103 protein-coding genes and 1 pseudogene (1 of these 104 running past the window's edge) are annotated in these 115,343 nt (G+C 70.0%); 58 read left to right on the forward strand and 46 right to left on the reverse strand.

Going from position 1 to position 115,343, the window contains the following annotated elements:
* Positions 1–166 precede the first annotated feature (166 nt).
* Both ACZ6DL_RS14900 and ACZ6DL_RS14905 read right to left on the reverse strand, forming a co-directional pair.
* Positions 167–2,464 (reverse strand): FdhF/YdeP family oxidoreductase, encoded by a 2,298-nt coding sequence (locus tag ACZ6DL_RS14900; RefSeq protein WP_466051407.1) that lies wholly within the window; start codon positions 2,462–2,464, stop codon positions 167–169.
* A gap of 365 nt (positions 2,465–2,829) precedes the next feature.
* The gene (locus ACZ6DL_RS14905) at positions 2,830–4,020 is read right to left on the reverse strand and encodes an FHA domain-containing protein (protein ID WP_466051409.1); all 1,191 of its coding nucleotides are present in this window, start codon (positions 4,018–4,020) and stop codon (positions 2,830–2,832) included.
* Between the two features lie 650 nt (positions 4,021–4,670).
* On the opposite strand from ACZ6DL_RS14905, the gene ACZ6DL_RS14910 reads away from it, so the two are divergent.
* Positions 4,671–5,342: a TetR/AcrR family transcriptional regulator gene (locus ACZ6DL_RS14910; RefSeq protein ID WP_466051410.1), complete on the forward strand. Its 672-nt coding sequence runs from the start codon at positions 4,671–4,673 to the stop codon at positions 5,340–5,342.
* Positions 5,343–5,397: 55 nt separating this feature from the next.
* A complete protein-coding gene (locus tag ACZ6DL_RS14915; RefSeq protein WP_466051412.1) occupies positions 5,398–5,904 on the forward strand; it encodes a GNAT family N-acetyltransferase in 507 nt (168 codons plus the stop codon).
* Between the two features lie 13 nt (positions 5,905–5,917).
* Here ACZ6DL_RS14915 and ACZ6DL_RS14920 read toward each other — a convergent pair whose 3' ends face one another.
* Complete coding sequence (locus tag ACZ6DL_RS14920) at positions 5,918–7,459, reverse strand: glycerol-3-phosphate dehydrogenase/oxidase (protein WP_466051414.1); 1,542 nt, start codon at positions 7,457–7,459, stop codon at positions 5,918–5,920.
* A gap of 45 nt (positions 7,460–7,504) precedes the next feature.
* On the reverse strand, positions 7,505–8,131 hold the full coding sequence (locus ACZ6DL_RS14925) for a TetR/AcrR family transcriptional regulator (protein WP_466051416.1): 627 nt from the start codon (positions 8,129–8,131) through the stop codon (positions 7,505–7,507).
* Between the two features lie 171 nt (positions 8,132–8,302).
* On the opposite strand from ACZ6DL_RS14925, the gene ACZ6DL_RS14930 reads away from it, so the two are divergent.
* Entirely contained in the window at positions 8,303–9,880 is a 1,578-nt protein-coding gene (locus ACZ6DL_RS14930; protein ID WP_466051983.1) for an FAD-binding oxidoreductase, read from the forward strand.
* A complete protein-coding gene (locus ACZ6DL_RS14935) occupies positions 9,877–10,818 on the forward strand; it encodes a YegS/Rv2252/BmrU family lipid kinase (protein ID WP_466051417.1) in 942 nt (313 codons plus the stop codon). Before ACZ6DL_RS14930 ends, ACZ6DL_RS14935 begins: the two co-directional genes overlap by 4 nt.
* 10 nt (positions 10,819–10,828) lie before the next feature.
* On the opposite strand, the gene ACZ6DL_RS14940 is transcribed toward ACZ6DL_RS14935, so the two are convergent.
* Positions 10,829–11,497 carry an AAA family ATPase gene (locus tag ACZ6DL_RS14940; protein WP_466051419.1) on the reverse strand — a complete coding sequence of 223 codons (669 nt, stop codon included), beginning with the start codon at positions 11,495–11,497 and terminating at the stop codon, positions 10,829–10,831.
* Positions 11,498–11,653: 156 nt separating this feature from the next.
* The gene (locus ACZ6DL_RS14945) at positions 11,654–12,247 is read right to left on the reverse strand and encodes a helix-turn-helix domain-containing protein (protein WP_466051421.1); all 594 of its coding nucleotides are present in this window, start codon (positions 12,245–12,247) and stop codon (positions 11,654–11,656) included.
* Positions 12,248–12,337: 90 nt separating this feature from the next.
* On the opposite strand from ACZ6DL_RS14945, the gene ACZ6DL_RS14950 reads away from it, so the two are divergent.
* The 11 genes from ACZ6DL_RS14950 (at position 12,338) to proB (ending at position 26,208) form a co-directional block, all read left to right on the forward strand.
* A complete protein-coding gene (locus tag ACZ6DL_RS14950) occupies positions 12,338–13,264 on the forward strand; it encodes an NAD(P)/FAD-dependent oxidoreductase (protein ID WP_466051423.1) in 927 nt (308 codons plus the stop codon).
* A gap of 300 nt (positions 13,265–13,564) precedes the next feature.
* The gene (locus ACZ6DL_RS14955) at positions 13,565–16,243 is read left to right on the forward strand and encodes a valine--tRNA ligase (RefSeq protein ID WP_466051425.1); all 2,679 of its coding nucleotides are present in this window, start codon (positions 13,565–13,567) and stop codon (positions 16,241–16,243) included.
* A gap of 77 nt (positions 16,244–16,320) precedes the next feature.
* Complete coding sequence (gene folC / locus ACZ6DL_RS14960) at positions 16,321–17,706, forward strand: bifunctional tetrahydrofolate synthase/dihydrofolate synthase (RefSeq protein WP_466051985.1); 1,386 nt, start codon at positions 16,321–16,323, stop codon at positions 17,704–17,706.
* Positions 17,703–17,825 carry a hypothetical protein gene (locus ACZ6DL_RS14965; protein ID WP_466051427.1) on the forward strand — a complete coding sequence of 41 codons (123 nt, stop codon included), beginning with the start codon at positions 17,703–17,705 and terminating at the stop codon, positions 17,823–17,825. The genes folC and ACZ6DL_RS14965 overlap by 4 nt, the downstream gene beginning before the upstream one ends.
* Positions 17,822–18,238, forward strand: coding sequence for a DUF4233 domain-containing protein (locus ACZ6DL_RS14970; RefSeq protein ID WP_466051429.1), 417 nt, complete (start codon positions 17,822–17,824; stop codon positions 18,236–18,238). The genes ACZ6DL_RS14965 and ACZ6DL_RS14970 overlap by 4 nt, the downstream gene beginning before the upstream one ends.
* A gap of 97 nt (positions 18,239–18,335) precedes the next feature.
* Positions 18,336–18,752, forward strand: coding sequence for a nucleoside-diphosphate kinase (ndk, locus tag ACZ6DL_RS14975; RefSeq protein WP_063053963.1), 417 nt, complete (start codon positions 18,336–18,338; stop codon positions 18,750–18,752).
* A 469-nt stretch (positions 18,753–19,221) separates the two neighbouring features.
* On the forward strand, positions 19,222–22,422 hold the full coding sequence (locus ACZ6DL_RS14980) for a translation initiation factor IF-2 N-terminal domain-containing protein (protein ID WP_466051432.1): 3,201 nt from the start codon (positions 19,222–19,224) through the stop codon (positions 22,420–22,422).
* A gap of 330 nt (positions 22,423–22,752) precedes the next feature.
* Positions 22,753–23,064 carry a 50S ribosomal protein L21 gene (gene rplU / locus ACZ6DL_RS14985; protein WP_062977502.1) on the forward strand — a complete coding sequence of 104 codons (312 nt, stop codon included), beginning with the start codon at positions 22,753–22,755 and terminating at the stop codon, positions 23,062–23,064.
* A gap of 22 nt (positions 23,065–23,086) precedes the next feature.
* Complete coding sequence (gene rpmA, locus ACZ6DL_RS14990) at positions 23,087–23,353, forward strand: 50S ribosomal protein L27 (protein ID WP_043688634.1); 267 nt, start codon at positions 23,087–23,089, stop codon at positions 23,351–23,353.
* A gap of 121 nt (positions 23,354–23,474) precedes the next feature.
* Entirely contained in the window at positions 23,475–24,929 is a 1,455-nt protein-coding gene (gene obgE / locus ACZ6DL_RS14995) for a GTPase ObgE (RefSeq protein ID WP_040865499.1), read from the forward strand.
* A gap of 178 nt (positions 24,930–25,107) precedes the next feature.
* Complete coding sequence (gene proB, locus ACZ6DL_RS15000; RefSeq protein WP_357045326.1) at positions 25,108–26,208, forward strand: glutamate 5-kinase; 1,101 nt, start codon at positions 25,108–25,110, stop codon at positions 26,206–26,208.
* Between the two features lie 353 nt (positions 26,209–26,561).
* Here proB and ACZ6DL_RS15005 read toward each other — a convergent pair whose 3' ends face one another.
* The 3 genes from ACZ6DL_RS15005 to ACZ6DL_RS15015 form a co-directional block, all read right to left on the reverse strand.
* Positions 26,562–27,950 (reverse strand): hypothetical protein, encoded by a 1,389-nt coding sequence (locus ACZ6DL_RS15005; RefSeq protein WP_466051435.1) that lies wholly within the window; start codon positions 27,948–27,950, stop codon positions 26,562–26,564.
* The gene (locus ACZ6DL_RS15010; RefSeq protein WP_040865501.1) at positions 27,947–28,321 is read right to left on the reverse strand and encodes a hypothetical protein; all 375 of its coding nucleotides are present in this window, start codon (positions 28,319–28,321) and stop codon (positions 27,947–27,949) included. Before ACZ6DL_RS15010 ends, ACZ6DL_RS15005 begins: the two co-directional genes overlap by 4 nt.
* A gap of 93 nt (positions 28,322–28,414) precedes the next feature.
* Positions 28,415–29,119, reverse strand: a complete 705-nt coding sequence (locus tag ACZ6DL_RS15015) for an ESX secretion-associated protein EspG (protein WP_466051437.1) — start codon at positions 29,117–29,119, stop codon at positions 28,415–28,417.
* A 263-nt stretch (positions 29,120–29,382) separates the two neighbouring features.
* On the opposite strand from ACZ6DL_RS15015, the gene ACZ6DL_RS15020 reads away from it, so the two are divergent.
* Positions 29,383–29,736, forward strand: a complete 354-nt coding sequence (locus ACZ6DL_RS15020; RefSeq protein ID WP_466051439.1) for a hypothetical protein — start codon at positions 29,383–29,385, stop codon at positions 29,734–29,736.
* A 52-nt stretch (positions 29,737–29,788) separates the two neighbouring features.
* Here the strand turns inward: ACZ6DL_RS15020 and ACZ6DL_RS15025 are convergent, their stop codons facing one another.
* The 6 genes from ACZ6DL_RS15025 to ACZ6DL_RS15050 form a co-directional block, all read right to left on the reverse strand.
* Positions 29,789–30,883 carry a methyltransferase gene (locus ACZ6DL_RS15025; RefSeq protein ID WP_466051440.1) on the reverse strand — a complete coding sequence of 365 codons (1,095 nt, stop codon included), beginning with the start codon at positions 30,881–30,883 and terminating at the stop codon, positions 29,789–29,791.
* Positions 30,884–30,922: 39 nt separating this feature from the next.
* Positions 30,923–31,705, reverse strand: a complete 783-nt coding sequence (locus ACZ6DL_RS15030; RefSeq protein WP_062977487.1) for a MerR family transcriptional regulator — start codon at positions 31,703–31,705, stop codon at positions 30,923–30,925.
* Between the two features lie 93 nt (positions 31,706–31,798).
* A complete protein-coding gene (locus tag ACZ6DL_RS15035) occupies positions 31,799–33,304 on the reverse strand; it encodes a flavin-containing monooxygenase (RefSeq protein WP_466051442.1) in 1,506 nt (501 codons plus the stop codon).
* Positions 33,305–33,315: 11 nt separating this feature from the next.
* Positions 33,316–34,236, reverse strand: a complete 921-nt coding sequence (locus ACZ6DL_RS15040) for a hypothetical protein (protein ID WP_062977520.1) — start codon at positions 34,234–34,236, stop codon at positions 33,316–33,318.
* 10 nt (positions 34,237–34,246) lie between these two features.
* Positions 34,247–35,149: an SDR family NAD(P)-dependent oxidoreductase gene (locus tag ACZ6DL_RS15045; protein WP_466051444.1), complete on the reverse strand. Its 903-nt coding sequence runs from the start codon at positions 35,147–35,149 to the stop codon at positions 34,247–34,249.
* A gap of 1 nt (position 35,150) precedes the next feature.
* A complete protein-coding gene (locus ACZ6DL_RS15050; RefSeq protein ID WP_466051446.1) occupies positions 35,151–36,137 on the reverse strand; it encodes an alpha/beta hydrolase in 987 nt (328 codons plus the stop codon).
* Positions 36,138–36,216: 79 nt separating this feature from the next.
* On the opposite strand from ACZ6DL_RS15050, the gene ACZ6DL_RS15055 reads away from it, so the two are divergent.
* On the forward strand, positions 36,217–36,798 hold the full coding sequence (locus tag ACZ6DL_RS15055) for a GrpB family protein (protein ID WP_466051448.1): 582 nt from the start codon (positions 36,217–36,219) through the stop codon (positions 36,796–36,798).
* A 189-nt stretch (positions 36,799–36,987) separates the two neighbouring features.
* On the opposite strand, the gene ACZ6DL_RS15060 is transcribed toward ACZ6DL_RS15055, so the two are convergent.
* On the reverse strand, positions 36,988–37,938 hold the full coding sequence (locus tag ACZ6DL_RS15060; RefSeq protein ID WP_466051450.1) for a D-isomer specific 2-hydroxyacid dehydrogenase family protein: 951 nt from the start codon (positions 37,936–37,938) through the stop codon (positions 36,988–36,990).
* A gap of 109 nt (positions 37,939–38,047) precedes the next feature.
* Positions 38,048–39,016, reverse strand: coding sequence for a non-homologous end-joining DNA ligase (ligD, locus tag ACZ6DL_RS15065; protein WP_062977476.1), 969 nt, complete (start codon positions 39,014–39,016; stop codon positions 38,048–38,050).
* A 12-nt stretch (positions 39,017–39,028) separates the two neighbouring features.
* Between ligD and ACZ6DL_RS15070 the strand changes: the two genes are divergently transcribed.
* Both ACZ6DL_RS15070 and ACZ6DL_RS15075 read left to right on the forward strand, forming a co-directional pair.
* Positions 39,029–39,367 (forward strand): hypothetical protein, encoded by a 339-nt coding sequence (locus ACZ6DL_RS15070; protein ID WP_466051452.1) that lies wholly within the window; start codon positions 39,029–39,031, stop codon positions 39,365–39,367.
* Complete coding sequence (locus tag ACZ6DL_RS15075; protein WP_466051454.1) at positions 39,364–39,672, forward strand: hypothetical protein; 309 nt, start codon at positions 39,364–39,366, stop codon at positions 39,670–39,672. The genes ACZ6DL_RS15070 and ACZ6DL_RS15075 overlap by 4 nt, the downstream gene beginning before the upstream one ends.
* A gap of 297 nt (positions 39,673–39,969) precedes the next feature.
* Here the strand turns inward: ACZ6DL_RS15075 and ACZ6DL_RS15080 are convergent, their stop codons facing one another.
* From ACZ6DL_RS15080 to ACZ6DL_RS15110, 7 genes and pseudogenes are all read right to left on the reverse strand, one after another.
* Positions 39,970–42,102, reverse strand: a complete 2,133-nt coding sequence (locus ACZ6DL_RS15080; RefSeq protein WP_466051456.1) for a RecQ family ATP-dependent DNA helicase — start codon at positions 42,100–42,102, stop codon at positions 39,970–39,972.
* A 61-nt stretch (positions 42,103–42,163) separates the two neighbouring features.
* Positions 42,164–42,649, reverse strand: coding sequence for a hypothetical protein (locus ACZ6DL_RS15085; RefSeq protein WP_466051458.1), 486 nt, complete (start codon positions 42,647–42,649; stop codon positions 42,164–42,166).
* Between the two features lie 116 nt (positions 42,650–42,765).
* Entirely contained in the window at positions 42,766–43,698 is a 933-nt protein-coding gene (locus tag ACZ6DL_RS15090) for an alpha/beta fold hydrolase (protein WP_466051460.1), read from the reverse strand.
* Between the two features lie 46 nt (positions 43,699–43,744).
* Entirely contained in the window at positions 43,745–44,968 is a 1,224-nt protein-coding gene (locus tag ACZ6DL_RS15095) for an RtcB family protein (RefSeq protein WP_466051461.1), read from the reverse strand.
* A gap of 93 nt (positions 44,969–45,061) precedes the next feature.
* On the reverse strand, positions 45,062–46,141 hold the full coding sequence (locus ACZ6DL_RS15100; RefSeq protein WP_466051463.1) for an amidohydrolase family protein: 1,080 nt from the start codon (positions 46,139–46,141) through the stop codon (positions 45,062–45,064).
* Between the two features lies 1 nt (position 46,142).
* Positions 46,143–47,513 carry a type I glutamate--ammonia ligase gene (locus ACZ6DL_RS15105; protein WP_466051464.1) on the reverse strand — a complete coding sequence of 457 codons (1,371 nt, stop codon included), beginning with the start codon at positions 47,511–47,513 and terminating at the stop codon, positions 46,143–46,145.
* A gap of 51 nt (positions 47,514–47,564) precedes the next feature.
* A pseudogene (locus ACZ6DL_RS15110) lies at positions 47,565–48,336 on the reverse strand (PfkB family carbohydrate kinase).
* Between the two features lie 160 nt (positions 48,337–48,496).
* Between ACZ6DL_RS15110 and ACZ6DL_RS15115 the strand changes: the two are divergent.
* The 15 genes from ACZ6DL_RS15115 to holA all read left to right on the forward strand — a co-directional run bounded on the left by ACZ6DL_RS15115 (position 48,497) and on the right by holA (position 66,585).
* Positions 48,497–49,762: a glutamate-5-semialdehyde dehydrogenase gene (locus tag ACZ6DL_RS15115; RefSeq protein ID WP_466051466.1), complete on the forward strand. Its 1,266-nt coding sequence runs from the start codon at positions 48,497–48,499 to the stop codon at positions 49,760–49,762.
* Positions 49,763–49,852: 90 nt separating this feature from the next.
* Complete coding sequence (locus tag ACZ6DL_RS15120; protein WP_040865516.1) at positions 49,853–50,734, forward strand: AAA family ATPase; 882 nt, start codon at positions 49,853–49,855, stop codon at positions 50,732–50,734.
* A 3-nt stretch (positions 50,735–50,737) separates the two neighbouring features.
* Entirely contained in the window at positions 50,738–52,165 is a 1,428-nt protein-coding gene (locus ACZ6DL_RS15125; protein WP_357037230.1) for a vWA domain-containing protein, read from the forward strand.
* A gap of 9 nt (positions 52,166–52,174) precedes the next feature.
* Complete coding sequence (locus ACZ6DL_RS15130) at positions 52,175–52,516, forward strand: MmcQ/YjbR family DNA-binding protein (protein WP_466051468.1); 342 nt, start codon at positions 52,175–52,177, stop codon at positions 52,514–52,516.
* Positions 52,517–52,569: 53 nt separating this feature from the next.
* A complete protein-coding gene (locus ACZ6DL_RS15135; protein WP_466051470.1) occupies positions 52,570–54,420 on the forward strand; it encodes an HSP90 family protein in 1,851 nt (616 codons plus the stop codon).
* A 2-nt stretch (positions 54,421–54,422) separates the two neighbouring features.
* Entirely contained in the window at positions 54,423–56,384 is a 1,962-nt protein-coding gene (locus tag ACZ6DL_RS15140) for a hypothetical protein (protein ID WP_466051472.1), read from the forward strand.
* A gap of 103 nt (positions 56,385–56,487) precedes the next feature.
* Complete coding sequence (gene nadD, locus ACZ6DL_RS15145) at positions 56,488–57,129, forward strand: nicotinate-nucleotide adenylyltransferase (protein ID WP_084499312.1); 642 nt, start codon at positions 56,488–56,490, stop codon at positions 57,127–57,129.
* A 28-nt stretch (positions 57,130–57,157) separates the two neighbouring features.
* A complete protein-coding gene (gene rsfS, locus ACZ6DL_RS15150; RefSeq protein WP_393235573.1) occupies positions 57,158–57,568 on the forward strand; it encodes a ribosome silencing factor in 411 nt (136 codons plus the stop codon).
* Entirely contained in the window at positions 57,565–58,224 is a 660-nt protein-coding gene (locus tag ACZ6DL_RS15155; RefSeq protein ID WP_373283853.1) for a histidine phosphatase family protein, read from the forward strand. The genes rsfS and ACZ6DL_RS15155 overlap by 4 nt, the downstream gene beginning before the upstream one ends.
* Positions 58,225–58,969: 745 nt before the next feature.
* Entirely contained in the window at positions 58,970–59,665 is a 696-nt protein-coding gene (gene octT / locus ACZ6DL_RS15160; protein WP_062976586.1) for a diglucosylglycerate octanoyltransferase, read from the forward strand.
* A gap of 3 nt (positions 59,666–59,668) precedes the next feature.
* Positions 59,669–60,511: a DegV family protein gene (locus ACZ6DL_RS15165; RefSeq protein WP_466051475.1), complete on the forward strand. Its 843-nt coding sequence runs from the start codon at positions 59,669–59,671 to the stop codon at positions 60,509–60,511.
* Between the two features lie 72 nt (positions 60,512–60,583).
* Complete coding sequence (locus tag ACZ6DL_RS15170; RefSeq protein WP_466051477.1) at positions 60,584–61,069, forward strand: GNAT family N-acetyltransferase; 486 nt, start codon at positions 60,584–60,586, stop codon at positions 61,067–61,069.
* A 722-nt stretch (positions 61,070–61,791) separates the two neighbouring features.
* On the forward strand, positions 61,792–62,631 hold the full coding sequence (locus tag ACZ6DL_RS15175) for a ComEA family DNA-binding protein (protein ID WP_466051479.1): 840 nt from the start codon (positions 61,792–61,794) through the stop codon (positions 62,629–62,631).
* Positions 62,632–62,690: 59 nt separating this feature from the next.
* Complete coding sequence (locus tag ACZ6DL_RS15180; protein ID WP_466051481.1) at positions 62,691–65,396, forward strand: ComEC/Rec2 family competence protein; 2,706 nt, start codon at positions 62,691–62,693, stop codon at positions 65,394–65,396.
* A 217-nt stretch (positions 65,397–65,613) separates the two neighbouring features.
* Positions 65,614–66,585, forward strand: coding sequence for a DNA polymerase III subunit delta (gene holA, locus ACZ6DL_RS15185; RefSeq protein WP_466051483.1), 972 nt, complete (start codon positions 65,614–65,616; stop codon positions 66,583–66,585).
* 380 nt (positions 66,586–66,965) lie between these two features.
* Here the strand turns inward: holA and ACZ6DL_RS15190 are convergent, their stop codons facing one another.
* Positions 66,966–67,598, reverse strand: coding sequence for a maleylpyruvate isomerase family mycothiol-dependent enzyme (locus ACZ6DL_RS15190; protein ID WP_466051485.1), 633 nt, complete (start codon positions 67,596–67,598; stop codon positions 66,966–66,968).
* 576 nt (positions 67,599–68,174) lie between these two features.
* A complete protein-coding gene (locus ACZ6DL_RS15195; protein WP_357117171.1) occupies positions 68,175–69,245 on the reverse strand; it encodes an aldo/keto reductase in 1,071 nt (356 codons plus the stop codon).
* A gap of 124 nt (positions 69,246–69,369) precedes the next feature.
* On the opposite strand from ACZ6DL_RS15195, the gene ACZ6DL_RS15200 reads away from it, so the two are divergent.
* Positions 69,370–70,425: a helix-turn-helix domain-containing protein gene (locus ACZ6DL_RS15200; protein WP_466051487.1), complete on the forward strand. Its 1,056-nt coding sequence runs from the start codon at positions 69,370–69,372 to the stop codon at positions 70,423–70,425.
* Positions 70,426–70,432: 7 nt separating this feature from the next.
* On the opposite strand, the gene ACZ6DL_RS15205 is transcribed toward ACZ6DL_RS15200, so the two are convergent.
* Together ACZ6DL_RS15205 and rpsT are read right to left on the reverse strand one after the other, a co-directional pair.
* Entirely contained in the window at positions 70,433–70,678 is a 246-nt protein-coding gene (locus tag ACZ6DL_RS15205) for a hypothetical protein (protein WP_040865529.1), read from the reverse strand.
* 175 nt (positions 70,679–70,853) lie between these two features.
* Entirely contained in the window at positions 70,854–71,114 is a 261-nt protein-coding gene (gene rpsT, locus ACZ6DL_RS15210) for a 30S ribosomal protein S20 (RefSeq protein WP_040865530.1), read from the reverse strand.
* A gap of 603 nt (positions 71,115–71,717) precedes the next feature.
* On the opposite strand from rpsT, the gene ACZ6DL_RS15215 reads away from it, so the two are divergent.
* Positions 71,718–72,506 carry an aquaporin gene (locus ACZ6DL_RS15215; RefSeq protein WP_040865531.1) on the forward strand — a complete coding sequence of 263 codons (789 nt, stop codon included), beginning with the start codon at positions 71,718–71,720 and terminating at the stop codon, positions 72,504–72,506.
* 48 nt (positions 72,507–72,554) lie between these two features.
* Here the strand turns inward: ACZ6DL_RS15215 and ACZ6DL_RS15220 are convergent, their stop codons facing one another.
* Both ACZ6DL_RS15220 and ACZ6DL_RS15225 read right to left on the reverse strand, forming a co-directional pair.
* Positions 72,555–72,950: a DUF5360 family protein gene (locus ACZ6DL_RS15220; RefSeq protein ID WP_466051490.1), complete on the reverse strand. Its 396-nt coding sequence runs from the start codon at positions 72,948–72,950 to the stop codon at positions 72,555–72,557.
* 17 nt (positions 72,951–72,967) lie between these two features.
* Positions 72,968–73,519, reverse strand: a complete 552-nt coding sequence (locus ACZ6DL_RS15225) for a type II toxin-antitoxin system PemK/MazF family toxin (RefSeq protein ID WP_393235538.1) — start codon at positions 73,517–73,519, stop codon at positions 72,968–72,970.
* A gap of 408 nt (positions 73,520–73,927) precedes the next feature.
* On the opposite strand from ACZ6DL_RS15225, the gene lepA reads away from it, so the two are divergent.
* Entirely contained in the window at positions 73,928–75,829 is a 1,902-nt protein-coding gene (lepA, locus tag ACZ6DL_RS15230; RefSeq protein ID WP_391467412.1) for a translation elongation factor 4, read from the forward strand.
* A 4-nt stretch (positions 75,830–75,833) separates the two neighbouring features.
* On the opposite strand, the gene ACZ6DL_RS15235 is transcribed toward lepA, so the two are convergent.
* Together ACZ6DL_RS15235 and ACZ6DL_RS15240 are read right to left on the reverse strand one after the other, a co-directional pair.
* Complete coding sequence (locus ACZ6DL_RS15235; RefSeq protein WP_466051493.1) at positions 75,834–77,081, reverse strand: HAMP domain-containing sensor histidine kinase; 1,248 nt, start codon at positions 77,079–77,081, stop codon at positions 75,834–75,836.
* The gene (locus ACZ6DL_RS15240; RefSeq protein ID WP_466051495.1) at positions 77,078–77,770 is read right to left on the reverse strand and encodes a response regulator transcription factor; all 693 of its coding nucleotides are present in this window, start codon (positions 77,768–77,770) and stop codon (positions 77,078–77,080) included. Before ACZ6DL_RS15240 ends, ACZ6DL_RS15235 begins: the two co-directional genes overlap by 4 nt.
* Positions 77,771–78,202: 432 nt before the next feature.
* Between ACZ6DL_RS15240 and ACZ6DL_RS15245 the strand changes: the two genes are divergently transcribed.
* The gene (locus ACZ6DL_RS15245) at positions 78,203–80,401 is read left to right on the forward strand and encodes a hypothetical protein (RefSeq protein WP_466051496.1); all 2,199 of its coding nucleotides are present in this window, start codon (positions 78,203–78,205) and stop codon (positions 80,399–80,401) included.
* A gap of 114 nt (positions 80,402–80,515) precedes the next feature.
* Positions 80,516–82,288 carry a dynamin family protein gene (locus ACZ6DL_RS15250; RefSeq protein ID WP_466051498.1) on the forward strand — a complete coding sequence of 591 codons (1,773 nt, stop codon included), beginning with the start codon at positions 80,516–80,518 and terminating at the stop codon, positions 82,286–82,288.
* Between the two features lie 148 nt (positions 82,289–82,436).
* Here the strand turns inward: ACZ6DL_RS15250 and ACZ6DL_RS15255 are convergent, their stop codons facing one another.
* Entirely contained in the window at positions 82,437–84,437 is a 2,001-nt protein-coding gene (locus ACZ6DL_RS15255) for a glycoside hydrolase family 15 protein (RefSeq protein ID WP_466051500.1), read from the reverse strand.
* 112 nt (positions 84,438–84,549) lie between these two features.
* Here ACZ6DL_RS15255 and ACZ6DL_RS15260 point away from each other — a divergent pair, with 112 nt between their 5' ends.
* Positions 84,550–84,816, forward strand: a complete 267-nt coding sequence (locus ACZ6DL_RS15260; RefSeq protein ID WP_466051502.1) for a hypothetical protein — start codon at positions 84,550–84,552, stop codon at positions 84,814–84,816.
* A gap of 16 nt (positions 84,817–84,832) precedes the next feature.
* Here the strand turns inward: ACZ6DL_RS15260 and ACZ6DL_RS15265 are convergent, their stop codons facing one another.
* Complete coding sequence (locus tag ACZ6DL_RS15265; RefSeq protein ID WP_466051504.1) at positions 84,833–84,982, reverse strand: hypothetical protein; 150 nt, start codon at positions 84,980–84,982, stop codon at positions 84,833–84,835.
* Positions 84,983–85,118: 136 nt separating this feature from the next.
* Here ACZ6DL_RS15265 and ACZ6DL_RS15270 point away from each other — a divergent pair, with 136 nt between their 5' ends.
* The 8 genes from ACZ6DL_RS15270 to ACZ6DL_RS15305 all read left to right on the forward strand — a co-directional run bounded on the left by ACZ6DL_RS15270 (position 85,119) and on the right by ACZ6DL_RS15305 (position 93,615).
* The gene (locus ACZ6DL_RS15270; RefSeq protein ID WP_312038717.1) at positions 85,119–85,208 is read left to right on the forward strand and encodes an Ms4533A family Cys-rich leader peptide; all 90 of its coding nucleotides are present in this window, start codon (positions 85,119–85,121) and stop codon (positions 85,206–85,208) included.
* Between the two features lie 207 nt (positions 85,209–85,415).
* Positions 85,416–86,462 carry a sulfate ABC transporter substrate-binding protein gene (locus ACZ6DL_RS15275; protein ID WP_466051507.1) on the forward strand — a complete coding sequence of 349 codons (1,047 nt, stop codon included), beginning with the start codon at positions 85,416–85,418 and terminating at the stop codon, positions 86,460–86,462.
* Positions 86,463–86,588: 126 nt separating this feature from the next.
* Positions 86,589–87,389 carry a sulfate ABC transporter permease subunit CysT gene (cysT, locus tag ACZ6DL_RS15280; RefSeq protein ID WP_174315480.1) on the forward strand — a complete coding sequence of 267 codons (801 nt, stop codon included), beginning with the start codon at positions 86,589–86,591 and terminating at the stop codon, positions 87,387–87,389.
* Positions 87,386–88,192 (forward strand): sulfate ABC transporter permease subunit CysW, encoded by an 807-nt coding sequence (cysW, locus tag ACZ6DL_RS15285; RefSeq protein WP_466051509.1) that lies wholly within the window; start codon positions 87,386–87,388, stop codon positions 88,190–88,192. Before cysT ends, cysW begins: the two co-directional genes overlap by 4 nt.
* The gene (locus tag ACZ6DL_RS15290) at positions 88,189–89,184 is read left to right on the forward strand and encodes a sulfate/molybdate ABC transporter ATP-binding protein (protein ID WP_040865543.1); all 996 of its coding nucleotides are present in this window, start codon (positions 88,189–88,191) and stop codon (positions 89,182–89,184) included. Before cysW ends, ACZ6DL_RS15290 begins: the two co-directional genes overlap by 4 nt.
* A 559-nt stretch (positions 89,185–89,743) precedes the next feature.
* Positions 89,744–90,850: an Hsp70 family protein gene (locus ACZ6DL_RS15295; protein ID WP_466051511.1), complete on the forward strand. Its 1,107-nt coding sequence runs from the start codon at positions 89,744–89,746 to the stop codon at positions 90,848–90,850.
* Between the two features lie 155 nt (positions 90,851–91,005).
* Positions 91,006–92,022 carry an AurF N-oxygenase family protein gene (locus ACZ6DL_RS15300; RefSeq protein ID WP_466051513.1) on the forward strand — a complete coding sequence of 339 codons (1,017 nt, stop codon included), beginning with the start codon at positions 91,006–91,008 and terminating at the stop codon, positions 92,020–92,022.
* Positions 92,023–92,028: 6 nt separating this feature from the next.
* A complete protein-coding gene (locus ACZ6DL_RS15305; protein WP_466051515.1) occupies positions 92,029–93,615 on the forward strand; it encodes an FAD-dependent oxidoreductase in 1,587 nt (528 codons plus the stop codon).
* Positions 93,616–93,681: 66 nt separating this feature from the next.
* Here the strand turns inward: ACZ6DL_RS15305 and ACZ6DL_RS15310 are convergent, their stop codons facing one another.
* Entirely contained in the window at positions 93,682–94,443 is a 762-nt protein-coding gene (locus ACZ6DL_RS15310) for an SDR family NAD(P)-dependent oxidoreductase (protein WP_357955886.1), read from the reverse strand.
* Positions 94,444–94,979: 536 nt separating this feature from the next.
* On the opposite strand from ACZ6DL_RS15310, the gene ACZ6DL_RS15315 reads away from it, so the two are divergent.
* Both ACZ6DL_RS15315 and ACZ6DL_RS15320 read left to right on the forward strand, forming a co-directional pair.
* A complete protein-coding gene (locus tag ACZ6DL_RS15315; RefSeq protein WP_466051517.1) occupies positions 94,980–97,205 on the forward strand; it encodes an Hsp70 family protein in 2,226 nt (741 codons plus the stop codon).
* 97 nt (positions 97,206–97,302) lie between these two features.
* Positions 97,303–98,097 (forward strand): HAD hydrolase family protein, encoded by a 795-nt coding sequence (locus ACZ6DL_RS15320; protein ID WP_393235492.1) that lies wholly within the window; start codon positions 97,303–97,305, stop codon positions 98,095–98,097.
* Between the two features lie 30 nt (positions 98,098–98,127).
* Here ACZ6DL_RS15320 and ACZ6DL_RS15325 read toward each other — a convergent pair whose 3' ends face one another.
* On the reverse strand, positions 98,128–98,538 hold the full coding sequence (locus ACZ6DL_RS15325; protein WP_466051519.1) for a VOC family protein: 411 nt from the start codon (positions 98,536–98,538) through the stop codon (positions 98,128–98,130).
* 99 nt (positions 98,539–98,637) lie between these two features.
* Here ACZ6DL_RS15325 and ACZ6DL_RS15330 point away from each other — a divergent pair, with 99 nt between their 5' ends.
* Entirely contained in the window at positions 98,638–99,597 is a 960-nt protein-coding gene (locus ACZ6DL_RS15330; RefSeq protein WP_466051521.1) for a helix-turn-helix transcriptional regulator, read from the forward strand.
* 5 nt (positions 99,598–99,602) lie between these two features.
* On the opposite strand, the gene ACZ6DL_RS15335 is transcribed toward ACZ6DL_RS15330, so the two are convergent.
* Together ACZ6DL_RS15335 and ACZ6DL_RS15340 are read right to left on the reverse strand one after the other, a co-directional pair.
* Positions 99,603–100,286, reverse strand: coding sequence for an SGNH/GDSL hydrolase family protein (locus ACZ6DL_RS15335; protein WP_466051523.1), 684 nt, complete (start codon positions 100,284–100,286; stop codon positions 99,603–99,605).
* An 8-nt stretch (positions 100,287–100,294) separates the two neighbouring features.
* Entirely contained in the window at positions 100,295–101,707 is a 1,413-nt protein-coding gene (locus tag ACZ6DL_RS15340; protein WP_466051525.1) for an MFS transporter, read from the reverse strand.
* A 102-nt stretch (positions 101,708–101,809) separates the two neighbouring features.
* On the opposite strand from ACZ6DL_RS15340, the gene ACZ6DL_RS15345 reads away from it, so the two are divergent.
* Entirely contained in the window at positions 101,810–102,442 is a 633-nt protein-coding gene (locus ACZ6DL_RS15345) for a TetR/AcrR family transcriptional regulator (protein ID WP_466051527.1), read from the forward strand.
* Here ACZ6DL_RS15345 and ACZ6DL_RS15350 read toward each other — a convergent pair.
* From ACZ6DL_RS15350 to ACZ6DL_RS15380, 7 genes are all read right to left on the reverse strand, one after another.
* On the reverse strand, positions 102,439–103,125 hold the full coding sequence (locus ACZ6DL_RS15350; protein WP_466051529.1) for a hypothetical protein: 687 nt from the start codon (positions 103,123–103,125) through the stop codon (positions 102,439–102,441). The genes ACZ6DL_RS15345 and ACZ6DL_RS15350 overlap by 4 nt on opposite strands.
* A gap of 98 nt (positions 103,126–103,223) precedes the next feature.
* Positions 103,224–104,054 carry a sirohydrochlorin chelatase gene (locus ACZ6DL_RS15355; RefSeq protein WP_466051530.1) on the reverse strand — a complete coding sequence of 277 codons (831 nt, stop codon included), beginning with the start codon at positions 104,052–104,054 and terminating at the stop codon, positions 103,224–103,226.
* Position 104,055: 1 nt separating this feature from the next.
* Entirely contained in the window at positions 104,056–105,351 is a 1,296-nt protein-coding gene (locus tag ACZ6DL_RS15360; RefSeq protein ID WP_393235470.1) for a sulfate adenylyltransferase subunit 1, read from the reverse strand.
* Position 105,352: 1 nt separating this feature from the next.
* Entirely contained in the window at positions 105,353–106,279 is a 927-nt protein-coding gene (cysD, locus tag ACZ6DL_RS15365; RefSeq protein ID WP_466051533.1) for a sulfate adenylyltransferase subunit CysD, read from the reverse strand.
* Positions 106,280–106,431: 152 nt separating this feature from the next.
* Positions 106,432–107,148: a phosphoadenylyl-sulfate reductase gene (locus ACZ6DL_RS15370; protein ID WP_466051534.1), complete on the reverse strand. Its 717-nt coding sequence runs from the start codon at positions 107,146–107,148 to the stop codon at positions 106,432–106,434.
* A 20-nt stretch (positions 107,149–107,168) separates the two neighbouring features.
* Positions 107,169–108,983 carry a nitrite/sulfite reductase gene (locus tag ACZ6DL_RS15375; RefSeq protein WP_466051536.1) on the reverse strand — a complete coding sequence of 605 codons (1,815 nt, stop codon included), beginning with the start codon at positions 108,981–108,983 and terminating at the stop codon, positions 107,169–107,171.
* Between the two features lie 126 nt (positions 108,984–109,109).
* Positions 109,110–109,202 carry an Ms4527A family Cys-rich leader peptide gene (locus tag ACZ6DL_RS15380; protein ID WP_357037344.1) on the reverse strand — a complete coding sequence of 31 codons (93 nt, stop codon included), beginning with the start codon at positions 109,200–109,202 and terminating at the stop codon, positions 109,110–109,112.
* 213 nt (positions 109,203–109,415) lie between these two features.
* Between ACZ6DL_RS15380 and ACZ6DL_RS15385 the strand changes: the two genes are divergently transcribed.
* The 3 genes from ACZ6DL_RS15385 to ACZ6DL_RS15395 all read left to right on the forward strand — a co-directional run bounded on the left by ACZ6DL_RS15385 (position 109,416) and on the right by ACZ6DL_RS15395 (position 111,549).
* Positions 109,416–109,823: an SgcJ/EcaC family oxidoreductase gene (locus ACZ6DL_RS15385; protein ID WP_466051538.1), complete on the forward strand. Its 408-nt coding sequence runs from the start codon at positions 109,416–109,418 to the stop codon at positions 109,821–109,823.
* Between the two features lie 195 nt (positions 109,824–110,018).
* A complete protein-coding gene (hemW, locus tag ACZ6DL_RS15390; RefSeq protein ID WP_466051540.1) occupies positions 110,019–111,227 on the forward strand; it encodes a radical SAM family heme chaperone HemW in 1,209 nt (402 codons plus the stop codon).
* A 106-nt stretch (positions 111,228–111,333) separates the two neighbouring features.
* Positions 111,334–111,549 carry a hypothetical protein gene (locus tag ACZ6DL_RS15395; RefSeq protein WP_357117230.1) on the forward strand — a complete coding sequence of 72 codons (216 nt, stop codon included), beginning with the start codon at positions 111,334–111,336 and terminating at the stop codon, positions 111,547–111,549.
* Positions 111,550–111,552: 3 nt separating this feature from the next.
* On the opposite strand, the gene ACZ6DL_RS15400 is transcribed toward ACZ6DL_RS15395, so the two are convergent.
* Positions 111,553–112,518, reverse strand: a complete 966-nt coding sequence (locus tag ACZ6DL_RS15400; RefSeq protein ID WP_466051542.1) for an AraC-like ligand-binding domain-containing protein — start codon at positions 112,516–112,518, stop codon at positions 111,553–111,555.
* Between the two features lie 241 nt (positions 112,519–112,759).
* Here ACZ6DL_RS15400 and ACZ6DL_RS15405 point away from each other — a divergent pair, with 241 nt between their 5' ends.
* The 3 genes from ACZ6DL_RS15405 to hrcA all read left to right on the forward strand — a co-directional run.
* Positions 112,760–113,581: an alpha/beta fold hydrolase gene (locus ACZ6DL_RS15405; protein WP_466051544.1), complete on the forward strand. Its 822-nt coding sequence runs from the start codon at positions 112,760–112,762 to the stop codon at positions 113,579–113,581.
* A gap of 14 nt (positions 113,582–113,595) precedes the next feature.
* Positions 113,596–114,399, forward strand: a complete 804-nt coding sequence (locus ACZ6DL_RS15410) for an alpha/beta fold hydrolase (RefSeq protein WP_466051545.1) — start codon at positions 113,596–113,598, stop codon at positions 114,397–114,399.
* A 150-nt stretch (positions 114,400–114,549) separates the two neighbouring features.
* Positions 114,550–115,343 carry the 5' portion of a heat-inducible transcriptional repressor HrcA gene (gene hrcA / locus ACZ6DL_RS15415; RefSeq protein ID WP_062969765.1) on the forward strand. The gene runs 238 nt beyond the window's last position, so the window shows 794 of its 1,032 coding nt (coding positions 1–794); its start codon is at positions 114,550–114,552; its stop codon lies beyond the right edge, outside the window.

Here is a 115,343-nt window from a genome sequence, read left to right on the forward strand (position 1 = left end):
CTCCGGGCCTGACCGCTCATGCTGTGTTCGTTGTCGGCATGGGCGGGGCCCTGCGTGGTTACGCTGCGCTGCCGCCTCCGGGCCTGACCGCTCATGCTGTGTTCGTTGTCGGCATGGGCGGGGCCCTGCGTGGTTACGCTGCGCTGCCGCCTCCGGGCCTGACCGCTCATGCCGGGCGGGCTTCGAGCCGGATGGTGACCGCTTTGGAGACGGGGGTGTTCGACCGTTTCGCGACGTGGTCGAGCGGCACCAGCGGGTTGGTTTCGGGATAGTAGGCGGCGGCGTTGCCGCGCGGGGTCGGGTAGGAGACGAGGCGGAAGTTCTCGACGCGGCGTTCGGTGCCGTCGGTCCATTCGGAGACGATGTCGACCGGATCGCCGTCGCGGAAGCCGAACGCGGCGATGTCGTCGGGGTGGACGAGCACCACCTTGCGGCCGTGGTGGATGCCGCGGTATCGGTCGTCGAGGCCGTAGATGGTGGTGTTGTACTGGTCATGGCTGCGCAGGGTTTGCAGGATCAGCCTGCCCGCCGGGACCGGCAGCCAGGTCAGTTCGTTGACGGCGAAGTTCGCCTTACCGGTGGCGGTGCGGAATTCGCGGGCATCGCGCGGCGGATGGGGGAGCTGGAATCCGTTGCGCTCGCGGACTTTCGAGTTGTAGTCGGAGCAGCCGGGCACGACACGGGCGATGGCGTCGCGGACGCTGTCGTAGTCGCGGGCGAAGCGCGCCCACGGCACCGTGTGATCGACGCCGAAAAGCGCTTGGGCGAGTTCGCAGACGATGGCGACTTCGCTGCGCAGCTGCTCGCCGACCGGCTTCAGCCGTCCGGTGGACAGGTGCACCATCGACATCGAATCCTCCACCGAGACCTGCCGTTTGGTGCCGTCCGGGGCGAGGTCGAGATCGGTGCGGCCGAGGGTGGGCAGGATGAGGGCGGTGCGGCCGTGCACGATATGGCTGCGGTTGAGTTTGGTGGACACCTGCACGGTGAGCGCGCAGCCGCGCAGCGCGGCCTCGGTCACGGCGGTGTCGGGGGTGGCGGAGACGAAGTTGCCGCCCATGCCGAAGAAGACCTTTGCGCGTCCGTCGCGCATGGCGCGGATGGCCGCGACGGTGTCGAGGCCGTGCTCGCGCGGGCTGGTGATGCCGAACTCGCGATCGAGGGCGTCGAGGAAGGCCTCGGGCATCTTCTCCCAGATGCCCATGGTGCGGTCGCCTTGCACGTTGGAGTGGCCGCGCACCGGGCACACGCCCGCACCCGGCTTGCCGATCATGCCGCGCAGCAGTAGCAGGTTGATGGCCTCCTCGATGGTGGCCACGGCGTGGGTCTGCTGGGTCAGGCCCATCGCCCAGCACAGGATGATGTTGCGGGAGCGAGCGAACGCCTCGGCGGTGCGCTCGAGTTCGGCCCGGCTCAGGCCGGTGGCCTCCAGCACGGTGGCCAGATCGACCGCGCGCACGTGCTTTTCGTACTCGGCGTAGCCCGCGCAGTGGGCATCGACGAACTCGCGGTCGACGACCGTGCCCGGCGCGCGATCCTCGGCTTCCAGCAGTAGTCGGCCGAGCGCCTGGAACAGGGCCATATCGCCGCCGAGGCGGATCTGCAGGAAGTCGTCGGCGATCGGCACGCCGGTGGTGACGCCCTTGACCGTCTGCGGGTCCCGGAACCCGAGCAGCCCGGTCTCCGGCAGCGGATTCACCGCGATGATCCGAGCGCCCTCGGCCTTGGCGGCGGCGAGCGCGCTGAGCATGCGCGGATGGTTGGTGCCCGGATTCTGTCCCGCGACGACGATCAGATCGGCCTTGGCGAAATCGTCGATGGAGACCGAGCCCTTCCCGATCCCGATCGAGCCGGTCAGCGCGGCGCCGGAGGACTCGTGGCACATGTTGGAGCAGTCCGGCAGGTTGTTGGTGCCGTAGCTGCGCACCAGCAGCTGGTAGAGGAACGCGGTCTCGTTGCTGGTGCGGCCGGAGGTGTAGAACACCGCCTCGTCGGGCGAGTCGAGGCCGCGCAGGGTGTCCGCGATCAACCGGTAGGCCTCGTCCCACGCGATGGGGGAGTAGTGGGTGTCGCCGGGCCGCAGCACCATCGGGTGGGTCAGCCTGCCCTGCTGCCCGAGCCAGTACCCGGACTTCTCGCTCAGTTCAGCGAGGGAGTGGGTCGCGAAGAACTCCGGAGTCACCGTGCGCAGCGTGGCTTCCTCGGCGACTGCCTTCGCGCCGTTCTCGCAGAACTCGGCGGGCCTGCGGTGACCGGTCGGCTCCGGCCACGCGCAGCCGGGGCAGTCGAAGCCGTGTACCTGATTGACCCGCGCCAGGGTGCGGGCGGTCCGGATGACACCCATCTCCTCGACCGAGCGCTTCAGCGCCACCGTCACGGCGGTGACACCCGCGGCCTGCTCTTCGGGCGGTGTCACCGTCAGCTCGGACTCATCGATGTCCCGCTTCGGTCCGTTTCGGTGCATGACGCCATTCTCCTCTCCGCGCGGCCCGAACCGGGCGGGGGCCGTCTGACCGGCCTGCGCCACACCCGAGCCGTGGCATACCGTGACGCCGCCCGCCGCGCCGGAGCGGCGAGATGGGGGTGGTGCCGTTGCCGCCCTGACACTTGTCGACCTTGGTGATCGCCGGGCCCGATGGGGTCGGTCGTGCCGGGGCCGTTGTCGGCGCACGTCGGGCCGGGCTGTGCCAGCGTTATCCCTCGCGCCTGTGCGCTGCTCGTCGCCGGGGTGGGTGAGAACTCGTTCGCTGATGCGAACGCGCGGGCCCGGCGGGAGTTCGGTCGTGGCGGTGCGGATCGGGGTCTGCCTGCCGGTGCCGGATTCGGCGGTCAGGAGCGGCGGCGCGCTCCGGCGATATCCGTCGCGCCCGTGCGCTGCTCGTCGCCGCGGTAGGTGAGGACTCGTTCGCTGATGCGGACGCGCCAGCCCGGCGGGAGTTCGGTCGGGGCGGTGCTGATCCGGGTCCACTGGTCGGTGCCGGGCCCGGCGATGAAGGTGCCGGAGGTCGCGGCGGCGTCCCGGACGTACACCTTGCCGCCGTCGACCGATACATAGGCGTGCACGCGCGAGACGTGGCGGTCGCGCTGGATGACGATCGGGGTGGCGGTGGCGGCGCGGACCGATTCGTCCACCTGCGGTCCGCGCCCGATCACGTAGGCGCGGTTCAGCGGGTAGGCCGCGCCCTCCTCGGTGACCAGCGCGCCGACGGCGGCCTCGCCGGACGACGCGGCGGGGTGCGGAGTTCGCGTTCCGCTGTACTCGAGCGGATTGCGCAAGGCGACCGATTCGTGCGCGGGCTGCACCTGGGACCACGCGAACGGTCGATCCGTGGCGGGCCGGGGCGGTCGTGGCTTGGCGAGGGGCCTGGCCGACTCGGCCGGACGGACGGTCGGCGCCGCGTCCATGCCGGTCGGCGCCGCCTGCGCGACGGCGTCGGCGGCACCCGTGGGTTCGGGTGTCGCCGCGAAACCGGCCGCCGCCGTCGGCTCGGGCTCGGCCTGCGCTGAGGGCGCGGACGTGCGCGGCTCGTCGGCCTTCCCGGCGCGTCGCACCGCGGCCTGTAAGACGAAGCCGCCGCCGGGAACCACGCCGGCGCGCAAGTCCGTGCGCGGCAGCGCGGTCGGCGGCGTGCCGGTGTCCGCGCCGATCGTGATGCGGCGCACCGGTTCGCGCACGATCTCGTCCACCCAGGTGAACGCACGGCCGCCGTGGAGCAGGCGGGTGCCCTCGGCGCCTTGGATTTCCGCGGTCACCGATCCGCGCAACAGGATGAGCATGCCGTCGCCGGTCGGCGCGACCACCCCGAACGGCGGCGGCCGCACCGTGCTGCCGAAGATCACCGCGGCCAAGCGTTGCGCCAGTGCGGCGCCGGGATGCTCCCCTTCGGCCACGGCTTCGATGGTGCCGAGTATTCGGTCCGTGGAGGTCGTTTCGGGCCCGAGGTAGGCGACGACCGCGCCGAAGCGGGCGACGAGCCCGTCGCCCGGTGCGACTCCCACGGTGGACGGTTTACTGCGCACCCGCGCCCTCCTTCCCGGCGCACTACCGGCATACCGAAGCCAGCATAGAGCGTCGGCGACGGCCGACCGGGGTCTGCGAGCATCGCGAAGCGGAAGGCGGATATGGTCCGCCGCGCCGCCCGGCGGCCGAATCGCATTCTGTCGCGTGCGTTCTCGCGCGCGGTCCCTGCCGCCGTCGCCGGGGGGCTGTGAGCTGCGCGTTGTGGTCTTTTCCGCAGTCGGCGGCGGTTCATACCCAGAGAATCATGACTATGTCGTGAGTCATAACGCGAAGATGCTCGAAACGCCCAAGGGTTCGCCGCGCGTCCGCGGTTCGAGTCGTCGGCGAACTTGTTGTGGGCGTCGTCGCGCCGAGAAGCTGCGTCCATGGGAAACCGGGCTGCTCACCGGTGGGCGCTTGCGCCGTCACGTCGGATGGCCGTCACGATAACGACGATGCCGTGGCGGCTCCGGTTCGCCGAGGAGTCGGAGTCGGGATTACGGCTGGGCCGCTTGTGGCACCCCGGGCAGAGGCCGCGCACGATCACGGCCATCAGGGTCGTGGCGGTTGCGGAGAAGCCGGCCCGTGGTGAACCGGGCCCGACATGGTTTGCCGTGGCGGACCTGCGCCGGTCACCCGAACGGCGTTCGTCCCTGGTTATGCTCGGCTGATGAGCGCAGCAGCCGTCAGCCGCCGGGCCCGCCCGGCCAAAGCTCCGCTGAGTCGCGAGGTGATCGTCGAGACCGGCCTGCGTGTCCTGGACCGGTATGGGGCGGCGGCGCTCACCATGCGCCGGGTGGCGCAGGACCTGGATACCGGCGCCGCCTCGCTGTACGTGTACGTCGCCAACCGCGACGATCTGATGGCCGCCATGCTCGACCACGTCCTCGGTTCCGTGCCGGAACCCGCCGGGGCAGGCTGGCGGGAACGGCTCACCGCGCTGGCCGACGCCATGGTGGCGGCGATGAGCAGGCACGAAGGGCTGGCGCTGGTCGCGCTCGGGGTGATTCCGAGCAGTCCGAACGCGTTACGGCTGATGGAACTGATGCTCGGCTCGCTCATCGAGGCGGGACTGGACGATCGGACCGCGTCATGGGCGGTGGACCTGCTCTTTCTGCACATCACCGCGTCGGCGGCCGAACAGAGCGCGCACAATACCGGCGGCGGCACCGAGCAGGAGTACCTCGCGGCGATCGAGCGGCGCTTCGCCGAGTTGCCCGCCGACCGTTATCCGACCGTCGTGGCCATGCGGGAGGCCTTGTTGTCGGGCGAGGGGGACGCGCGTGCGGCCTGGGCCGTGCAAGTGCTGCTCAACGGCATCCTCGCCACGCGGGCGGAGTGAAATTCGCTGGTCCGCGCCGCGGTTGCCGGGTCACAATGGGCCGATGATCCGGGCCGTGACAACCGAAGACCTCATCGTGCTGCAAGAGATCGAGCGCGCGGCGGGCGCACCGTTCGCGGAGATCGGGATGACGGCCGTGGCCGACGACGAACCTCCTTCGATGGCCGCGTTGCGCGAGTTTCAGCGAGCCGGACGGGCCTGGGTCTGGACCGAGGACGACCTGCCGATCGGCTACCTGGTCGCGGGCGTGATCGATGGAAACGCGCATATCGAGCAGGTCTCGGTGCACCCGGACCACGCGGGACGCCGGATCGGCAAGCGGTTGATCGACCGGGCAGCCCGATGGGCCGCCGCCGCGGCGCTGCCCGCGATGACGTTGACCACGTTCACCGAGGTGCCGTGGAACGGCCCGTACTACCGGCGGCTCGGCTTCCGGTATCTGTCGGCGGACGAGGAGACCCCGGGGTTGGTAGCCGTGCGTGCCGCCGAACAGGCACACGGCCTCGACCGCTGGCCGCGCGCGTGCATGCGCGCGGAGCTGTCCGACTGGTCGATGGACTGAGCCCGCTGGGCCGTCAGGCGACAGCGCGCGCGGCCGCGGCCGACGCGGCGGCCCTGTCCTCGTCGATCAGGCCGACGCGCGTGCGCCGATCCAGCAGATCGCCGGCCTCGAGCGCCCCCTCGTGGGAGACCGCGAACGCGAATTCGGCGCCGAGCACGTCGATGCCGGGCGCCACCGGCTCGGCGAGCGACGGATCGCGGCGCGTCGCGGCCAGCACGGTGGCCGCCTCACTGCCGTAGCGCTCGATCAGCACCGGCGGGGCGTCGATGCGGTCGCGCGCCGCGCCGGAGACCGCACCCACCAGCGGCAGCCGCCGGGTGCGGCACGGTCCCGCGGCGAGGTCGCCGTGCGCGACCGCCGCGTCGATCACGTCCTCGGCCATCTTCCGGTAGGTGGTGAGCTTGCCCCCGACGATGGTGATGATCCCGGTCGGGGAACGCAGCACGGCGTGCTTGCGGGAGATGTCGGCCGTGCTGTCGTCGGCGGTCTGCAACAGGGGACGCAATCCGGCATACGAGCCGCGAATATCGTCGCGGGACAACGGCTCACGCAGGGCGGGATTGATGGTGTCGAGCAGGAAACCGATCTCGTCGTCGGTGGGCTTCGGCTCGTCGGGTACCGGGCCCGGCGCGTCCTCGTCGGTCAAGCCCAGATACACCCGGCCGTGCGCGGCGGGAAAGGCGAAGACGAAGCGGCCGACGCTGCCGGGCACCGGGACGGTCAGCGCCGCGGTGAGGCCGCCGAAGGACGCGGCGGAGAACACCAGATGGGTGCCGCGGCTCGGGCGCAACCGGATGCTCGGATCCACCTGGTCCGCCCAGACGCCGGTGGCGTTCACCACGGTGCGCGGCCGCACCGTGAGGGTCTCGCCGGTGCGGGTGTCGCGTAGGGTCGCCGAATTCCCGGTCACCTCGCTCGCTTCGACGCGGGTCAGGATCCGCGCGCCGTGGGCCGCCGCGGTGCGGGCCAGCGCGACGACCAGGCGCGCGTCGTCGACCAGCTGCCCGTCCCATGCCTGGAGGCCGCCGCGCAGGTCCGCACGGCGTACGGTGGGCGCCAGCCGCACGGCCTCCGCCGCGGCGACGCGCCGGGAACGGGGCAGGATCGCCGCGGGGGTGCCCGCGCCCCGCCGCAGCAGATCACCGGCCAGGAAACCGGCGCGCACCAGCGCCGCTTGCGCCGCACCGACATTCGGCAGCAGCGGCACCAGTTGGGGCAGCGGGCGCACCAGATGCGGCGCCGTGGTGCGCATGAGGATGCCGCGTTCCACCGCGCTCTCGTGGGCGATGCCGACCCGGCCGCTCGCCAGATAGCGCAGGCCGCCGTGCACCAGCTTGGAACTCCAGCGGCTGGTGCCGAAGGCCAGGTCGTGGCGCTCGACCAGCACGGTGCGCAGTCCGCGGGCGGCGGCGTCCAAGGCGGCGCCCGCGCCGGTGACGCCTCCGCCGATCACCAGGACGTCGATCTCGGCGCCGTCGCCGAGCCGGGACAGATCCGCGGCGCGGCGCGCGGCGTTCAACGCGGAATCTCCGGTTTGCCCCGAATCAATAGTCATCACAATGCCTTTCGGATGCGTCGGAACCGGGCTGACGCGTACTCATCACGGTCGCTTTCGGGTGGAGTCTTCGACCGCCTCGCGGGCGTGGTCGTCGAGATACCCGTCGATGGCGCGACGGAGTTCGGTGTCGAGGTGCTCACCCGCCAGCAGCGGCGCGACGGTGCCCGCGGACTGCACCGCGGACTGGGCGATCAGCAGCAGCATCGTGGCCATCCGCTCCGGATCGCCCGCGCGGATGGAACCGTCCCGCTGCCCGTCGCGGATGCCCGCGGCGAACAGCTCGATCAGCGCGCGCTGGTTGCGCCCCAGCCTGCCGAAGACGTAGGTGAGCATGAGATCGGTGTCGGTGCGGAAGATCTTGCCGAACAACGGATTCGACCGGATCATCGCCGCTCCGGCGACCACGCCCTCGACCAGCCTGACGCGTGCGCTGCCCGCGGACGGCATGGTGGCCGCCACGATGCCGCGCAGTTCGCGGACCAGCAGTTCGGCCACCAGCGCACCGGTATCCGGCCAGCGGCGGTAGACGGTCGGCCTGCTGACGCCCGCCCGGCGCGCCACCTCGGTGAGCGTGGTGCGACGCACGCCGAACTCCTCCACGCAGGCGCGGGCGGCGTCGAGAATCGCCAGGTCGGTCGCCGAGAGGGCGGTCTCGTCGGGAGCGGTCAAAAATCACCACCGGGGGTAGGTCGGCCGACGGCGAATCGTCGGCGAGGTCCGAGCGTGCGTTACTGCTTGACAGTCTATGTCAAACTGTAACGCATGGTGGACACGCAGCAGCAGACCGACGGCGATCCGGCTCCGTCGGCGAAGACCGGCCCGGCCGGGCCGGCCGCGAGTATGGTCTGGGATGCCTGGGGTATCCCGGCTGGGCACCAGCCACTTTCGGAGCGGATCCGTGGTCTGCTGACGCAGGTGTTCGGAGTGTCCGGCAATCCGGTGGCGCGCCGCGATGAGGGCGACGTGCCACTGCGCGAATCGGCGTTGACGCCCGCGCGGCGAGCCGGGTTGGTCGAGGTGGTCGGTGCGGAGAACGTGTCGGCCGACCACCGCGATCGGCTGTGGCACGCCGGGGGCAAGAGCACACCCGATCTGCTGCGCCGCCGGGCCGAGGGGCCGCAGGACGCGCCGGACGCCGTCGTCTTCCCCGCCGACCACGACGAGGTTCTCGCCGTGCTCGCCTACTGCGCGCGGCACGCCGTCGCGGTGGTTCCGTTCGGCGGCGGCACCAGCGTCGTCGGCGGCGTCGATCCCGTGCGCGGTCGATTCGACACCGTGATCGCCCTGGATCTGCGCAGGCTCGACCGGGTCACCGAGATCGACCCGATCAGCGGCACCGCCACGCTCGGCGCCGGTCTCACCGGTCCGCGCGCGGAGGAACTGCTCGGCGCGCACGGACTGTCCCTCGGCCACTTCCCGCAGAGTTTCGAGTTCGCCACCATCGGCGGCTTCGCGGCGACGCGATCGTCCGGCCAGGCCTCGGCGGGCTACGGCCGCTTCGACGACATGGTGCAGCGGCTGAGGATCGCCACGCCAGGTGGCACGCTCGAACTCGGGCGCGCCCCCGCTTCGGCCGCAGGGCCGGACCTGCGCGAGCTGTTCGTCGGATCGGAGGGAACGCTCGGTGTGATCACCGAGGTCACCCTGCGGGTGCACCCGGTGCCGGAAACCGTTGCCTACCAGGCATGGTCGTTCCCGGATTTCGCCACCGGCGCCGCCGCGTTGCGTGCGGTGGTGCAGGCGGGCGCGGCGCCGACGGTGCTCCGGCTCTCCGACGAGGCGGAGACCGGAATCAATCTCGCCCGCTCCGGCGATATCGGCGGCAACCCGGTGGCAGGGTGCCTGGCCGTCACCACCTATGAGGGCAGCGCGGCGCATGTCACCGCGCGCAGCGCCGAAGCGGGTGCCGTGCTGGCCGCGGCGGGCGGCTCGGCCCTGGGGGAGACGCCGGCCCGGGAGTGGGAGCACGGTCGTTTCGCCGCGCCGTACCTGCGCGACGCGCTCTTGGACGTCGGTGTGCTCTGTGAAACGCTGGAGACCGCCACCACCTGGTCGAATCTGAGCGCGCTGAAGGCGAAGGTGACCGCGGCGCTGACCGAATCGCTGGCGGCGCAGGGGACGCCGCCCCTGATCATGTGTCACATCTCGCACACCTATCCGACCGGCGCGTCGCTGTACTTCACGGTGGTGGCCAAACAGTTGGACGACCCGCTGGCCCAGTGGCAGGCCGCCAAGCGCGCCGCGGGTGACGCCATCGTCGCGGCGGGCGGCACCATCACCCACCACCACGCGGTGGGCACCGATCACCGTCCCTGGGTCCCGGACGAAGTGGGTGACCTCGGCGTGCGTGTCCTGCGGGCGGTGAAGGCCGAACTCGACCCGGCCGGCATCCTGAATCCCGGAAAGCTGGTGCCGTGAAAGACTATTCACCGGTGCGCAAAGTCACGGTGGTGACCAATCCGCGGTCCCGGCACGGCAAGGGAAGCGATGCGGCGACCGCCGCCATCGCCCGCCTGCGCGCGGGCGGCGCCGAGGTCACCGAGGTGTGCGCTCCCTCGGCCGCCGAAACGGTTCGCCAGGTGCGGGATTCGGTCGCGGGCGCGGCACCCGACGCCGTGGTCTGCATCGGCGGCGACGGGCTGGTCAACGTGACCCTTCCGGCCGTCGCGGAGACCGGGGTTCCGCTCGGCATGATCCCCGCGGGCACCGGCAACGATCTGGCCAGGGAACTCGGGGTGCCGACCGACGATCCGGTCGCCGCCGCCGCGCTGGTGTTGCGCGGGCGGACCAGGACGATCGATCTCGGCCGGATCGAGTCGTCCGTGCCGCCGATGTGGTTCGCCACGGTGGCCGGTACCGGATTCGACGCGCGGGTCACTCTGCGCGCCAACGAGATGCGCTGGCCGAGAGGCAGACTGCGCTACACCGCCGCCGCACTGGCCGAGATCTCCGGGCGCTTCACGGTGCCCTACCGGGTCGAACTGGTGGACGCGGTGACCGACGGGCTGACCAACCCCGGCGCGGGCTCCGTGCTGGAGACCGAGGCGGTCATGGTCGCGGTCGGCAACACGCGCACCTACGGCGGGGGCATGCTGATCTGCCCGGACGCGCTCATGGACGATGGCCTACTGGATCTGACCGTGGTCGGCGCGTTGTCGCGCGGGGAGATGCTGCGCCTGCTGCCGGCGTTGTCCGCGGGCAAACGCCAGGATCATCCGGAGGTCAAGCAGTTCCGCGCCGCCGCGGTCACGCTCACCGCGGCCGGCGCGCCCGCCACCGCCGACGGCGAACCTGCGGGCATCCTGCCGATCACCGTCCGGGCGGTCCCCGCGGCGCTGACCGTTCTGGTGCCCTGATCGGCGCAGGTCAGGCGAAAGTCACGCAGCGCAGGTGGTTCACGGTCGCGCGGTCGACGATGACCACCGACCGTGACGCGCGGGCGGCCGAGCGATGCTCCGTCGACACCGCGCGCATCAGCCGCCGCCAGCGCCGCACGTGCAGCCGGAACGCCACATGGTTGATCCGCCTGCCACGGCTGTGCTGGCCTGCGCGCGCCACCGCCGCGGGCACGTCGACCATGAGCAGGTGCAGTTCGCGATCCGCGGCCCAGTGCTCGATCAGGGTGCGCGCCCAGCGGAACGTGGCGCAGTCGTGAATGACGACCGGGCCGGTGACCTCGCGCAGCGCGGTACGAATGGCCAGGAAGTGCGCGGCATGCACCAGCGGGCGCCACAACAGGTAGGGCAGCCACCACAGCTTGGGCCGCCAGCGATTGCGTGCCTGCATCGAGTCGAGCACCAGTACCCCGGCGGCGCTGCGCGACGGCGCGGTGGCCGCGGCATCGGCGCCGAAGAACTTGCGCAGCGCGGTGCTCTTGCCCGCGCCGGGAACGCCCGCGACGATCAGCGCCGCCGCGGCGGGGTACCGGATCTCCGCGATCGCGCGACCGCGCAGATCGTGCAGCGCGTCCGGGACCAGGATCGGCAGCCGAGGTTCGGGAGCGTACGCGGGCACGGATTCCAGCGGGGGGTTCACCTCTCCCAGCGTCCGCAGCCGACACGTGTTCGGCAACCGGGAAAACCCTGGTTTTTCTTGGGGATTCACCGGAGGTGGGACGCCTGGGGTATTCACCCTCTCCAGGGTCCTTCGTTTTCACTGTTTCGGCAATATCGGACATTTCAGACAGTGTGATCACCCCGGTTTGCGACCCGCCGACCGTGCGCGCAGATGCATTCGTTCACCCTGCGACCCGAAAAGGCTCAGGATTTCCACCGGGCCCCGGCCCGCGCTGCCGAACCAATGCGGTTGGCGCGTGTCGAATTCCGCGGCCTCGCCGGGGCCGAGCACCAGATCGTGCTCGCCGAGTATCAGCCGCAGTCGTCCGGAAAGCACGTAGAGCCACTCGAAACCCTCGTGCACCTTCGGGTCGGGGTCGCAGCGCTCGGGCGGAATGACGATCTTGAACGCCTGTAGCGGTCCCGGCTGCCGGGTGAGCGGAAGGATGGTGATTCCGTTCAGCTTTCGTGCCGTGGAGTGGACCCGGGGATCGGCGATCTTGGGCGCGGCCACCAGTTCGTCCAGCGGAACCTGGTGGGCCATCGCGATCGGCAGCAGCAGTTCCAGACTGGCTTTTCGCTGGCCGGACTCCAGCCGCGAGAGCGTGCTCTTGGAGATTCCGGTGCTCTCCGCCAGCGCGGTGAGCGTGACGTTGCGGCGGGTGCGCAGCGCTTTCAGCCGTGGGCCAATGTCGGCGAGGGCCTGGGTGACGGCCGGTGGTGTGGACATGTCCCCAGTGCACTCCGATTTCCCTGATTTGGCAATTTTAGTTGCTGAATCGGGACGGGGACGGCACGGTGTCCGTGGAGGTGATCGCGAATGAGCGAGACATACGACGTAGTGATCGTGGGTGGCGGTGCGGCGGGGCTGTCCGGGGCGCTGGTCCTGGCCCGCGCGCGGCGGCGAGTCGCGGTGGTCAGCGGCGGTGCGCCGCGCAACGCCCCGGCCGAGCACATGCACGGGTTCCTGTCCCGGGACGGGATGCCGCCGGCCGAGCTGCTGGCGACCGGGGCCGCCGAGGTCACGAGCTACGGCGCGGAACTGATCGATGACGTCGTCGTCGGCGCGGAACGGACGGCGGAGTCGGACTACACGCTGCGGCTGCGCGGCGGCGGGGCGTTGCGGACTCGCCGCGTGCTCGTGGCCACCGGACTGCGCGACGAACTCCCGGAGTTGCCCGGAGTGCGGGAGCGCTGGGGCCGTGACGTGCTGCACTGCCCCTACTGCCACGGTTACGAGGTCCGGGACCAGCCGATCGGGGTGCTGGGCGGTGCGGAATCCGGCGCCCTGGCCCGCGCGGTGCATCTGGCGCTGCTGCTGCCGCAGTGGTCGGACGACGTCGTCTTCTTCCCGAACGCGATGCCCCTGTCCGAGAGTGATCGCGCTCGCCTGGAGGCGCGCGGGGTCCGGCTGATCGAGGGCGAGGTGGCCCGGTTCGCGGTGGACGACCGGCTGCGCGGTGTGGAACTGGCCGACGGGCGAGCGGTGCCGAGGACGGCGATGTTCGTCACGCCGACCTTCCGTGCCAACGACGACGTGCTGGTCGGGCTCGGCTGCGTGTTCGACGCCGACGGCTGGGTGGTGACCGACGCGACGGGGCGCACCAGCGTGCCGGGTGTCTGGGCCGCGGGCAACGTCGCTAATCCGGCAGCGCAGGTGATCTCCGCCGCCGGGGCGGGCTCCACCGCGGCGATCGCGATCAACGGCGACTTGGTGTCGGCCGACGTCGCCGTGCTCGCCCGTTGAGGGGGAATATCGAGGTACGAAACGCGGAAGCTGAGAATTACTTATGGATTCCAGGCCCGGCCTCGGATCGCCGGTAAGCTACTGACATAGGCGGAGTGTTCGGTGTCCCTCATCCACCGAAGACTCCGCCTTCCCTTGTCTCCGTCACGTAATGCGGCTCCGTACGGTTCGTATCGAGCGCCACTCGCCAGGCGGATATGCCTCCGATTTCCGGCGTGGCGCCGACCGGCGGATCCGCGGGAGCGGTGACCGGGCCGACCGACCCGAAGTCGGCGGATCGAAGCGCTCTAGAATCGCGGGGTGACCAGCGCAGCCCCTGACAACACGCGTAATCGTGCCGATGCCCTCCCCAAGAGCTGGACTCCCAGCGAGGTGGAGGCCGAGATGTACGAGCGCTGGGTAGCCGCGGGCTATTTCACCGCCGACCCGGGCAGCGGCAAGCCGGCCTACTCGATCGTGCTGCCGCCGCCGAACGTCACCGGCACCCTGCATATGGGCCACGCGCTCGACCACACCCTGATGGACACGCTGTCGCGCCGCAAGCGCATGCAGGGCTACGAGGTGCTGTGGCTGCCCGGGATGGACCACGCGGGCATCGCCACCCAGACCGTGGTGGAGAAGCAGCTCGCGGTGGACGGCAAGACCAAGGAAGACTTCGGCCGCGAACTGTTCGTGCAGAAGGTCTGGGACTGGAAGCGGGAGTCCGGCGGCGCCATCCAGTGGCAGATGCGCGCGCTCGGCGACGGCGTGGACTGGAGCCGGGACCGCTTCACCATGGACGAGGGCCTCTCGCGCGCCGTGCAGACCATGTTCAAGCGGCTCTACGACGCGGGCCTGATCTACCGCGCGGAGCGGCTGGTGAACTGGTCGCCGGAGCTGCGCACCGCCATCTCCGACATCGAGGTCAAGTACGAGGACGTGGAAGGCGAGCTGGTCTCGCTGCGCTACGGGTCGCTGGACGACGACCGGCCGCACGTCGTCGTGGCCACCACCCGGGTGGAGACCATGCTCGGCGACACGGCGGTGGCCGTGCATCCGGAGGACCCGCGGTACCGGGCCCTGATCGGCACCACCCTGGAACATCCGATCACCGGGCGGCAGATCCCGATCATCGCCGACGACTACGTCGATCCCGAATTCGGCTCGGGCGCGGTGAAGATCACACCGGCGCACGACCCCAACGACTTCGAGATGGGTCTGCGGCACGGCCTGCCGATGCCGACGATCATGGACGAGCGCGGCCGGATCACCGGCACCGGAACCGAATTCGACGGCATGGACCGGTTCGAGGCGCGCGTCAAGGTGCGTGAGCGGCTCGCGCGGGAGGGCCGGGTGGTCGCCGAGAAGCGGCCGTACCTGCACAGTGTCGGGCACTCCGAGCGCACCGGCGAGCCGATCGAGCCGCGCCTGTCCATGCAGTGGTGGGTGAAGGTCGAGTCGCTGGCCAAGGCGGCCGGTGACGCCGTGCGCAGCGGCGACACCGTGATCCACCCCAAGAGCCAGGAGCCGCGCTGGTTCGGCTGGGTCGACGACATGCACGACTGGTGCATCTCGCGTCAGCTGTGGTGGGGCCACCGCATCCCGATCTGGTACGGACCCGAGGGCGAAGTGGTCTGCGTCGGGCCGGACGAGCAGGCGCCCGAGGGCTGGGTGCAGGACCCGGACGTGCTCGACACCTGGTTCTCCTCCGGCCTGTGGCCGTTCTCCACGATGGGCTGGCCGCACGCCACCGCCGAACTGGAGAAGTTCTATCCCACCAGCGTGCTCGTCACCGGCTACGACATCCTGTTCTTCTGGGTGGCGCGGATGATGATGTTCGGCACCTACGTCGCCGAGGACGCCGCGCTGACCGCGGGCAAGAGCGGCGAGCGGCAGGTGCCGTTCAAGGACGTGTTCCTGCACGGCCTGATCCGCGACCAGTTCGGCAAGAAGATGTCCAAATCGCGCGGCAACGGCATCGACCCGCTGGACTGGATCAACACCTTCGGCGCCGACGCCACCCGGTTCACCCTCGCGCGCGGCGCGCAGCCCGGCGGTGACCTGTCGGTCGGCGAGCCGCACGTGCTCGCCTCGCGTAGCTTCGTGACGAAGCTGTTCAACGCGACCAAGTTCGCGCTGATGAACGGCGCGCGGGTGGGCGATCTGCCCGATCGGGCGCAGCTCACCGACGCCGACCGCTGGATCCTGGACCGGCTGGACGCGGTGCGCGCCGAAGCGGACGCCGCGTTCGACGCCTACGAGTTCGGCAAGGCGTGCGAGGCGCTCTACCACTTCGCCTGGGACGAGCTGTGCGATTGGTACCTGGAGCTGGCCAAGGTGCAGTTCGCCGCCGACGGCGCCCGCGCCGAGGCCACCCAGCTGGTGCTCGGGTCGGTGCTCGACGCCGTGCTGCGCCTGCTGCACCCGGTCATCCCGTTCGTCACCGAATCGTTGTGGCAGGCGCTGACCGGCGGTGCTTCGGTGGTGATCGCGCCGTGGCCGCAGGCCTCCGGGGTGCCGGCGGATCAGGAAGCGGCGCAACGCGTCTCGGACACCCAGCGGTTGATCACGGAGATCCGGCGGTTCCGCAGCGACCAGGGCCTGGCCGACAAGCAGAAGGTCGCGGCCCAGCTGATCGGCGTGGACGAGGCGGGGCTCGGCGAGCAGGCGGCGTCGGTGGCGAACCTGGCGCGGCTGACCGAGCCCGGCGCCGACTTCGCCGCGACCGCGTCGGTGGAGGTCCGCCTGAGCGCGGGGACGGTCACCGTGGAGCTGGACACCTCGGGCGCGGTCGACCTGGACGCCGAACGCCGCAGGCTCGAGAAGGATCTGGCCGCCGCGCAGAAGGAATTGCAGAGCACCGCGGCCAAGCTCGGCAACGAGGCGTTCCTGGCGAAGGCGCCCGAGCACGTGGTCGACAAGATCCGCGGCAGGCAGCAGGTCGCCTCCGACGAGGTGGCACGCATCGGGGCGCGACTGGCGGAGTTGAGCGGCAAGTGAACCACGAGCCGGAACCGCAATACGGCGACGACGAGCGCCGTGGCGGCGGAGCGCGACTCGGCTCCGGCCCGTCGCCGGTGGAACTGGCCGAGATGGCGCTGGTCGAGGCCGAACTCGACCGGCGCTGGCCGGAGACCAAGATCGAGCCGTCGCTCACCAGGATCGCCACGCTGATGGACCTGCTCGGTTCGCCGCAGCAGAACTACCCGGCGATCCACATCGCGGGCACCAATGGCAAGACCTCGGTGACCAGGATGATCGACGCGCTGCTCACCGCGCTGCATCGGCGCACCGGCCGGATCACCAGCCCCCATCTGCAACTGGCCACCGAGCGCATCAGCATCGACAACGCGCCGATCACCCCGGCCCGGTACGTGGAGCTCTACCGCGAACTGCTGCCTTTCGTCGAGATGATCGACAAGCAGTCGGCGGCCGCGGGGGGGCCTGCGATGAGCAAGTTCGAGGTGCTCACCGGCATGGCCTTCGCGGCCTTCGCCGAGGCGCCGGTCGACGTCGCGGTCGTCGAGACGGGGATGGGCGGCACCTGGGACGCCACGAACGTCGTCGACGGGCAGGTCGCGGTGATCACACCGATCGGCTTGGATCACACCGACTACCTCGGCCCGGATCTGACCTCGATCGCGGGGGAGAAGGCCGGGATCATCAAGCGGGCACCCGAGAGCCTGGTACCGCACGACAACGTCGCGGTGATCGCGGAGCAGGACCCCGAGGCGATGGAGGTGCTGCTGCGCCGTGCCGTGGCGGTGGACGCCGCGGTCGCGCGTGAGGGCGCCGAGTTCCGCGTGCTCGCCCGGCAGATCGCGGTGGGCGGGCAGCAACTCGAATTGCAGGGCCTGGGCGGGGTGTACGACGAGATCTTCCTGCCGCTGCACGGCGAGCACCAAGCGCGCAACGCGGTGCTCGCGCTCGCGGCGGTGGAGGCGTTCTTCGGCGCGGGCGCGCAGCGCAAACTGGACATCGACGCCGTGCGCGCCGGTTTCGCGAGCGTCACCAGCCCCGGGCGGCTGGAGCGTATGCGCAGCGCGCCGACCATCTTCATCGACGCCGCGCACAATCCGGCGGGCGCGCGAGCGCTGGCCGCGACGCTGACCGAGGAGTTCGACTTCCGCAAGCTGGTCGGCGTGGTCGCGGTGCTCGGTGACAAGGACGCCGAGGGCATCCTCGCCGCCCTGGAGCCGGTGTTCGACGAGATCGTCGTCACCAGCAACGGTTCGCCTCGCGCGCTGGACGTGGAGACCCTCGCCGACCTCGCGGTGCAGCGGTTCGGCGACGAGCGCGTGGTCTCCGCCGCCACCCTGCCCGACGCGCTGGAGACCGCCATCGCGATCGCCGAAGAGGTGGGCGAGGCGGGCGAGATGGTCTCCGGCGCGGGAGTGGTGGTGACGGGGTCGGTGGTCACGGCCGGGGCGGCCCGCGCGCTGTTCGGGAAGGACCCGGCGTGAGTGCCGGGCTCACCGACGGCGGCACAGGTGACCACGGCGGGTCCGCGCTCGTCGAGAACCGCCGCACGAACGCCGGACACCCCGAGAGCCCGGCGGATGCCGAGGAGGGCACAGCATGAGCGAACCGGCCGACCGAGGCGAGCAATCGGTACCCGCGCCCGCGACCGACCCGTGGAAGGGTTTCCGCGGGGTGATGGCGGGAACGTTGGTGCTCGAGGCGATCGTGGTGCTGCTGGCGCTGCCGGTGGTCGCCGACGTCGGCGGCGGGGTGACCTGGCTGTCCGGCACCTACCTCGTGGTTCTCGCGGTGGTGATGTTCCTCGGGGCGGGGGTGCAGCGGCGGTCCTGGGCGCTGCCGTTCAACCTCGGGCTCCAGGTGCTCGTCCTGCTCGGCGCGTTCATCCACGTGTCCATCGGCGTCATAGGCGTGGTGTTCGGCGTGGTCTGGGGCTTCCTGCTGGTGCTGCGCGCCGACGTACGCGGCCGGATGGAGAAGGGCCTGCTGCCCAGTCAGCGCATCCAGCGGTCGTAGTCGCAGGGCACGCGGGCGCGGCTGCCGCGCCACTGGGACGCCGGTCGGTCCGACCGCTGGTGCGGTGCCCCGAAGTGTGCCGGATAGGCTGTGCGCCGTGACTGAACAGACGTTGGTACTCATCAAGCCGGACGGTGTGGCCCGTGGCCTTGTCGGCGAGGTGCTGGCACGTATCGAGCGCAAGGGCCTGAAGATCGCCGCCCTCGAACTGAAGCACGTATCCGAGGAACTGGCCGAGGGCCACTATGCCGAGCACGCCGAGAAGCCGTTCTTCGGGTCCCTGATCGAGTTCATCACCTCGGGCCCGGTCGTCGCGGCCATCTTGGAAGGCCCCCGCGCCATCGCCGCCTTCCGCCAGATCGCGGGCGGCACCGACCCGGTGGAGAAGGCCGTGCCCGGCAGCATTCGCGGAGACTTCGCTCTGGAGACCCAGGAGAACCTGGTCCACGGCTCGGATTCACCCGAATCGGCCAAGCGCGAGATCGCGCTCTGGTTCCCCGATCGGCCCGCCTGACCGAGTCTCGAGCGCCGTGCCCGCGCCGCCGCGACCGGCGTGTTCGCGCCGCGGGCCCGACCGGTTCGAGCGCCGATGGCGAACGCCCGGCGCGCGGTGTGGGATACTGGCATCGGCTGCTTTCGATGCCGACTGTTCGTGCAGGTGCGCGAACGAGACGTGACGAGCGCAGCCGGATGACACCACGGTTCGATGCCGATCATCGCTGCCATGGACAAACGGCCTGGTTACAGGGTCGGCTGTCCGCGCAGGCACGCTGGATGAGCGCTCGTACCGCGGAGTTCAGCCATACAGCCAGGCGCCGCGTGACCAGTTAGCCCGAACGACGAAAAACCGAGAGATAACCGGGCACGCGGGGCGAGACCACTTGAACTCGCGCCCACCGGGTGCGGGTCGAACGGACAGCGCCCCCGCGTCGGCCGCGTCACTCCCGCCGGGAGGGACGCGCCCGGGGGCCCGAGGAGACTTCGTGGCCGATCAAGAGCCGCTGGAAACAACATCACAGGATGCCGAACAATTGCCGGAGCGAATCCGAGTTCATGCACTCGCCAAGCTGCTGGGGGTAACGAGCAAGCGCATCCTGGCCAAGCTGACCGAGATGGGGGCGGACGCGCGCAGCGCCCAGTCGAACGTCGACCGGGCCGTCGCGGAGTCGGTGCGCGACGCCTTGGTGACGGTCGAGGCGGACGTCGCGGCCGCGCAGCCCGCAGCGGGCCAGGTAGACGCCTCTGCGCCGGCGCAGACCGCCGAGCCTCCCGAAGGCGCCACAGCGGATGCGGCGAACGCCCCGGTCGCGGGCGGACAACCGGCTGGATCCGGGCGGGAAGCGCCCGCCGAGACGCCCTTCACCGGTGCCGGGGTCCTCTTCTCCGCGCCGGAGGTGCCGGGCGCAACGCCCGTGCCGACCGGCACTTCGGCTACCCAGCACACGCAACTGTTCACGCACTCGGAGCGACCGGAGCCCGAGCCGGTGGCCCCGGCGGTGTTCGAGGCCGCCGCCGCAGTGCAGGCGCCGCTGTTCCTGTCGCCGGACGCCGCGGCGGCCGAGCAGGCGCGTAAGCAGCGTCGCGCCGAGCGCGACACTCGGCGTACCGAGGAGCGGGCGCCCGAGCCCGCCGAGGACGAGACCGAGCCGGCCGAGGACGAGCGCGAGTCGGCCGACCAGCAGGACGACGAAGGACAGCCCCGCCGCAGGCGCCGTGGTCGCCGCGGACGCGGCCGCGGCCGTGGTGAGCAGCAGTCCGACGGCGATGGCGATGGCGACGAGAACGAGTCGGATAACGAGGACGAATCGGCTCCCGAGGCCGCCGAGGCGGCGGAGTCCGCGGAGTCCGCGGAGACCGCCGAGGGCGAGGGGGACGACGAGGACGGTGCGCCGGAAGGCTCCACCCGTCGTCGCCGTCGCCGCCGTCGCCGCAAGGTGGCCGGCGAGTCGGGCGATAGCGAATCGGCCGACGACGATCCGCCGAACACGGTCGTGCACGAGCGCGAGCCGCGCAACAAGACCCGCAGCCGCGCCGCCGCGGCCGACGAGGTCCAGGGCATCACCGGCTCCACCCGGTTGGAAGCCAAGCGGCAGCGCCGTCGCGACGGACGCGAGGCGGGCCGCCGCCGTCCGCCGATCCTGACCGAGTCGGAGTTCCTTGCCCGGCGCGAAGCCGTCGATCGCGTGATGGTCGTGCGCGAGAAGTCCTTCCCCGACCACCCCACCGCGACGCAGGTGGCCGTGCTCGAGGACAACGTCCTGGTCGAGCACTTCGTGACGAGCACCGGTTCGGCGTCCATGGTCGGCAACGTCTACCTCGGCAGGGTGCAGAACGTCCTGCCCAGCATGGAGGCCGCGTTCGTCGACATCGGCCGCGGCCGCAACGGCGTGCTCTACGCCGGTGAGGTCAACTGGGAGGCCGCCGGGCTCGGCGGCAAGGAGCGCAAGATCGAGCAGGCGCTCAAGCCGGGCGACCAGGTGCTGGTCCAGGTGAGCAAGGACCCGGTCGGCCACAAGGGCGCCCGTCTGACCACGCAGATCAGCCTGGCCGGGCGTTTCCTGGTGTACGTGCCCGGCGGCACCTCCACCGGGATCAGCCGCAAGCTGCCCGACACCGAGCGCAAGCGTCTGAAGGAGATCCTGCGCGACATCGTGCCCTCCGACGCCGGTGTGATCATCCGCACCGCCTCCGAAGGCGTCAGCGAGACCGAGCTGGCCCGCGACGTGGAGCGGCTGCAGGCCACCTGGCGCACGATCCAGCAGCAGACCGGCAAGGACAACAACGCGCCCAAGACGCTCTACGAAGAGCCGGACCTGCTGGTCAAGGTCATCCGCGACCTGTTCAACGAGGATTTCTCCAAGCTGGTCATCGAGGGTGACCGGGCCTGGAGCACGGTGGAGAAGTACATCGGCACCGTCGCGCCCGACCTGCTCGCCCGGGTCAACCGGCACGAGAACAACGGCGTCGACGTGTTCGAGACCTATCGGATCGACGAACAGCTGGCCAAGGCGCTGGATCGCAAGGTGTGGCTGCCCTCGGGTGGCACCCTGGTGATCGACCGCACCGAGGCCATGACGGTGATCGACGTGAACACCGGCAAGTTCACCGGTTCCGGCGGCAGCAACCTGGAGGAGACCGTCACCAGGAACAACCTGGAGGCGGCCGAGGAGATCGTGCGCCAGATGCGGCTGCGCGACATCGGCGGCATGATCGTCGTCGACTTCATCGACATGGTGCTCGAGTCCAACCGCGACCTGGTGCTGCGCCGCCTCACCGAGGCGCTGGGCCGGGACCGGACCCGCCACCAGGTCTCCGAGGTCACCTCGCTCGGCCTGGTGCAGATGACCCGCAAGAAGCTGGGCACCGGCCTGGTCGAGGCGTTCTCCACCACCTGCGAGCACTGCCACGGACGCGGCATCCTCGTGCACGCCTATCCGGTGGAGCCCGGTTCCGGCGAAGAGGCCGCTGGGCGCACCAAGGAGAGCGGTTCGCGCAGGCGTCGTGGCCGGGACAAGAGCGCGCAGGCACCGGCACAGCCCGCCAACGGGTCCGGACCCGCGGGCGAGCCCGAGGAAGATGCGGCCGTCAAACGGGCGCATCCGGTCGCGCTCGCGATGGCCGCGCACCACTCGGAGGAGACCGACGAGGAGCCGGAACCGGCCGAGGAGACCGCCGCCGAGCCGCGGGCCGCGAGCGCCGAGCAGCCCGCCGACGAGCGAGTGGTCTCCGAGACCGTCGAGGCCGCCGTGGCGGTTCCCGCCGAGGAGCCGGAGACCGAGCCCGCCGAAGTGGTCGAGGTCATCGAGGAAGTCGAGCGGGTCGAGCCGGTACCGGCGCAGGAGCCCGCCGCCGTCGAGAAGTCGGTTCCGGCTCCCGAGGCCGAGCCCGTCGCCGAGCCGGTCCCGGCTGCCGAGTCCGTCCCGGCATCGGAGAACGGCGCCGCCGCCAACGGTGTCGCCGAACCGGGAGCGGGCCGTCCATCTCGTCGCCGGAGGGTTGCCCGTTCGGCCGCGGCGCCCGCCGCGGACAGTTCGGGAGCGGTGTTCGTACTGCCCACCGGGGAGCAGGCGCCCGCGCCCGCGATCGACTACTCCCAGCCGGAACCGGTCGAATTGCCGCAGCGCGGTCGGCCGCGCAGGCGGGCGGTCGGCCGCCCGGCAGGCGCGCCGGACGCGTCGCACTGAGTCGTCGCGCACGTTCCGTGGCCCCCGCCGGCATCTCCGGCGGGGGCCACGTGCGTCTCGGCAGCGAACCGGTGGCATCGCCCGGCAGCGGGGGTGGGCGCCGGTTTGGTCGTGGCGGTGGCCGTCCTGTAATCTTGGACAGTCGCTGCCCGGTGACAACATGTTTTGTCTCCGTGGCCCGGTTCTCGACAGTTCAGTACCGAGAGCCACCAGATGCCGAGGCGGTGGCGATTACCAGACCAGTCGTGTGGCGGTTTCCGGTGGCATCAAACCGGAGGTGTCGCCGCGTGAACGAGTGCCGAGCACTACAGGAAGAAGGGCAGCCGACCGATGGCAACGTACGCGATCGTCAAGACCGGCGGAAAGCAGTACAAGGTCGCGGTCGGTGACCTGGTGAAGGTCGAGAAGATCGAGGGCGCGCCGGGCACCGCCGTGGCGCTGAATCCGGTCCTCGTCGTCGACGGCGCCGAGCTGACCACCGACGCCGCGAAGCTGGCCGACATCTCCGTGGCCGCCGAGGTGGTCGAGCAGACCAAGGGCCCGAAGATCCGCATCCACAAGTTCAAGAACAAGACCGGCTACCACAAGCGCCAGGGTCACCGTCAGCCGCTGACGGTCCTCAAGGTCACCGGCATCAAGTAAGACATCCCGAGGAGAACCAGCTATGGCACACAAGAAGGGTGCGTCCAGCTCCCGCAACGGGCGTGATTCCAACGCCCAGCGACTCGGCGTCAAGCGCTTCGGCGGCCAGACCGTCAAGGCGGGCGAGATCCTCGTGCGTCAGCGCGGCACCCACTTCCACCCCGGCGTGAACGTCGGCCGTGGCGGTGACGACACCCTGTTCGCCCTGTCGGCGGGCGCGGTCGAGTTCGGCACCAAGCGTGGACGCAAGACCGTCAACATCGTGGCCCCGGAGCCGGTTCAGGCCTGACCGCCGAACCACTTCCGGATACACAGCGAGCGGGTCAGGGTCTCGAAACCCTGGCCCGTTTTTCGTGTTCTCGAACTACCAGTCCCAGTACGACCAGTCCCGAAGGAGGATGATTCGGCGTATGTCCAAGTTCATCGACCGTGTCGTACTGCATGTGCGTGCGGGTAAAGGCGGCCACGGTTGCGCCTCGGTGCACCGTGAGAAGTTCAAGCCGCTCGGCGGGCCGGACGGCGGCAACGGCGGCAACGGCGGCGACGTCATCCTCGAGGTCGACGCCAACGTGCACACCCTGTTGGACTTCCACTTCCACCCGCACGCGAAGGCGGGCAACGGCAAGCCGGGTGAGGGCGGCAACCGGGACGGCAAGCAGGGCGCCGATCTGGTGCTCAAGGTGCCCGACGGCACCGTCGTACTCGACGACGACGGCAAGGTGCTCGTCGACCTGGTCGGTTCGGGCAACCGCTTCATCGTCGCGCGCGGCGGTCGCGGCGGGCTCGGCAATGCCGCGCTGGCTTCGAAGGCCCGCAAGGCGCCGGGTTTCGCGCTGCTCGGCGAGGACGGCGAAGAACTCGACCTGGTTCTGGAGCTGAAGTCGGTCGCCGACGTCGGGCTGGTGGGGTTCCCTTCGGCAGGCAAGTCCTCGCTGGTCTCGGTGCTGTCGGCGGCCAAGCCGAAGATCGCCGACTACCCCTTCACCACACTGGTGCCCAATCTCGGCGTCGTCGCCAGCGGTGACACCACCTTCACCGTCGCCGATGTGCCCGGATTGATCCCTGGGGCCAGCGAAGGGCGCGGTCTGGGCCTGGACTTCCTGCGGCACCTCGAGCGCTGTGCGGTGCTCGCCCACGTGGTGGACTGCGCGACGCTGGAGCCGGGCCGCGACCCGGTGTCCGACGTCGACGCGCTCGAGGCCGAACTCGCCGCTTACAAGCCAGCGCTGAGCGCGGACGCCGAACTCGGCGACCTGGCGGGCCGGCCACGTGTGGTGATCTTGAACAAGATCGATGTGCCCGACGCGGCCGAACTGGCCGAGATGGTGACCGCGGAGTTCACCGAGCGCGGCTGGCCGGTGTTCGAGATCTCCGCGGTGAGCCGGGCGGGCCTGCGCCCCCTGACCTTCGCCCTCGCCGACCTGGTGCGCCGGTACCGCGAGGAGCATCCGCAGGCTGCGCCCAAGCGGCCGGTCATCCGCCCGATCGCGGTGGACGACACGGGGTTCAGCGTGCTCGCCGACCCGGAGGAGCCCGGTGGCTTCATCGTGCGCGGCACCCGGCCGGAGCGCTGGGTGCGGCAGACCCAGTTCGACAACGACGAGGCCGTCGGCTACCTGGCCGACCGTTTGGCCCGCCTGGGCGTGGAAGACGAACTGGTGCGGCTGGGCGCGGAACCGGGAGCGCCGGTGACCATCGGCGACGTGACATTCGAATGGGAACCCCAGATCTCGGCGGGTATCGACATGGTGCCCACCGGGCGCGGCACCGACATCCGGCTGGAGCAGACCGACCGGGTCAGTGCGGCCGAGCGCAAGCACGCGTCCCGGGTGCGCCGCGGTCTGGTGCGGGAAGACGAGGAGTAGACGTGGACGACGGTCGAGTCGTGCGCTCGCGGCGGGTGCCGCGTTCGGCGGGCTCGATCGCGGGCGGTCCGGGTATGGTCGGGACAACGGTCCCGGCTAACGTGGATTCGATTGTGGCGCAGGGAGTTCGGTGGCGATGCAGATGAAATCCATGACTGCCGAGGCGGATTCGTCGGGCCTGAGCGAGGCGCGGCGGGCGATCGCGGCGGCGCGCCGGGTCGTGGTCAAGATCGGTTCATCGGCGCTGACCAGTCTGAAAGGCGGCTTGGACACCGCGCGGCTGGATCTGCTCGCCGACGCGGTGGAGGCGCGGATGCGCGCCGGATCCGATGTGGTGGTGGTGTCCTCGGGTGCGATCGGCGCGGGCATCGCGCCACTCGGCTTGACCAGCCGTCCGCGTGATCTGGCGACCAAGCAGGCCGCGGCGAGCGTCGGGCAGCTGGCCCTCGCGCACGCCTGGGGCACCTCGTTCGCCCGATACCACCGCACGGTCGGGCAGGTGCTCCTGAGCGCCGACGACTTCGCCCGCCGCGAGCATCACCGCAACGCCCAGCGCACCCTCGACCGCCTGCGCTCGCTCGGCGCGGTGGCCGTGGTGAACGAGAACGACACCGTGGCAACGGAAGAGATCCGCTTCGGCGACAACGACCGGCTCGCCGCGCTGGTCGCCCACCTGGTCGGCGCCGACGCGCTGGTACTGCTGTCGGACGTGGCGGGCCTCTACGACGGCGACCCGCGCAAGGGCGCGGCAACGCTGATTCCCGAGGTGCGCAGCAGTGCCGACCTGGACGGCGTCATCGCGGGCAGCGGCGGCGCGCTCGGCACCGGCGGCATGGCGTCGAAGTTGTCGGCGGCGCGCCTGGCCGCGGACGCGGGCGTGCCGGTGCTGCTGGCCGCCGCCTCGTCGGCCGCCACCGCCCTGACCACCGGCACCGTCGGCACCGCGTTCGCCGCCCGCCCGGTGCGCCTGTCCGCCCGCAAGTTCTGGGTCCGGCACGCCGCCGACAGCCGCGGCGCCCTGCTCATCGACGACGGTGCCGTCCAAGCGGTGGCGCACCGGCGCCGCTCGCTGCTCGCGGCCGGAATCGTGGGCGTGCGGGGCCGCTTCTACGGCGGTGACGTGGTGGATCTGGTCGCCCCCGACAGCCGCGTCGTCGCCCGTGGCGTCGTCGAATACGACAGCACCGAACTGGCGGGCATGCTCGGCCGCTCCACCGCCGAACTTCCCGACACGATGCAACGCCCCGTGATCCATGCCGACGACTTGGTGAAGGTCTGATTTCGCACTGGCTGCGGGCGTTTCGGGCACAGTCATGCGCTCTTTCGTCCCGACCCGACGCCCCCGGGGCTCGACCTGAGAAACTCATCTGCTCGTGCACCCCAGGTGAGTAGTTCGCGAGCACGGGCGGGTCGATCGCGGCTCGGCCGAACTCTGTCCGCCGGTGGCCGTCGCGGCGACACGGAGCGGTTCTGGGCTCGCAACCGGACGACATCAGGGTGTGCGGTGACGGCCGGGAGCTGTACAGACGGCGTGGTGGCACCATCCGCATCCGAGATGCGCTGAGCGCCCGGCGCGATGCCGCCGGGAACTCCCCGCCGCCCCGGCGTGGTGACCGAGGCGGCGGACCGGCCTCAGGACGGGACGACGCCCGGTTGGTTGGTCGTCGGTATCTGCTGCTGGTTGCCTTCCACCGGGCCGGTGACGCCGGGTTGGCCACCCGGATCGGGCAGTGGAACCCCGGGGCCCGGAGCCGGGGATTGCGGGGGCGGTGGTGGGCTCGGTGCGGGCGGTGGCGGTGGGGGAGCCGATGAGCTCGGTGGTTGCACGGGTTCCGGGGTTTGCGGTGCGGGCGGTGGTGGTGCCGATGAGCTCGGTGGTTGCGCCGGTTCCGGGGTTTGCGGTGCGGGCGGAGGCGGCGGAGGTGCTGACGAACTCGGCGGTTGCGCCGGTTCGGGAACCTGTGCGGGTGGTTCGGTAGGCGGTGGCGGCGCCGACGAACTCGGCGGTTGCACGGGCTCCGGCGTTTGCGGTGCGGGTGCCGACGAATTGGGCGGTTGCACGGGCTCCGGAATGTCCGGTGCGGGAGTAGGACTCGGCGGCGGAGGTGTGGTCGAGGGCGCCTGCTGTGTCTGCGGTGCAGGCTCGGGCGACGGCGACGGCGACGGCGTGGGCTGTGGCGTCGGTGTCTGGGTGGACGGGGCTTGCTGCGGCGCCGGGGTCTCGGTGGAGGGGGACTGCTGCGGTGGTGGAGTCTGCTGGGTGGGTGGCGCCGAGGGAGTCTGCTGTGCGTCCGGCGCCGGTTGTGTCGGCGATGACGGCGGGTGGGACGGCGCGGACGATTCCGGAGCGTCGGGTGTGGGTTGCCTGCTGTCAGGTGCGGGTCGCGTTGTGTCCGGCGATGATTCGTCGTCCGGCAGCACCGGCTCGGGTGTCGAGTACCTCGGCGTGCCGGGGGAGAGCGCCTGTGGTGCGGCCGGCGCCGTGACAGCGGGTGGTTCGGGCAGCGCGGGCACGGCGGTTCCCGCGGCGGAGTATGCGGGCTTATAGACCATGTTCATCGCGAGCACGGCTTCCTGGCGCAGCGCCTCCTGCGCCATCTGCGCGTTGATGACGTGCGCCGCTTCCAGCAGTCGCGCGATCGCGCCGACCGGCCCGGAAGCGCCCGGCGGCACCACCGCGAGTTTCACCGCCTCGGCGGCCGCTGCGACCCCGCCGAGCCGGGCGCCCACTTGACCGAGCACCGCGGCCAGCTCGTCGGCCGAGGCCGCGAAACTGCGCGCGCATGCCTGCGCGGCGTCGGCGGCGGCGCCTTTCCATCCGGCCGTGTCCATCACGCGGTCCACACCGCCGCGAGTCAGTGGGAACGACGTGGTGAGCGCCCCTGCCGCCTCGACCCAGATCGTCGAGGCGCGCAGTACCTGCGCGGCGTCGATCTGCTGCGCCTTCGCGTAGATCTCCTCGTGCCGCAGGGACTCGAAATGCTCCATCGAGCTGATGTAGGTGGGATCGGAGCCGCTCATCGGGGCAACCTCGTCTGGACCGCGCGCAGGGCGGCGGCGCTCGCGGCGTCGGCCTCTTCGAACAGTCCTCCGCTGATCAAGAACGCTTCCTTCATGCGGTAGGCCGCTTCGATGTAGTGGTCGAGCAGTGCCGCCGCGTCCCGCGCCTTGTGGCTGAAACCGGCCTGCAATTGCTGCGCGGAGACGAATCCACCGAAACCGCCGAGGTCCGCTGCGGATTGGAGGCGCTGCTGTAGGTGAAGCAGCCGATCGGCCTGCCGCTCATACATTTCAGCGCACTGCCGAGCCGCCGCCGGATCGAACTGGACGGTCCCGCTCTGCGCGGCCTCCTTGAATCGGGCGATATCGGCTCGGCTGGTCTCGATCGTCATCGCTCACCCCTGAGATCGGTCGGTCCGCCTCAGACTAACCGGAAGCTCGGTGCCTGGTCAGCATTAGTCGGCGGCCATGGCCGCGAAAACGAGTTATATCGGTATGCGCTTTTGCAATTGGAGGGCGATCTGCTCGGCGGAAGCGGGGGCGATCCGCACTTCGTCGCCCGCTTTGATCAGGTATCTTCCGTCGTCGCGTACATCGATCCAGGTGTAGTGGATCGGTGGGGGCGGGGTGGGACGATCCAATCGCGGTTCGATTCTGATGTGGCCCTCGGCGGTATGCGGTTCGAGCAGCAGCTTGCGGATTCGGGGCGCCGCCTGTTGCCGCGCGCGCACGGTCTCCTGGTCGCGTACCGCGTCACCGGACGCGACCCGAGCGGGTTCGCGGCCAGCGGGCGTCCTCGGCAGCAGCGCCGCGATCCGCCGGCCCAGTTTTGTGCTGTGGCCGATCGAAATGCGCACGCGGCCACCGAAATCCGGTCCCGCGCCGGGTTCCTGCACCGCGAGCACGGCGCGATCGTAGATGGCGGCGGCGAGCAACCGTAGCTCACTGCCCGGTTGATGGGCGCCGCCGATCGCCACGATCCTGGTGTGCGGTTCGGCCAGAATGCGCAGGCAGGCCGATAGGTCGGGGTCGGAGCGCAGCGGCAGCCGCTCGGCGAGGGCGATGCGCAACTTCTCGGCCTCGTCCTCGGTGCGGGGCGTCTCCAGGATGCGCAGCGGGTAGGGGTGGCGGTCCAGGTCGGTCTCGCGCCAGATATAGGCGAACTCGTCCGGAGTGAAGGTCCATTCCACGGCCGAATCACATCCTCACCGAACCCGCCAATGCTGCTCGTAGCCTAGCGGTCCCGACGCCGGGACAAGAGATGTACCGCGCGGGGACGCCACCGCCTTCCGGCATCCGTCCTGAAAAATCGCGATTTCGAGGCGGTGTCGTGCTCGACCGTCCGCTCCGGTTCTGCTGGAATATCAGAAAGGGGTTCGCGACGCGTGGGCGAAGCGATTACCCCGCACGGCATCAACCGGGTATGGCTGAGATCTGCCGAGGAGGGATTGCGGTGCACACCACGATACGGCGAGTGGGCGCGGGAACCGTTCTGCTGTTCCTCGCGGGCGGCCTCGTCTGGGCCGGAGCCGGGCCCGCGGGAGCGGAGCCGGCCGGTTGCTATGTCGACCGAGGCGTCACCGACGCGGCCGCGCTGTGCCACAGTGGCGAGGGAGCCTCGGTGCTGGAGGCCGAATGTCTCGGCTTCTTCCAGCCGTCGGGGCGGTCCGGGCCGGTGTTCGGCTACTACAGCGGCTTCGAATCGCAACAGACGCCGGTCGGCAAGCCGATGCGCGTCACCTGTGTGGCCGACGGCGCCGTGGGGATCGCCACCCTCGCGTTCCTGGTCCCCGCCGCGACGCCGTAACCGACGATCAGCGAACACGTTTCGGCTGTCGGCGTTTCCGGGATCGCGGCGGTCAGCTCGGCCGCGCCTCCAGCACGTTGTCCGGTGAGGCCGTCGGCACGCGCCTGGTCAGCGTGAATCCGTGCCGGGCGAGGAACTCGCGGTACTCGGCCTCGGTGCGTTCCCGGCCGCCCGCGTTGACCAGCATCTCCAGGTCGATGTACTTGCTCGGATGCGGGGCGGTGTGTTCGGGGACGACCAGTTCGACGATCAGCAACCGGGCGTCGGGGCCCATGGCCGCACGCAGCGTGCGCAGAATGCGCCCGGCGTCCGCGTCGGCCCAGTCGTGCAGAATGTGCTTGAGGAGGTAGGCATCGCCCCCCTCGGGGACGCTGTCGAAGAACGATCCGCTGTGCACCGCGCAGCGATCGGCGAGACCGAGCTCGGCGAGCCGAGCGGGCGCGTCGGCCACCACCTCCGGCAGGTCGAACAGGATGCCGCGCGATCGGGGTGCGCGGCGCAGGATTTCGGTGAGCAGCGTCCCTTCGCCCCCGCCTACGTCGACCAGGGTCTCGAAGCGGCCGAAATCGTAGGCCGCGAACAGCGGTTCCATCGCCAAGGTGCCGATGCTGGTCATCGCGCGGTCGAACAATTCGCCGAGTTCGCGATCGTGCTGGACGTAGTCGAAGAACGACATCCCGTCGAGTTTCTCGCCGACCGGCTCCCCGGTGCGCACCGCGTCGACCAGATGCGACCAGTGATTGCGGTGCGCGGTCGAACCGAAGAACAGCACCGCGTCGCGCAACGACACGTCGGCATCGCGGCGCAGGGCTCGTGCCATCGGCGTCAGCGCGTAGCGCCCGTCGCGCCGCTGGGTGAAGATGCCGTGACTGATCAGCAGTCGCAGCAATCGACGCAGGGCGCCCTCGTCGGCGCCGACCGCCGCCGCGAGCTCCGCACCCGAGCGCGGTCCCGCCGCGAGTTCGTCGGCCACGCCGAGCACCGCGGCGGCGTGAATGGCCTGCGTGATCCACCCGGCGGCGATCAGTTCCATCAGTGCGACGTGTCCGGGCACCAGCTTGCGAAACGCCAGAGCCAAGGCGCCGCGCACCGACTCGACGGCCCGTACCAGCGGAAGCGGAGGGATTCTCGGTCGGTCGGACGCCACTGCGACTCCATCCGTCGAAGGTCGGCACTCTGCGCTTGTCTAGGAGGGTACGTCGCGGCCGGATTCGCTGCGCTGTTTCTCTCGCTCGGCCGCCGTGGCGAGATAATCGCCCAGTTCGCGGCGCAGTGTGACGTCCAGTGAGCGGGCGAGCGTGGCGTGCACCGAGGCCACCGCCAGTTCGCGCATCTTGTTGAGCATCGTTGTGGTCTCGGCGATTTCGCCGCTGGTGTCGGGCATCCAGCCGGGCCCGTGCTCATCGATGATGTGCTGCTTGGCCGCGGTGATCATGATGTGCGTGATGTCATCGATGCGGTCGGCCACCTTCGCGTAGATCTCGATGAGCGTGCGCAGTTCCAGGCCGTACTCGTGCAACTCGGCGAACGAGGTGAGCAGCTGGGTCTCGGTGAAGACCACCGTGTCGCCCTCCAGCCGGACCAGCTTCATCTCGCGCAGCCGGTCGACCAGTTCGTCGGCATCGGCGCCGAGGATGGTGCCGATCAGCTCGCGGGGCACCTCGAAGGTCTCGTCCTTGGCCCAGGACGCCGTCACTGCGTGCTGCAGGCCGAGCACTTCGGTGAGGTCCTTGCCGGTCTCCCAGCTGGTGATGAAGTCGGCGATGTGCGCGGTGGTGAAGCCGCGCTGCAGCAGCGCGTCGATCAGGCGCAGCCGCTCCAGGTGCGCGTCGTCGTAGATGCTGGCCCTGCCGTCCTTGCCGACCGGCGGCGGCAGCAGTCCGCGTTCCTGGTAAGCGCGCACGTTGCGGGTGGTGGTGCCCGCGGCGCGCGCGAGGTCATCGATCCGGTATTCCGGCGTCGACCTCACCTCCCTCGCTGACCAGGCGCCGATGGACCGGCGGCGCGCCGCTGAACTCCCTGCGGACCGAGTCTATCGTCCGCGCCGCCGGTCTCCCGGCACCTACGAAACCGGTGCCACTCGTTGTCGCCGCTGGTCGGCGGTCTGCTCGACCACGAGGTAGTCGTCGAGATCGACCGCGCGCAGCTGATGGACGTACTGCGTGGCGAAGCCCGGATACATCGTCGCGTTGAAGCCGTCCTCGGTCAGATACCAGCTGCGGCATCCCGAGTTCCAGGTGGTGGCGGAGAGCTTGCGCTGGATGGCGGCGTTGTAGCGGTCCTGCCGATCCTGCCGCACGTCGAGCATGCGCAGGTCCCGGTCCAGGATGACGCCGATCGCGCCGACGAGGTAGTCGATCTGGGCTTCCATGTACACCAACGCCGAGTTGTGCCCCGGCCCGGAATTGGGTCCGAAGGTGAAATACAGATTGGGATACCCGGAGACGGCGACGCTCTTGAAGGCGTAGGCGCCACGCGCCCATTCGTCCGCGAGGATCCGGCCGTCGCGCCCGGTCACCGGAATGGGGGTCCCGGTCTTGGAGACGTCGAACCCCGTCGCGAAGACGATGCAATCCGCCTGGTGCTCGATGCCTTCGGCGGTGCGGATGCCGTGCTCGGAGATCCGGGCGATCGGCCAGGTGATCAGCTTGCAGTTGTCCCGCTGGAGGGCGGGGTAGTAGTCGTCGGTCATCAGCAGGCGTTTGCAACCGGCCCGGAAGTCCGGGGTGAGCTGACGGCGCAGCCAGGGGTCTTTGACCTGCCTGCGCAGCTGTGCCTTGCCGACCAGCTCGACCACCCTGGTCAGCGGCGTATTCCACACCACGCCCAGCGCCACCGACTCGTGGCCGTAGAACCAGGCGCGCCGGGCCAGCTGTTCGGCGGCGGGCACGCGGCGGTAGAGCTCCTTGGTCAGGCCGTTGGTCTGCCGGTTGACCCGCGGCAGCACCCAGCCGGGCGTGCGCTGGAACACCTTCACCGAGGCGGCCTTGTCGACCAGCTCCGGGATGATCTGGACCGCGCTGGCCCCGGTGCCGACGACCGCGACTCGCTTGCCGGTGAAGTCGTAGTCGTGATCCCAGCGGGCGCTGTGGATCTTGTGACCCTGATACGTCTCGATGCCGCGGATATCCGGGAGACTCGCGTTGGCCAGCGGCCCGGACGCCAGCACCACGGCGCGGGCGAGGATCGGCTCGGCGTGGCCCTCGATCGTGATGTGCCAGACTCCGGCCTGCTCGTCGAACACGATGCCGGTGACGTTGTGCCCGAAGCGCAGGTGTGGACCGAGCCGGAATTCCGTGGCCATCGCCTCGATGTAGCCGAGGATCTCGTTGCTGCCGGAGTAGGTGCGCGACCAATCCGGGTTCGGCGCGAAACTGTAGGAGTACAACCGCGACGGAATGTCGCACGCCGCACCGGGATAGGTGTTGTCGCGCCACGTGCCGCCGATCGCGGCGCCGCGCTCGAAGATCGCGAAATCATGGATGCCGCGCTGCTTCAGCCGGATGGCCGTGCCGATTCCGGCGAACCCGCCGCCGATCACGGCGACGTCGAGGGTGTGGGTGCTCATCGGGTTCCCTGTCATGCCGCGGGCTCGTAGGTCAGTTCCTTCGACCAGGTCGGGTTGTTGCGCAGCAGTGCCCTCGGCAGCAACCCGGTGATCTTCACCAGCGCGTCGGCCACCAAGTGGTAGGGGTGACCGCGGTCGATCACCCAGCCGCCGTGCGTCTTCACGATCTGGTACATCGGCAGCCTGCGCGCGAATTCGCTGCGCTCGCCGACGTTCGCGTACCGCTTGAGCGCGCCGTAGAGCTTCTCCTCGTCGACGCCCATCGCGACGATGTTGTCGCGCATCTTGTTCAGCAACGGCACATAGCTCAGCACGCCGATGATCAGCGAGGGCTTGGCCCAGCCGCCGACCAGGTCGATGAACAGCTTGCGCATCTCCGCGTGCCCGAGCAGATCCATCACGGCGAAATCGACGGCCAGGTGCCGGGATTCGTCGGAGTTGATCTTCTTGAACGCCTCCTGGCAGACCGGGTCCTCGATCTCGTCCATGATGAACTTGATCAGCGCGCCGTCCAGCGCGACCTCCAGCATCGGGATCACGGTGCCGAGGAACGACAGCGACATGTCGTCGGAGTACTTGTCCAGGAAGTCGATCACCAGCTTGACGTTCACGTTCGGCTGCGGGATCTCGTCGCCGTCGAGCATGCCCCACCGGCGCATCAGCGCGAGTTCGGCGTTGGCGTGCTTCTGCTCCTCGGCGTGGAAGTAGCGGTAGATCTCGCGCAACGTCTCGGTGGGCGCCTTCTTGGCCATCGCCGCGAAGCCGCGCGCGCCGACGTTCTCGATCCACATCAGATCGGCCATGAACGGCTTGAGCTTGGCGTGCAGTTCGGGCGTGATGGTCTCGCGGCCCGGCGCGTCCCAATCGATGTCGGCCAGCGCCCACTGGCGGTCCTTGATCTTGCGGAGCATGTCGTCGAAGTCCATCGCGATGGCAGCCATGTCAGACTCCTGTCTTGTCGGTGACCGGAGTGCGGTCGGTGGTGGTCGAGTGGTCCTGGGGCAGCAGCCGCTCCAGGAGCCCGAGGACGTAGGTGTACTGCGCGGGGAAGCACCGCTTGAGCAGCCATACGGCGTGCGCGTCCAGTTGGGGAAGCACATAGAGCTGACCGCGGTCGTGCGCGTCGAGGGCGGTGCGCGCGACGCGCTCGGGGGAGAAGCCGGTCCAGCGCATGAGGAAGTCGGCCAGTTGCGCCGATTCCTTGGTGATCCGGCCGTCACGCGCGACGTTCGTGCGGACGAACGTCGGGCACAACACCGTCACCGCGACACCGGTGCCGCTCAATTCGGCGGCCATGGTCTCCGACAGCGACAGCACACCGGCCTTGGACACGTTGTAGGCGGCCATGGAGGGCGCGGCGGCGAATCCGGCGGCCGAGGCGACGTTGATGATGCCGCCGCGTCCGGCCGCCCGCAGGCGCGGGGCGAAGACCTCGCAGCCGTGCACGACTCCCCACAGGTTGATGCCCAGTGCCCACTGCCAGTCGTCGAAGCCGATGTGCCCCACGGGTTTGCCGCCGATCCCGACGCCCGCGTTGTTGATCACCAGGTCGACCGGGCGCTCGAACAGCGTTTCGGCGAAGCGGGCGAGCAACTCCACGTCCTCGCGTTGCGCCACGTCGCAGCGGAAGGCGTGCGCGGCGCCCGGGTGGGCGCGTTCGATCAGGGCGACCGTTTCGTCGGCGCGCACCTCATCGATGTCGGCGCAGATCACCCGGCCGCCGCGGGCGGCGATCTCCAGCGCGAACGCGCGGCCGATGCCGCTGCCCGCGCCGGTGACCACGGCTCGCGCACCGTGCGTGCGCCGGGGCCTGCCCAGGGCCACCAGCTTGTCCAATCCGAACATCTCAGCTCACCTTTTCCGTACCGGAGGTAGCGACCAGCGCCGCGCGCAGGAAGTCGGCGGCGCGTGCGAGGGCTTGGTCGGCCTCGGGCACCACCAGGGGAAGGGCCTGGAAGACGTGTAGTTGCCCAGGCCAGATCTCGAGTTCGCAGCTGCCGCCCGCGCGCCGGACCATCTCGCACAGCGCCCGTGCGTCGGCGGCGAGCATCTCGGTGCCGCCGACCTGCACCAGGATCGGCGGCAGCGCGAGACCCTGCGGGATGGTCAGCCGCAGGCGCGCGGCGTCGGCCGGGTGACCGTTGGTGTAGGCCGCGGGCAGCCTGCTCGCGGCGGCGGCCGAGATCAGCGGATCGGTCCGGACGCGTTCCCGCTCGGCCGCCAAGCCGAGGGTCAGATCCAGCAGCGGGGAGAACATCGCGACGGCCGCGGGCTGCGGGCGGCGGTGTCGTCCGTTCTCGACGAGCAGGTCCAATGCGAGATGCCCGCCCGCGGAGTCGCAGGCGATCACCAGGTCTTCCGCGGCGATGCCCCGGCCGAGCAGCCAGCGGTAACCCGCCTCGACGTCGTCGGCGGCGGCGGGGAACCGGTGTTCGGGCGCGAGGCGATAGTCGGTGAGGAAGACCGGAAGCCCGGTCTTCGCCGACAGCCGAGCCGCGAGAGCGCGATGCGTGCGCGCCGAGCAGATCACATACCCGCTGCCGTGGATGTAGTAGACGGCTCGCGTCCCGAACGGCACGCCCGCCGCCCGCACCCATTCGCCGCGCACCGCGCCCGACCGGACCTGGGTGACGGACGTACCGGGCGGCACGGGACCGCCGACGGCCATCAGCGTGGCGATGAGCTTGCGTGCGAACCAGACGCCCGGCGCGTTCATCGGCACCGCGCAGTTCACCGGCCGAAGCGTGAGCCTGGTGGCCGCCGCGGCCACGGTGGCGCGGGTCGAGGGCGCGGTGGGAACGCCGGGGACCGAGGTCCTCGTTGACCTTGTCATGCGCTAAGAATCAGGCATCAATGTGCCAGTTGTCAATGGCACATTTGTGGAAGGTAATCCGGACCGGCTACCGTGACGTGTGGCTACCTTGGACGACGACGAGATCGCGGCGGCGACGGTCGGCGAGGTGGAGCCTTATGCGGTCAAGGTGGTTCTGGAGAACTACGACCCCGCGTGGCCGGACTGGTATGCCGAGGAAGAAGCCGTGATACGCGCGGCACTCGGTGATGTGGCGCTGCGGATCGAGCACACGGGTTCCACGTCGGTTCCCGGTCTCGCGGCCAAGCCGCTGATCGACATCCTGCTGCTGGTTCCCGACGCCGACGACGAAGCCGCTTATCTACCGGCTCTCGAAGCTGCCGGGTACGCGCTGCGCGTCCGGCAACCGGACTGGTATCAGCATCGCTGTCTTGTCCGCCGGGTGGACAGTGGTGCGCGCCGAAACGTGAATCTGCATGTGTTCGCGCCGGAGTCGGGCGCGCCGGAGATCGAGCGGATCCTCGCCTTCCGCGACTGGTTGCGCACGCACCACGGAGACCGGGAGTACTACGAGCGTACGAAAAGAGCTCTCGCGCGGCGGGACTGGAAGTTCGTGCAGCACTACGCGAACGCCAAGAGCGAGGTCATCGAGGAGATCCTCGGCCGAGCGCTGTCCGGCTGATGCCGATCGGGCGAGCCACCCGACTCGTCACCGGACAACGACCGCCCGACCGGTACCGCCGAGCGCTTTCCGCAGTGGCGGGCCGCTGCGCCTCGCAGCGGACGGGGTCGCGCGGATCATGCCCGGCGCGTCCACCGCCGCCGAATGCCGAGGCCCACTCTGCTCGAATTCTGTTGTGCGCGAACGCTCTCAGTACCCGCGCGCGGGGTCGATCGGCGCCAGCAGCGGACGTCCTTCGAGGAACCGCGAGACGTTTGCTTCGACATGGTCGGCGAAGGCCGCCAACCGCAGCTGCGGCGGGTTCGAATCATGGGGAGTGACAATGGCATTCGGCAGCGACCAGAGGGGATGACCGGCCGGGAGCGGCTCCGGGTCGGTGACGTCGAGGCCGGCGCCGCCGATCGCGCCGGAGGCCAGCGCGGCCACCAGCGCGTCGGTGTCGACGAGGCTGCCGCGCGCGACGTTGATGATCCACGAGGACGGCTTGAGCCGCGCCAGTTCGTCCGCGCCGACGAGATGCCTGGTGGCGGGCGTGGCGGGCGCGGCGATCACCACGTGATCGGTATGCGGCCAGACCCGGCCCAGATGATCGGCGGAAATCGTCTCGACCGAAGAGGGAATGCCGGGGCCGGTGACCGGACGCCCGCTGCGGTTCACCGCGATGATGTGCGCGCCGAGCGGAACCAGCATCGGGATCAGCGCGCGGCCGATGCCGCCCGCGCCCACGATCGTCACCGTCTTGCCGCGCAGCGTGCCGACGTGCGGAAAGAAGTCCTGTTGCCGCCAGTCCGACGCGCGCAGATGCTCGGGCAGGTAGCGGACACCAGCGAGCAGCAGCATGAGCGCGTGCTCGGCCACGCTCGCCGCGAAAGCGCCTGCGGCGGAGGTGAATCGCACAGCGGGATGCCTGGCGATGACGCCCGCGGCGAACCAGTCCTCGACGCCTGCGGCCGGAAGCTGCACCCACTCCACACCGGCGGGCAATTCGTCCGGGAACTCGCTTGCGTCGCCGGCCCAGATCAGCCCGCGCGCCTCGCCGAGATCGGAGAGGGTGGCGCCCGCCCCCACGACGGCCTTCTCCAGCAGCGTGGGAGGTGGGTCGGCGGGGCCGATCGCGATCGTCACTGCCGGTCGGTTCATGGACGGACCTCCTTCGGAGCAGTAGGAACGTGGTCGCGAGCGAGACGTTGCGACCGTAACACCGCCCGGCGTGCGCCGACCGGTCACAGGGTGTGCGTTCGGCGCGGCGCTAGGCCTCGCTCTGCTCCTCGTCGAGCTCCACGTCCACCTTGTCCCGCTCGGCCCACTCCAGGAGAGGATCCAGGTGGAACACCGCGTCATCCATGCCCGCGTGCAGATCGCCGAGTTCGGCGAAGCGAGCGGGAACGGAGGCCATGGTGAAGTCGCGCGGATCGATGTCGGGAATTTCGTCCCAGCGTACCGGTGTGGAGACCGTGGCGGCGGGGACGCCGCGCACCGAGTAGGCGGCGGCGATGGTGTGATCGCGGGCGTTCTGGTTGTAGTCGACGAACAGCATCTTCGGATCGCGGTCGCGCCGCCACCAGGTGGTGGTCACGTCGTCGGGCGCCCGCCGCTCGACTTCCCGGGCGAACGCGAGCGCTGCGCGGCGCACGTCCTGGAATCCCTGATCCGGCGCGATCCGCACGTACACATGCATGCCCTTGCCGCCAGAGGTCTTCGGCCACCCGACGGCGCCGATCTCGTCGAGCACCTCGTGCACCACCCCGGCGACCCGTTGCACTCGCGACCACGGGCAATCCGGCATCGGGTCGAGGTCGATGCGCCACTCGTCCGGACGCTCGGTATCGGCGGCGCGTGAATTCCACGGATGGAACTCGACCGTGGACATCTGCACCGCCCACAGGACGTCGGCGAGCTTCTCGACGCACAGCTCGTCGGCATGCCTCCCATAGCGCGGGAAGTACACCCGCACAGTCGGAATCCAGTCCGGCGCGCCGGCGGGAAGCCGCTTCTGATGCACCTTGTCGCCCGCGAGTCCTTTGGGAAACCGGTGCAGCATGCAGGGCCGGTCGCGCAGCGCGTTGACGATGCCGTCCCCGACGCTCAGGTAGTACTGCACCAGATCCAGCTTGGTGGCGCCGCTCTCCGGAAAGTAGACGCGGTCGGGGTTGGAGACGCGGATCGTATGGTCGCCGACCTCGAGCTCGATCGCCGACCCGGTGGATTTGCTGGCCACGGATCGACTGTAGTGGGCGAAGCGGAGGAAAGCCCCGCGCGACTTCGAACCGGCGCGAGCTTTGCCGCGGCCGGGTTCCCGGCGTCGCACCGCTCTGGTATGCATACCGGTATGAGCAAGGCGACGCGCGTGACCGTCACGCTGGATCCGCAGGTGGCCGAGTGGGCCAGGGAGGTCGCCGATCGCCAGAACCGCAGCCTGTCGGCGGTGATCAACGCCGCGCTCCGCTCCACGCTCGTGCACGACAGCCTGACCGCACTGGCCATCGACGATGAGGCCGAGCTGGCCGCGGCCTACGACGACATGACGCTCACCCAGGCCGCCGAAGACGATGCCGCCGGCGCCGCATGAAACGCGGCGAGATCTGGCGCTACGCCCCGACGCTCAGTGACGGCACCCCTTTCCCGCGGCGCATGACGGTCGTGCTGATCTCCGACTCGGCGGTGATCACCTCGCGCTATCGCTGGCTGCAAGTCGTCCCGTTGCGCGACGCCGACCCCGGGCATGTGCTGGCCACTCTCACCGAACACGGCTGGGCCGACACCCTGAAACTGCACCGCGCCTATCGCCCCTGGCTCACCGAACATCTCGGCATGCTCTCCCCGGAGGAGACGGAATCCCTCGACGCCCGCCTGCGGGCGACGCTCAGTCTTTGATTGCAGCGCCTGCGGCGCTGCGTGTTCGCGGCCCCTTTGTGGCTCGCGTTTGCGCGACCCGGGCCGCGAACGGAACATGCTCGTTCTCGCTTCGCTCGAAACCGGGAGTCGGGGTCAGCGGGGGGCGTAGGACGGTAGCCGTGCCACCTCGATGTGCTGCCGTTACGTCGGTGGGATTGCCGCTGGGCTTCGTAGCGTATATGTGGCGAACGATTCGACGGACGCCGGTAGACGTGTTCGACGGCGCCGGGCGACCCTCTCTGTGGGGGAGGTAGGAGACCGGCCTGAGTCCGCAGACTATGTCGGCGTGGCCAGGGCGAACGGGAGGATGGCGTCGGCGCCGGCCGCTCGGAGTGCGTAGGCGGCGACGGTGAAGGTCCAGCCGGTGTCGGTGATGGTGTCGACCAGCAGGATCGGGCCCGGCACGTCGGTGAGGTCGGGGATCTCCCAGGAGTCGAACAGTCCGGCTACGCGGTGTGCTGAGTTGGCCGCCGAGACGGCTGGGCGGTCGGGGCGGGTGCGCAGGGTGCCGAGGTCCCGCAGGCGGCCGACCTCGGCCAGCCGGGCGGCGAGGGTGGCGGTGAGCACAGGATAGCGCGGGGATTCCAGGGCGAGTACCGACCTCGGGCGGGTGGCCCAATTCCATTCGCGCAGCACGGCGACGCAGGCGTCGAAGACCGCGTCGGGGACCGGATCGTCCGGGCCGTCGAGCAGCGCGCGCAGTCGCTGCCCCCAGCCCAGGTCGGTCAGCCTGCCGAGGACGCGGCCGGTCTCGGCGCCGCCGGTGATCTTGCCGGACAACGGGATTCCCAGCTTGGCCATGCCGGTGGGCCACTGTTTGCGGGGCGCGAGATCGATGCCGGGGCGGTCGAGCCGGGCCTTGGTGGCGGCCACCGCGTCGGCGGCGACGGTGCGGTCGGGGCGGCTGCCGGTGCAGTTGTCGCAGCGGCCGCAGCCGGGCGAATCCGCCGCGTCGGCGGACAGTCCCGGGTCGTCGAGCTGGCGGCGCAGGAATTCCATCCGGCAATCGGTGGTGGATTGGTAGTCGATCATGGCCTGCTGTTCGGCCTCGCGGGCGATGGACAGGCGCTCGTAGCGCTCGGTGTCGTAGGTCCACGGACGGCCGGTGGCGATCCAGCCGCCGCGCACGCGGCGCACCGCACCGTCCACGTCGAGCACCTTCAGCACCATCTCCAGCCGGGAGCGATTCAGCTCCACCAGCGGCTCCAATGCCGCGGTGGACAACGCGCGGTTGGAGTCCAGCGCGTCGAGCACGGCGCGCACGATGTGCTCACGGGGGAACGCGACGGAGGCGAAGTAACTCCAGATGCGCGCGTCCTCGGGGCCGGGGAGCAGGATCACCTCGGCCCGGTCGGTGCCGCGCCCGGCGCGTCCCACCTGCTGGTAGTAGGCGATGGGGGAGGACGGCGCGCCGACGTGCACCACGAACCCGAGGTCGGGTTTGTCGAAGCCCATGCCCAGCGCGGAGGTGGCGATGAGCGCCTTCACCTCGTTGTTCAGCAGCGCCGCCTCCAGAGCCTCGCGTTCTGCGGGGTCGGTCTGCCCGGTGTAGGCGGCGACGGTGTGGCCGTGCGAGTTCAGTACGTCGGCGAGATCGTGCGCGGCGGCGACGGTGAGCGTGTAGACGATGCCGGAGCCGGGCAGCCGGTGCAGATGGCCGCTGAGCCAGGCGGTGCGTTCCACGGCGTCGTCGAAGCGGACCACCGACAGGTGCAGCGATTGGCGATCCAGCGTGCCGCGCAGCACCAGCGTGTCGGTGCCGATCTGGGTGGCGACGTCGGTGACCACCCGGTCGTTGGCGGTCGCGGTGGTCGCGAGTACCGGGACGTCGGAGCCGAGGTCGGCGATCAGCGTCCGGATGCGCCGGTAGTCCGGCCGGAAGTCGTGGCCCCAGTCCGAGACGCAGTGCGCTTCGTCGATCACCACCAGCCCGGCGTCGGCGGCGAGCCGGGGCAGGACCTGATCGCGGAAGTCCGGGTTGTTCAACCGCTCCGGGCTGACCAGCAGCACGTCGACCGCGCCCGCGGCGACGTCGGCGTGGATCTCGTCCCACTCGGTGACATTGCCGGAGTTGATGGTCGCCGCGACCACCCCCGCGCGCTGCGCCGCCGACACCTGGTTGCGCATCAGCGCGAGCAGTGGCGACACGATCACCGTCGGCCCGCGCCCCGCCCTGCGCAGCAGCTTCGCGGCGATGAAGTACACCGCCGACTTTCCCCAGCCGGTGCGTTGCACGACCAGCGCCCTGCGCCGCCGAACGACGAGCGCCTCGATCGCGGTCCACTGGTCCTCCCGCAGCCGAGCGCCCGCCCCGGCGAGCTCACGCAGCAGCTGTTCGGCGTGCTCGCGCAGGTCGGGGGCAGTGAGGTCGATCGAAGACGCGCCGGTGGCCGTGGTCATGCGCTCCATCGTGCCCGACGACTCCGACAGGTGGCCGCGCGCCCGACCGCCGCCACACCGGGCTCGCCGACTACCGGGTCAGCCGGGCGGCGCCTTCCGGCCACACGATCTCGACCGGCACGTCACGCCGGCGAGCGAGCGCGACCACGGATCCGGTGCCGCCGCGCTGCCCGGCCGCGCCGTCCCATACCGCGATCAGCCGATCACACGACGCCAGCATCGTCTCGTTCGCCGCTTCGTAGGCCTCGAGCCCCGCGTCGTCGAAGTCCATCACTCGTACCGCCGCCGCGCGATCGACCAGTTCGTCGAAAAGGTCGGCCTGGTCGGGCCGCACCTGCGCTTCCCGGTAGTTCCGCGACGGCAAGATCACTTCGAGCCGCCCACCGGCATCCAGTACAGCCTTGGCGAACATCGAGTCGGCGCCGCGGGCGAGGCAGCTCACGCCGACCAGGTCCGCGGCGGCGTACGCGGCGAGACGTTCACCGATCACGGCGCACACCAGCGGCTCGGTGGCAGGTGTGAAGTTCGTGTGCCCGGTGACCCCGATGCGCACCATGCAGGCTTCTCCTATGCCGTCTTCACCTGCGGTCTCGCAGCTCAGCCCCGAGTTTCACATACTCGCCGGCACGCCGGGTGCGCATCCTTCCCACGCGCTGGCGCCGCCGGTCGGACTCAAGCGGGGTGCGCGGTCGCCGCCGCCAGCTCGGCCAGCCGGGCACGGACCAGGTCCGGGCGTTCCTCGATGATGAAGTGGCCGCAGTCGCGGACCAGTTCGAGCCGGTAGTCGTCGGCGCGGGCGGTTTCGGCGGAGGCGAGCGACGGATGGATCGCCGCGTCCTCGACGCCGAACAGGGCCAGGATCGGCACCCGGGCTCGCCGTTGTTCGCCGTGCCCGGCCGATCGGGGCACTTCGCGCAGCAGGAATGTGCGGTAGGTGTCGGTCGCCGTGCGGGCGCAGACGGGGTCGCGGAAGCGGTCCGCGTATGCCCGGATCACCTCGGGTCCGAACGCCTCGCGATGGCGTACCGCACCGGCGAAGACGAACTGCTCCAAGAAGCGGGTACGCCGGTGCAGGTAGGTGCCGAACGCCGCGACGGCGGGCTGGTAGAGCAGGAACCGCCACGCATGCGGGAGAAACGCGCGCGGCGTCTGCCACGGGTGAGCGATGTTCAGCGCCAGCAGCGCGTCGAAGCGCTCCGGCTCGCGCAGCACGAGCAGGTGGGCGATGTAGCCGCCCCAGTCGTGGCCGACCAGCAGGACGCGGTCCAGGCCGAGCGCGTCCAGCAACGCGAGCAGGTCGGAGGCGACGTCGTCCTTGGCCCACCGGTGCGGGGCGGGGCCCGACCAGCCGTACCCGGGCAGATCGGGCGCGATGATCCGCAACCCGTCCGGTGGATCGGCGAGCAGGTGACGGTAGGCGTAATGATGCTCGGGCCAGCCGTGCAGCGCGAGCACCGGGCGTCCGTCCGCCGGACCCGCCTCGGTGACGTGAAAACGCACCCCGCGGGCGGTCACCTCCGACCGGCGCACGCCGGGAATCTCCGGCGGCCCCGCCGCCGGGTCGGAACCCGGAGCGGGGGCGAAGAAGGACGGCCGCCAAGGCATACCCGATGGTATCCAGGAAGCGGCCGGCGGATCCAGACCGCGACGGTCAGCCCTTCACGCAGAGCACCTGACGCAGCGTCGCGACCACGTCGACCAGGTCGCGCTGTGCCTCGATGACCTCGTCGATGTCCTTGTACGCGGCCGGGATCTCGTCCACCACGCCCGCGTCCTTGCGCGACTCGACGCCCTCGGTCTGGGCGATGAGATCGGCCACGGTGAACTGCTTCTTGGCCGCGTTGCGGCTCATCCGCCGTCCCGCGCCGTGCGAAGCCGACTGGAACGAGGCCGGATTCCCCTTGCCGCGCACCACGTACGAGCGAGTACCCATCGAGCCGGGGATCAGCGCGAGATCACCCGCGCCCGCGCGCACGGCGCCCTTGCGGGTGACCAGCATCGGCACGCCGTCGATCAGCTCCTCCGCCACATAATTGTGGTGGCAGCTGATGGGCTGCTCGAAACGCACTCCACGCTGGGCGAATTCGGCGGCGACCGCACGGCAGACCAGGGCGAGCATCACCGCGCGGTTGCGCGCCGCGTACTCCTGCGCCCAGGTGAGGTCGCGGCGGTAGGCCTCCATCTCCGGCGTGCCGGAGACGAAGACCGCCAGGTCGCGGTCGGGCAGATCGATGTTGTGCGGCAGCGTGCGCGCGATCGCCATGTGCCGCTCGGCGAGTTCCTTGCCGATGTTGCGGCTGCCGGAGTGCAGCAGGATCCACACCCGCTGCTCCTGATCCAGGCAGACCTCGATGAAGTGGTTGCCGCCGCCGAGCGTGCCCATCTGCTTGTGCGCCTTGGACTCGCGCGGCTGTACCCGGGCGTCCAGCGCGCCGAACGAACCCCAGAAACGCTCCCAGCCCGCCCGCAGCGTCGTAGTGCTCGCGCCGAGCCCGGCGACCTGGGAGCCGAGCCGGGTGACGTCCACGGCGTCGTGATGGGCCTGGAAGCCGACCGGCACCGCCGCCTCGATCCGCGACCGCAGCGACCGCAGGTTGTCGGGCAGATCCGCGGCGGTGAGGTCGGTGCGCACGCTCTCCATGCCGCAGCCGATGTCCACGCCGACCGCGGCGGGCGACACCGCGTCCTTCATCGCGATCACCGATCCGACCGTGGCCCCCTTGCCGAGGTGCACGTCGGGCATCACGCGGACGCCGTGGACCCATTTCAGCGCGGCGATGTTGCGCAGTTGCCGCAGCGCGGACTGCTCGACCTCGTGCTCGTGGGCCCACATGAGCGTCTGCGCCTTGGTGCCGCGCAGCTCGACGGGAAACATGGTCTCGGTCCTTCCGTTGGTCTTCACTGTCAACGGTAGGGACCGGCGGCGCCCGGCGCACCCGAATATCCGACCGACCGGGACGGTGGAGGGTCAGCCCACGGGGTGTGCGAATCGTGCCCGGTAGACGCGCCCGGCATTCCCGTGGGCAATGGCGTTGACCAGCACTTCGGCGTCGGCGGTGGTGATCGCGTCGTCGGCGATCCACTCGTCGATGAGCTTGCCCAGCCCGCGCCGCCAGAGCAGGGCGCCGAGGTAGTGCAACTCCGGGAGCCCGTAGCCGTCCGAGGAGTAGCACAGTGCCCGGAACGGGGCGAGTTCCAGCGTCTCGGCGAGCACGGCTCCGGCCCGCTGCCCCACATAGGGAATGGTCAGGCCGAGATCCAGGTGGACGTGATCGAAGACGTGCGCGAGGTAGGCGGCATGGCGATGGAAGGGCCAGCAGTGCAGCAGCATCACCGACAGCCCGGTGCCCGCGGTCCGGCGCAGGAAATCGGTGAGCAGCAGCGGGTCACTGTGCCGGAGGCGCAGATCGGGGTCGCCGAACCCGGTGTGGAATTGCAGAGGCAGACCGAACTCGGCGCCGATCCGCGCCCCGAGACCGACCAGCCAGCCGAGCACGTGCGGATCGGTGAGCCGGTGTTCGGGCGCGAAGCTGGTCGGCGGGTGATCCCGCACCGGGAAATCCAGACCGCACCGGTAGGCGACGATCGTCTTCAATCCGACGGCACGGGCGGCCCGCGCGCGCAGTTCCGCCTCGATCCGCTCGTAGACCCCGGACACCGCGCCGACCTGGGCGACGACCCGCTCGGCCACCTCCTCCAACCGGACCACCTCGCGTACCTCGCCGTCCACCAGGGCAGCGAAATCCGCCGTGCCGCCGCCGATTCCGGTGTCCAAGCACCACCGGGTCACCCCGGTGGCGCGCAGCAGTCGCGCGGCGACCTCCCTGGCGCCGAGCCGGGTGCGATGACGCAGGTAGACATCCGGGCTGACATGGGCGGGCAGGTCGAGCGCGGGGGCGCACCAGCGGCGCACCGCGAGCCCGATCGCGGAATCGAAACTCCCGTGCGCGCCCTCGCCGAGCAGGCGCTCGAAGCCGCGCCGGTCCAGGTTCTCGGTGCGGACGCCGTGGCAGTGGTGATCGGTGAGCCGCACCCCGTCGGTGAGCATGTCAGAACCGCCAACGTGTCAGGGCGACCAGCGTTTCGGCGCTCGCGGCGGCGTACCGCTCGTTCTCCGCGCGGCGCACGGTGAGCAGCGCGTCGTGCAGTTCGGCGCCCATGGCGTCGGCCAGCACCTCGGACGCGGCGAGGTGGTCGGCGGCTTCGGCCGGTGTAGTGGGTAGGCGGCGCACATCCGACATCATGCGTGCTTCGGCGTCGAAAGTCGCGGGATCCCCGGTGATCTCGGCCGGAAGGCGTAAGCGTTCGGCCACACCGGCGAGCCCGGCCGCGATCACCGACCCGACGATCAGGTACGGATTACCCGTCGCGTCGAGACATTTGATCTCGGCGTTGGCGGCCCACCTCTCGGTGCCGCGGACTCCGGTGACGAAGCGCAGCGCGGCCTCTCTGGTCTCGCGGCCCCAGCACTGCCAGACCCCCGCCCAGCGCGACGGCGCCAGCCGCAGGAAGCTCGCCGGATTGCCCGCACCGACCGCGACCAGCGCGGGCAGTTCCCGCAACACTCCCGCCAGGAACGCCTCACCGGTCCGCCGCATGCCGTGCGGGCCGTCGCCGCCCGCGAACAGGGGGCCCTCCTCGTCGGTCACCGACAGGTGCAGGTGCGCTCCGGAACCGGCGCCGCCCGGCTCGATACATGGGGCGAGCAGCGCCCGCCAGCCGTGGCGCGCGCTCATCTGACGGATCGTATGCCGGACCAGCACCGCCTGGTCCGCGGCGGCGACCGGCTCGGACGGTTCGACCGACAACTCCAGTTGCGCGAGCGCGTATTCCGGATGGAACTGCGCCACCGCCACACCTTGCCGTTCGAGCGCGGCGACCAGGTCGGCGGCGTATTCGGCGACCTGCCCGAGCCGCACCATGCCGTAAGCGGGGCCGTGGATCGCGGGTGTGAAGCCCTCGGTGCCGTCGGCGCGGCCCACTGCCCATTCGGTTTCGAAGGCCATGGCCAACCGCAGACCGGCGGCCTGCGCCGCAGCCGTCTGGCGTGTCGCGAAGTGGCGCTGGCAGGCGACGAAACGGGTGCCGTCCTGGGTGTATTTGTCGGTGGGCGCCCACGCCCAGCCGGGCTGGCAGGCCAGTTCGGTCAGCCCGGCCAGATCCGGGATGAGCCGCAGATCGCCGTCGGGGCCGCCGAGATAGCGCCCGACCGCCATCACGTCGTCGAAGGCGAAGGTCTCGAAGCACGGCGAAACCCCGACGCCGTACCGGGACGCGCGATCCAGCCGCTTCCCCGGGACGGCTTTCACGCGCGTGATGCCCGCGTTGTCCACGAAGCTCAGGGCGACCATGGACGCGTCGACCCCGTGAATCAGAGCGGTGTCGCCGTCGGCGGGGATGCGATCCGGCGTGGTGGCCATGCCCTCACGATATCGGCTCGGGCGCAGCGGGAGCCGTCGTGGCGCGCGCCCCTACTCCGCGGCCATGGCGGCGGTGATCTCCTCGCGGGCGGGGATCGAACTGCTCGCGCCCAACCGGGTCGTCGCCAGCGCTCCGGCTGCGCACGCCCAGGTCAGCGCCCATTCGGGGCCGCGATGCCAGGCCGCGGCCAACGCATCGGTGAACGCGTCGCCCGCCCCGGTGGTGTCGACGACCGCCACGCGCGGGCTGGGCCGGGACAGGCGGGCGCCATCCGGTCCGCGACAGTCCGCGCCCGCCGCCCCGCGGGCGACGACCACATGCGCGACGGCGTCGAGAGCCGCCCCCAGTTTTTCGGCCTCACCCGAATTCAGCACGGCGACATCGACATTCGCCCACAGTTCGGCGGGCGAGGGCGCACCGGCGAAGGGTTCAGCAGCACCTTTGTGTCGTGCGCACGGGCGTGGCGGGCCGCGGCGGCGACCGTTTCGACCGGAATCTCCAACTGGCACAGCAAGATATCGGCGCCCCCGACGACGATGATGCTGTTCTCGCCGTCGTCGTACACCACGATGGTGGCGATGCCGCTCGGCCCGGCGACGGTGCGCAGCCGGTCGGCCGACACCCCCGCGGCGGTCAGCGCGCCGCGCGGTTCGCCCGCGAAGACGTCGTCGCCGACCGCTCCGAGGAAGCGGACCGCGCCACCCGCTCGCTGCGCGGCAATGGCCTGATCGGCACCTTTCCCGCCGGCACCATGGCGAAGCCGCTGCCGAGGACCGTCTCGCCGGGGACGGGCCTGCGCGCCGTCGTGGTCACCAAATCCATGTTGATGCTGCCGAGCGCCACGATCGCGGGAGCGTCCGGTTCGACCGTCACATCGCCGGACGGTAGTCGCCCGGCTCGGGCCGCGCACGTGACCGCGCGCCCGCGTCGGCGCGGCCCAGCGGGTGGGATCGGCGCCGCGCCCCTTGCGTAGGCTGTACCCATGACGGTAGGAACGACCACCCAACCGGATGTCCGTGCGGTGGTGCACGAGGCCGCGCGCAAGGCCAGGGTCGCGTCGCGGGCGTTGGCCCAGCTGACGACCGCGCAGAAGAACGACGCGCTGCACGCCGCCGCCGACGCGCTGCTCGCCGCCGCCGATCGGGTGCTGGCCGCCAACGCCGAGGACATCGCCGCGGCGCGGGCCGCGGGCACCGAGGAGTCGCTGCTGGACCGGCTGCGGCTGACCAAGCCCCGCATCGACGGGATCGCCTCGGGGTTGCGTCAGGTGGCCGGGCTGCCCGATCCGGTGGGTGTGGTGGTGCGCGGCTCGACCCTGGCGAACGGGCTGGAGATCAGGCAGGTGCGCGTGCCGCTCGGCGTGGTGGGCATGGTGTACGAGGCCCGGCCGAACGTCACCGTCGACGCGTTCGGGCTCGCGCTCAAGTCCGGTAACGCCGCTCTGCTGCGCGGCTCGTCCTCGGCGGCGCGGTCCAACGCCGCGCTCGTCGCGGTGCTGCGCGAATCGCTTGTCACGCAAGGTATCCCGGCCGACGCCGTGCAGCTGCTGCCGAGCGGGGACCGGTCCAGCGTCACCCATCTGATCCAGGCCCGCGGACTGGTCGACGTCGTCATTCCGCGCGGGGGAGCCGGGTTGATCAACGCGGTCGTCCGCGACGCGCAGGTGCCCACCATCGAGACCGGCACCGGCAACTGCCACGTCTACGTGCACGCCGCCGCCGATCTCGCCATGGCCGAGCGGATCCTGATCAACGCCAAGACCCGCCGTCCCAGCGTGTGCAACGCGGCCGAGACCGTGCTGATCGACGCCGCCATCGCGGACACCGCGCTGCCGCGGCTCACCGACGCGCTGGAGCGGGCCGGGGTCACCATCCACGGTGATCTCCCCGGCCAGGTTCCGGCCACCGACGCGGACTGGGGCGAGGAGTACCTCACCCTGGACATCGCGCTCAAGGTCGTCGACGGCCTGGACGCGGCGGTGGAGCACATCAACACCTGGGGCACCGGCCACACCGAGGCCATCGTCACCGGCGACCTCGCCGCGGCGCGCGAGTTCACCGGCCGGGTCGACGCCGCCGCCGTGATGGTGAACGCCTCCACCGCTTTCACCGACGGCGAGCAGTTCGGCTTCGGCGCCGAGATCGGCATCTCCACCCAGAAACTGCACGCGCGCGGTCCGATGGCCCTGCCGGAACTGACCTCGACGAAGTGGATCGTCTGGGGCGAGGGGCAGATCCGGCCGGTCTGACCGGTGTGCGCGGCGGCCGCGGACGATGCCGAGTCGGTGTCCGCGCCGCGCTGCCGTAGCGTGGGGGATGGTTCGGAAGAAAGGTGCCGGGTGGTGTCGGAGAGCGCAGTACAGGAGCCGGTCTTCTCGTCGGTGGAAGACGTGCTCGAACGGTTGGCGAGCACGGGCTACCTGGCGGACAAGGCCACCGCCACCTCGGTGTTCCTGGCCGATCGTCTGGGCAAGCCGCTGCTTATCGAGGGACCGGCGGGTGTCGGCAAGACCGAGCTGGCGCGCGCTGTCGCGCAGACCTCGGGCGCGGAGCTGGTGCGCCTGCAGTGCTACGAGGGCGTCGACGAGGCCCGCGCGCTGTACGAGTGGAATCACGCCAAGCAGATCCTGCGCATCCAGGCCTCCAGTGAGAACGACTGGCAGGAGACGAAGGCCGACGTCTTCACCGAGGAATTCCTGCTGTCGCGCCCGCTGCTGACCGCGATCCGGCGCACCGATCCCACGGTGCTGCTGATCGATGAGACCGACAAGGCCGACGTCGAGATCGAGGGCCTGTTGCTCGAGGTGCTCAGCGATTTCGCGGTGACGGTGCCGGAGCTGGGCACGATCACCGCCAGCCGAAAGCCGTTCGTGGTACTCACCTCGAACGCCACGCGGGAGCTGTCCGAGGCGCTCAAGCGCCGCTGCCTGTATCTGCACCTGGACTTCCCGGACGAGGAGCTGGAGCGGCGCATCCTGGCCAGCCGGGTCCCGGAGCTGTCGGCGGCCGTCGCCGCGCAGCTGGTGCGGATCGTGCACGTACTGCGCGGCATGCAGTTGAAGAAGCTGCCCTCGGTCGCTGAATCGATCGACTGGGGCCGCACGCTGCTGGCGCTGGGCCTGCGTGACCTGGACGACACGACCGTTCGCGCCACTCTCGGTGTGGTCCTCAAACACCAGAGCGACCACCAGCGCGCGCTGGCCGAACTGAAGCTGGCCTGAGCCGTGGCGGCCGGGTCGGTCCCCGCCGAGGTCGCGTCGCTGAGCGCGCCGCACGGTATTCCGGGGCATCTGGTCGGCTTCGTGGAGGCGCTGCGGGCGCGCGGCATACCGGTCGGCCCCTCGGAGACGGTCGACGCGGGCCGTGTGGTGACCGTGCTCGACCTGATGGACCGCGAGGTCCTGCGCGAAGGGCTGGCGTGCTCGTTGCTGCGGCGCACCACCCACCGGGCGACCTTCGACGGCCTGTTCGACCTGTGGTTCCCGGTCGCCGTCGGGGAACGCGCCGCGGCGGAGGACGAGATCGAGATCCCGCACACCCGCTCGGGTGATGTGGACATCCCCGCCCTGCGCGAACTGCTCGCGCAACTGCTGGCGCAGGAGTCGGCGACCCCGCAGCTGGAGGCGCTGGCCGCGCAGCTGGTCGAGCAGCTGGGCCAGTACCAATCCGCCCGCGGCCCGTCTTTCTCGTCGTATCAGGCGCTGAAAGAAGTACAGCCGCAGACGTTGCTGGCGAAGATCCTCGCGGGTATGGCCCTCGGCCCGGACGCGAGCGAGTTCGACGCCGAGATCGCCCGCCGCGCGGCCCGCCAGCGCATCGCCGGTTTCCGCGCGACCGTCGAGGCCGAGACCAGGCGGCGGGTCGCCGAGCGGATCGGCCGCGAACGTGTGGCGAGCTACGGCGTGGCCCGCCAGGCCGAAGAAGTCGATTTCCTGCGCGCCTCGGAAGCGGAACTTTCCGAGCTCAAGCGCAGCACCCAGCGTTTGGCTCGCATCTTGGCCGCGCGCCTCGCCGCGCGCCGCAGGCACGCCCGCCGCGGTGCCATCGACCTGCGCCGGACCCTGCGCGCATCCATGTCCACCGGCGGGGTCCCCATCGATCTGGTGCACCGCAAGCCGCGACCGGGCCGCCCGGAACTGGTGCTGCTGTGCGACGTCTCCGGTTCGGTGGCCGGCTTCAGCAACTTCACGCTGCTGCTGGTGAGCGCGCTGCGCGAACAGTTCTCCCGGGTGCGCATCTTCGCGTTCGTCGACCAGATCGACGAGGTGACCCGATTCTTCGACCCGCACACCCAGCTGGATCGGTCGATGGCCCGGATCTTCGGTGAGGCGAGCGTCGTCGGGCTGGACGGGCACTCCGACTACGGCAACGCGCTCGCCGGGTTCGCCAGGGATTACCCGGATGCCGTCACCAGCCGCAGCTCGCTGCTGATCCTCGGCGACGCCCGCACGAACTATCGTGACCCCGAGTTGAACACGCTACGGTCGCTGGTCGAGGTCGCCAAACACGCGCACTGGCTCAATCCGGAACCGCGCAGCCAGTGGGGCTCCGGCGATTCCGCCGCCGACAAGTATCGCGACGTGATCGAGATGCACGAATGCCGCTCGGCCAAACAGCTCACCGCGGTTGTCTCGCGGCTGCTGCCGGTGTAGAAGACCGGCATGGACGATGCCGCGCTGCTGAACTACTGCCTGGCCAAGCCGGGCGCCTGGCAGGACGAGCCGTGGGAAGGCGACGTGGTCGCCAAGGTCGGCGACAAGATCTTCGCTTTTCTCGGCGCGACGTCGGTCGGGCTCAAATGCGGACGGACTCGCGAGGAGGCCGACGAGCTGGTCCGGGTGTATCCGGACGACGTGGCGGCCTCGGCCTATATCGGGCGATACGGCTGGAACGTCATCCAGTTCGGCGGCGCCGTCTCGGATAACGAACTGTACGAGCTGGTCGATCTCTCCTACGAGGCCGTCGTGCGCAAGCTGCCGAAGAGCAAGCGCCCGACCCTCTGATCGAAAGGGTTCGTTAAGCGAACCTTTGGCGTGCGCCGACAAGATCGGCGGCCATGGTGAACAGAACGCCGCACGATCCGGCGGCGGTGCACAACAACTATTCGTTCCAGGTCGACTTGCGCGGGATAGTCGATCTGCTCTCGCATCACCTCTACTCCAGCCCGCGGGTCTACCTCCGTGAGCTGTTGCAGAACGCTGTGGACGCGGTCACCGCTCGCAACCGGCTGGATCCGTCTGCGCCCACCGCGATTCGGCTCACCGTAGGCGAAACCGGCCTGCGGATCAGCGATCCCGGCATCGGCTTGACCGAGACCGACGTCCACCGGTTCCTCGCCACCATCGGCCGCTCGTCCAAGCGCGACGACATCGAAGGCGCACGACGGGAATTCCTCGGGCAGTTCGGGATCGGCCTGCTGGCCTGCTTCACCGTCGCCCAGACCATCCGAGTGGTCAGCCGATCGGCCACCGACCCGACGGCGCCGCCCGTCGAGTGGCTGGCCTCGGCCGATGGTACCTATTCGGTGCGCGCGCTCGACTCGGCGGACTACGCCGAGCCGGGCACCTCCGTATGGCTCACCGCGCGTGGGGGAGCGCGGGAGTGGTTCCGGCCACGGCGGGTGACCGATCTGGCGCGTGAGTTCGGGTCGCTGCTGCCCTACGAGGTGACGGTGGAGTCGGACGCAGGGGTGACGACGGTCACCGAGGGTGTCCCGGTCTGGCGGCGCGTGTTCGCGTCGGCGGACCAGCGCAGGGCCGCCCTGCTCGATTATGGGCGCCGGACGCTGGGCTTCCCCCCGCTCGACGTCATCGAACTCGAGGCCGGTGCGGCCGGGGTCAGCGGTGTCGCCTATGTGCTGTCCCAGCCGGGAAACCCGTCCGACAGCAGTGCGCACCGGGTGTACCTGAAGGGAATGTTGCTCGGCGACGCGGTGCGCGGCGTACTGCCGGACTGGGCGTTCTTCGTGCGCGGGGTGATCGACACCGACACGCTGCGCCCCACCGCGTCGCGGGAGGGGCTCTACGAGGACGAGCGGCTCGCCGTGGTGCGTGAGGTGCTCGGCGATCGGATCCGTGACTGGCTCACCGAGATCGCCGCCGAACAGCCCCAGCGGCTGGCCGCGTTCCTGTCCGTACACGCGCTCGGAGTGAAGGCGATGGCCAGGCATTCGGCCGACCTGCTGCGGATCATGCTGCCGCATCTGCATTTCGAGACCACCGACGGGCGCGTGCCGCTCACCGAGTTCACCCGCAACCACCGCACCGTGCGGGTGACCGCGACGGTGGAGGAGTTCCGTCAGGTGGCGGCCACCGCCGCCGCGCAGGGGATCGGCGTCGTCAACGGTGGTTACGCCTACGACCGCGAGCTGGTCGCGCAGCTGCCCCGGCTGCTACCCGGCGTCGAGGTGGTGGACCTGGACGTCGGCGCGATCACCGCGGCGCTCGACCCGGTCGACCCCGGCGAGGAATTGGCCCTGGCCCCGGTGCTGGCGCTGGCGCGGACCGTGCTCGACCCGCTCGCGTGCGATGTGATCGTGCGCGCATTCCACCCGGTCACGGTGCCCGCGCTCTACCTCGACGGCCGCGCCGCCCGCAACGAACGCGCCAGGGCGCAGACCGCCGAGGACGCCGACGAATTGTGGGCCGAGATCCTCGGCGCGTTGGCGGTCACGACGCCGCGTGCTCAGCTCGTGCTCAACCATCACAGCCCGATCGTGCGCAGGTTGTCCCGCATCGGCGACCCGGCCTTCCTGAGAACCGCGGTCGAATCGCTCTACGGCCAAGCGCTGCTGATGACCCACCGTCCGCTGAGCGCGGCCGACACGGCGTTGCTCAACCGCGCCTTCGCCGAATTCCTCGGCTGGGCCACCCAACGCGCCGCCGACCGCGGCGAAGAGACGGAGTGAGCATGGACGCCGCCGAGATCAACGCCGCACTGGCGCACATCTACGCGCTGCCGCACGGCCGGACGCGGACCGAGCGACTGGAGACCCTGGCCGCGGCCGCGAAAACCGGTCCGGATCGCGCGCTCGAAGGCAGGGTGCTGCTGGAGCTGGCGCAGTCCTACACCTACGCGGGCGAACGCGATCTGGTGCCCGTCGTCTACGGCAGGTTGCTGCGCGTCTACGACGATCATCCCGCCGAATTGGGCTCGATGACGCATTCGGTGCACTGGTACCTGAAATGGATGACCTGGGGCATGATCGACAACCCGTCGATACCGCTGTCCACGATCGATCGCTGGTTCGACGAGCTGGACAACCGCTACCGGCAGCGCGGCTACAGCCTTCGCCCGGTGCTGGCGCTGCGCTCCGAACTCGCTCGCGAGATCGGTGACCCCGCGGCCGCCGCCGCGTGGCTGGCGCAGGCCAGGGCCGCCGCGCGCGACAGCATGTCCGACTGCGACGCCTGTGAGCGCAGCGAATGGGGTGTGACGAGCGTGTCCCTCGGTGACGACGAGGCCGGGCTGGCGCAGTGGAAACCCGTGCTCGACGGCGACCGGTCGTGCGCCGAGGAACCGCACCGCGTGCTGGCCGAGGCATTGCTCCCGCTGGTGCGCACCGGGCGCGTCGCGGCCGCGCGCGGCGCGCACCTGACCGGGTACCCACTGGTCCGGCACACCGAGGACCTGCGCCCTTCGGTGGCGTTGCACGTGGAATTCTGCGCGCTGACCGGCAACGAGGCGCGCGGGCTGGAGATCCTCGCCGAACACGCGAGCTGGCTGGCCGATTCCAGCGCCGACGCGGGCGCGCGGCTCGCGTTCGCGACAGGTGTGTGCGTGCTGCTGCGCAGGCTGGTCGCGCTGCGACTGGGCGATCTTCCGCTGGCGGACGGGACGGTGGAATCGGTGCGCGCGAGGCTGGAAACCGAGATCGGCGCGCTGTGCGCCCGCTACGACGCCCGCAACGGCAACAGCGCGGTCAGCCTGCGCACGGCCGCGCGGCTCGCCGCCGAGCCGCTGCTCGAGTGGCTGCCGCTCGGTGTCCGCAGCACGCTGCCTCGCGCCGCGCACACGCCGGACGGCGGTCCGGCGGCCGACGACTTCTCCGGTGATCGAACCGGTGAGGTGCGCAGGCTGGCCGAACTCGGCGCCGCCCGGCTCGCCGATACGCCCGAGGAGGCGGAGGCGCATCTGCGGGAAGCGCTGGCGCTCGGCACGCCGGTGCTGACCGGGGAGGAGGCCGCCCAACTCGGCGCGCAGCTGGTCATCGCCATCGCGAGCCAGCCGGACCGCGAGCTCGATCTGGCCGACGTCGCGGTGCGCGCCGCCGCGCGCTGGGAGGGACTGTCCGAACCGGACGTGCTGCACCACACCGTGGTCGCCGCGCGCGCGTTCCACCGCGCCGAGCGCCACGGCGAGGCGGTCGCCCTCTTCGAACAGGCGCTGGCCGGCGGTGCCCTCCCGTATCCGTCCGGCGAACTGGCGGTGGTACGCGCGCAGTTCGGCCGCTCCCTCGACGCACTCGGCCGCCCTCGCGAGGCCGCGCGGCAGTTCCTCGAAGGGGCGCGTCTGGTCGAGCACGATCCGGAACAGACGAAGCTGCACGCCGAGCTGGCGTGGTCGGCCGCAGGCGCGCTCGAGCACTGCGGGCAGGACGAGGAGGCGGTGGCGGCCTACCACCGCGCCGCCGAGCTGTGGGCCCGGCTGGGCGCGGTAGCGGCGCGGGCGGCTTGCCTACGGTCGGCGGCATGGCTCCAGGTGTCGCCCGGAGCCGATCCCGAACCCTGGCTCACCTCCATGCGGACGCTGACCGCCGAGCTGGCCGTGCTGGCCGAACGGTCGGCCGAGGCGGCGGAGGAACTCGCGCATACCCGCGAACAACTGGCTCGCATGCTGCGAATCGGCGGCGTGCCGGAAACCAGCGCCTGAGGCTTGCGGCGGACCGGACTGCGGGCGGGTGTCCACAGTTCGGTGCCCGCCCCTCGCTGACCGGCCCGTGCGGGCCGTGCGCGACCCGTTAAGCTCGGCAGTCATGCACGAGAGAGGTCGGCGCGGCCGCAAGCTCGGGGTGATGGGCGGCACGTTCGACCCCATCCATCACGGGCATCTGGTCGCCGCCAGCGAGGTCGCGCACCGGTTCGACCTGGACGAAGTGATCTTCGTCCCGACCGGGCAACCGTGGCAGAAATCGCACAAACAGGTCAGCCCGGCCGAGGACCGGTATCTGATGACCGTCATCGCGACCGCGTCCAATCCGCGGTTCTCGGTGAGCCGCGCGGACATCGATCGCGGCAAGATGACCTACACCGTCGACACCCTGCGGGAGATGCAATCGGCGCATCCCGGTGCCGAGCTGTACTTCATCACCGGTGCGGACGCGTTGGCCAGCATCCTGACATGGCAGGATTGGGCGGAACTGTTCGACCTGGCGAAGTTCGTCGGGGTGAGCCGTCCGGGGTACGAGCTGAACATCGATCACCTTCAAGAGCATCTGCGGGATCTTCCGGCGGATGCGGTGACCATGATCGAGGTCCCCGCGCTGGCGATCTCGTCGAGTGAATGCCGTCGCCGCGCCGCCGAGAACCGGCCGGTGTGGTACCTCGTCCCCGACGGCGTGGTGCAGTACATATCGAAGCGGCACCTGTATGTGCCCGGAGCAGCGGAAGGTAGCTGAGCGTGAGCGAGCGCAGCGAGGTGCGGGCATGACGGCGTCGACCGAATCGGTGGAGATCGCGCAGGTCGCCGCGCTGGCCGCGGACGAGAAGCTGGCGTCGGACGTGGTGGTGCTCGACGTGTCCGAGCAGCTGGTGATCACCGACTGCTTCGTGATCGCGTCGGCGCCCAACGAACGCCAGGTCAACGCCATCGTCGACAACGTGGAGGAGAAGCTCCGCGCGGCCGGGCACAAGCCGGTCCGGCGCGAGGGCACCCGCGAAGGCCGCTGGGCGCTGCTGGACTACGTCGACGTCGTCGTGCACATCCAGCACAACGACGAGCGCAATTTCTATGCGCTGGAACGTTTGTGGAAGGACTGCCCCGTCGTGCCGGTCAGCGGCCTCACCGGGCCTCCGGAGACACGCTCGGCGGCGACGGAGGACGAGGCGCGATCGTGAGCAGACATGCCGGCGTGCGCACCTTGATCCTGTTGCGCCACGGGCAAACCGAATGGAACGCCGCCGACCGGATGCAAGGCCAGATCGACACCGATCTCACCGAACTCGGTCGCAGACAGGCCAAAGAGGCCGCACGCGAACTGGTTTCGCGCAACGCCATCGCGATCCACTCCTCGGACCTGCGCAGGGCCTTCGACACCGCGACGGCACTTGCCGAGCACACCGGCCTCACCGTCGTGCCCGACACCAGGTTGCGGGAGACCAACCTCGGCGACTGGGAGGGCCTGACCCACCTGGAAGTCGACGCCGACTACCCGGGCGCGCGCATGACGTGGCGGCTGAACGCGGACTACACCCCGCCCAACGGCGAGAGCAAACTCGAGGTCGGTGCGCGGTCGCTGCCGGTGGTGCGGGAGTTGCTGGTCGAGCGACAGGATTGGCCTGGCCGGACTATCATCCTGGTGGCGCACGGCGGGCTGATCGCCGCCCTCACGGCCGCGCTGCTCGACCTGCCGCCGCAGAACTGGCCGATCCTCGGAGGACTGGCCAACACCAGCTGGGTGCAGCTCAGCAGTCACGGTCCGAGCATCGAACAGCCCGGCTGGCGTCTGGATGTGTGGAACGCAGCGGCGAAGGTAGCACCGGATGTCCTCTGAAGAGCCGATCAGATCGGTCCCCGACGAACTGTTCCGTAAGGTGTCGGCCAAGCCCGAACGGCAGTTGCCGGACGCGTTGTTCGGCGGCCCGGCACCGGCTGCCCGCGAACCCGAGGCAACGTCCGAGGACGCCTCGGGCTCGGCCGTGGAAAACAACGGCCGGTCCGAGTTCGCCGAGGAATCCGACGTGGAGGACGGCATCGTCGCCGGAGCGGAGCCGCGACTGCACGCCGCCGCCGACACCTCGCCCGTCGCCACCACGAGCGACGCCTCGGAACCGGTTGCCGAGTTGGCGGAAGCGCTCGGCGAATCGGTGGCTTCGGCTGCGGACGGAGCCGGGGCAGCGGATGCCGAATCTTTCGCCGCAGCACCGAATGGATCCGCGGAGTCCGGCGAACCGGTTGCCATGAACGCGGTGGAGGCGATCGCGGAATCGATTGCCGCAGCGCCGATCGGGTTCGCAGCAGAGCCCGGTGAACCGGTTGCTATGGCGGCGGACAAGCTCGCGGCCGACGCGCTAGCCGAATCTGCCGCGCCGGATGGGCTGGCAGCAGTGCTCGGCGAATCGGTGGCGGACGGGTCCGCGGCCGACGCGATCTCCCAGCCCACCGACGCCGTGATCGAACCCGCCACCGCGTCGACCGGACCCGCCGTGTCAGGGGAAGTCGAACTCGCGGCGTCCGAGCCGGCCGCTGAATCCCTCGCCGCCGACGAGCCGGCCGAAACACGCGAAGCCGCGCGCCCGGTGCTGCTCGTGATCGCCGACTCGCTCTCCTACTTCGGGCCGAAGGGCGGACTGCCCGCCGACCATCCGCGCATCTGGCCGAACCTGGTTGCCGCCGAGCTCGATTGGGACGTCGAGTTGGTCGCGCGGATCGGCTGGACCTGCCGCGACGCCTACTGGGCGCTGATCGGCGATCCCAGGGTGTGGGCCGCGGTGCCGCGTGCGGGTGCGGTGGTCTTCGCGGTCGGCGGTATGGACACGCTGCCCTCGCCGCTGCCCACCGCCCTGCGCGAGCTGATCCGCTATGTGCGCCCGCCTGCTCTGCGCCGCGTCGTGCGCGCCACCTACAACTGGTTGCAGCCCAAACTCTCGAAACTCGGCAGGCCCGTGGCGCTTCCGCCGAAGGTGAGCGTCGACTATCTGGAACAGTCCCGCACGGCGCTGGCGCAGTTGCGCCCCGGCCTGCCCGTTGTCGCGGTATTGCCGTCGGTGCACGACTGCGCGGCCTACGGTCGCGTGCACTCCGGTAGGCCACGGGCCGTCGAGGCACTGCGTGCCTGGTCGGGCCGGACCTCGGTGCCGCTGGTCGACCTCGGTGAAGCGGTGCGCGACAACATCTTCTCCGGCGAGGCGAACCCGGACGGCATCCACTGGGGCTGGGACGGGCACACGGCGGTGGCCAACGCGATGGTGAAGACCCTGCAGGAGGTTCGGTAGTCCGTGGCAGTCGTGGTCGTCACCGATTCGTCCGCCGGCCTCCCTGCCGAACACCTCGACGAACTGGATATCGCCGTTGTCCCGCTGCACGTCCTGGTCGGTGACCGGGCGATGCGGGAAGGCGTGGATCCCGTCGATATCGACTATGCCTCCGACACCGTGACCACCTCCGCCCCCTCACCCGGTGAGCTGCGCGAGGTCTACGAGCGGGCCTGGGAGCGTAGCGGCGGCGACGGCGTTGTCGCGGTGCATCTTTCCCGTCGGCTGTCCGGGACCTGGGAGGCCGGGCGACAGGCCGTGCGCGACATGGACGCCGCCGACCGCGTCCGCCTGGTCGACTCGCTGGGGGCCGGGCTCGCCACCGGGCTGCCCGCGCTGGCCGCCGCGCGCCGAGCTTCGGGCGGGGCGCCGCTGGACGTGGTCTACGACGCGGCGGTCGCCGCCGCCGCGCGTGCCCGCACGTTCATCCTGGTCAATCGCACCGAGCAGCTGCGCCGCGGCGGCAGGCTGTCGTCGGCGGCCACGTTCTTCGGCAGCGAGCTGGTCACCAAGCCACTGTTGCACATCGTCGAAGGGCGGCTGGAACTGCGCGAGAAGGTCCGGACGCGCTCCAAGGCGTACACGAAACTCGTCGCCGCGGCGGTCGACGCGGCCGGCGAGGACGGCGCCGCGGTGGCCGTGCAGCACCTCGGTGCCGAGGACGCCGCGCAGACCGTCGCGGGCCAGTTGCGCGAACTCGTCCCCGGCATCAGAGAACTCATCGTCGCCGAATTCGGACCCGCGCTGGCGGTGCACTTGGGGTTGGGGGCGCTGGGCGTGCTGGTGGTGCCGGGCGGGTGCCACTGAACGTCGCCGAACACAGCAATCTCGGTGATCCGAATGCGGGCGGGCTGTTCGTCGTGTGGTTAGCGTCGGGGCATGAGTGTGTCGAGGCCGCGGCTCCGTTCGCCGCTCACCGTGACCTCGGTGGACTGGGAGCATCCTGACGCGGTGACATTGCGCGCGGAGATGGCTGCCGAGGTCGGGCCGCGCTATGCCCACCTGGCAAAGCAGCTGTCCACGAATCCGAATGCCATCGACCCGGCCACCGTGCACAGCACCTTCGTCGCTTACTCCGGCGGTCCGGTCGGCCATGCCGCCCTGCGGTGGAACGCGGGGGAACTCGAGGTCAAGCGGATGTTCGTCCGTTCCGCGCACCGTGGCTCCGGCGCCGCGGCCGTGCTGCTCGCCGCCGCCGAGGATGCCGCCCGCACGGCCGGGCAGCCTCGCCTGATACTGCAAACCGGTCACCTGCAACCGGAGGCCGTTCGCTTCTACGAGCGCAGCGGCTATCACCGTATTCCGATCTTCTCGCCGTATGAGGTACTGCCCTTGTCGAACTGCTTCGCCAAGGATCTGGGCTGAGCCGGGAATTCCTCTGATCCTCCGTCGGCCGCGGCATCGGCGTGGCCGGTCATCTGCTCGCCGTGTTGCGGTGCCGCATGGTGGGCGTCGACAGGTTGGGCGAGTTGTGCACAGCGCTCCGGTTATCAACAGGTTCGCCGAACCCGCTGGTCGGACGGATTTTCCGGCCGCGTGTCGGCACTACTGTCGCCGCCATGTCACGACAGGACGAACGCGAGCGGGTACGACGGCGATTGGGTGAACTGACCGCCCGGGTCGGCGCGAGCAGAACGGCCGGTGTTGGCACCGAGACGACGTCGCCGGAAGCCGATCGGGCACCGTCTATTCGGGCGACGGCACGATCCCACAGCGGCGAATCCGGACAGAGGATCGGGCAGCCGGATCGTGCGGGCGAGTCGAGTACCGCCCGGGCGGCCGCCCAACGCGTGGGGCGGTCCGGCGCGGGGGCGCGTTCGCCGCTTCTCCGCGAAACCTCCTCACTCGCAGCGGTTTCAGGATCGGCGAGTCGCACGCCGCAGGTCGATCGCCCCCAGCCGGTGGCTGGGGAAGCGCCGTCCACATCTCGTTCCGGCGGGACAGCGGTGGAAACCCGGGCGACCGGATCCGGGGAGGACGAGGACTGGCGCGGATCGACACACGAAGGGGGCTTCGCCGATGGTATTACGCAACAGGATGAACCAGGGCCGGACGATACTTCCGGCGGGGCGGGAAAATGGAATCTCATGCGGTTGCCCGGCCATCCGGCCCCCGACCGGGAGTCCGAAGACGATGTCGGTCGCGTTCGGTCCCCCGGCTGGCTGGCGGAGCCGGTGACCGGGCCCGACTGGCGGCACCGCCTCGTGCCCGAACGGTTGCGGGGCATCCGATTCGATCCGGGGCGTCGCGGGGTGCGTGCGCTCGCGCTCGTCGGGCTCGCCGCGATGGTCGTCGCAGGCGTGATCGTTTTCCGCGAGCGCCCGATCGCCCAGCCGGTGCCACCGTTGGCGCTCGGGCAGGCCGTCGCCTTGGCAACACCGGGCACTGCCGCTTCGGCGAGCGCCGTCGCGGCACCACGGGAGCGCGTCGACCCGACCCCGCCGACGCCCGAATTGGTCATCAGCGTGGTCGGCCTGGTCCAGCGCACCGGTTTGGTCCGCCTCCCCGAAGGGTCGCGTGTCGCCGACGCGCTCGCCGCGGCGGGCGGCCCGAGCGCGGGCGCGGACACCACTGGCCTGAATCTCGCGCAGCGGTTGTCGGATGGCGACCAAGTGCTGGTCGGACCGGTCGCTCCGAGCCCCGGCGGGCCGCAGCAGAGCAGCAGCACGATCGGTGCGGGCGGGCGTCCGTCCTCCGGATCCGCCGCCACACCGAGCCGCCCGTCGGGCCCGGCGGGTCGGATCGACCTGAACACGGCCTCCGAATCCGACCTCGACGCTCTTCCCGGTGTCGGGCCGGTCACCGCCCGCGCCATCGTCAGCTGGCGTGCGGCAAACGGACGCTTCACCTCCGTCGAGCAACTCGGCGAGGTCGACGGCATCGGCCCGGCCCGGCTGGCCCGGCTGCGGGAGCTGGTGCGGGTATGACCGCAGGCGGTTTGATCGAGCTGGTTCGCCGGAGGCTTGGATCTCGTGCGGAGTCGCCGGTGGCCGGCACGGGCGAAGGCGTTCGAGGTTCGGAGCAAGGCGTCGCGGCGGAGGATTCCGGCACTGTCCAGGTGCTGGACGCCCGCCTCTTGCCGGCCGCGCTGTCCTGTTGGGGCGCAACGATCGTGGCTGTGACGGCGGGGTGGCGAGCCGGAGTGGGACTGGCGGCCGCGTTGACGATTTCGGCTATCGGGTTGTGGGTTCTGCTGCTGTGGGCGATCGCGCACCGTGGCGAACGTCGGCGAGCGGTAGCGGTGGTGGCCCTCGCGGCTGTGGTACTGGGGGCGGGCTTCGCGGCTGCCGCGGCATGGCGGGAACATCGGGTGGTGAGCCATCCGTTGCGGGCGGCGGCGGGGCAGTCGCTGCGTGTGGTGATCACCCCGACGGACGACCCGAAACCACTGCGTGCCAGGGTCGCCGGTGCGGACCGGCAGTGGGTGGTCCGGGCGGATCTGCGCGAATACCGGCGCGGGGGTGTGACGGTGCGGGCCGGTGGCGCGGTGGTCGTCCTGGCTTCCGGACCGGAGTGGGCCCACGTGTCGCCGGGCGGCCCGGTCGAGTTCCGGGCCCGGGTGGACCAGCCGCGGCGGCCCGACCTCACCGTCGTCACGCTGCACGCACAGGGAGCACCTGTCGCCGCGGGGCCGCTGCCCTGGTGGCAGCGCATCGCCGATTCGGTGCGCACCGATTTCGCGGCATCGGCCATGCGGGCACTGCCGCCCGACGCCGCAGGGTTGTTGCCCGCGCTGGTCGTCGGTGACACCTCGGCGCTGTCCGGACAGGTGCGCGACGACTTCGAGATCGCCGGGCTACAGCACCTGACCGTGGTCAGCGGCGCGAATTTCACCATCCTGCTCTCCGTCGTGTTGTTCGTCGTGCGCGTGCTGACCCTCGGCCCGCGCGGCGCGGTGGCCGTCGCCGCCGCGGCGCTGCTCATGTTCGTCGTCGTCGCGCGGCCGGACCCGAGCGTGCTGCGCGCCGGTGCGATGGGCGCGATCACCCTGCTGGCTGTGCTCACGGGCCGTCGTAAGCAGGCGCTGCCCGCGCTGTGCGCCGCGATCATCGCGCTGCTCGCCCTGTGGCCCGGGCTCGCGGTGAACGCGGGGTTCGCGCTGTCGGTGTTCGCGACGGGCGGCCTCATCCTGCTGGCGCCGAGCTGGGGCGACTGGTTGCTTGCCAGGGGATGGTGGCGCGTGCCCGCCGAGATAGTCGCCGTGTCCGCCGGGGCGTTCGTGGTCACGACGCCGATCGTGATCGCGCTCACCGGACGGCTCAGCCTGGTCGCGGTGGTCGCGAATGTCCTTGTCGCCCCGGTCATCGCGCCGATCACCGTCGTGGGGGCGGGTGGTGCGGTGCTCGCGAGCCTGTGGTCGCCGCTAGCCGACCTGGTCTTACGTTGCGCTACGCCGCCGCTGTGGTGGTTGCTGTGGGTGGCCCGCCACGCGGCCGCGCTGCCCGGCGCATCCGTCGCGGTGCCGGGTGGTGTGGCGGGCGGGCTGATCGCGGGTGCCGTTGTGGCGGGCGCGATCGCGGGCATGCGTGCCCGAGCCGTTCGGCGGATCGCCGCCGCGATGGTGCTCGGCGTCGCGGTGGTGCTGGTCCCGGTGCGGCTCTGGCATCCGGGCTGGCCGCCGAGCGGTTGGATTCTCGCGGCATGCGATGTCGGCCAAGGCGACGGCCTTGCCCTGTCGGTCGGTCCCGGCGCCGCCATCGTCATCGATGTCGGACCGGATCCGCGCCCGATCCGCACTTGCCTGGACCGGTTGGGCATCTCGCGCATCCCGCTGCTGATCCTCACCCATCCGCACGCGGACCACATCGACGGGCTCACCGGCGCACTGCACGAGCGTGCGGTCGACGCGATCGCCGTCGGAATCCACGAGCTCGACGGTCTTGCGCCGCCTGCTCCGCCCGGCCCCGGCCGGCCGACTTCCGAAGCCGATCCCGGCTGCGGCTCCGTGCCGACCGCTGCACCGGCCGCGTATGCACCGGGGCTTATCGGTGCCGCGAAGCGCGATGCGGAGAATCATCGCACCCCTCTGACCGGCCGGAGAGACGCGCGAAGGCTGCTGCCGGGCATCTACGAGCACTCCTCCCACGGGAGCAGGCGCGAGCAACTCGATTGTGATCCAGCCGAATTCGAGAGCAAAAGGTCGGTGCGCCCATCGGGTGACGCCCGTACTCCTGCCTCGGGGCTCGCGCAGGTCGCGGCCATCGCCAGAAGCGCGGGAGTACCGCTGCTGGAGTTGTCGGCCGGGCACCTCCTGAGTTTCGGGTCGATCGAACTCGAAGTGCTCGCGCCGTCCAGAAGCGGTCCGCGACCCGTCCGGGGCGCCGAAACCGAGGACGCCAACGACCGTTCGGTGGTCGTCACCGCCCGCACGCCCGCGGGCCGGATCCTGCTCACCGGGGACATCGAAGCATCCGCGCAGCGGGCTCTGATGCATGCCGGGATCCCCATCCAGGCGGACATCCTCAAACTCCCGCACCACGGATCACGCACAACCACCAAAGAATTCCTGGACGCGGTACGGCCCCGCCTGGTGCTCGTCAGCGTCGGCGCCGACAACACCTTCGGCCATCCCAACCCCGCCGTCCTCGCGGACCTGTCCGCCCTCGGCGCCATGGTCTCCCGAACGGACCGGGAAGGCGACATCGTGGTGTCCGGCAGCGGCGGACATCTCCGCGTGACGAGGTCACGATGATCCGGCAAGCATGCGGAATAGTGATCGCGCCGGAACCGGTCACCGGGTTGCAGAACCCGGGCGACTCCGTTGCCGTGGCAGTGCGCCGCCAGCGCTGTTCCGCTAGGTGAGGTGTCGGTTGGGAACCGTAGGATCGGGCTGTGGACGAGCGCGGCGGATGGAGCAATGCGGCGGTTCCTCGGGGCACGACGCCCTCCGGCATCGGGGAGGCGCTGTCGTGAGCGAGCGGCCCGCGTCGGTGCACCTGGTGCTGGGGGAAGAGGAACTGCTGATCGAGCGAGCGCTGGGGGCGCTGACCGCGCAGGTGCGGGCGTTGGCCCCGGACCCGGACGCGGTGCCGGTCGATCGCTTGCGCGCGGGGGACGCGAGCACCGCGGAGCTCGCGGAACTGCTGAGCCCGTCGCTGTTCGCCGAGGACCGGGTGATCATCCTCGAGGCCGCGGCCGAAGCGGGTAAGGACGCGGTCGCGGTGATCACCGAGGCGGCGCAGAGTCCGCCCGAGGGTGTGGTGCTCGTCGTCGTGCATTCCGGTGGCGGGCGAGCCAAGGCGCTCGCGCCCGCTTTGCAGAAAGCGGGCGCGGTCACCCACGAGTGCGCCAAGCTGACCAAGGCCGCGGAGCGAGTCGAATTCGTCCGCGGTGAGTTCCGCAACGCCGGCGTGCGAGTGTCCGGCGAGGTGGTCCAAGTGATGCTGGAGGCGGTGGGTTCGGACCTGCGTGAGCTGGCGGCGGCGTGCGGGCAGCTGGCCTCGGACACCGGCGGGAAGATCGATGTGGCGGCCGTGCGCCGCTACTACTCGGGCAAGGCCGAGGTCTCCGGCTTCGACGTGGCCGAACTGGCGGTGGCGGGGGATCGCCCCGGCGCGATGGAGGCGCTGCGCTGGGCGAACGATCGCGGCGTGCCGCACGTCCTGCTCGCCGACGCGCTCGCCGACTCGGTGCACACCATCGCGCGCGTCGGCTCGGCCGGGCGCGGTGACCCGTTCAAACTGGCCCAGCAACTCGGCATGCCGCCGTGGAAGGTGAAGAAGGCGCAAGCCCAGGCCCGCAACTGGACTCCCGCGACCATCGGCTCCGCCCTCCAGGTGGTCGCGACCCTCAACGCCGACGTGAAGGGCGGCGCCGCCGACGCGGGCTACGCGCTGGAACACGCCCTCACCCGAATACTCGATCTGCACGGCGCGGGCTGATCGGGGCCGCGGTTCGATCATCCGGCTGGCCTCGCAGGAGATCGAGTGGCCCGCTCGATACAGAGGCGGGTAGTGGTCGGCGCGGGCACTCGCGGCAGGGCCTGCCGCATCCTGCTTGCTGAGAATGGGCGTGCTAGGTCACATCGGTGCCAGTTCGTTCCGGACGTTTGGAGGACGTCGTGACCACGGCGGATCGAGACGACCCTGAGTTCGAAGGACGTGTGAACGACCACGTCGACCAGGCCGCGTGTCGTGATCAAGTGAGGTCTTCGCGATGACGATCCGCCGGCCATTCGCCAGGCATCGTGTCGTCACCGCCGACCAGAAGGCGCGGCGCACGGCCCCAGGATCCATGTCTGGGGATGTGACCGGCTCGACCGCTACAGCGCGCGGGTGAGGCTTTCCACACCCGTGCCCGTCAATCCGGCGAGCCCTGCCGCGCGTCCGGTCGCCACGAGCAGCAGATCGCTCAGCGGTCCCTCGATCTCCGCTGCGCCGGCGCCGGAGGACCACTCCGCGTCGGTGGCCACCAGGCGCAGACCGTGCAGACGCTTCTTGCTTCCGTAGAACGGGCTGCGCAGCACGTGTTCCAGCGCGACGACGGCCTGCTCGAGGGGCATGGTGTGTCGCCTGCCGAGCGGGCGGGCGATGTCCTGCCCGTGAATCATGGTGTCGACCAGGGGATCCAGTGGTCCGGCTCCCGGCGCCCGCCGAGTCCAGGCGGCGCCTTCGCGCAGTTGCGCGATCAACTCGGCGGGTGAGTAGCGGCTCGCGCGGTCGCGTGCCATGCGCTCCGTCATCCGGTTCCAGTCGCCTCGCGCCCGGAGGATTCCCGCGATTGTCGCACCGAGGGTGACCCGATTGGACAGGGTCAGGTGAGCCGAGACGTCGTGCACGGTCCAGCCGGGGCACAGCGAGTCGGCGGTCCATTCGTGGTCGTCCAGGTCGTCGAGGAGGTCGGCGATGGCGAGACGTTCGGCGCGCGTCCACATCGTGATCTCGTCCAGGTCCATGGCCACTCTCCTCGGTCGTTGCGGTCAACGATGTGGACGGTGCGGCGTACCCGAACTGATCGGAATGTGAGTCTCGTCACCTCCGTCGGATCAACCGCCACGTGAGCGTCTAAGCGGGATCGGTGAGCACACGTCGCCGTGGTCGCCGTGGTCGCGGTGGTCGCGGTGGTCGCGGTGGTCGCGGTGGTGCCGCGGCTCCCGGATGGGGACAGGCCCCTTGCGATCCGTGCTGCCTCGTTCTGCGGCATCGCCTCGGCGCGGAATCCCGTGGGCGCGACGCGCCAGTGGCGGGGGACGTGAAGACGATCGCCCGGTCGCGGCGATCCATGTGCGAGATGGGCGGGTTCGCGCTGGTCGCGGCCTCGTTGTTCGTCCGTCCAGGACACGCCCGGGACCATCGCACGCCGAGACACCGCCGCTGCCTCGGCCGGGCGATGCAGGTCAGGAGGTCAACGGCCCCGAGTGTGAGCACCGATGCCCCGTAAACCGACGCGTGTTCGGGAAGTGCGCGACGCCGAGGTCACAGCCCTGTGCGGCGGTGTGGTTCCAGTTCCGCACCGCCGCACACGTCGACGATCAGGCGCGCCCTTCGATCTTCAGGTCGCCGAAGGTGACGCTCTGGGTCATGGGGCGGTTCAGGAACTCGTGCGGGAAGCCGAGGTCCACCGCGCTGGCCTGTTCGAGCCGGGCGAGCTGGGCGGCGTCGAACTCAACGTCGAGCGCGCCGAGGTTGTCCTCCAGCTGCGCCGCGGTGCGGGCACCGATGAGTGGCGAGGTGACCGCGGGATCGCGCAGCGTCCAGGCCAGCGCGACTTGCGAAGGCGTCTTGCCGATTTCGTCGGCGACCTGCTTGACGACATCGGCGATGGCGAGCCCGCGTTCGGTGAGCGAGCCGTTGGCGGCGGCCACGTTCTTGCGGCTGCCCTCGGGCGAACCGTCCGCCTCGTGGTCGAGATCGGCCCGGCTGTACTTACCGGTGAGCACGCCGCTGGCCAGCGGCGACCACGGGATCACGCCGAGGCCCAGTTCGCGCGCCATCGGGATGAGGTCACGCTCGACGGTCCGTTCGATCAGGCTGTACTCGATCTGCAGTGCGATCAGCGGCGACCAGCCGCGCAGGTCCGCGATGGTCTGCATCCGCGCGATCTGCCAGGCCGGCGCGTCGGAGATGCCGAGGTAGAGCACTTTGCCCGAGCGCACCAGGTCGTCCATGCCGCGCAGGATTTCCTCGACGGGGGTCAGGAAGTCCCAGGCGTGCAGGTAGAGCAGGTCGATGTAGTCGGTGTTCAGCCTGCGCAAGCTGGCCTCGACCGAGCCGATCATGCTCTTGCGGTGGTTACCACCGGAGTTCGGGTCGCCCGGGCGGCGCAGCATGGTGTATTTGGTGGCCAGCACCAGGCTTTCGCGGTTGTCCGCGGTGAATTCGCCGAGCAGTTGCTCGGAGGTGCCGTTGGTGTACTGGTTGGCCGTGTCGATGAAGTTGCCACCGCGCTCGACGTAGGTGTCGAAGATCTTGCGGGCTTCGTCCCGGTCCGCGCCCCAGCCCCAATCGGCGCCGAAGGTCATGGTTCCCAGGGACAGCGGAGAAACTCGAAGTCCCGAGCGGCCGAGCAGCCGGTAGGTGTCGAGGGTGCGGGCTCCGGACATGTCCATCTCCTTGTGATTCGCGATGCCGTGTTGTCGATAGCCAGTTTTCAACGGCGCGCGAAGCCGAGTAAGGGAAGCTTCATCCTGGGAAGGCCAGTCCTAGGCAGCCGTAGGATCGACGGTGATGACTGGCACGGTGAACTCCACCCAGCGCCGCGAGCTCGGGCCCGGCGGTAGCTCGCGTACCCAAGGCGGGCCCGGGAACAACGCGGATTCGACTCAGCGCCGCGACCTCGGGTCCGGCGGCGGCCCACGTAGCCACGGACAGCCCGACAGCGCGGCGGATCCGACTCGGCGCCGCGATGCCTCCGGCGGCGGCACCCCCGGCAACCGCGCAGGTCGCGGCAGCGCGGATCGAGTGCAGGAGATGGGCGCCTTCCTGCGGGCCCGCCGGGAGCGGTTGACGCCGGAGGATCTCGGCTTGCCGCAGCGCAGGCAGGCACGCCGGACGCCGGGGCTGCGGCGGGAAGAGGTCGCCGAACTCGCGGGCGTGAGCACCGACTACATCGTGCGGCTGGAGCAGGGGCGCGGCCTGCGTCCGTCGGTGGAGGTGCTGAACGCGCTGGCGCGGGCACTGCGCCTGAACGACGACGAGCGCGCCTATCTGTTCGATCTGGCGCTCCAGCGGCAGCCGGACCACGGCAAGCCGAGCACCGCCCCGGCACCCGCCCTGGCCATGCTGGTGCGTGATCTGTCGCCGCTGCCCGCGATGCTGGTGAACCACCGCTACGACATCCTGGCCTGGAATCGGGAGATGGCGGCGTTGATCACCGATTTCGGCGCGCTACCGGAGCGGCAGCGAAACTCCATGTGGTTGTGCCTGCTCGACCCGAGCATGCGGGATTTCTATGTCGAGCGCGACCGCGTCATCGGTGAGGGCATCGCGGATCTGCGCGCGGCATGGGCCGCGCACCCGGACGACCGCGCATTGGCCGACCTGATCGCCGAGTTCACCGCGCACAGTCCGGAGTTCGAGCAGGCGTGGGCCCGCCACGACGTGCGGGTGCAGGGACGGGGGAACAAGCCGCTGCGGCATCCGCTGGTGGGTCCGCTGGTCGTCAGCTACGAGGTGCTGATGCCTGTGCAGGATCCCGACCAGCGGATCGTCATCTACCGCGCCGCCGACACCGATTCCCAGGCGGCGCTCGACCGGCTGGCGGCCGCTCTGGACGCGTCGTGACCAGGGGCTATTCCGCGGAACTCAGGATCAGTTCACCATCGTCGTCCGCGTCCTCGTAGCGGCCGTCCCACTCCTCGTAGGCGGGCACGTCCTCGTCGCGGGTGACGATCCACTCCAACGAGTAACCGCCGTCGTCGTCGGGAACGAGCACATTCTCGATCTTCAGTCCGAAGCCGAGCACCTCGGCCGCGCGGATCACATCCGGCAGATCCTCGGCGCGAACGACCGTCTGATTGGCATACACGGTTACCATGCACGGAATGGTAGCTGGATCCTCTGAGACGGCGCGGGCCGAATCCCGAAACCCCAGGTAGAAAGGACGAGGGGCACTGTTGCCATCGGGGCACGACAAAAGCCGCCGTGGTCGTCGAGGCCACGGCGGCTGCGTCACAGCACGAGCACGGTACCGGCGTGCGGTACCGGGTGGATCAGAGCTTGTTGAAGGCCAGCGACAGGGCCGACTTCTTGTTGGCGGCCTGGTTGGCGTGGATGACGCCCTTCGAGGCGGCCTTGTCCAGCTTCCGGCTGGCGAACTGGAGGCGCTCGGCGGCGGCGTCCTTGTCGCCGGAGGCCGCGGCCTCGCGGAAGCTGCGGATGGCGGTGCGCAACGCGGACTTGACCGACTGGTTGCGCTTGCGCGCCGCCTCGTTGGTGCGGATCCGCTTCAGCTGGGACTTGATGTTGGCCACGCCGGTTCCTCGTGTTCCTGTCTGGTTGGTCTGTCCTGGGAAAGTTCGTCGAGCGCGCGACATACCCGAGGTGGACGGGTAACGCAGCGCCGAAGATCGAGGTTACCAGTCGCCGTCCTGCGCACGAAATCGACACTCGACCGGTCGGACGGCCGCCGCTCGGGTAATCGCCCGTCGGGCGATCGGGCTTCCGTCTGGCACAGCTTCCGTGCTGCCGGCCTCTACCTGCGCTCCAGGGGGCATCGCAGTCGTACGCCCGGCATGCGGCCGCGCAGATGGCACCCCTGACGTGGTGTATTTCTGGTTACCCCGGCTGCCCGGCATGCTCCCGACGAGGCAGAGACTTCGGCGTCGGCCTGGCGCGACCGGCAGTATCACCCCTGGCGACCAGTATTTTTCCTCCAGACCGCCCTTGAGCAACGCCGACATTTCGCTGTCGACGGCTCCCTTCCCAGGGGCGGATCGGCGGACCCCGAAGTCGTTGTAGAGATCACTCGACTCGCGTAGCGTCCTCAGAGCAACCGTTGCTCTTCGAGCGGCTCTGTTGTCGAAGCGGTACCACGACTAGTCCGAGCGCAGGTCTGGAACGCGGAAGGTGGACAGATGTCTCCAACGGCCCAGGAAGTAGTCGAAGAGGCTGTCGAGAACAAACCGATTCCCGAGAGCAAGAAATGGGGCGCCGAGGCGCTCGGCACCTTCGTCCTGGTCATCGGTGGTGTCGGCACCGCGGTGCTGGCGGGGGAGAAGGTCGGGCCGCTGGGGGTCGCGCTCGGCTTCGGCCTGTCGCTGATGTTCCTGGTCTATTCGATCGGGCCCATCTCCGGCTGCCACGTCAACCCGGCGGTGACCGTGGGGCATCTGCTGCTCGGCCGGCTCAGCGGCGTGTCCGCGGCGGGATATGTGATCTCGCAGCTGATCGGCGGACTCCTTGCCGGACTCGTGCTCTTCGCATTGGCCAAGAACCTGCCGTCCTACGATCGGCCGGTCGACGGGCTCGGCGCGAACGGGTGGGGCAAGCACAGTCCGTCGGCGATCCGGGGACCGCTCGGCGAGGTGGTGGTGCAGAACGGGTACGGGGTGGCCGCCATGATCATCGTCGAGGTGATGCTGACGGCGCTGCTGGTCTTCGTGGTGCTGTCCTCCACCGACCAGATCTCCGACGTGCCGCTGGCCGGGCTGTCCATCGGCGTCACGCTGGCGGTGATCCACCTGGTGTCGATTCCGGTGGACAACACCTCGGTCAACCCGGCCCGCAGTCTCGCCGTGGCGCCCTACCAGGACGGTGCGATGGGACAGGTCTGGGCGTTCATCGTCTTCCCGCTGATCGGCGGCGCCCTCGGTGCGCTGCTGTACGGCCTGCTGTACGGACGTTCCCGGGAGATGATCTCCTGACCGGCGCGTTCCCGCCCGGGTCATTGATCCGTAGGCGCGTCGGCATCGTCAGCTCGCCGCTTGCTCCTGCGGGCCGTCGCATACCAGGGTGACCAAGGCCGGGAGGGGAAACAGCAGCAGGAAGAGGTTGGGCGCCCACCACAGTGGGCTGAAATCGCCGCGCAGCGTCCAGAAGGCGAGGGCTTGCAGCCCGGCCACGCTGGTCAGGGTCAGCGAAACGGTCATCAGGGTGTGCCGGCCCGGTGTACGGGCCAGGCTCGCCAGACCGGTGGCGCTCGCGGCCAGGTCCAGGACGACGAACGAGTAGTTCCAGTCGCTGAGGATCGGGTCGGTGTAATCCCTGTAGGCCCATTCGGGTGGGATCACCCGGGCGAACGCGATCGCCCAGTAGAGCAGGAAACCGATGTCGGTGACAAGCATGGCGATCTTGGTCGGCCCGAGCACGCGAGGCATGATCGGACTCAGTGCCAGGCGTATTCGGCGCAGAGCCGGTGGGCGACCAGATCGAAGGTCTTGCGTGGCAGGATCGCGCCCTCCCGGCGGATGCCCGCCTCCGGCACGTCGAGCACCCGATCGAGCCGCACCCAACTGGGGCGGCCGTCGTGGTCCCACGCCCCGCTGCCGATGCCGATCCAGTCGCGGTCGTAGGCGCGTTCCGGATTCGACGACAGCATCAGGCCGAGCAGCGTGCGACGGTCGCGGCCGACCACCAGTACCGGCCGGTCCTTGCCGTTGCTCGGATCCTCTTCGAACGGCACCCAGGTCCAGACGATTTCTCCGGGATCGGCACGGCCGTCCAGTTGCGGCGAGTAGACGATCTGCCGGGCCCGCTCCGCGGTCGGAACCGGCCTGGACGCGGCGGGCCGCACCGCGACACCGGTCGCGCGCCGCTGGGCCAGCGACCCCACCAGCCGGTCGACCAACCCGGGCCTCTGCTGCTTGACGATCTTGGGACCCTGTTGTTTGGCGATCAGACCGATCTGCTTGCCGAGGGTGTTCCAACTTCGGGCCATCCCTGGAGAATAACGGCGCACCCGCCGCTTCTCACCCGCGTGGGATCCGTTGTGTCGTCCGGGTCGTCGACGACCCGAGCCGCCCATGGAGTCGGACATGCGGCCCATCCGGTACCGAGCGGACGAAATCCCGGCTCCGCTGCCCTTCGCGGAAGACGACCGGTGTGCCGAGGCCGAGCAGCATGGTGCGCCCGGCGGCGGCGACGTCGCAAGCCCTCCGCTCGACCACACTCCCAGCCCCGTCGAGTGCGAGTCTTACGAGCACCGTTCGCGGCCCGTCTCGCGTCCGAGTGACCGAAGCGCATGCGACGAAGTCGCGAGTCTCGGTCGCTCGGACGCGAGACTTCCCGGGGCCGTGAACACGCAGCGCCGCAGGCGCTGCAAAAACCAACACAGCATCATGGGACGATGGACGGCAGTTTGCCGATACCCATGAGGAGTGGAGTGCCCGCCAGCTTCGCCGACACGACGTTCACCGATCCCGCCCGGATCCGGAACTTCTGCATCATCGCGCACATCGACCACGGCAAGTCGACGCTGGCCGACCGGATGCTGCAGCTGACCGGTGTGGTCGAGGAGCGGCAGATGCGCGCCCAGTACCTGGACCGGATGGATATCGAGCGCGAACGCGGCATCACCATCAAGGCCCAGAACGTGCGGCTGCCATGGAAGCCCCGGACCGGAGAGCACGCGGGCACCGATTTCGTGCTGCACCTCATCGACACACCGGGTCACGTGGACTTCACCTACGAGGTGTCGCGCGCCCTGGAGGCGTGTGAGGGCGCGATCCTGCTGGTCGACGCCGCGCAGGGCATCGAGGCGCAGACGCTGGCCAACCTGTACCTGGCGCTGGACAAGGACCTGACGGTCATCCCGGTGCTGAACAAGATCGACCTGCCCGCCGCGGACCCGGACCGCTACGCCGCCGAGCTGGCGCACATCGTCGGCTGCGACCCGTCGGACGTGCTGCGCGTCTCCGGCAAGACCGGCGAGGGCGTGACCGATCTGCTCGACCAGGTGATCGCGCAGGTCCCGCCGCCGGTCGGCGAAGCCGACGCGCCCGCCCGTGCGATGATCTTCGACTCGGTCTACGACACCTACCGCGGCGTGGTCACCTACGTCCGTGTGGTGGACGGCAAGCTGACCCCGCGCGAGAAGATCAAGATGATGTCCACCGGCGCCACCCATGAGCTGCTGGAGATCGGCATCGTCTCGCCCGAGCCGAAGCCGACCCAGGGTCTCGGCGTCGGCGAGGTCGGCTATCTCATCACGGGCGTGAAGGATGTGCGTCAGTCCAAGGTCGGCGACACGGTGACCGGAGCGCGCGGCGGCGCGAGCGAACCGCTCACCGGGTACCGCGAGCCGCGCCCGATGGTGTACTCCGGCCTCTACCCGGTGGACGGCTCCGACTACCCGGACCTCCGTGACGCGCTGGAGAAACTGCAGCTCAACGACGCCGCGCTGACCTACACGCCGGAGACGTCGGTGGCGCTGGGGTTCGGTTTCCGCTGCGGCTTCCTCGGCCTGCTGCACATGGAGATCACGCGCGAGCGCCTACAGCGCGAGTTCGATCTGGACCTCATCTCGACCGCGCCGAACGTGGTGTACCGGGTGGAGATGGAGGACGGCGCCGAGCACGTGGTCACCAACCCCTCGTACTGGCCGGAGGGCAAGGTCAAGACGGTGTACGAGCCGGTCGTGAAGTGCACCATCATCTCGCCGAGCGAGTTCATCGGTTCGATCATGGAGCTGTGCCAGTCCCGCCGCGGCGAGCTCGGCGGCATGGACTACCTCTCCGAGACGCGCGTCGAGCTGCGCTACACGATGCCGATGGCGGAGATCATCTTCGACTTCTTCGACTCGTTGAAGTCGCGCACCCGCGGCTACGCGAGCCTCGACTACGAGGAGTCGGGCGAGCAGGAGTCGCAGCTGGTGAAGGTGGACATCCTGTTGCAGGGCGAGGCGGTGGACGCGTTCAGCGCGATCGTGCACCGCGACGCGGCGCAGGCCTACGGCCACAAGATGACCACCAAGCTGCGCGAGCTGATCCCCCGCCAGCAGTTCGAGGTGCCGATCCAGGCCGCGATCGGGTCGAAGATCATCGCCCGCGAGAACATCCGCGCCATCCGCAAGGACGTGCTGGCCAAGTGCTACGGCGGTGACATCAGTCGTAAGCGCAAGCTGCTGGAGAAGCAGAAGGAGGGCAAGAAGCGGATGAAGACGATCGGCCGCGTCGACGTCCCGCAGGAAGCCTTCGTGGCCGCGCTGTCCTCCGACGCCGCTTCGGACAAGCCGAAGGACAAGAAGTAGGCGGCTAACCGGCCGCGCGCAGCCGGACGCGCAGGCGCGCTCCGCCCAGCGGGCTTTCGCCGAGTTCGGCAGTGCCGGAATGCAATTCGGCTTGCTGACGGACCAATGCCAGGCCGAGTCCGGAGCCGGGGGAGCCGGGGCCTTTGACGAAGCGGTCGAAGGCGTCGGCGCGCAGCGCCTCGGGGATGCCGCGCCCGTCGTCGTCGACGTGGATCTCCACGATGTCCTCCGGGCCGGATCGGACGCTGACGGTGACGGTTTCGGCCCGGCCGTGTTGCACGGCGTTGGCGACGGCATTCGTGACGAGGAGCCCGACGCCGCCGGGCGAACCGGTCACCGTGACCGGAGCGCATTCGGTGAGCTCCACCCGCACCCCCGGGTGCCTGCGTCGTGCGTCGTGCACCGCCCGGTCCAGCACGTCGCAGAGGTCGAACGGCTCGAAGACGTCCGGGCCGGTGAGTTCACCGACCGCGAGGCGTTCCAGGTCGGTCAGCGTGTTCTCGATCTGCTGTTCGGCGAGGAGCACCTCGGACATGATCGCGCCGCGCTGCTGGTCCGGAAGCTCCTTGGTGGCCAGGACCTGCAGGTCGGTGCGCAAAGCCGTGAGCGGCGTGCGCAACTCGTGCGCGCAGACCGCGGCGAAGTCGCGTGCGCCGGTCAGCGCTCGCTGGGTGGCGCGGTGTGCGGCTTCCAGCCGGGTGAGCATGCGGGTGATCGCGTCGGAGAGTTCCTCGGCTTCCCGTGCGCCGCGGCCGGACAGCGGCGGCAGTTCCTCCAAGGTGTCGATGCGGTGGGTGGCGTCGGCCAGACGGCGCAGCGGGCGGGCCGCGTATCCGGCAAGGAACCAGCCGAGCAGGGCGGCCAGCAACGCGCCCGCCACCCCGATGCCGAGCCCGATGCGCTGACTGCGATGAATGGCCGCCTCCACGACATCGCGATCGGGATCGAGCGCGACCAGCACGCCGGGTAACCCGTCGACCCGGGTGATGGCGGCGTCCGCGGGCGCGCCCGGCCGCCGCGCGTCCGCGGGCGCCTGTTCGGGAGACAGCGTGGCCGCGGACGGTGGTGCGGGAGCCGCTTCGAGGGGCGCGGCGATCCGCACCGCCATCGACGAGACGGTCTGGTCCAGCTGACGTTCGCCGGTGGCGCCGAGCAGGGTGGCGAAGGTGATCGTCAAGGTGAGCGTGACCAGCGCCGCGACCACCCCCGACACGACGGCTACCCGGGTGCGCAGCGACGGTGACCCGCTCATGGTTCCTCCCGGAGGACGAAGCCGACGCCGCGCACGGTGTGCAGCACCCGGGGCACGCCGTCCGTCTCCAGCTTGCGCCGCAGGTAGGAGACGAACACGTCGACGACGTTGGTGTCGGTGGGGAAGTCGTATCCCCAAACGGCGGACAGGATCTGCTCGCGGCCGAGCACGACACCGATGTGCTCGGCGAGCAGGGCGAGCACCTCGAATTCCCGCTTCGTCAGCTCCACCGGCCTGCCCCCGGCCAGCACCCGGTGCCCGGCCGGGTCGATCCGTACCCGCCCGACCGTGCGCACCTCCTCGGGCCGCGGCGCCGGTTTCTGCCTGCGCCGCAGCAGCGCGTTCAACCGGGCGACGAGTTCGCCCAGATCGAACGGCTTGGTGAGGTAGTCGTCGGCGCCGCGCTCCAGGCAGGCGATCCGGTCGCTGACCGCAGTGCGCGCGCTGAGTACGCAGATCGGGATGTCGTTGCCCATCGCCCGCAGCGCGGTGACCACGCCGACACCGTCGAGTTCGGGCATGTTGACGTCCAGGACCATCGCGTCGGGCGTGGTGGCGCGGACCATACTCAGCGCCTCGGCGCCGTCGGCCGCGGTGACCACCTCGAAATCGGAGAGCTCCAGTCCCCGCCGCAGCGACGCGAGGACGCGAACCTCGTCGTCCACGACCAAGATTCGTTGTCCGGCCATGATGTCAATCTAATCCCACAGTCTGAGATGGCGGGTTCGCGTTGATGCGCCCACACTCCGGTCTCCCGTGCGTCGATGCTGCCGAACGGCTGTTTCATCGAATTCGACGATACGGAGCGGATCTTCAGCACTCCTTCGGCAACTCTTAGAGTTCCATTAGTTTTCCCGGCGCGTCCACCGCCGCGCGGGCGACGATGCGATCGTCCCTGGTGAGGGTGCGTATCGGAGACTGCGCGCAGTTCGGAAAGGCCATCGGAAATGGGGCTTCCGATCCGGTAATTCGGATGGCAAGGTTGTGTTGCTCACCACAGTGGCATTCTCTCCAGTCCTGGAGAATGTGACAGGCGAGTATTCCCGAAATACTGTTGGGGTGATCTTCACTCGGTCGGACCGGCGCGGTGAGGATGCTGGACAATCGAGAGTGGAGCTTCTATGACGCGTGATCTGCCCTTCGACGACGACACCGAAGGCGCCGACCGCGCAGGCGACACCGCCTACCGGGTGGCCACCGGCGTCGCACGGGTCGCGCGAGCGGGCGCCTATGTCACCGGCGGCGCCCTGGTGGCCGCCAACGGCGGCGGCGTCCCCGCGCAATCGGGCGAATCCCGCCTCGACAGCTGGCACACCGGCTGGGCGCACAGCACCGATCCCGATCCCGATCAGCCGAGCCCGGTGATCACCTTCCCGGACCCGGTGGTCGAGCCCGCGCCGTTCTCCTCGCACGGCGCCAACAGCCCGGTCGCCCATGGAAATCCGGCCCCGGTCAACCCGGCCCCCGGGTTCACGTTGCCCGGCACCGGCGCAAGCCCCGCGGGATCGCTGCCCTCGCTCGGCGACTACAGCGGTACCGACGCCGGAATGCCGCTGCCGACGCTGCCCGGCGGCGAGTCCGGCGCACACGGGATGCAATTGCCAGGACACTCCGGAGGCGGTGTCCCCGGGCTCGGCGGCATCCCCGGCACGGACGGCGGTTCCGGATCCGGATCGACCATTCCGGGGACCGAGGGCAACACGTCCCACGGCTTCTCGTTGCCCGGCGTCCGGTCCGAGGCAGCGAACGATGTCGACGCACCCGGCGGCCACGGGTTCGGCCTGCCCGGCCACGGACTCGGCCAAGCCGGGCACGGGTTCGGCCTGCCCGGCTCGAACGGCTTCGTCGCGCCCGGCTCCACCGTCTTCGACCTGCCCGGAAACAGCGGCGTCGGCGCGGCGCCGACGACGGCGGACGATCCGTTCGACGGCGTCGGCGCGGGCAGCGATCTGGGGGCGTTCGTCGGCACGCAGTGGCAGGTCGACTTCGGGCTCGGCCCGAACGGGATCTACTTCACCTCCGAGATGAAGGTCGATATGGCGGTCGGTCACGTCGGCGATCAGCTCGACGAGTACACCGACTGGCTGGCCGACGGCATCCACGTGCCGGACGGCATCGATCACCCGGTCACCGAACCGCATGGGCCCGGCCATCCCGGACTGCTCGGTGGACTCACGTCACCGGGCTCGTCCGCGACGCAGTCGTCGGCGGCCTCCGGCGTCGCGCAGTCCTCGCCGGCGGGCGTGGCGCAGTCGTCGGGCGTCGCGCAGCCGCTCGCGGCCTCGGCGCCGGTCGCTCCCGCCGCTACGGTCGCGCCTGCGGCGTCGGTGGCTCCTGCCGTCGCCCCGGCGCCCGCACCCGCGGCAATCGCCGCCGCTCCGGTCGTCGCGGCCACTCCGCTGCAGACCACGATCCAGCCCGATGTCGCCTCGACCCCGATCGCGAATGTGTTCGCCGCGCCGGAAGGGCCGTCGGTGCTGACCGCTCCGGCGGCCGCCGTCCCCGCGCTGTTCGACGCGGTGCGCCCGACGCCCGCGGTGAAGCCCGCACCGGTGACCGACGCGCATCCGTCCCATTCGACTCATCCGACCCAGCCGCCCGTGTCGACGGTAACGCTCCCGACGACGATCGTGCAGACCACGCCGACGCCGAGCGTTCCGGGCGATGCCAGCGCCCCGTCCACGCCGAAGACGCCGGATATCGACGTCACGAAGCTCCCCGGCGCGACCACGGCGCCGCACGGCGGCATCACCACCGCGCCGGACGGGCCGACCACCAAAACCCCGGGCGCGACGGTCACCCAGACCCCGGCGCCGCATGCCCCGACCACTCCGGACGACGACGTGACGACACCGGGCGGCGGCACCGGCCGCCCCAGCACCGGCGGCACCTCGCACGACACCCCGCCGACCAACCACCTGCCGACCGACGACGTACCGACCGTCAGCAGACCGGCGCAGCCGACGTATACGGCCCCGGACCAGCCCACCTACACCGCGCCGGACCAGCCGACCTACAGCGCCCCCGCGCACGCTCCCACCGTCGAGCCGTACACTCCGGCGCCGACCTTCAACGCTCCCGCGCCCACCCAGGCACCGATCAAGCCCCAGGTGATCGACCCGAAGCCGCACGGCATCTCGGCGCCGCTCATGGTGGACCACTCGGCCGATTCCGGCTTCCCGGTCGCCGAGCACACCTACGATCACTCCGCGCTGACACTGGCCTCGGGCGGCGGCCTCTCGAGCGCCCTGCTGCCGGAATCGGCCATGGCGGAAACGCATCACTACGCGTCGGATGTGTCGGACATCTCATTGATGTAGCCGGGCCGCGAGCGGATCCGAGGACTGCGGAGGGACCGCAGGGGGTACCAGAACGAAAGTCACCGAGAGTAAGGAGGAGGGTTGTCTGCCGCTGCCGGGCTGAAGGCTGCGACCGTGAAACATCCGGACGCGATGGCCCCGCTCATCCGAATACTCGACGAGCTGCGGGAGACGGCCCGATCCGCGGGACGCGACGACCTCGGCAGCCGATTGGGCATGGTCCACGCCAGGGTGAGCGATCCCCGGGTACGGCTCGTGGTCGTCGGCCATCCGAAGAACGGCATGAGCACGCTGGTCAACAGCCTGGTCGGCGCCTCGGTCAGTGCGACGAACAGCGATCTGAGCGTCCCGGTGATCGTCGAATACGGGCCGGAACCGACCGCGACGCTGGTGCGGCAGACCGAGTACGGCCGCACCGAACGCCAGTCGGTCGACCCGCTCGATCCCGGTCCGGCGCTGGCCACCCAGGGCGTCGTCCGCGCCGAGTTCACCCAGCCGAGCCCGTTGCTCGCCGACGGTGTCGTCGTCATGGACGCACCGGGTGCGCTGGGCGACAACCGCACCACCTGGTCGATGATCGCCGCGGCCGACGCCGTGCTCTACGTCGGCGACGCCGGTACCGAGCTGACCATGGAGCAGATCGCCGAACTGGAGCGCATCCAGCAGATCTGCCCGACCGTGATCTGCGTGCTGAACAAGATCGACGTGTTCCCGCACTGGTCGCGCACCCAGCAGCGCAACCGCGAACTGCTGGACTCCGCGGGACTCGGCTTCGCGGTGGCGCCGGTCTCCGCCGAGCTGCACCGGCAGGCCGGGCTGACCGGTGACTACCAGCGCGACATCGAATCCGGGGTGCCGCAGCTGATCGATCACCTGCGCGACTACGTGGTGGCCCGCGCGGACGCGGTGGCGTTGGAAGCGGCGGTCCAGGACATCCGCCTTGTCTGCGACCACCTCGCGCTGACGCTGCGCACCGAGGCCGAGGCGCTGCGCGACCCGCGGCGACGGGCCGAGATCACCGATCAGCTGGCCCGCGCCCGCGACGAGGCCGACCAGCTGCGCCAGCGCACCGCGAACTGGCAGGTCACGCTGGTCGACGGCGCGACAGAGCTGATGGCCGACATCGAGCACGACCTGCGCCACCGGCTGCGCAGCCTGATCCGCGACGCCGAGACCGAGATCACCCAGACCGATCCGGCGCGCCGGTGGAAGGAATTCGGGGCCGATCTGGACGCGCGCATCTGCGAGGCGGTCGAGGAGAACTTCGCCGTGGCGCATTACCGCTCGATGGAGCTGTGCGAGCAGGTGGCCGCCAAGTTCCCGGCCGACAACCGGACCCCTCCGCTACCGGACCTGCGCTTGGCCAACCCGGGGGAAGTGCTCGAGGCGGTGCAGCCGCTGGAGCCTCTGGAGAGCGCGAAAGCCGGTGTAACCCAACAATTCCTGACCGGTTTGCGCGGCTCCTACGGCGGCATCCTGATGGTCGGTCTGGCCACCAGCCTGCTGGGCATGTCACTGGTGAACTGGTACTCGGCGGGCGCGGGCGCGCTGCTGGGCGTCAACGCGCTGTGGGACGACCGCAAGAACCGCAAGCTGCGCCGCCGCGCCGAGGCGAAGGTCGCGGTCGCCCGCCTGATGGACGACGTGATCTTCCAGGTCGGCAAGGAGTCGCGCAATCGCTTGCGCGCCATGCAGCGGGTGCTGCGCGACCACTTCACCGACATCGCGACCGAGGTCTCGCGCGCCGCGGACGACGCGCTGCGGTCGGCCGAGGAGAACTACGGCAAGTACGGCGACCGCAGGCCGGAACGAATCGCCGACCTCGAGGCGCGACTCGGCAAACTGCGCGTGCTGCGCTCGGAGGCCGACGCACTCGTCTCCGTCTAGGCCGTTCCCGGCCGGGGTCAGGCCGGGGGCCCTGTGGTGTCGGATCGGGGACTGCCAGTATCAGACCGGGTGCCCCGGCGGTGTCGGATCGGGGCGTCCCGATATCAGACCGGGTGCCCCTGAGGTGTCGGATCGGGGCCTCCCAGTATCAGACCGGATGACCTTGCGGTGTGTGCGCGGGCTGGAATCGGCCCGCGTGCCGGGAAGATTCGGCGCGGATCACGTGGGTGACGGCGTTGATCAACGCCAGGTGGGTGAACGCCTGCGGGAAGTTGCCGAGGTGACGGCCGCTGCGCGGATCGATCTCCTCGGCGTACAACCGCAGCGGGCTGGCGAAGCCGAGCAGTCGCTCGCACAGGTGCCGGGCCCGCTGGATCTCCCCGATCTCGACCAGCGCGGAGACCAGCCAGAAGGAGCAGATGGTGAACGCCCCTTCCGTGCCGCTCAAACCGTCGTCGGTGGTCTCGGTCCGGTACCGCAGCACCAAGCCGTTCTCGGTGAGCCGGTCGGCGATGGCCAGCACGGTGGCGCGCACGCGGTCGTCCTCGGGCGGCAGGAAACGGGTGAGCACCACCAGCAGCAGCGAGGCGTCCAGGGTGTCGCCGCCGTAGACCTGGGTGAACACGCCTTCGGAGTTGACGGCGTTGGCCAGGACGTCGGCCTTGATCTCCTCCGCGATCGCGTACCACTCCTCGGCGTGCTCGTACTGGCCGTGCAGCTCGGCGAGTTTCGCGCCGCGATCCAGCGCGACCCAGCACATCACCTTGGACGAGGTGAAGTGCTGCGGCTCGCCGCGCACCTCCCAGATGCCCCGGTCGGGCTCCTTCCAGTTCTCGATGGCGGCGTGCACCTGGCGGACCAGCAGCGGCCACAAGGTCTCCGGCACCTGCTGGCGCGACTTCACGTGCAGGTACACCGCGTCGAGCATGGTGCCCCAGATGTCGTGCTGGTCCTGCCGGTAGGCGTTGTTGCCGATGCGCACCGGCCGCGACTGGTCGTAGCCGCCGAGGTGATCGAGGATGATCTCGTCGAGCTGTCGTTCGCCGCCGATGCCGTAGAGCACCTGCAGCGGCACCGGCTCGCCGTTCTCGCCGGTGGTCGCGTCGTTGAGGAACGCGAAGAAGTCGTCGGCCTCTCGGTCCAGACCGAGGGTGTACAGACCCCACAGCGCGAAACTGGAATCGCGCACCCAGGTGTAGCGGTAGTCCCAATTGCGTTCTCCACCAGGAGTTTCCGGCAGGGAAGTGGTCGGTGCGGCCATCAGGGCGCCGGTCGGGGCATAGGTGAGGCCCTTGAGGGTGAGCGCGCTGCGCTGCAGGTAGTTGCGCCACGGGTGATCGGGGAACTTGCCGAGGGTGATCCACTGGCGCCAGCACTCGGTGGTCTGCCACATCTTGTTGGCGGCCTCCTCGAAGGTGCGCGGCGCGGGCAGTTCCGACCAGGTGAGTGCGACGAACACCTCGTCGCCCTCCTTCATCCTGGTGCGGGCGCGCGCCTCCCTGCCCTCGAGTCCGAGGCGGAGATCGGTGGTGAGCACCAGCGTCGGCCCGGCGCTCGGATCGTCGCTGCGCACCGCGGTCGCCTCCTCGTACACCTTGCCGGTGTATTCCCAGCGAGCGGTGGCCCGGTGGTAGTCGAACGCGGGCTCGCAACTCACCTCGAGCTCCACCGTCCCGTTCACGCACTTCACCGTGCGCAGCAGCTGATGCTCGGCATCCCAGTCCATCGGGGTGCGCCGATGGGTCTTGCTGCGCTGATCGTTGTTGTGCCAGGGCCCGAGCACCAGCGCGTCGCGCACGACCAGCCAGCCGGTGTCGGTCTGCCAGGTGGTCTCCAGGATCATCCCGCCGGGCAGGTAGCGGCGCGCGGCGGGCACGTTGACGCCGTAGGGACCGACCCGGAAGTGACCCGCGCTGCGGTCCAGCATCGCCCCGAAGATGCTCGGCGAATCCGGCCGCGGCACACACATCCATTCCACCGCGCCGTTGCTGGCGACCAGGCAAGTGGTCTCGCAGTCGGACAGGAAGGCGTAGTCGTCGATCGGCGGGTAGGCGCCGTGACGGTGCGGGTAGGTCTCGCCCGTGGGCTCGGCCAAGCTCGTCGGCAAGCCGTCGGAGTCGTTGAGGGTGAGGTCATCGGAGGACGCCATACCCCAATCTTCGGGCCGATGGGCGCCCGGCGTCCACCGCGCGGCTTCCCCACTGCGCCGCCGTGGCCGACGGACTCGTGGAGCCGGAAGGCGAACCGACTAGGCTGGAGCCGTGCATCGCATCGCAGGTTGGTGGGACGGCTTCGAGCTGTGGGTCGCGGGGCTGCCGTTCATTCCGCAGTTCCTCGTGGTCCTCGTCGGCATGGTCCCGATCAGCTTCGCCATCGCCTACGGGCTCGATCGCGTGCTGCGCGCCGTCCTGCGCATCCTGGATCGCCGGTACGGCGCCCACCCTTCGCCGGTGCGGCCGGCCCCGGCCGGCGCGCCGGTGATGCTCGAACCCGAGCAGCGCACCCCGGTGCAGAGCGGGGTGCGCTGATGCCTCGGTCGCGGGTTCAGCTCGCCCTCGTCGCCCTGCTGGTGCTCATCGTCGTCGCCTGGTTGATCGCCCGCTGAAGGTCGGCTCGCAATCCCGGCAGTGTGCGCAGCACCACGTCCGGCCCCGCCCAGTGACCCCGAGGTAACCAGCGCGGTGCGGTCGGCATGGCGCTCCACCTGCGGGTACTGATGCGGTGGAACTGGGCGCGTACCCGATCGGGACCGTTGGTCGTGGGATGAAACCGCCCTCTTCCTGGGACTCTTCGATTCGAACTCCGTCGTCGGCTCTGATAAAGTCTGCCCGTGTCTTCGAGCGCCGTGCCGCAGGTCCGCCATGAATTGGCGTTGATTGCTGTCGGTGATCTCGCGGTCGCGGACATCTACTGTCGCTGATCGGCAACCGGGTACGTCCGCGTCTCGTTTCCCAGTAGACCGGCGCGCTTTGCGCAGATGTGCCTGCCCTTCCCCAACGGCCCGTTGTGGCCGCTAGTCGCGCCGCTGCCGTATCGCCCGATCGGCAGGTCTGCTGAATCAAACAGATGGTCGCCGCCACCGATGTATTACCGGACAACTGGCGGTCCGCAGGAAAGGTCCACTTCGATGGCTCGCAAATCTTGGCTTTCGCCGCGTCGACGCTACAGCGCCGTTGCCCTCGCCGCACTCGCGGCGGTCGCGCTAACCGCGTGCGGCGGCGGAGCCAGCGACACGACCGGAGGAGACCGCGCGGACGGCAGCGGCGGCACGCTCAACCTGTATGCCTACGCCGTGCCGAAGCCCGGCTTCGACAAGGTGATCCCCGAGTTCAACAAGACCGAGCAGGGCAAGGGCGTCCAGATCCAGCAGTCCTACGGCGCCTCCGGCGACCAGTCCCGCAAGGTGAAGGACGGGGCCGAGGCCGACGTCGTCAACTTCTCGGTCGAACCGGACGTCACCCGTCTGGTCGACGCGGGCCTGGTGGACGCGAGCTGGAACGCCGACGCCACCAAGGGCATCCCGTTCGGTTCGGTGGTCGCGATCGTCGTGCGCAAGGGCAACCCGAAGGGCATCAAGGACTGGGACGACCTGCTGAAGCCGGGCATCGAGGTGGTCACCCCGAACCCGTTCAGCTCCGGTTCGGCCAAGTGGAACCTGCTCGCGCCGTACGCGGCCAAGAGTGACGGCGGCAAGAACCCGCAGGCGGGCTTGGACTACCTGAGCAAGCTGGTCTCCAAGGACCACGTGAAGGTGCAGCCCAAGTCCGGCCGCGAGGCGACCGAGACCTTCCTGCAGGGCACCGGTGACGTGCTGCTGAGCTACGAGAACGAGGCGATCTTCGCCGAGCGCAATGGCGACCCGATCGAGCACATCGTCCCGCCGGTCACGTTCAAGATCGAGAACCCGGTCGCGGTGCTGAAGAACAGCAAGAACCAGCAGAAGGCCGTCGCCTTCCGCGACTTCCTGTTCACCGCCGAGGGCCAGCAGGCCTGGGCCGCCGCCGGTTTCCGTCCGGTCGACCCGAAGATCGCCGCCGACTACGCCAAGGACTTCCCGGCCCCGCAGAAACTGTGGACGATCGCCGACCTCGGCGGCTGGAAGACCGTGGACAAGGAGCTGTTCACTCCGAACACCGGCTCGGTCGCCGTGATCTACGACAACGCGACCAAGTGACCGGGTGACCCCCGTTACACCGGATACTGGACGACTGTGACAGAGAGCAGTAACGCCGGGACCGCGCAGACCGGTCCCGGCGTCTCCGACCCCGCGCGCCCGGCCCGCGGCAGGCACTGGTCGTGGCTGCGCGTGACCGGCTCGGTGGGCCCGCTCGGCATCGCCACCGCGGTGCTGTGGCTGAGCATCATCGTGCTGCTGCCGCTGGCGGCGCTCACCGTGACGAGCTTCGAGGACGGGTGGTCCGGCTTCTACGACGCCGTCACCGCGCCTGCCGCGCTGGATTCGCTGCGCATCACCGTGCTGGTCTCGGTGGTGGTGGCGGTGATCAATGTGGTGATGGGCACGCTGATCGCCTGGGTGCTGGTCCGTGACGAGTTCCCCGGCAAAAGCGTCGTCAACGCGCTGATCGACCTGCCGTTCGCGCTGCCGACGATCGTCGCCAGCATCGTGCTGCTCTCGCTGTACGGTCCGCAGAGCCCGATCGACATCCACCTGAACGCCACCCAGCCGGGCCTGGTGGTCGCGCTGGCGTTCGTCACGCTGCCGTTCGTGGTGCGTTCGGTGCAGCCGGTGCTGATCGAGGCCGACCGCGAGGTCGAGCAGGCCGCGCTCTCACTGGGCGCGAACAACTGGACCACGTTCCGCAGTATCGTGCTGCCCGCCCTGACGCCCGCGATCATCAGCGGTGGCGGCCTGGCCTTCGCCCGCGCGATCGGTGAATACGGCTCGGTGGTGCTGATCGGCGGCGCCATCCCGCGCAAGACCGAGATGGCCTCCCAGTACATCCAGAAGCAGATCGAGATCGACCGGCCGGTGAACGCGGCGGCCGTGTCGGTCGCGCTGCTGGCCATCTCGTTCGCGACGCTGCTCGTGCTGCGGCTGCTCGCCGAACGCAGCGCGCGCAAGGAGCAGGCGGCCCGATGAATCTGCATCCGTTGACCCGCATCTCGTTGCGGACGGTGGCGCTCGGCTACCTGCTGGTGCTGCTGGTGCTGCCGCTGGTCATCATCCTGTATCGCACATTCGAGCGCGGGATCGGCGCGTTCGCCGACTCGATCACCACGCCCGCGGCGATCTCGGCGTTCCAGCTGTCCATCCTGATCGTCGCGATCACCGTCCCGGTGAACGTGATCTTCGGCATCGTGACGGCGCTCGCGCTGGTCCGGGGAAAGTTCCCGGGCCGCAACCTGGTCCAGGGCATCGTGGACCTGCCGTTCGCGGTCTCGCCCGTGGTGGTCGGCGTCTCGCTGATCCTGCTGTGGGGCGCGGGCGGATGGTTCGGCGGCCTGGAAGAACTGGGCTTCAAGGTCATCTTCAACCTGCCGGGCATGGTGATCGCCACCATCTTCGTCACGCTGCCGTTCGTGGTGCGCGAGGTGGAGCCGGTGCTGCACGAGATCGGCGACGACCAGGAGCAGGCCGCGGCCACCCTGGGCGCGTCGAAGTGGCAGACGTTCTGGCGGATCACGCTTCCCGCGATCCGGTGGGGTCTGACCTACGGCGTGGTGCTCACCGTGGCCCGCGCGCTCGGTGAGTTCGGCGCCGTGATCATGGTCTCCTCCGCGCTGCCGGGCAAGTCGCAGACGCTGACGTTGCTCGTGCACGGCCGGTACATCAACGACCACAACACCTTCGGCGCCTACTCCGCCGCGACCTTGCTGATGGGCATCGCCCTCGTCACCCTTCTGCTGATGACCATCCTCGAACGTAAGCGGGGCACCAAGTGATCACCGTGACCAACGCGAACAAGAACTATGGCACGTTCGCGGCCCTCGACAACGTGACCATCGACATCCCCTCCGGCGAGCTCACCGCCTTGCTCGGTCCTTCGGGCTCGGGCAAATCGACGCTGCTGCGCTCGATCGCCGGACTGGAATCGCTGGATTCCGGTGTGGTCAGCATCGCCGGACGTGACGTCACCCGGGTGGCGCCGCAGAAGCGCGACATCGGCTTCGTCTTCCAGCACTACGCGGCGTTCAAACACATGACCGTGCGCGACAACGTGGCGTTCGGCCTGAAGATCCGCAAGCGCCCGAAGCACGAGATCAGCAAGCGCGTCGACGAATTGCTCGGCATCGTGGGACTGGACGGCTTCCAGCACCGCTACCCGGCCCAGCTGTCGGGCGGTCAGCGGCAGCGCATGGCGCTGGCCCGCGCGCTCGCCGTCGATCCGCAGGTGTTGCTGCTGGACGAACCGTTCGGCGCGCTGGACGCCAAAGTCCGTGCCGACCTGCGGACCTGGCTGCGCCGGCTGCACGAGGAGGTCCATGTGACCACCGTGCTGGTCACCCACGACCAGGAGGAGGCGCTCGACGTCGCCGACCGGATCGCGGTGATGAACAAGGGCCGCATCGAGCAGATCGGCACTCCGGAGGACGTGTACGACCGGCCTGCCAACGAGTTCGTCATGTCGTTCCTCGGCGCGGTGGCCCGGCTCAACGGACATCTGGTGCGGCCACACGACATTCGCGTGGGCCGTGACCCCAGCATGGCGCTCGCCGAGCACGAGGGCACCGCGGACTCGGCGGGTGTCACCAGGGCGACGGTCGAGCGTGTGGTCCATCTCGGGTTCGAAGTACGCGTGGAGTTGCGCAATGCCGCGACCGGTGACCTGTTCTCCGCTCAGGTCACCCGCGGCGACGCCGAAGCGCTGCGGCTCTCGGACGGCGAGACGGTCTACGTTCGCGCCACCCGGATTCCGGAACTTCCCACCCACTGAGGTTTTTCGGTCAGCTGCGCTGAGAAGTTGCTGCGGTCGCTGACATTTGGGCGAGGGCTCTCTTCGCTCGGGCTGCGGTACGGAGGCCCGCCCGAGCGTCGAGGGCGGCCCGATGCGGTCGTCGCGAGGTGATCGTGTGTCGGGCCCAGCACGCGATGGTGGTGTCCACGGCTGGCGGCGGTCCGGTGTCCACGCCATCGGCTAATCGCCCGCACCGAACTGTGTGGACTCGTCAAGGGGAGTCTCCCCATGTGCAGAGGTTTCGCCGGGGAAAGTTCGGGGCGGGAACCGGAAACCGGCAAACTTCTGCCGGGCACGACCTATCCCCGCGTGTCGCAAGGAAATCCGACTGGACGGAATGTGTAGCGCTGGTGGGCCAGGTGAGCGCGTCGGCGAGCGCGGAAACGGCCCGGTCGAGCACAGGCGGCTTGCGGACAATCGGATGTCCGGACTTGGCACGAAGATCGCGGGGTGGTTGCCTAAACGACGTTCGAAGCAAATCGGCACGGCGATCGGGTGGATTGCGATGGCGGTTGGTCTCGGGTTGAGCATCGGTACGGTGAACACGGTTTCCGTTCTCGCGGAGGAAGGTTCGGCCAAGGCTCCGCCGGGGCGACGCAAAAAGCAGCGGGCGCAGCCCATCACGCGCCGGACCACGCTGACCTTCGACAGCACCGGCGTGGCCAGGGTCGGCATGATTCCCCGGCACGGGCGCGCGGTCACCGAATTCGCCGATCTCACGCAGCGTTCCAGCACATGGGCGCGGGTGGGCAACCGCGCGCTCGCACCGGCGGACCTGGTCGCCACGGTGGCCAAGTGCCTGATCGACGAGGTGGTGCGGGACCATCCGGAATGTGGAACCGGCCTCGGTATCGCGGTGACCTATCCGGCCCGCTACGCCGACGAGCAGGTGGACGCGTTGCGGGCGGCGCTCGACGGCGTCGAACTCACGCAGGTCGCCCTGGTCGCCGAACCCGTCGCGGCGGCGGCCTGGCTGGAAGCCGATCGCGGTCCGCTGATGCCGGGACTCACGCTGGTCTACGACCTGGGCGGCGCCGGGCTCGACGTCACCTTGGTCCGGGTGGGCGCGGGATGTCCGCGCAATCCGATCGTCGGCGTTCCGTTGCGTTCGACCGAATTCGGCGGACGCGCGTTCGGCGCCTTGATCGCCGAGCACGCCGGACCCGGCCTGTCCTCGTCCTCGGTCTCCGAGTCGGTCGCCGACACGATCGCCGGAGAACTGCGCGCCCGGCACGTCCGGGAGTCGCTCGAAGTGGTCTACCGCTGCTTGCGGGTCGCGGATGTCACCATGGCCGATGTCGATCGAGTCCTGGTGGTCGGCGGCGCGGCGCGCCCGGCGGAGGTGGCCGAGGTCCTCGCGGCGGAATTGGCCAGGCCGGTGATCGCGGGCGCGGACCCGGAGCGAACCACCGCCGACGGCGCCGCGATCATCGGCCGCAGGACCGCGGTCGCGGCCGAGGTGGTGGCCGAACAGCGCCGGGTCCGGCGCCGCCGCACCCGTCGGCGTGCTGCTACACGAGCCTTGATGCTGTCGCGCCGGACCCGTCGGCGGCTGGGCCGGGTGGTCGTCGTGACGAGCATGTCGGCGGTCTTCGGTTTCGGGACCTCCCTCTTGGCGGCCGGTGACGGGGTGCTGGTGAGTTAGGGCTCCGGCGAGGTCCGGGAAGAACAGGGGCCGTCCGGCGGTGCGCGTGATGAGGGCGCGCGCCGCCGGGCGGCCCTAGCAACTGTTGGGTTGACGTGACTCTCCGTTGGTGTAACTATGGGATACAGTTAAACGGTTCCATCGAGGAGAGGGCAGTGACGACGATGTCTGCAGCCGTGACACCCGCAGTCGATCCCGATCTGGAGAAGGCGCAGGAGTACGCCGCGAAGCTGCTGCTGCTGTCGGAGGGATCGGTCAACAAGCACTTCGACCCCTTCGAGGACATCGACTGGGATAATCCCGACTTCGCCGCCGACGCCGGTGAGGAGCGGTGGATTTTGCCCGAGTCGGCCGATACCGTGGCCCGCCACCCCTGGTATCAGGCGCTGTCCGAGGAACAGAAGATCGCGGTCGGCAAATACCGGCAGGCGAATATCGCCAAGGTCGGCCTGCAGTTCGAGTCGATCCTGATCAGTGGCATGGTCATCCACAACTTCGGCTTGCCGAACGGTTCGCCGGAGTTCCGGTACTGCTCCCACGAGATGATCGAGGAGCACAACCACACCCTGATGTTCCAGGAGATGGTCAACCGCATCGGGCTGGACGTGCCCGGCATGGGCCCGCTGGTCAGCAAGTTCAAGTACCTGGGCGCCCCGGTCGCGGCCTGGTTCCCGAACCTGTTCTTCATGGCCGTGCTGGCCGGTGAGGAGCCGATCGACCACATCCAGAAGCAGATCCTGCGCTCGGGCGAAGACGTGCACCCGATCATGCGCGGCGTGATGGCGATTCACGTCGCGGAGGAGGCGCGGCACATCTCCTTCGCGCACGAGTTCCTGAAGAACCACGTGCCGGAGGCGAAGCCCGCGCAGAAGTTCGTCCTCTCGCTGGCCATGCCGCTCGTCATGTGGATTCTCGGCCGCGCGATCGTCACTCCGCCGCGGTCGTTCTTCACCGAGTTCGGCATCCCGGACGAGGTCCGCAAAGAGCTGTTCTTCGGTTCGAAGGAGGCCAAGCGGGTCTTCAGCGACTACTTCTGCGACGTGCGCGCCCTGGCCAAGGACATCGGGCTGATGAACCCGGTCGCCAAGGCGGTCTGGAAGGCGCTCGGGATCGACGGTCCCAGCACGCGGTACCGGTCGGAACCGCTGCGCGCCGCGAGCAAGGTCGCCTGAGCCGGCATGCCGTACGTCGTCACCCAATCCTGCTGCAGCGACGCGTCCTGCGTGTACGCCTGCCCGGTCAACTGCATCCATCCCACGCCCGACGAACCGGACTTCCGGACGGCGGAGATGCTGTACGTCGACCCGAAGGCGTGCGTGGACTGCGGCGCCTGCGCCACCGCGTGCCCGGTCGACGCCATCGTGTCGGCGAAGAAGCTGACCTCCGAGCAGAAGCCGTTCATCGAGATCAACGCCGATTTCTACCGGCAGGCCCGGCCGCGCCCGCTGCTGGCGCGACCGGTGCCCGCGGCGCGGATCCACACCGAGCGCACGCCGCTGCGGGTGGCGATCGTGGGATCGGGGCCGTCGGCGATGTACGCCGCCGACGAACTGCTGACCCAGCCCGACGTGTCGGTCACGGTGCTGGACCGGCTGCCGGTGCCCTACGGCCTGGCCAGGCACGGCGTCGCGCCGGATCACGACAAGACCCGCAAGGTCGGCGAGCTGTTCGACGTCATCTCCGCGCAGCCGGGATTCGGTTCATACCTGAATGTCGAGGTCGGCGCGCACATTTCGCACGCCGAGCTGCTCGACCATTTCCACGCCGTGATCTACGCGGTCGGCGCGTCGTCGGATCGCAAACTCGGCATTCCGGGTGAGGGCCTGGCGGGCACGGTGTCGGCCACCGATTTCGTCGCCTGGTACAACGGCCATCCCGATCACGTCGACCATGCCTTCGACCTGTCCGCCCGGCGCGCGGTGATCGTCGGCAACGGCAATGTCGCGCTCGACGTCGCGCGCGTGCTGACCTGTGACCCCGCGACACTGGCGGGCACCGACATCGCGCCGTACGCGTTGCGCGCGTTGCGCGAGAGCAAGATCGAGGAAGTGGTCGTGCTCGGTCGGCGCGGTCCTCTCGAATCCGCCTTCACCGTGCCGGAATTCGTCGGCCTGCTGGGCTGCGATGTGGACATCGTGGTCGAGGGTGAGCTGCCCGAACTCGGCGCGGAACTGCCCTTCCACGTCGAACAGAAGCTGCGGCTGCTGCACAGCGTGCGCACCCGGCCGGTGGGGGAGCGCAAGCGCATCGTGTTCCGCTACCTGGCCGCGCCCACCGAGATCCACGGGACCGATCGGGTGACCGGACTCGAAATCGGCCGCACCGAACTCGTCACCGATCCGGACGGCCGCGTTCGCGCCGTGCCGACCGGGCAGACCGATCGGCTCGACGCGGGACTGGTGCTCACCTCGGTCGGCTACCGCGGCGTCGCGGTGCCGGGCCTGCCGTTCGACGAGCAGGCCGCGGTGATCCCGAACCAGGAGGGCCGGGTGCTGGAGCGCACGGACGGCGCCGTCGTCACCGGCACCTACGTGACCGGCTGGATCAAGCGCGGGCCCACCGGCTTCATCGGCACCAACAAATCCTGCGCGCAGGAGACGGTGCGGCAGCTGGCCGCGGACTTCAACGCGGGGCGCCTGCCCGAACCCGCCGGTACCGCAGCGGAATTCGATCGCATGGTGCGGCTGCGGCAGCCGGCGGTCCGAGCCACGGGAGCGGTGGAAGCCCGCCCCGGCCGAGTCCGCCGCTTGCTGGCTCGCGCCTGACGAACCCCGCCTCGAGATACCCCGGGCCGCGCGCCGGTATCTCGAGGCGGTCTCCAGGTCGGCGGGTCAGCGTGCGGTGAATCCGCCATCGATGGCCAGCGCCGCGCCGGTGACGAAACTGGCTTCGCCACTGAGCAAGTAGGCGCAGAACGAGGCGATCTCCTCCGGCGTCGCGATGCGGCCCACCGGGTGCAGCGCCGCGATGGCGGCCTCTCCTTCGGGCGTCGCGCCCATGGAATTCCGGAACGCCGGGGTGTCGACAGCCCCTGAGACCAGCGCGTTCACCCGTACTCCCTGCTCGGCGGCCTCGAGCGCCACGGCCCGGGTCAAGCCGACCACCCCGTGCTTGGCCGCCACGTACGGCGCCACCGAACCCATGCCGACCACGCCGAGATTCGAGGCGTTGTTCAGGATCGCGCCGCCGCCGGAGGCCGCGAGCGCGGGAACCTGATGCCGCAGGCCGTAGAACACGCTGGTGAGATTGAGTTCCAGATCGGCGCGCCAGCCCGCCTCATCGATCTCCGCGACCGGACCGAAGGCGCACACCGCGCCCGCGTTGTTGAATGCCGCGTCCAGGCGGCCGAATTCGGACAGCGCCGCGTCGGTCAGCCGGGCGACGTCCTGTTCCACCGTGACATCGGTCGGCACGAACAGCGCGCGGCCACCTGCCGCGCGGATGTCGGCGGCCACTTGGTCACCCGCGTCCTTGCCCCGGGCGCCGAGCACGACCGCGGCGCCTTCACTCGCGACCCGCAGCGCCACCGCCTTGCCCACACCCGAGGTCGCGCCGGTGATCAGTACGACCTGCTCCGCGAACCGTGTTGCCATCGTTCGATTCCCTCTCCACTCTCGCGATCTCACCTCCGTGGTGGACCGCTATCGAGTCAAGCCGGACCCGCACCTCGACGCTGGCGAGTATCGGACATCTAGTTGATGTGTCATGCGACTTCCGGAAGTGGTTGATCGACCGAAATGCGCAGTTATGGCAAGCATCTGGTCACCGATCGGTTGGTGTCTGTCCCCCGGTGTGCTTTTCGCCCGCTAAACCGGCGTTCGGTCTGGTTGGCTTCGATATTTCGTGATCGCTGTGCGGTAGCGGAATCCGCGGGAGCGCAGGTTGATTCGCGGTGTCGAGTGGCCTGGACGCCCATGCTGACTCGTATCTACCTGGCATTTCGGACGATTATTGCTGAAAGTAGAACGATCCGTATCAATTGCGCATCCGTATGAACCCGAAACAGCTAACCTGTGGTGGCTGTTTGGAAGACGACCGCGGCCACAGGGGAACGCCATGTGATGGACGTGGTCACGGTGCGTTGACGGGATAGCGAATGACTACAGGTCTGGGTTTCAGCATTGGTGCAGTGAACTCCGTGACGGCTTCGGTCAGTGCGGACCGACCGCGTCCGGCGGTGCGGTCTCGACGCACCGCGGTGACCTTCGACAGCGCGGGTGGGCTGCGCTTGGGCGGGATCGCGCAGTTCAGCATGGCGGTCACGGATTTCGCCGATCTCGCCCGTGATCCGGAGGCGGTGATCGTCGGCGGACGCATCTGGTCGCCCGCCAATCTCGTCGCCGCGGTGGTCGGCGAACTCCGCGCGGTCGAGCCGGGCGCGTCCGAGGCGGGTGTCGTGACCACCTATCCCGCCGTGTACTCCGACAAGCGGGTCGCGTTGCTGCGCCAGGCGCTGGACCTATCCGGGGCGGGCGACGTGCTCCTGGTACCCGAACCCGTCGCGGCCGCGGAATGGCTGGAGCACGAGTACGGCCCGCTGGAAACCGGCTTCGTCTTGATCTACGACCTCGGGGGCACCAGCCTCGACGTGAGCATCGTGCGGGTCGGTCCCGACTGGGACAACCATCCGATGATCGGTAAGCCGGTGCGCTCCTACGACTTCGGCGGCAGGCCGCTGGGGTCGATGATCGCGCGCTACGCACCGGACGTGAAGCCCGGGGCCGCGGGATTGTCGATGACGTCCATCGTCGATATCGACGGGTTGCGCACAGCGCACGTGCAGGACTCGCTTCAACTGGTTCGCGAGTGCGTGCGGGAAGCGGGGATCACCCTGTCCGATATCGGCCGGATTCTGCTGGTGGGAGGGGCGTCGCGTCCCGCGGAGGTGGCGCGGACGCTCGCCGAACTCGGTCCCCCCGTGCTGATCTCGGCGGACCCGGGGCAGGCGACCGCCGCGGGCGCCGCCCTCATGGCGGCGCGCACGATGGCGCTCGGCGCCTCGGACGGCCGATCCACCGCGCCGCGGGTGGCGGTGTTCTCCAGTGCCGCGGTGGTCTCCGCGGTCGCCATGTCGGCGGTCACGGTCTTCGGCGGACCTACGGTTCCCGAGCTGTCGCCGCTGCTCGAGCGTCTGCCGGACCTCGGTGTGCCGGCCGACAGCCTGCTGGTCGACGTCGGAAACGAGCAGCTCGCCGACGCCTGGTCCGCGATGTCCGCCACCACCTGGAACTCGGGCCGGGCCCTGCTCGCGCAACGGACCTCCGCCTATACCCGATTCATCACACCGGCCGTACGCGGCGCCGGTTATGGACCTTCGGTGGCGGAGTCGCGGCTCGGCTCGCATCGGGACCCGCGAAACTGCTGCGCCCCGGGCGGATTGCGCTACCGGGGATACGGCGATCCCGCCTACTTCGTGAATCCGCTGCCGTTCGCACCGGTCGTCCGCCCCGCACCCGGGGACATCGGGCAGCCGCCCTTTCCCGCGACCCCTGGTCAGCCCGGGCGGCCGGGACAGGTACCCGGTCAGCCGCCCGCGCCCGGAACCGGGACGCCGCCGGGCTCCAGTGTTCCCGCCCCGCAGAACGGCTCGACGCCGGCGGCGCCCGGTCCGGCGTCCGGCGGGAGCGCACCGGGCAATCCGTCGACCGGGACGTCCGACGCACCGGGCACCGGTACGGGCGCGGGCGAGCACGGCGGCTCGGGCTCGAATTCGTCCTCCTCCGCGGGCGCGTCCACGGGGGGCTCCTCCTCCGGCGGAACCCCCTCGAGCAGTGGATCGACGAGCGACTCCTCCGCGAACGGATCGCCGGGTGGGTCGGCAGGCGCCTCCTCGACGCACGGCTCATCCTCGGCTGGTGATTCGTCGTCGGGCGGTTCGTCTTCGGCCGGGCCGGGGGGCAATTCTTCGACGCATGGTGCGTCCTCTGGTGGGTCGGCGGGCAATTCGTCGTCGGACGGTTCGTCTTCGGGCGGGTCGGCGGGCAATTCCTCGACGCACGGTGCATCCTCCGGTGGGTCGGCTGGTGATTCGTCGTCGGGCGCTTCGTCTTCGGCCGGGTCGTCTTCGGCCGGGTCGTCGTCGGCCGGGTCGGCGGGCAATTCCTCGACGCACGGTTCGTCCAACGGTGGGTCGGCGGGCAACTCGTCGGCGGGCGGTTCGCCCTCGACCGGCGGCTCATCGAGCGGGCGTCCGGGCGGTTCGTCGTCGGCGGGTGGTCACTCGACCGGGAACTCCACGGGCGCTTCGTCGTCCAGCGGATCGCGGGGCCGTTCCGGTTCGGTGGGTGGGTCGTCGGGCGGGTCGTCCGGGGGAGGTGCCGGAGGTGCGGGCGGCGGTGGAGCCCGCGGTCGGTAGCTGTGCGGGCGGGGACGCCCAATTGACCAGCGCGCGAGCGGGTCTCGGCACGCCGGAATCAGCGACGGGTGCGCCGCCGCCGAGGCACAATGGGTTGATGGCATCCGGGGGTCCCCAGCTGATCGCGCTGGACGTGGACGGGACGCTGCTGGACACGGGAACACCGATCAGTACGCGGGTGGTCGCGGCGGTGCGCGCGGCCGTGGCAGCGGGCGCGCATGTCGTGGTGACCACGGGACGCACCCTGCTGACCACCCGTCCGGTGCTCACCGAACTCGGCCTGCTCGAAGGACATGCCCTGTGCTCGAACGGAGCCGTGCACATCGACGTGGCCAGGGGGGAACCGGTCGCGATCCAGTCCTTCGACCCCGCGCCGGCGATCATGGCGTTGCGCGCGCTGTTCCCGGCGATGATCTTCGCCGTGGAAAAGGTCGGCATCGGTACCTGGGCCACCGGCGCCGGTCCCGGCGAGTTCTCCCTGGGCGAGTACCTGCTCGTCGACCACCACGCGTTGAGCAGCGAGCCGACCCCGCGGCTGAACGGCTGGCTGCCGGACGGTTCGCTGGAGGAGATGCTGCTCGCGCTGCGCTCCCTGCAAGTGCCGGGTGCGAGCTGGGTGCACGGCGAGTATGGGCCGTGGCTCACCGTATCCCGGCAGGGCGTGTCGAAGGGGTGGGCGCTGGAACAGCTCCGCATCGCCCTCGGTGTGCCGGACGAGGCGACGCTGGCCATCGGTGACGGTTACAACGATCGGGACATGCTGCGCTGGGCAGCACATTCGGTCGCGATGGCCAACGCGCCGACGGACGTCCGTGATCTCGCGGACGAAGTGACCGGCCACGTCCTCGACGACGGCGTCGCCACCGTGCTGGAGCGCTGGTTCCGGCCCTGACACCACCGGGACGGTCTGCCCCTCTCCGGTCTACGCGGGACCGGTCTCGGCGAGAACCGCGAGGTAGTGCGGGTTCGACATGAGGCCGAGAACGTTGCCGAAGGGATCGACCACGGCGGCGGTGACGAAGCCCTCGCCGTTGCCGCGCGGGGTGATGGGGTCGTAGACGGTCGCGCCGAGTTCCAGCAGCCGGTCGAACGTCGCCCGCAGGTCGTCGACGTGCCAGTTGACGATCGCGCCGCCGGGCGCGTTGCGCGCTCCGGCCGGGGCGTACGCGCGGTTCACGATGCCGAATTCGTGCTGGTAGTCGCCGATGCGGAACTCGTAGTAGCCGTTGGGCACGTGGTAGTAGGGCTCGGCGCCGAAGAACTCGGTGTACCAGTCCTTGGCGGCCTCCAGATCGTCGGCGTAGAAGGTGCTCGTCGCCATTCCGCGCAGCATGGTGGTTCTCCTTCGAGTCGTTGTGTTCTGTGCTTGTAGAACCATCATCCGAGCAAAAGTGCGCACCGAATGAGCACTTTTGACGGCAGAATTGCGCGCATGCGAGCGGACCGGTTGGTGGCGATTCTGCTGATGATGCAGACCCGTGGTCGGGTGACGGCCGCGCAGGTCGCGGCGGAGCTGGAGACCTCGGTCGCCACCGCGCGCCGGGATCTCGAAGCGCTCTCTTCGGCCGGGGTGCCGGTGTATCCGCAGCCCGGGCGCGGCGGCGGCTGGTCGCTGGTGGGCGGTGCGCGCACGGATCTGAGCGGGCTGACCGCGGGGGAGGCCCGCGCGTTGTTCCTCTTGGCCGGCCCCTCCGCCGGTGCGGTGCCGGAGGCGAAGTCGGCGCTGCGCAAGCTGGTGCGGGCGCTGCCGCAGACCTTTCGGGGCGACGCGCAGGCGGCCGCCGATGCCGTGGTGATCGATCCGGCGCGCTGGGGTGCGACCGACCGGGAGTTGCCGCCGGTGGTGGCACTGCTGCAACGCGCTGTCGTGCAGCGTGCCAAGGTGCGGCTGCGCTACGCGAATCGCACCGGCGAGCCGTCCGAGCGTCTCGTCGATCCCTGGGGACTGGTGGACAAGGATGCGGTCTGGTACCTGGTCGCGGGAACCGAGCGGGGCCAGCGCACGTTTCGCGTCGACCGGGTCGCCGAGGCGTCGCTCACCGGCGATCCGGCCCACCGCCCGGACGATTTCGACCTCACCGCCGCCTGGGCGCAGGTGGTCGAAGAAATGGAGCGGCGGCGCGCCGCCACCGCCGCCACCGTGCTGATCTCCGAACGCCTGCTGCCGGTCCTGCGCGACCAGCAGGGCAGGAACTGCGTCGTGGACGGCCCGGCCGACGACGGTCGCATCCGGGTCCGCGTCACCGCCCCCACCGCATGGATGCTCGCCCAGCAGCTGGCCGGCTGGGGCGCCTCGATCGAGGTCCTCGGTCCTGCCGAGGTGCGCGCCGAACTGGCCCGCCTCGGCGCCGAGTTGCTCGACCGCTACGGACCGGACGGTGCGGCATCGTGACCGAATCAGCGGGGCGCGAGCACGTGGTCGGCCAGGGTGCGCACCATGTCCGAGGCGAGCACGGCGTGGCCGCTCATGCTGAAGTGGATGAGGTCGGCGCTCATCAGGTCGGGCCGCAGGCGCAGCGGGTGGTCCCAGAGTTCGAGTAGCAGCGCGTCGTAGCGGGCGGCGAGCTCGCGGGTCAGGTCGTTGAGCTGGGCCATCCGCTCGCGCATCGGACGCATCGGCGCCATGCGCTCGACTTCCCAGACATCGGCCAGGGTGAAGGTAACGATCTGCGCTCCGGTGCGGGCCAGCGTGGCGAACATCGTGTCCAGGTTCGTCCGCAGTTCGGTGAGATCGCCGCGGGGCAGGAACAGGTCGTTGCCGCCGCAGCTGAGATGGACGAGATCCGGCCGGAATTCGAGCACGCCGGGCAACTGTTCGGCCAGAACCTGGGCGGAGGTGGCGCCGATCCGGCCGGTATTCAGGTAGGCCAGATCCGGGCGGACCGTGGTGAGCACGGCCGCGACGCGGTCGGCCCAGCCCACCGGTTCGTACCCGGGGCTGGGGTCACCGACGCCTTGCGCGATGGAGTCGCCGAGCACCGCGTAGCGCTGCCAGGGGGCGTCGGCGAGCAGACGCCGCTGTTCTTCGGGCGGCAGCACCAGGGGATCGTTGGCTTCGGTGCGAAGAGTGTTGTCGCTCACTGTGTTTCCTAGCTTTCGGAAGAGAATGACGGGGTGCGGGCAGGGAGGGCGGCCAGGCAGGCGGCCACGGCGGCGATGCCCGCACACACGGCGAAGAGGGTGTGGAACGCGCCGAGCGGATCGTCGGGACGGGCCGCGAACACGGCGGCGAGTACGGCTACACCGAGTGCGCCGCCCACTTGCCGCGCGGTCAGATTCATGCCGGTCCCGGCGGCGAACTGCTGGGGCGGAAGCGAACTGGCCGACGCGGTGCCCAGTACCGTGACGACGAAGCCGATGCCGCCACCGCCGAGCACCCCGGCCGGAATCCACGCCGCCCACAGGTTCGGCGTGGCGCCGAAGGCATCCGTGCTCATCCACACGGTGCACGCGACGAACATCGACGCACCGAGCACGCCGAGCCATCGCCTGACGACGGGCGAGCCGACCCGGCCCGCGACGGTCGCCGTCACCATCGACGCCACCGCCCCGATCGTCATCGCTCCCGCGGAGCCGAGCACCGAGTAACCCCAGATCGCGTCCAGGAACAGCGGTCCCGCCAGCAGCCAGGCGAACATGGCGGCGCCGAAGACGAACGAGGTCGCGTTGGCCAGCGCGTACGACTTGCTGCGCCACAGCTCCACCGCGATCGCGGGATCGTGCTGGCGCGCCGAACGGGCGAGCGCGGCGACGACCAGCAAGCCACCGCCGATCAGCGCGGTCAGCGTCCCCACCGAGGTCCAGCCCCAGCGCTGCCCCTCCGTGACGCCCGCGACCAGTCCGCCGAGACCCAGCGCGACCGCGAGGGTGCCGACGGGATCGGGTAACCCGCCGCCCGACGGACGGCCCTCCACGGCCGGAATGCGGGCTGCCGCCGCGATCAGCAGCAGCGCCACCGGCACGTTGATCACGAAGACCGCTCGCCAGTCGAATCCTTCGACCAGCGCGCCACCGAGCGCGGGGCCGACCACCGCGGCGAACCCGCCCGCGGCCGACCAGGCTCCGATGGCCGCGCCGATCTTTTCGCGCGGGGTGGCGGCCAGTACCAAGCCGAGCGCGGACGGCACCATCAGCGCCGCGGTGCCTCCTTGCAGTACCCGGCCCGCGATGAGCCAGCCCGCGGTCGGCGCGAGCCCGCACAGCAGGGAGGTGAGGGCGAAACCGGCCAGCGCGCCGAGGAACAGCCTGCGGCGTCCGAGCGCGTCGGCGAAGCGTCCGGCCGGGGTGAGCAGCGCGGCGAAGGCGACCGCGTACCCGCTGACGACCCAGGTCAGCGTGGTGGTGGCCGTGCTGGGGTAGTCCCGCGCGATCGAGGGGAAGGCGATGTTGACCACCGAGAGATCGAGGAAAGCGATGAATGCCGCGCCGCAGGCGATCAGCAAGGTGCGGGTAGCCGCGGGTGCGGTCGGCGGGCTGTCGAGCCGCACGGACGCGTCGGTCATGAGAAGTCCTTGGTAGCAGGGAAACAAAACGCACGATCGTTCGTTCACTTAAAGTACGACCATACGTTCGTATGTGCAACAGTGGAGTGGAAGAATGAGGTCATGACCGAGTCCGTCACCGCGGGCGACCCGCCCCGCGGCACCGATCAGCGCTTGGCGAAAGGCGCTCGGGCGCGGGCGTCGATCGCGCGCCGCGCCGCCGACGTGGCGTCCGTCGAAGGGTTGAACGGCGTCAGTATCGGCCGATTGGCCACAGATCTGGGACTGAGCAAGAGCGGGATCGCCACCCTCTTCGGCAGCAAGGAGAGCTTGCAGATCGCGGCGGTGAAGTCCGCGCGCCAGGTCTTCATCGATGAGGTCATCACGCCGAGCCTGAGTGAGCCCGCCGGACTCCCGCGCCTGCGCGCCCTGGTCGAGCGCTGGATCGGTCAGGTGGTCCAGCCGGCGTTCCCCGGTGGATGTTTCCGCGTAGCGACCCTCGCCGAGTTCGACAGCAGACCGGGCGCGGTGCGCGATGCCATCGCCGAAGACCGCCGGGACTGGCTCGCGTTCTTGGTGGAGCAGATTCGCCGGGCCCAAGAGCAGGGGCATCTCGGTGGCCGCACGGCCGATGCCGTGGCGTTCGAACTGGACGCCGTGATCGGCGCGGCGCACACCGCCCGTCAGATGGGCGATGAGTCGGGGGTCGCGACCGCGCGCGCCATCGTGGCGGATCTGCTCGCGACGTCCGGCTAATCGTTCGGCGAACCGTTGACCAGGTAGTCCAGGTAAGAGCCGGGGATCGGGGGCAGTTCCACGCCGTCCGCGTCCACGATGTGGGGCCGGATGGCGCCGGTCGGCGTGATCTCGGGGCTTTCGATCAGCACCGTCGTCGCGACCGGAAGGGCGAAGAACTGCACCGCGAACGGCATGGCGGCGGCCAGTTCGAGCAGGGTGGTGTAGTACGACGCGCGGTGCGCGTGGTCTTCGAAGCACTCGACCGACCAACCGGAGGAATCCGGGTCCTTCGTCGCGGTGCGGGCCAGCACCAGCACCGGCGACTCGAGCCCGCACGACGAGACGATCGCCTGCTGATCCTCGCCGGGAAAGTCGAGCTGGTCGGCCAGGCCGACGCCGGCCGCGACTTCGCGCTGGAACCAGACGTCACGCAGGGTGCGATCGACCTGCTCGACCCAATTCTGCGCATCGGTGCGTTCGGCCAGCCCCAGGGTGCCGTCGTCGCGGCCGCGTACCCGGACCAGATTCCAGCCGATGCGGATCGTCTCGCCAGGGTGGTATCGCGTGCCCGCCGCGACGGTGGATTCCAAGTAGGACAGCAACCAGGTCTCCATGCCGGTCAGTTGCGGCTCGGTGAAAACGACGGTGAACTCGGGATGCCCGTGGCTGGCGCAGGAGGTGGTGCGGAACGACTCGGCCATGCCATGTTCCTAGCATGCGGCACCACCGACGGAGCGGCGGCATGGTCGCCGGGAGAGAGAACAGGGGCGATCGTCCGCGGCCCTTCTCGCGTACGCCCTCAGGCCGAAAGCGCGCGCGTCTCCGCGATCGCCGCGTGGTAGCGATCCAGGACGACCTGGGTGAGGGCCGGATGCGCGCCGAGCACGTCGGCGTGGGTGGCCTGCGGCGCGGCGTGGGCCAGGCGATCGGTCAGCAAGCCGGGTGCGAGGAACCACGGCGCGACCAGCACGTGGTCCGCGCCGCGGGCGTGCAGTCGCGAGACCGCCTCCGAGACGGACGGATCGGTGGTCGCGAAGCAGATCTCGGTACGCCAGCCGGTGCGGGCGGCCAAGCGGGCGGCCACTTCGGCGGTCCGGGCGTTGGCCGCGGCCGACGACGATCCGACCGCCGCGACCGCGACACCCGGGCGCCGGCCCGCTGAGGCGTGCGCGGCGCCACCGGCGGCGAGGACCCGGTCGCGCAACGCACCGACCAATCCGGCATCCACGCCGAGCACGTCGGCTTGGGTCAACCGCAGCCCGGGATGGCGCGCGCCTGCCGTGGCGAGCAGTCCGGGCAGGTCGACCCTGGCGTGGAAGGCGCTGCCGAGCAGCAGCGGTGTCACCACGGCATGCGTATGACCTTCGGCGGCAACGGCATCCACGACCTGTTCGACCGACGGGGCGGTGAGATCGAGGAACGCCGTACGGACGTCGAGCTCCGGGCGCGCGGCCGCGACCGCGCCGACCACCTCCGCGACCGTCGCGGCCGAGCGGGGATCGCGACTGCCGTGGGCCACCGCGATCAGCGCGGGCGGTCGCGGTGCGCTCCCGCCGAGCCCGGCCCGGGGGGTCACGAGGCCCGGACGGCCCGCAGGCGGAGTGCCGAAAAGTGCTCGCCGCGCTGCCATGTCAGGCTCCGGTGCCGACCTCTACGGCGGACAGCACATCGCCGACCAGACCGGCCGCCAGAGTGTTGCCACCGGCCGGGTCGATCAGCAGGAAGCTGCCGGTGTGCCGGTTCGCCCGGTAGTCGTCGGCCGGGATGGGCTCGGCGACCCGCACCGAGATGCGCCCGATGTCGTTGAGTTCCAAAGCCTCCGGGCTCGGATCTGCCGCGAGCCGCTGCTCGTCGAAGCGCTCCAGCAGCGTGCCGACGATCGCCTGGGTGGTGCGGGTGCCGTGCTTGAGCAGCAGTCGCGCACCCGGCCGCAGCGGCTTGTCACCCAGCCAGCACACGGTGGCGTCGAAGGTGTCGACCGGTTCCGGCGCGTCGGCGGCCGAGGCGATGATGTCGCCCCGGGAGATGTCGACGTCGTCGGCCAGGATCAGCGTGACGCTGCGCCCGGTCTGCGCCACCGCGAGTTCGCCGTCCGGGGTGTCGATCCGCTCGACGGTCGTGCGGATGCCCGAGGGCAACACCACGACCTCGTCGCCCGGAGCCACCACACCCGCCGCGATCTGTCCGGCGTACCCGCGATAGTCCGGGTATTCGGCAGTGCGCGGGCGGATCACGTACTGCACGGGGAACCGGAGGCCCAGTGCGTGACTGCCGGTGCTGTCGGCGTCGACCGGCACCGATTCCAGGTGCTCGATCAGCGAGGGACCGTTGTAGTACGGGGTGTTGTCCGACCGGGAGGCGATGTTGTCGCCGTGCAGCGCCGAGACCGGGATCTCCAGCACGTCCTCGCTCGACCAGCCCAGCGTGCTGGTGAGTTCGTTGAACTCCGCGGAGATGGCGGCGAACACGGCGGCGGCGTCGTCCACCAGATCGATCTTGTTCACCGCGAGCACCAGCTTCGGCACGCCGAGCAGCGCGAGCACGGCGGCATGCCTGCGGGTCTGCTCGATGACGCCCTTGCGCGCGTCCACGAGCAGGATCACCAGCTGCGCGGTGGACGCGCCGGACACGGTGTTGCGGGTGTACTGCACGTGCCCCGGGGTGTCCGCGAGCACGAAAGAGCGGCGGGGAGTGGCGAAGTAACGGTAGGCGACATCGATGGTGATGCCCTGTTCGCGTTCCGCGCGCAACCCGTCCACGAGCAGCGAGAGATCCGGTGTGGCGAGACCCTTGTCCACCGACGCGCGGGTGACGGCGTCGATCTGGTCGGCCAGAACGGATTTCGTGTCGTAGAGCAGGCGTCCGACCAGAGTGGACTTGCCGTCGTCGACAGAACCGGCGGTGGCCAGCCTCAATAGGTCGGACATGTCAGAAATAACCCTCTCGCTTGCGGTCTTCCATCGCGGCTTCGGAAACCCGGTCGTCGCCGCGGGTCGCACCACGTTCGGTCAGTCGGGACGCGGCGACCTCGGCGAGGATCGCCTCGTTGTCGGCCGCGTCGGAAAGGATGGCGCCGGTGGTGGAGCCGTCGCCCACGGTGCGATAGCGCACCGACCTGGTCTCCAGCACCTCGCCCTCGCGCGGGCCGCCCCACACGCCGGGCGTCATCCACATGCCGTCGCGCAGGTACACCGGACGCTCGTGCGCGTAGTAGATGCTCGCCAGATCGATGTCCTCGCGGGCGATGTAGCGCCAGATGTCCAGCTCGGTCCAGTTGCTCAGCGGGAACACCCGCACGTGCTCGCCCGGCGCGTGGCGCCCGTTGTACAGGTTCCACAGTTCGGGGCGCTGGCGCTTCGGATCCCACTGGCCGAAGGCGTTGCGCAGCGAGAAGATGCGCTCCTTGGCGCGCGAGCGCTCCTCGTCGCGGCGTCCGCCGCCGAACACGGCGTCGAACCGGTGCTCGCTGATCGCGTCCAGCAGCGGGACGGTTTGCAAGGGATTGCGGATGCCGTCCGGGCGCTCGGTGAGCCTGCCGTCGGCGAGGTAGTCCTCCACCTTCGCCACGTGCAGGCGCAGACCGTAGCGCTCGACCACCTTGTCCCGGAACTCCAGCACCTCCGGCAGGTTGTGCCCGGTGTCCACGTGCAGCAGCGCGAACGGCAGCGGCGCGGGCCAGAACGCCTTGAGCGCCAGATGCAACAGCACGGTGGAGTCCTTGCCGCCGGAGAACAGGATCACCGGCCGCTCGAACTCGCCCGCTACCTCGCGGAAGATGTGGATCGCCTCGGACTCCAGCGCGGCGAGGGTGTCGAAATCGGTGATGCCGAACGAACGTTGGATGGTTTCGGTCATGCTGTGTCCTTTTTCGCATGCCCGAGGGGGCCCTGCGTGGTTACGCAGGCTGCCTCCTCCGGGCCCTGACTCGGTCATGCTGTGTCTTTCTTCGCATGCCCGAGGGGGCCCTGCGTGGTTACGCGGGCTGCCTCCTCCGGGCCCTGACTCGGTCATGCTGTGTGCAACCCGCACTCGGTCTTGGCGAGGCCGGCCCAACGGCCGCTTCGCGGATCGGCTCCCGGCTCCGGCTTCCGTGTGCACGGAGCGCAGCCGATGGATGGATACCCCTCCTCCACCAGGGGGTTGACGAGGATGCCGTGCTTCTCGATGTAGTCCTGCATCTCGTCGTCGGACCACGGCGCGATCGGGTTGATCTTCACAAGTCCGAACGCCTCGTCGAACGAGACCAGCGGCGCGTTCGCCCTGGTCGGCGCCTCCACCCGGCGGATGCCGGTGACCCAGGCGTTGTATCCCGCGAGCGACTTCTGCAACGGGACGACCTTGCGCAACCGGCAGCACTCGTTCGGCTCACGGGCGAACAGATCCTTGCCGAGCAGCTGATCCTGTTCGGCCACCGTGTGTTCCGGCCGCGCGTTGATCACGTTCACCCCGTACACGGCCTCCACCGCGTCCCGGGTACCGATGGTCTCGGCGAAGTGGTAGCCGGTGTCCAGGAACAGCACGTCGACGCCGGCGCGGATGCCCGCCGCGAGGTGCACCAGCACTCCGTCCTGCATGTTGGAGGCCACGATGTAGTTCGTGCCGAAGGTGTTCTCGGTCCACTGCAGGAGTTCGGTCGCCGAGGCGCCGTCCAGTTCGGCGGCACCGCGCGCGGCGATGGCGCGGAGCTCGTCCTCGGACAGCTTGTCCGCGAGTTGGGTTGTCACAGTTGATCTCCCGTCGACACTTATCTCAGGTCGGCCTCGTCGGCGCGGACCGCCCACTGGGCGAACCTCTCGCCGTCGGTACGTTGCTTGACGAAGTTGCGCACCACACGGTCGATGTAGTCGCCCAGTTCCTGGGTGGTCACCTTGTGCTGGCGCAGTTTGCGTCCGAAGGCGCTGTCGAAGCCGAGGCTGCCACCGAGGTGAACCTGGAAGCCCTCGACGTGATTCCCGTTGCCGTCGTCGACCAGCTGTCCCTTGAACCCGATATCGGCGATCTGCGAGCGGGCGCAGGAGTTCGGGCAGCCGTTGATATTGATCGTGATCGGGACGTCCAGCTGCGCGTTCAGATCAGCGAGCCGTTCCTCCAGTTCCGGCACCAGCGCCTGGGAGCGCTTGCGGGTCTCGGCGAAGGAGAGCTTGCAGAACTCGATGCCGGTGCAGGCCATCAGATTGCGCCGCCACAGCGAGGGCCGCGCCTGCAGGCCGAGCGGCTCTAGCTCGTCGATCAGCGCGTCGACCTTGTCGTCGGGAACGTCGAGCACGATCAGCTTCTGATACGGGGTGAACCGGACACGATCGGAGCCGATCCGCTCCACCGCGTCGGCCACCTTGGTCAGGACGGTGCCCGACACCCGGCCCGCGATGGGAGAGAAGCCGACGGCGTTGAGCCCGTTGCGCAGCCGCTGCACGCCGACGTGGTCGATCGGCTTGGTCGGCTGCTGCGGCGCGGGACCGTCGATCAGCTTGCGCTTCAGGTACTCGTCCTCGAGCACCTGGCGGAATTTCTCGATGCCCCAGTCCTTGATCAGGAACTTCAGGCGCGCCTTGGTGCGCAGGCGGCGGTAGCCGTAGTCGCGGAACACCGACACGACGGCTTCCCACACGTCCGGCACCTCGTCCAGCGGCACCCACACGCCCACCCGCTGGGCGAGCATCGGGTTGGTGGACAGGCCGCCGCCGACCCACAGGTCGAGGCCGGGGCCGTGCTCGGGGTGCTCGACACCGATGAACGCCACGTCGTTGATCTCGTGCACCACGTCCTGCTGGCCGGAGATGGCGGTCTTGAACTTGCGCGGCAGGTTGGAGTACTCCTTCTTGCCGATGTAGCGGCGCACGATCTCCTCGATCGCGGGCGTCGGGTCGATGACCTCGTCCAGCGACTCGCCCGCCAGCGGAGACCCGAGCACCACGCGCGGGCAGTCGCCGCACGCCTCGGTGGTCTTCAGTCCGACCGCTTCGATGCGCTTCCAGATCTCGGGGACGTTCTCCACCTCGATCCAGTGGTACTGCACGTTCTCCCGGTCGGACAGATCCGCGGTGTCGCGAGCGAACTCGGTGGAGATCTGACCGAGCGTGCGCAGTTGCGCGAGATTCAGCGCGCCGCCGTCGCAGCGCACGCGCATCATGAAGTACTTGGCTTCGAGCAGATCGATGTTCTCGTCGCCGGTCCAGGTGCCGTCGTAGCCCTGCTCGCGCTGGGTGTACAGGCCCCACCAGCGGAACCGGCCGCGCAGGTCGCCCTTGTCGATCCCGTCGAAGCCGGTCCTGGCGTAGATGTTCTCGATCCGCGCGCGGACGTTGAGCGGGTTGTCGTCCTTCTTGGACTGTTCGTTCGGGTTCAGCGGTTCGCGGTAGCCCAGCGCCCACTGGCCCTCGGCCTTGCGGCGAACGGGCTTGCCGGTGCGCACGCGCGGGCCGGTGGAGGTCGCCTCGGGACGCGGGCGATCCGGGCGGACGCGGCGTTCGGAGGCCGGGCGGTCGGGACGCGCGCGATGCCCGGGCTGGGATTCGGGCGTGGGCTGATCGGTCGGACCGGCGTCGGTGCTCGACGTCATGGGGTCGCTCCTGCGGGGTGGGTGGTACATCCTGCTGAAGGGCGTGAGGGGCTGACTCACGCCTGCGGTGTCAGCGGGCCGATGAAGTCGGGGATCGCCGGGGACCCGGGATCGGGGCGCGCTGAACTACCGAGGGGAACGAGGCAGACAGCAGGCGCTGCACACGCGCTTGTAATCGACGTGGCGACGTGCCACCAGTCGAATCTCCAAAGCGCGCATGCGGCCTATTGTGCCACGTCAGCCAGGGCCTTCCGACCCCCCGTCCGGTATTTCCCGCCATTTCGCGGGAAATCCCCTGGACGTTCGACCCGGTTTGTGACGGCAGTCATAGTTCGGGGCACGAACCGAGCGTGTGATACGACCGCCGCATCGTTTGTGATGCTGCGCACGCCGCTTGACCTCGAGTCGGCTCGAGGTAGCACGCTCGTCGCCATGAGTACCCCAGCGGTCGACACCGCCGCAGAGATCGAGGCCATCCGTGCGGTCGTCGCGAGCGTCCAGCACGCCCAGCGGAACGAACTCGTCGACGAATTCGTCGCGCTGTTCCGTGAGGACGCGATCTGGACCACCGGACACGGTCGCCGACTCTACGGACGCGCCGCCATCGCCGAGTTCACCGCCCGCGTGCTGCCGGGGGCCACCGCGCACGGCACGGCGACCTACGAGGTCGAGCACGTGCTGTTCATCCGGCCCGACGTGGCCGCGGTCAAGGTGCGCCAGCGCTACTTCACCCCGGACGGCGCGCTGGACAGCGAAGGCAGTCCGATGTACGTGATGGCCAAGGAGGACGGCCGCTGGTTGCTCACCGCCAACCAGAACACGCCGGTCGTGTCGGACTGAGACGGTCACCATCGGTCCGGGTCCAAGTCGTTCCCGCGATCGAAGGGGTCACGGTGCACGACGGGTCCCGGTCCACCGGGCACGACGGCCGAGGGTTCACCGCGCGAATCGGCCCGAGCCGGGAATCCGAGGTCGCTCGGCGCGCGGCGGAGTCCCGGCCGTCGGCACGCGGTCGGCGACGTTCACACTGGACAGGTGAATTCTTCCGTCGCGTCCGCGAGCGCCGACACGTCCGTGCCGGTGTTGCGCGATTTCGGCGGCGGCCCGTTCGGGATCTACGTGCATGTGCCGTTCTGCGCCACACGCTGCGGCTACTGCGACTTCAACACCTACACCGCGGGCGAACTCGGCACGTCCGCGTCGCCGCAGTCCTGGGCGGCGGCGTTGCGGGAGGAGCTGGCCGCCGCCGCGCGGGATTTCGCCGCGCTGCCGAGCCCTACGCCGGAGGTCTCCACCGTCTTCGTCGGCGGAGGGACGCCCTCCCTGCTCGGCGGTGACGGGCTCGCCGCGGTGCTGGACGCCGTGCGCGCCGAGTTCACCCTCGCCGCCGGTGCCGAGATCACCACGGAGTCCAATCCGGAATCCACCTCGCCGGAATTCTTCGAGCGCATCCGGGCGGCCGGGTTCACCAGGGTCTCGCTGGGCATGCAGTCCGCCGCGGCGCACGTGCTGAAGGTGCTCGATCGCACGCACACCCCCGGGCGCGCCGTCGCCGCCGCGGGCGAAGCCCGCGCCGCGGGATTCGAGCACGTCAACCTGGACCTGATCTACGGGACGCCGGGCGAGCGGGACGCCGATCTCGACGCCAGCCTGGACGCGGTACTCGCCGCGGGCGTCGATCACGTCTCGGCCTACTCGCTGATCGTGGAGGACGGCACCGCGCTGGCCCGGCGGGTCCGCCGTGGCGAGTTGCCCGCGCCGGACGACGACGTGCTCGCCGCCCGCTACGAACGGATCGACGCGCGACTGCGATCGGCGGGGCTCGACTGGTACGAGGTGTCGAATTGGGCCGCGGGCGACGCCGCGGTTTGCAGGCACAACCTCGGCTACTGGGACGGCGGTGACTGGCTCGGCGCCGGTCCGGGCGCGCACAGTCACGTCGGCGGCGTGCGGTGGTGGAACGTCAAGCACCCCGCGCGGTACGCGGATCGAGCCGCCACGGGCGCGTTGCCCGCCGCCGGCTGGGAAGCCCTCAGCGCGGACGAGCGGTACACCGAGCGGGTCATGCTCGCCGTCCGGCTGCGCACCGGCCTGCCGCTGGCCGATCTGGCCTCCTCCGCCCTCGTCGCCGTCGACCGGGTGGTCGCCGACGGCTTGGCTGCGCGCACCGCCGACGACCGGCTCGTCCTCACCGATCGCGGCCGCCTCCTGGCCGACGGTGTGGTCCGCGAGCTGCTCGAATGATCGCGGCGAAGATCACGAATTCATCGAGACGACGAACTTTGTGTCTCGTTGCGGTAACGCGGCGCCGACCGGCCGCGTAGTCTGCGACCAACCCCCAAGGAGACACATGGCGTCGGCACGGCACATCACCCTTATCCATGAACCTGGCGAATTCGCGGAGGCGCGAGCGGCGGAGAAGGCGGCGAATGCGCGCCAGTGCGCCGTCGCCGCCCGCACCGTCGCCAGCTACGCGGAGAACGCCGCCGACTGCGAGTCGTTACTCGCGATGCTCGGCCTCGACGCCGAGGCGGGCAAGCAAGCGAAAGTCGCCGATCGCCGCTGACCGCTACGGCTCGTCCGTGGCGAGCGCGATCCTGCGCCATTCCCGAGGCGAGCGTCCGTAGGCGGCGCGAAAACGCCGGGCGACATGGCTCGGATCGCGAAAACCCCGGCGCCGCGCGATCATCGCGATCGTCCGGTGCTTCTGATCCGGTCGCGCCAGATCGCCGCGCACCTGCTCCAGCCGCTGGCTGATGATCCACTGCTCCAGGCTGTACCCCGCGTTCGCGCAGATCTTGTACAGCTGCCGGACCGACATGTTGTGTGCCTTGGCGATCTGTTGCGCGCCGAGGTCGGGATCGGCCAGGTTGCGCCGGACATAGGCGCGGATGCCCGACAGCAGGATGTCGGTCGGGACGACGGACCCGTTGCCGTCGTCGCCGCCTGCCGACAACAGCAGCGCCCGGATCAACTCGATGCTGGCGCAGCCGGACAGCGCGGCCGCCGGGTCGGCGCTGAGCGCGTCGGCGTCGGCGGTCAGCTGGACGATGTGGTTGGCCACCAGCCGGTAGTGCGGGCTGTCCTGCACTCTCGTCGCGGCCTGACTGATCAGCTCGGCGGGCAGGCCGAGTCGATCCAGCGGCACGTGCAGGCAGGTCGAGGCGCCCTCACCGCGCCAGCCGAAATCGTAGGGCGCGTTCAGGTCCATGACGTGCAGATCGCCCGGTCGCACCACGCGCCGGACGTCACCCTGGTCGTATCGACCCTCACCGGCCTGCTGCACCGCGACCGCCAGCACCGGCGCGGGTGAGGTCCGTACCTGCTTCGGCGTCCGGACCAGCTGGACGGCCGAGGTACGGGTGCGGAAGATGCTCGCCTCGCCGAACCGCCACACGTCGACCGTGGCGTGGACACGCTCGTCCGGCCCGTCCAGCACCACATGGGACGGGACCGATGCCTCCTGTAGCGCCGCGGCCACTGCGGCCATTCGCTCGTGCGGCGCGATGGTGTCCGAATCGAACAGGACCGTCATCACAGCCTCCGTCGCAAATGAGACAGATTCGGCAATCCTCGCACGGACACCCCGATCCGGCCGTGCATTCTGAGCCGAAGATCGTGCACGGAGAGTCGTTTTTCCGGCGGTCGCCCGTCATACGCTGTCGAACGGCGATCGATCAAGCCCGGCCTCCGGTTCGGCCCAGGAGGCGCGCCGGTGCGGCCATGAGTCCGGTGACGCGTAATCCGACCATCCAGCCAGATCGAAGGGAACTGCCATGCCGACGATCACCACCACCGATGGCGTCGAGATCTACTACAAGGACTGGGGAGCGGGACGTCCCGTGGTGTTCAGCCACGGCTGGCCGCTGAACGGGGATGCCTGGGACAACCAGATGAACCTGGTGGCGAGCAACGGCTATCGCGCCATCGCGCACGATCGGCGCGCGCACGGCCGCTCCAGCGACGTGTGGGACGGGCACGACATGGACCACTACGCCGACGACCTCGCCGCGGTGCTCAACGAGCTGGACGTCGAGGACGCGACTCTGGTCGGGCACTCGACCGGCGGCGGGGAGGTGACCAGGTACCTGTCCAGGCACGGCACCTCGCGCGTCGCCAAGGCCGTGCTGCTCGGTGCCGTTCCGCCGTTGATGCTGCGGACCGGCGGCAATCCGGAAGGGACGCCGATCGCGGCGTTCGACGACATCCGCGCCGGTGTGGCCGCCGATCGATCACAGTTCTGGAAGGACCTGTCGGTCCCGTTCTACGGCGCCAACCGCGCGGGATCGAAGGTCTCGCAAGGGCTGCGCGACCACTTCTGGCTGATGGGCATGCAGGTCGGGCTCAAGGGGGCGCTCGACTGCGTGAAGGCGTTCTCCGAGACCGATTTCACCGCCGAGCTGCCGGGCATCGACATCCCGGTGCTGGTGGCGCACGGTGACGACGACCAGATCGTGCCGTTCGCCGCGGCGGGCGCCAAAACGGCGAAATTGCTGCCCCGAGCCCAGTTGAAGGTGTATCCGGGCGCCCCGCACGGCCTGTGTGGCGACTATGAGAAGGCGTTCGACGCCGATCTGCTGGACTTCCTGGAGCAATGAGGAGCACAGAACCCATGACCAGCAAACATTGCCTGCGCCGCGCCGTGGCCGCGCTCGCCCTCGCCCTCGCCGCCACGGTGTCCGCCGGGCCCGCGCGGGCGCAGCCGCTGCCCACCATCGTGCTCGTGCACGGCGCCTTCGCCGACACGACCAGCTGGGACGGCGTCGCCGCCGTGCTGCGCGAGCGCGGCTATCGCGTCGTCACGCCGGAGAACCCGCTGCGCGGGCCCGCCTACGACGCGGCCGCCGTGCAGCGCACGCTGGACACGATCAGCGGTCCCGTCGTGCTGGCGGGGCACTCCTACGGCGGTTTCGTGATCAGCAACGTGCGCGACCCGAAGGTCGAATCACTCGTCTACGTCGCGGCGTTCGCACCGGTGCAAGGCGAGGTCGCCCAGGCGGCGCTGGACCCGATCCGCTTCCCGGGCAGCCAGTTGCTGCCGCCCGCGTTGCAGGTGAAGGTCGTCGACGACGGCACGGGTGTCGCCGGGAAGAATGTGGACGGTTATGTCGCGCCCGACAGCTTCAACGCCGTCTTCGCCCAGGACGTCGGGCCGGCGGCCGCGGCCGACATGATCGCCCATCAGCACTCCATCGCGGTGAAGGCCAACCTCGAGCCCTCCGGGCCGCCTTCCTGGTCGGGCACGCCGAGCTGGTATCTGGTCTCGGCGGCGGACCGGGTCATCCCGCCGTCCTCCCAGCGCTTCATGGCCCAGCGGATGGGAGCGCGAACCAGTGAGATCGACGCCTCGCACGCCTCGCTGGTCTCCCGGCCCGACGCCGTGGCCGCGCTGATCGACGGCGCCGTCCCCCGCTGATATAGGAGGCGTTGCAGGCGAGCGCTCCGGGTATCGACAATTAGACTGACGGGACGGACGAACCGTGATTCGCCTGCGATGCGTGGTGGCCGCGGTGCGTCGGCGCCGGGTACGGCGTGATCGGAGACGAAGAGCGAGGAGGTGGGGCCGATGTCGAGCACCGAGGATCGGCGCTTCGAGGTCCTGCGCGCGATCGTCGCGGACTATGTCGCGACCAAGGAGCCGATCGGGTCGAAGACGCTGGTCGAGCGGCATAACCTGGGTGTTTCCAGCGCGACGGTGCGCAACGACATGGCGGTGCTCGAGGCCGAGGGTTACATCACCCAGCCGCACACGAGCTCCGGGCGCATCCCGACGGACAAGGGCTATCGGCAGTTCGTCGATCGGATCTCCGAGGTGAAGCCGCTGTCGGCGGCGGAGCGCAGGGCGATCATGGAGTTCCTGGAGTCCGGTGTCGATCTCGATGACGTGCTGCGCCGGGGCGTCCGTTTGCTGGCCCAGCTGACCAGGCAGGTCGCCGTCGTGCAGTACCCGACGGTCTCGGCGTCCACGGTCCGCCACATCGAGGTGGTCGCGCTCAATCCCGCGCGCCTGCTGCTGGTGGTGATCACCGACACCGGCCGGGTCGACCAGCGACTGGTGGAACTCGGCGCGCTGATCGATGACGAGGACCTGGCCGCGCTGCGCGGCATGCTCGGCGGCGCGATGGACGGCAAGCGCCTGGCCTCGGCCTCGGCGGCGGTCGCCGAGCTACCCGAGCACGCGCCGGTGCGGCTGCGTGACGTGCTGGTGCGGGTGTCCACGGTGCTGGTGGAGACCCTGGTGGAGCACCCCGAGGAGCGATTGGTGCTCGGTGGCACCGCCAACCTCACCCGCAACGCCGCCGACTTCGGTTTCCCCGGCTCGCTGCGCGCGGTCCTGGAGGCGCTGGAAGAACAGGTCAT

It is taken from the genome of Nocardia sp. NPDC041819, assembly GCF_055590505.1.

Coding starts and splice junctions, on each gene's coding strand:
- ACZ6DL_RS14900 (WP_466051407.1), bottom strand. CDS start 2,464: ATGCACCGAAACGGACCGAAGCGGGACATCGATGAGTCCGAGCTGACG.
- ACZ6DL_RS14910 (WP_466051410.1), top strand. CDS start 4,671: ATGAGCGCAGCAGCCGTCAGCCGCCGGGCCCGCCCGGCCAAAGCTCCG.
- ACZ6DL_RS14920 (WP_466051414.1), bottom strand. CDS start 7,459: ATGACTATTGATTCGGGGCAAACCGGAGATTCCGCGTTGAACGCCGCG.
- ACZ6DL_RS14930 (WP_466051983.1), top strand. CDS start 8,303: ATGGTCTGGGATGCCTGGGGTATCCCGGCTGGGCACCAGCCACTTTCG.
- ACZ6DL_RS14945 (WP_466051421.1), bottom strand. CDS start 12,247: ATGTCCACACCACCGGCCGTCACCCAGGCCCTCGCCGACATTGGCCCA.
- ACZ6DL_RS14950 (WP_466051423.1), top strand. CDS start 12,338: ATGAGCGAGACATACGACGTAGTGATCGTGGGTGGCGGTGCGGCGGGG.
- ACZ6DL_RS14970 (WP_466051429.1), top strand. CDS start 17,822: ATGAGCGAACCGGCCGACCGAGGCGAGCAATCGGTACCCGCGCCCGCG.
- rplU (WP_062977502.1), top strand. CDS start 22,753: ATGGCAACGTACGCGATCGTCAAGACCGGCGGAAAGCAGTACAAGGTC.
- rpmA (WP_043688634.1), top strand. CDS start 23,087: ATGGCACACAAGAAGGGTGCGTCCAGCTCCCGCAACGGGCGTGATTCC.
- obgE (WP_040865499.1), top strand. CDS start 23,475: ATGTCCAAGTTCATCGACCGTGTCGTACTGCATGTGCGTGCGGGTAAA.
- ACZ6DL_RS15005 (WP_466051435.1), bottom strand. CDS start 27,950: ATGAGCGGCTCCGATCCCACCTACATCAGCTCGATGGAGCATTTCGAG.
- ACZ6DL_RS15010 (WP_040865501.1), bottom strand. CDS start 28,321: ATGACGATCGAGACCAGCCGAGCCGATATCGCCCGATTCAAGGAGGCC.
- ACZ6DL_RS15035 (WP_466051442.1), bottom strand. CDS start 33,304: ATGAGCACCCACACCCTCGACGTCGCCGTGATCGGCGGCGGGTTCGCC.
- ACZ6DL_RS15045 (WP_466051444.1), bottom strand. CDS start 35,149: ATGTTCGGATTGGACAAGCTGGTGGCCCTGGGCAGGCCCCGGCGCACG.
- ACZ6DL_RS15050 (WP_466051446.1), bottom strand. CDS start 36,137: ATGACAAGGTCAACGAGGACCTCGGTCCCCGGCGTTCCCACCGCGCCC.
- ACZ6DL_RS15060 (WP_466051450.1), bottom strand. CDS start 37,938: ATGAACCGACCGGCAGTGACGATCGCGATCGGCCCCGCCGACCCACCT.
- ACZ6DL_RS15075 (WP_466051454.1), top strand. CDS start 39,364: ATGAAACGCGGCGAGATCTGGCGCTACGCCCCGACGCTCAGTGACGGC.
- ACZ6DL_RS15080 (WP_466051456.1), bottom strand. CDS start 42,102: ATGGAGCGCATGACCACGGCCACCGGCGCGTCTTCGATCGACCTCACT.
- ACZ6DL_RS15085 (WP_466051458.1), bottom strand. CDS start 42,649: ATGGTGCGCATCGGGGTCACCGGGCACACGAACTTCACACCTGCCACC.
- ACZ6DL_RS15090 (WP_466051460.1), bottom strand. CDS start 43,698: ATGCCTTGGCGGCCGTCCTTCTTCGCCCCCGCTCCGGGTTCCGACCCG.
- ACZ6DL_RS15095 (WP_466051461.1), bottom strand. CDS start 44,968: ATGTTTCCCGTCGAGCTGCGCGGCACCAAGGCGCAGACGCTCATGTGG.
- ACZ6DL_RS15100 (WP_466051463.1), bottom strand. CDS start 46,141: ATGCTCACCGACGGGGTGCGGCTCACCGATCACCACTGCCACGGCGTC.
- ACZ6DL_RS15105 (WP_466051464.1), bottom strand. CDS start 47,513: ATGGCCACCACGCCGGATCGCATCCCCGCCGACGGCGACACCGCTCTG.
- ACZ6DL_RS15115 (WP_466051466.1), top strand. CDS start 48,497: ATGACGGTAGGAACGACCACCCAACCGGATGTCCGTGCGGTGGTGCAC.
- ACZ6DL_RS15130 (WP_466051468.1), top strand. CDS start 52,175: ATGGACGATGCCGCGCTGCTGAACTACTGCCTGGCCAAGCCGGGCGCC.
- ACZ6DL_RS15135 (WP_466051470.1), top strand. CDS start 52,570: ATGGTGAACAGAACGCCGCACGATCCGGCGGCGGTGCACAACAACTAT.
- ACZ6DL_RS15140 (WP_466051472.1), top strand. CDS start 54,423: ATGGACGCCGCCGAGATCAACGCCGCACTGGCGCACATCTACGCGCTG.
- nadD (WP_084499312.1), top strand. CDS start 56,488: ATGCACGAGAGAGGTCGGCGCGGCCGCAAGCTCGGGGTGATGGGCGGC.
- rsfS (WP_393235573.1), top strand. CDS start 57,158: ATGACGGCGTCGACCGAATCGGTGGAGATCGCGCAGGTCGCCGCGCTG.
- ACZ6DL_RS15170 (WP_466051477.1), top strand. CDS start 60,584: ATGAGTGTGTCGAGGCCGCGGCTCCGTTCGCCGCTCACCGTGACCTCG.
- ACZ6DL_RS15175 (WP_466051479.1), top strand. CDS start 61,792: ATGCGGTTGCCCGGCCATCCGGCCCCCGACCGGGAGTCCGAAGACGAT.
- ACZ6DL_RS15190 (WP_466051485.1), bottom strand. CDS start 67,598: ATGGACCTGGACGAGATCACGATGTGGACGCGCGCCGAACGTCTCGCC.
- ACZ6DL_RS15195 (WP_357117171.1), bottom strand. CDS start 69,245: ATGTCCGGAGCCCGCACCCTCGACACCTACCGGCTGCTCGGCCGCTCG.
- ACZ6DL_RS15200 (WP_466051487.1), top strand. CDS start 69,370: ATGACTGGCACGGTGAACTCCACCCAGCGCCGCGAGCTCGGGCCCGGC.
- ACZ6DL_RS15205 (WP_040865529.1), bottom strand. CDS start 70,678: ATGGTAACCGTGTATGCCAATCAGACGGTCGTTCGCGCCGAGGATCTG.
- ACZ6DL_RS15215 (WP_040865531.1), top strand. CDS start 71,718: ATGTCTCCAACGGCCCAGGAAGTAGTCGAAGAGGCTGTCGAGAACAAA.
- ACZ6DL_RS15225 (WP_393235538.1), bottom strand. CDS start 73,519: ATGGCCCGAAGTTGGAACACCCTCGGCAAGCAGATCGGTCTGATCGCC.
- lepA (WP_391467412.1), top strand. CDS start 73,928: ATGGACGGCAGTTTGCCGATACCCATGAGGAGTGGAGTGCCCGCCAGC.
- ACZ6DL_RS15235 (WP_466051493.1), bottom strand. CDS start 77,081: ATGAGCGGGTCACCGTCGCTGCGCACCCGGGTAGCCGTCGTGTCGGGG.
- ACZ6DL_RS15240 (WP_466051495.1), bottom strand. CDS start 77,770: ATGGCCGGACAACGAATCTTGGTCGTGGACGACGAGGTTCGCGTCCTC.
- ACZ6DL_RS15245 (WP_466051496.1), top strand. CDS start 78,203: ATGACGCGTGATCTGCCCTTCGACGACGACACCGAAGGCGCCGACCGC.
- ACZ6DL_RS15255 (WP_466051500.1), bottom strand. CDS start 84,437: ATGGCGTCCTCCGATGACCTCACCCTCAACGACTCCGACGGCTTGCCG.
- ACZ6DL_RS15265 (WP_466051504.1), bottom strand. CDS start 84,982: ATGCCGACCGCACCGCGCTGGTTACCTCGGGGTCACTGGGCGGGGCCG.
- ACZ6DL_RS15275 (WP_466051507.1), top strand. CDS start 85,416: ATGGCTCGCAAATCTTGGCTTTCGCCGCGTCGACGCTACAGCGCCGTT.
- cysW (WP_466051509.1), top strand. CDS start 87,386: ATGAATCTGCATCCGTTGACCCGCATCTCGTTGCGGACGGTGGCGCTC.
- ACZ6DL_RS15305 (WP_466051515.1), top strand. CDS start 92,029: ATGCCGTACGTCGTCACCCAATCCTGCTGCAGCGACGCGTCCTGCGTG.
- ACZ6DL_RS15310 (WP_357955886.1), bottom strand. CDS start 94,443: ATGGCAACACGGTTCGCGGAGCAGGTCGTACTGATCACCGGCGCGACC.
- ACZ6DL_RS15320 (WP_393235492.1), top strand. CDS start 97,303: ATGGCATCCGGGGGTCCCCAGCTGATCGCGCTGGACGTGGACGGGACG.
- ACZ6DL_RS15325 (WP_466051519.1), bottom strand. CDS start 98,538: ATGCTGCGCGGAATGGCGACGAGCACCTTCTACGCCGACGATCTGGAG.
- ACZ6DL_RS15330 (WP_466051521.1), top strand. CDS start 98,638: ATGCGAGCGGACCGGTTGGTGGCGATTCTGCTGATGATGCAGACCCGT.
- ACZ6DL_RS15340 (WP_466051525.1), bottom strand. CDS start 101,707: ATGACCGACGCGTCCGTGCGGCTCGACAGCCCGCCGACCGCACCCGCG.
- ACZ6DL_RS15345 (WP_466051527.1), top strand. CDS start 101,810: ATGACCGAGTCCGTCACCGCGGGCGACCCGCCCCGCGGCACCGATCAG.
- ACZ6DL_RS15350 (WP_466051529.1), bottom strand. CDS start 103,125: ATGGCCGAGTCGTTCCGCACCACCTCCTGCGCCAGCCACGGGCATCCC.
- ACZ6DL_RS15355 (WP_466051530.1), bottom strand. CDS start 104,054: ATGGCAGCGCGGCGAGCACTTTTCGGCACTCCGCCTGCGGGCCGTCCG.
- ACZ6DL_RS15360 (WP_393235470.1), bottom strand. CDS start 105,351: ATGTCCGACCTATTGAGGCTGGCCACCGCCGGTTCTGTCGACGACGGC.
- cysD (WP_466051533.1), bottom strand. CDS start 106,279: ATGACCGAAACCATCCAACGTTCGTTCGGCATCACCGATTTCGACACC.
- ACZ6DL_RS15375 (WP_466051536.1), bottom strand. CDS start 108,983: ATGACGTCGAGCACCGACGCCGGTCCGACCGATCAGCCCACGCCCGAA.
- ACZ6DL_RS15380 (WP_357037344.1), bottom strand. CDS start 109,202: ATGCGCGCTTTGGAGATTCGACTGGTGGCACGTCGCCACGTCGATTAC.
- ACZ6DL_RS15385 (WP_466051538.1), top strand. CDS start 109,416: ATGAGTACCCCAGCGGTCGACACCGCCGCAGAGATCGAGGCCATCCGT.
- ACZ6DL_RS15395 (WP_357117230.1), top strand. CDS start 111,334: ATGGCGTCGGCACGGCACATCACCCTTATCCATGAACCTGGCGAATTC.
- ACZ6DL_RS15400 (WP_466051542.1), bottom strand. CDS start 112,518: ATGACGGTCCTGTTCGATTCGGACACCATCGCGCCGCACGAGCGAATG.
- ACZ6DL_RS15405 (WP_466051544.1), top strand. CDS start 112,760: ATGCCGACGATCACCACCACCGATGGCGTCGAGATCTACTACAAGGAC.
- ACZ6DL_RS15410 (WP_466051545.1), top strand. CDS start 113,596: ATGACCAGCAAACATTGCCTGCGCCGCGCCGTGGCCGCGCTCGCCCTC.